Source organism: Aromatoleum evansii, from assembly GCF_012910805.1.
GTDB classification, from domain to species: Bacteria; Pseudomonadota; Gammaproteobacteria; order Burkholderiales; family Rhodocyclaceae; genus Aromatoleum; species Aromatoleum evansii.
The window spans coordinates 57075-148147 of record NZ_WTVK01000004.1 but is presented as its reverse complement, the minus strand read 5'-3'; the positions used below and the strand labels follow the sequence as shown (position 1 = coordinate 148147).

Below are 91073 nucleotides of genomic sequence, written 5' to 3'. Positions count from 1 at the left end.
TCATCCTGCAGCGCGCGCGCGAAGGCCTGTGGCCGATCTTCGCCCGCCTCGTGCCGGTGAAGGTGACCCGGCGCACGCTCGACGCCGCCGCCGAACCGCTGCCGAAGAAACCGCTGCCCGCGCGCGGCGAGGTGATCCTCGAAGCGAAGGAGGTCACGCGCAAATTCGGCGGCCTGGTGGCCAACAACGCCATGAGCCTCAGCGTGAAGGCGGGCGAGATCCTCGCCCTGATCGGCCCCAACGGTGCGGGCAAGAGCACCATGTTCAACCAGATCTCGGGCGTCGACACCCCGACCTCGGGCGAGGTGCTGTTCCTCGGCGAGCCGGTCGCCGGGCGCGGCTCGCGCGAGATCGCCAGGATGGGCATGAGCCGCACCTTCCAGCACGTGAAGCTGCTGCCGACCATGAGCGTGCTGGAGAACGTCGCCATCGGCACCCACATGCGCGGCGACAAGGGCGTGTTCCCCGCCGCCTGGCGCCTCGACCGCGCCGAAGAGGCGCGGCTGCTGAACGAGGCGGCGCGCCAGATCGAGCGCGTGGGCCTCGCCGAGCACATGTTCGACGCCGCCGGCAGCCTCGCGCTGGGCCAGCAGCGCATCCTCGAGATCGCCCGCGCGCTCGCCGCCGACCCCTGCCTGCTGCTGCTCGACGAGCCGGCCGCGGGCCTGCGCTTCAAGGAGAAGCAGGCGCTCGCCGAGCTCCTCAGGAAGCTCAGGGGCGAAGGCATGGGGATTCTCCTCGTCGAGCACGACATGGACTTCGTCATGGGGCTCGTGGATCGCGTGGTGGTGATGGAGTTCGGCCAGAAGATCGCCGAAGGCCTGCCCGAGGAAGTGCAGCAGAACCCCGCGGTGCTCGAAGCCTATCTCGGAGGTGTGGAATGAACGGCATGAGCGTGGAGATGAATGTGATCGAGCAGACGATCGACGAGGCTGGCAAAAGCGCCCCCGGCACCCCGCGCGCGGTGCTCGAGGTGCGCGACCTGTGCGTCGCCTACGGCAAGGTGGAAGCCCTGTCGAACGCCAACATCCGCGTCGGCGAAGGCCAGATCGTCACCGTGATCGGCCCCAACGGCGCGGGCAAGACGACGATGCTCTCGGCGATCATGGGCCTGCTGGAGTCGCGCGGGCAGGTCATCTTCGACGGCGAGGCCGAATACGTGCCGCGGGTCGAGCGCATGGTCGCGCGCGGCATGAACCTCGTGCCGGAAAAGCGCGAACTCTTCGCCGAGATGAGCGTCGAGGACAACCTGCTGCTGGGCGCCTTCCAGCGCTACCGCATGGGCAAGCGCGACCACGCCGAGACGATGAAGGAGGTGTACCACCTCTTCCCGCGCCTCGAGGAGCGCAAGGCGCAGCTCGCCGGCACGCTCTCGGGCGGCGAGCGCCAGATGCTGGCGGTGGGGCGCGCGCTGATGGCCAAGCCGAAGCTCCTGATGCTCGACGAGCCGAGCCTGGGCCTCGCCCCGCTGATCGTGCGCGAGATCTTCCGCATCATCGGCGAGCTGCGCCGGCGCGGGGTGTCGATCCTGCTCGTCGAGCAGAACGCGCGCGCGGCGCTGCAGGTGGCGGACTACGCCTACGTGCTGGAGACGGGCGAGATCTCGATGGAAGGCCCGGCCAGGCAGCTCGCTGACGATCCGCGCGTGATCGAGTCCTATCTGGGGCTGGGCGGGAAGCACCAGGACAGGCTCGCGGCCTGATCCCTTTCTGACTTGCACCCGCCTGCGCCGGACGACGCGGGCGGGGCTTTGTTGTGCCCATCGTCCGCTCACGAAAACAAAATACGGGAAAAAGGAGGAGGCATGAAAGGGATTCGGATCGCTGCAGGATTTGCCGCGCTGGGCGCATTCGCGGGCCCGGCACTGGCTCAGTCGAATGTCACGATCTACGGCGCCATGGACATGTTCGTCGGCCGGGCGCGCGGGGAGCACAAGAGCCTCACGGTGGTCGACAGCGGCGGCCTGGAGCCGAGCCGCATCGGCTTCCACGGCACCGAGGATCTGGGCAACGGCCTCAAGGCGCTGTTCCGGCTGGAAAGCGGCATCGCTGTCGATACCGGCGGCACCGTGCCGCCGGGCGTGCTGTTCAGCCGGCAGTCGTTCGTCGGCATGCAGGGCGGTTTTGGCACCGTCACGGCCGGGCGCCAGCATTCGCCGGGTTACTGGATGTCATTGTTGCGTTACGACGCGCTGATGGGCGGGCCGTTCTCGCCCGTGACCGCGCTCGCGGCGCAGGGGAGCATGAGCATCGTGTCGACCGGTCCGGGGCGGATGAACAACTCGATCAACTGGAACTCGCCGACCTGGGGCGGGCTGACGGTCAGCGCGATGTATGGCTTCGGGCAGGAGAGCACGGTGAACCGCAATGCGGGCGAGTTCGCGGGCGTGAGCCTCAACTACGCGAACGGCCCGCTGTCGGTCGGCTACGTGTTCCATCGCCTCGACACGAGCACCGTCGCCGCGCCCGTCGTCGACCGCCGGCAGCGCGAACACATGCTCGGCGCGTCGTACGATTTCAAGCTCGTGAAAGTCATTGGCAGCTACCAGACGCTGGACGGCGACGTTGTGGCCGAGGCGCGGCTGTGGAACATCGGTGCGCGCGTTCCCGTCGGCGCGGCGGGAAACGTGCAGCTCGCCTACGCGGGCTACAGGTCGGATGCGAGCCAGTCGGATTCGCGTTCCTGGGCCCTCGGCTACAGCCATGACCTGTCGAAGCGCACGGCGCTGTACGGGCGCGTGATCCGCGCCGACAACGACGACGCGGTGGCGCGCAGCGTGTACAACGGCGGCCTGGCCGAGCTCGGCGGTGCGACGACCTTGTTCGGCGTCGGCATGCGGCACAGTTTCTGATCCTTGCTCGGGTGTTCCGGCCGCGGATCCCCATGTGCCGGAGCACCTCGCAAGGGGCGCACAAGGTAGCTGACAAACTACTTGAACAAGTGTTTGACAAGTGATAATAGCGCTGCTAACTTTCACACCATGCCGACCCGTTTCGAGGTCTGGCGACAGAGCGGTCCTAGCCGCCACCCAATCGACCCGACACGGTCGGGCACCAAGACACCAAAGGAGTGAGTGAACATGCAGGTCAAGAAACTCGCAGTGCTGTGCTCGCTGGCCGCCGCCTCGTACGTTTCGCCGGCGCTGGCCGACATCACGATCGGCATCTCGCTGTCGGCCACGGGGCCGGGCGCCTCGCTCGGGATTCCCGAGAAGAACGTGTTCGCACTGCTGCCGACCCAGATCGGCAACGAGAAGGTCAATTTCATCGTGCTCGACGATGCGACCGATCCCACGATGGCGACGAAGAACGCGCGCAAGCTGGTGAGCGAGGACAAGGTCGACGTGCTGGTCGGTTCCTCGACGACGCCGGCGACCGCCGCGATCGCCGAGGTGGCCACCGAGAGCGCCACGCCGCAGGTCACGATCAGCCCGGTGTCGCTGCCGGCCGAGCGCAACAAGTGGGTGTTCCGCACCCCGCAGCAGAACAGCGTGATGGCCGCCGCGGTGGTCGGGCACATGAAGCAGAACGGGGTGAAGACGCTGGGCTTCATCGGCTTCTCGGATGCATATGGCGAGGACTGGCTCACTTCGGTGACCACCAAGGCCGAAGCGGCCGGGATCAAGCTGGTGGCGACCGAGCGCTATGCGCGTGCAGATACCTCGGTGAGTGGTCAGATCCTGAAGCTGGTGTCGGCCCGGCCGGACGCGGTCCTGGTCGCCGGCTCCGGCAGCCCCGCCGCGCTGCCGCAGACCACCCTGGTCGAGCGCGGCTACAAGGGGCAGGTCTATCAGACTCACGCGGTCGCGAACCAGGCCTTCCTCAAGGTCGCGGGCAAGGCGGCCGACGGCGTGATCATCCCGGTCGGGCCGGTCGTGGTGGTGGACCAGATCCCCGATTCGCATCCGTCCAAGACGATCGGCAAGGAACTTGTCACGAAGTACGAGGAGAAGTATGGCGCCGGCTCGTTCTCATCCTTCGCCGGTCATGCCTTCGACGCCTGGCGGCTGATCGAGCAGGCGGTGCCCGTCGCGCTGAAGAAGGCCAAGGCGGGCACCCCGGAATTCCGCGCTGCCTTGCGCGACGCGCTCGAGGCGAACAAGGAGGTTATCGCGAGCCACGGCGTCTACAACATGAACGCGAACGACCATTTCGGCCTCGACGAGCGCTCGCACGTGCTGGTGAAGATCGACAGCGGCAACTACAAGCTGATCAAGTAAGCGACGCACGCGGGGACGATTCATGAGCACTGCGATCAACGAGACCGACGCGATGTTCGCGTGCCCGGTCGTCAATGTGGAAGAACGGCCCGATGGCAGCCGCGTGCTGCGCTCGGGCATCCCGCTGCCGCAGGCCTATGCGCGCTGCGTCGGCGAGTGGCTGGAGCACTGGGCGCGTGAGGCGCCGGAGCGCGTCTTCCTCGCCGAGCGCAATGCGGCGGGCGAGTGGGACAAGCTCACCTACGGCGAGGCGCGCCGGCGCGTGGTGGCGATCGCGACCTGGCTGCTGGGGCAGAACCTGTCCGCCGAGCGGCCGGTGGTGATCCTGTCCGACAACTCCGTCGAGCATGCGCTGCTGATGTATGCCGCGATGCACGTCGGCGTGCCCTCGTGCGCGATCTCGACTGGCAACTCGCTGATGTCGAAGGACCACGCCAAGCTTAAGGGCAACATCGAGCTGATGCGGCCCGGCGTCGTGTATGCCGACGACGTGGGGCGCTTCGGCGCGGCGATCGAGGCGATCCGCCACCTGCACGACGGCGTCGTGGTGGCGGGGCGGCGCAGCGGGCAGGCGGCGGGGTGCGTGGCGTTCGCGGAGATCGAGGCAAGCGGCGACGAGGCCGCGGTGATGCGCGCCTTCGACCGCATCGGGCCGGACACGACCGCCAAGTTCCTGTTCACGTCCGGGTCGGTCGGTACGCCCAAGGCCGTCATCAACACGCAACGCATGCTGTGCGCCAGCCAGCTCGCGAAGGAGCTGGTGTGGCCCTTCCTCAAGGACGAGCCGCCGGTGCTGGTGGACTGGCTGCCGTGGAGCCATACCTTCGGCAGCAATCACAATCTGAACATGGTGCTGCGCTGCGGCGGCAGCCTCTACATCGACGACGGCAAGCCGGTGCCCGCGCTGCTTGGAAAGACGCTGCGCAACATCAGGGAGGTGTCGCCGACGATCTATTTCAGCGTGCCGCGCGCCTACGACATGCTGGTGCCGGAGCTGCGCCGCGACCGCGAACTGCGCGAGGCCTTCTTCGGACGCCTGAAGCTCATCTTCTATGCCGGCGCGGCGCTGCCGCAGCACCTGTGGGCGGAGCTGGAGAACCTCTCGGAGGAATCCATCGGCCGCCGCGTCGCGATGGTGTCCTCGTGGGGCTCGACCGAGACGGCGCCGCTCGCGACCGACTGCCATTTCCAGGCCGTGCGCTCGGGGGTGATCGGGGTGCCGGTGCCGGGGGTCGAACTGAAACTGGTGCCGTCGGCGGACAAGCTCGAAGTGCGCGTGCGCGGGCCGAACGTCTTCCCCGGTTACTGGAAGCAGCCCGAGCTCACGGCGAAATCCTTCGACGAGGAAGGCTTCTACCTGATCGGCGATGCGGTCGAGTTCGTCGATCCGGCAAAGCCCGAAGAGGGCCTGCTGTTCGATGGCCGCGTCGGCGAGGACTTCAAGCTGCTCACCGGCACCTGGGTGCACGTCGGAGCCTTGCGCGTGAAAGGCATCGACGCGCTGAAGCCCGTCGCCCAGGACATCGTCGTGACGGGCCACGATCGCGACGAGATCGGCTTCCTCGTGTTCCCGAACGTTTCCGAATGCCGCTCGCTGTGCCCTGGCCTGCCGGCCGACGCGCCGGTGGAGCAGGTGCTGGCGAATCCGGCGGTGCTGGCGCGGGTGCGTCTGGGAATGACGGCGCTGGCGCAGGGCGGAGGCGGATCCTCGACGGTGCCGACGCGCGCGCTGCTGATGGCGGAACCGCCGTCGGTGGAGGCGGGCGAGATCACCGACAAGGGCTACATCAATCAGCGTGCGGTGCTGACGCGGCGCGCGGATCTCGTCGCGGCGCTGTATGCCGAGATGCCGGACAAGGCAGTCATTACGGCGTGAACCGAGGGCCGCCCGGCAGGGGCGGCCGGAACAAGCAAAGAAGGATCGCCATGAGCGAAGAACTGGTAAGAACCTCGTTTGAGGACAACATCTATACGGTGATGCTGGCGCGGCCCGCGAAGCGCAACGCGATCAGCGACCGCCTGCTCAACGCGATCGATGCCGCTTTCGCGGCCGTACCCGAAGGGACGCGGGTCATCGTCCTCGGTGGCGAGGGCGATCACTTCTGCGCCGGGCTGGATCTGACCGAGCACCAGCATCGCGACCCCTTCGGCGTGATGCAGCACTCGCGCGGCTGGCATCGCGTGTTCGACCGCATCCAGAACGGCGGCATCCCGGTCGTCGCGGCGCTGCACGGCGCGGTGATCGGCGGCGGGCTGGAGCTGGCGAGCTCGGCCCACGTTCGGGTCGCGGAACCGAACACGATCTACCAGTTGCCGGAAGGGCGCCACGGCATCTTTGTCGGCGGCGGCGCGTCGGTGCGCGTCGCGAAGATCATCGGCGCCGGGCGGATGTGCGAAATGATGCTCACCGGCCGCATCCTCGAATCCGACGAAGGCCAGCGCCTCGGCCTGTCGCACTACCTCGTCGGCCCCGGCGAGGCGCTGGCGAAGGCGCAGCAGCTCGCGCGCCGCATCGCCGAGAACGCGCCGATGGCGAACTGGGCGATGGTCAGCGCCGTACAGCGCATCGACAACCTGTCGAGCGACGACGGTCTCTTCGTCGAATCGCTGACCGCCGCACTGACACAGACCAGCCCGGAAGTCGCCGAACGCATCGGGCACTTCCTGCAACGCAAGGGACAGGGACCGCAGCGATGACGAATCCTTACGCAGCATCCGAAGCCGCGGCGCAAGCGCGCGCCTACGACGACATCTGGCTGGTGGCCGGGCAGCGCACGCCCTTCGCCGACTACAACGGTCCGCTGCGCGACGTGTCGCCGACCGACCTGGGTATCTTCGCCGCGCGCGCGCTGTTCGAGCGCAGCAGCATCCCCGCGGGCGAGGTCGATGCGATCGTCGCCGGCAACATGGCACAGGCGAGCTTCGACGCCTACTTCCTGCCGCGCCACATCGGCCTGTATGCGGGCGTGAATCCGGCCGTGCCCGCGCTACTGGTGCAGCGCCTGTGCGGCACCGGCTTCGAGACCATCCTCGCGGCGGCCGACCAGATCACGCTGGGCAAGGCGAAGGTCGCGCTGTGCGTGGGGACCGAGTCGATGTCGCGCAACCCGATCGCCGCCTATACGCACCGCGCGGGCTTTCGCATGGGGCAGCTCGATTTCCGCGACTTCCTGTGGGAAGCGACCAAGGACACCGCGCCGGGCGACAGCATGGGCGACACCGCCGAGAACCTCGCCAAGCGCTACGGCATCTCGCGTGAAGAGGTCGACCACTTCGCCGCGCAAAGTTTCGCGCGCGCGTGCGCGGCGTGGGAGTCGGGCTACTTCACCGACGAGGTCGCATCCGTTGTGAATTCGAACTGGGTGCTCCCGGGCTACAACCCGCGCGCCTTGAAGCTCGCCGACCGTGTCGAGTGCGTCGATCGCGACGGCCATGTGCGCCCGACTTCGTTGGAGACCCTGCAGAAGCTGAAGCCAGCCTTCGGCGGCGTGCAGACGGGCGGCAACAGCTCGGCGATCGTAGATGGCGCGGCCGCGGTGATCGTCGCGCACGGCGACTGGGTGCGGGCGCACGGTGTGAAACCGCTGGCGCGCATCGTCTCCGGCGCCTCGGTGGCGGTGCCGCCCGAGATCATGGGCATCGGCCCGGCGCCGTCGATCCGCGTGGCCGCGGCGAAGGCGGGATTGAAGGTGGGCGACCTTGGCCGCGTCGAGATCAACGAGGCTTTCGGCGCGCAGTACCTCGCGTGCGAGAAGGAGCTCGGGCTCGACCGCGACAAGACCAACGTGCATGGCGGCGCGATCGCGATCGGGCATCCGCTGGGCGCGTCGGGCGTGCGCCTGACCACGACCGTGGCGCGCGAGCTGCGCGAGGCGGGGCTGCAGTTCGGCGTGTCGTCCGCGTGCTGCGGCGGCGGGCAGGGCGTGGCGATCGTGGTCGAGAACGCCGGCTAGCGCACGGAAATGCCCGGTGGGAGCGGCTTCAGCCGCGAATCGGCGGCATCGCCAGCAGAAGAGTCCATTCGCGGCTGAAGCCGCTCCCACAGGAAAGCTTCGACAGCAAATAGGTTAAGCAGCACGGTTCTGAGGAACATCGCATGCAACTCGAAAACAACACCTTCATCATCACCGGCGGCGCGTCGGGGCTCGGCGAAGCCACCGTGCGCGCCTTCCACGCGGCCGGCGCGAACGTCGTCATCGCGGATCTCAATTCCGCCGCTGGCGAAAAGCTCGCCGACGAGCTCGGCCCGCGTGCGGCCTTCCATCGGACCGACGTCTCCTCGGAGACCGACGCGCGCGGCTGCGTCGAACTCGCCCGGTCGCGTTTCGGCGGCCTGCAGGGGCTCGTGAACTGCGCCGGCATCGGCAATGCCGCGAAGGTCCTCGGCAAGGACGGCCCGCATCCGCTCGATGCCTTCAGCCGCATCGTGAATGTGAACCTCGTCGGCACCTTCAACATGATCCGCATCGCCTCCGACGCGATGGCGCAGGGGACGCCGAATTCGGGCGGCGAGCGCGGCGTGATCATCAACACCGCCTCCGTCGCGGCGTACGACGGCCAGATCGGCCAGGCGGGCTACGCGGCGTCGAAGGGCGGCATCGTGTCGATGACCTTGCCGATTGCGCGGGAGCTGGCACGCTTCGGCATCCGCGTCGTGACGATCGCGCCGGGTCTGTTCCTGACACCGATGATGAAGGGCCTGCCCGAGGACGTGCAGAAGTCGCTCGGCGAATCCGTGCCCTTCCCGCCGCGGCTGGGCGAGCCGGCGGAGTATGCACAGCTCGCGCGCTCCATCGTCGAGAATGCGATGCTCAACGGCGAGACGATACGGCTGGATGGCGCGATCCGGCTCGCACCACGTTGAGCCTGAGCGTTGGGGGCGCAACAACGTGGGAGCGGCTTTAGCCGCGAATCAGCGGTATCGCTTGTGGCGCGGCCCATTCGCGGCTGAAGCCGCTCCCACAGGGCAGTCGGTTCCCGCCGTCAGAACTCCCACAGGACAATCGGCTCCCGCCACCACGGCTGCCGCCTTGCATATAACCGATCAAACCCGGGCGACCGAACATGACCGAATACACCGCGCCGCTGCGCGACATGCACTTCATCCTGCGTGAGCTCGCGGGGCTCGATGCCGTCACGGCGCTGCCGGGCTGCGAGGAGGCCACGCCCGACGTCGTCGAGGCGATCCTCGACGAGGCCGGCAAGTTCGCTGCGGGTGTGCTCGCACCGATCAATGGCGCGGGCGACCTGCAGGGCTGCGGGCTGGAGGCGGACGGGCGCGTGACGAGCCCCGAAGGCTGGAAGGAGGCATGGCAGCAGTACGTCGAGGCGGGCTGGATTGGGCTGTCGCTGCCGGTCGAATACGGCGGGCAGGGCCTGCCCAAGCTGGTGTCCACGCCCGTGTGGGAGATGTGGTTCTCCACCAACATGGCCTTCACGATGCTGCCGCAGTTGAACGTGAGCCAGGCCGAGGCCCTGCGCATCGCGGCGAGCGAGGAACTCAAGCAGACCTGGCTGCACAAGGTCGTGAGCGGCGAGTGGGGCAGCACGATGAACCTCACCGAGCCGCAGGCGGGATCCGATCTTGCCGCGACGCGCGCCCGTGCCGAACCGGCGGCGGACGGCAGCTACCGCGTCTTCGGCCAGAAGATCTTCATCTCGTGGGGTGAGCACGAACTGACCGAAAACATCGTCCATCTCGCGCTCGCGCGCCTGCCCGATGCGCCGGCGGGGGTGAAGGGGCTGTCGCTGTTCCTCGTGCCCAAGTACCTGCTCGACGCCGATGGCAATCCCGGCGCGAGGAACGACGTGCGCTGCATCTCGATCGAGCACAAGATGGGCATCCACGGCAGCCCGACCTGCACGATGAGCTACGGCGATGCGGGTGGGGCGGTCGGCTGGCTGGTCGGCGAGCCGAACCGCGGGCTGGAAACCATGTTCATCATGATGAACGAGGCGCGCTTCGGCGTCGGCGTGCAGGGCGCGGGTCTCGCCGAGCGCGCCTACCAGCTGGCGCTCGCCTATGCGCGCGAACGCGTGCAGGGGCGCGACGCGATCACCGGCGAGGCCGGCAAGCCCATCCTGTGCCACCCCGACGTCAAGCGCATGCTGCTGTCGCTGCGCGCGCGCGTGATGGCGATGCGGGCGCTGCTGTACACCGCGGCGGCGTGGTTCGACACCGCCCACCATCACCCCGACGCGGCGGTGGCCGGCAAGGCGCAGCGCTACGTCGACCTGCTGATGCCGGTCGCGAAGGGCTGGTGCACGGAGACCGGCCAGCAGGCCTGCTGGGACGCGATCCAGGTGTTCGGCGGCATGGGCTTCGTCGAGGAGACCGGCATCGCGCAGTTCGCCCGCGATTCGCGCATCATCACGATCTACGAGGGCACGACCGGCATCCAGGCGAACGACCTGGTCGGCCGCAAGATCCTGCGCGAGGGCGGCGAGACCTTGCGCGAGCTGATCGCCGAACTGCGTGCGACGATCTCGGAGCTGCGCGCCCAGCCCGGCTTCGGCCCCATCGTCGACGGCCTGGCCGAGAACGTCGGGGCGCTCAACGAGGCGACGCACTGGCTGCTTGCGGCCGGCAAGGAGCGCTACGCCGAGGCGCTCGCCGCGGCCGTGCCTTTCCTGCATCTTCTCGGCACGGTCTGCGGCAGCTGGCAGATGGCGCGCCTCGCGCTCGCGGCGCGCCGGCGCCTGGCGGCCGGCGAGGGCGATTCCGCCTACCATGCGAGCCTGATCGACCTGACGTGCTTCTGGATGGCCAGCTTCGCCCCCCAGGCCGCGGCGCACCTGCGCACGGTGCAGTCCGCCGGGGCGCCCCTTTCGGCCTTCGACGACACCGCCTTCTGAGGGGGCAGCGCACCCGTGTGCATGCGGGGCAAGCCGGGCACGCGCTCGTGGTCTATCGTGAGCAGTGGATGACCTGACCAGGCGGGGGCCCCATGAGCCGGACCGTGCACGTGTTTGTCAGCTACAGCCACGACGACAGCGCATGGTGCGATGTCGTCGTGAAACATCTGCAAGGCCTCCACGACCCGATCGAGGTCGAGGTGTGGATCGACCGCAAGGGCATCCGCGCCGGCGACAAGTGGTTGCCGGAGATCGAGACCGCGCTGGCGCAGGCCGATCTGGCGCTACTGCTGATCAGCCCGTCCTTCCTGAGCTCCGATTTCATCCGCAAGACCGAACTGCCCAAGCTGCTCGCGCGCAGCAAGGAAGGCTTGCGCGTGATTCCGGTGCAGATCCTTCCCAGCGCCTGGGAAGTGATCGGCTGGCTCAGGGAAACCGAGCTGCGGCCCAAGGAAAGGGACGAGAAGACGCGCAAGATCAAGGCGCTCGCGGAGTTCGGCAGCGAGAAGTCGGTCGCGGTGAGCCGCAGGCTCAGCGACCTGATGGTGGAGATCGCGGGACTCCTCCGCGAGGACGCGAGCGACGCGAACACGGTCGCAGGAAACGACCGCAATCGGACGAGCGATGATGCGCATGCGCGCGCGGCGGTGTCGCTGCTCGTCGCGACCTTGCTGCAGGAGACGCCCGAGGAGGAGCGCGAGCCGGTCGCGCGGCGGAGCGTCGAACGCCTGGCCGCATTCGGCAAATTTTCGGGCCAGGCGCTTTTCTGCGCGGTGCGGCTTTTCGTCGAATATCAGCTGCTGCGCGCCGACACGCCCACGTCCTTGTTGGAATTGCAGGAGACGCTCGACGGTCTCGATGACAACGAGACCGCGCAGCGCCTCGCCAGCGAGCTGAAGCGCGGTGCGCACGATGGCGATTTCAGCGCCAGCGTGATCGAGACGAAATCGCTGTTTTTCATGCTCGCACGGGAACGCGAGGCGTTGTGGGAGAGCTACTTCGACGCCGTGGCGAGGACTGCGCGCGATACCCCGGCGCGCGATGCGATCGCGACGCTCGCGCGCATCCGGGTGAACCTCGGCTTCATCGCGCCGCAGTTCCTCGTCGCCGGGCTGCTGTCGCGCTTCGAGGACGACTGGCGCCCCGTACTCAACGCCTACCGGCATTCGATTCCCAAGGCGGGAGGGCGCTCGGGGGCCTTCGAGAGCCTGCAGGCATCGCAATGGAACTGCTGGCTGGTGTGGGGGCCGAGCATCCCGATCTGCCGTTGCGCGCAATGGCAGGGACGCTTTGCCTACCAGTACGGGTACGGCGACGAGAACAACTCGCTGCCCCTGATCGAGCTCGACCTGGCCGACAACGGCGAACCGTGTACCCTAGGCCCGCTGGTGTCGGATCTCGCGGCCGAGGGGCGCGGTGCGAAGCTGGTGCAACTCACCGGGCGGCTGCGCTGGGGGCCGGATTTCCTGCGCGAAGGCGAAGATGGGGGCGGCGAGGCGGCGGACGACGAAGCGACGCTCGACCTGATCGACGAGCTGGAACGCGACGATGCCGGGGAGGAGCCTCCGCCGCGCAAGTATCCGATGGCGGCCGCGCAGGCGAGCCTGTGGTGCGGAGAAGGACCGCAGCACGCGCATCACGCCGACGGCCTTGTGCTGCAGCTGGAGTCGGTCGATAACGCCGTCGAGGAGACGCGCGTGTACTTCTCCGCCTACCTGTGGATGATGTTTCTCGTCGCGCTCGCCCGGCCCGACCCGACCGATCCGACCGTCGGCCCGCGCCTCCTGCGCCGCAAGCCCTATCCGTCATGGCCGGAGAGTCCGGCCGAGCGCGTGCGCGTCGGCGACGCACGCCTGTGGGAGAACCTGCTGCCGGTCTTCGTGCATGCCAATGTGGCCGACCCGGCGGCGCTGCACTTCCAGCGGCGCGTGCTGGTCGAGAACAGCGTCCAGTTGCTGCGCCAGGTGTGGGAGCGGCGGACCGAGTTCTTCGACGCCGACGACATTGCCGGCGGTATCTGCTTCCACCTCGTGTGCAGTTCGGATTACTCCGGTTGTGACTGTGCGATCCGCTACGCCTCGGCCGACCCCTTGCCCGAATTGCTGCGCGAGCGCCTCGAGGCGGAGAGCGATCGCGACTTCGCCGCGGCCGTGATCGTCCCGGGCTGTTCCGACAATCCCACGCAGCGACCGTGGGGGCTCGCGGGCTATTTCTCGTCCTGTCACCTGCCGGAGCTCGTCGCGGATTATTTCGGCTATGTCGACAAGCTCCAGCGACAGAAACCGCGCCGCTAAGGTGGGCTTTCGCGAGATCGACGCCTCTCCGGCCGGGCTGGCCGCGCTGGAGCGCTTCTACCGCGAGCGCTATGTCGCGGAGTTCCCCGATCCCGACGAGCGCGAGTCGCTCGACAACATGCGCCGCTATCTCGCGCTGAAGGCGCAGGGCTGGTACGGGGACAACAACTATCACATCGTCGTCGCCGAAATCGGCGGCGAAGCGGTCGGGGGTGTCGTCTTCGACTACCTCGCCATGCCGCGTGCGGGCGTGATCGAATTCCTGTTCGTCGTGTCGGACTGGCGCGAGTCGGGCATCGGCCGCGCGCTCCTGGACGAGGCGATCCGCCTGCTGCGGCGCGACGCCCGTCGGCGCGGCGCGCGTCTCGCCGCCGTGGTCGCGGAGATGAACGATCCCTTTCGCCATCCTGCGACGCCCGACAACATGGACCCCTTCCGTCGCGCGGCGGTCTGGGGCCGCTGGGGTTTCGGTGTGCTCGAATTCCCCTACGTCCAGCCCGCGCTGTCGGCGGGACAGCAGCCGGTCGATGGCCTGCTGCTGATCATGCGTCCGTTCGGACGGGTACCGCAGTCGGGCTTTCGTTCGCACTGGGTCGAACTCGTCGTCGCGGAGTATCTGCGCTGGGCGATGCGCATCGAGGACCCTGCCGCCGACCGCGACTTCCTCGCGATGGCCGACGCGCTGGCATCGCGTCCGCGCGTCGCGCTGGTTCCGCTCGGTCGTTACGCGGGCCAGGAGCCCACGGACGGGCTGCTGATCGAAACCGTCCCGTCGCCGGATCGACCGCCGGACGGCATCGCGACCGCCATGGCGATCGCCCGCGCGGCGATTCCCGTGCCCGGCCGGGTCGCCGCGGCGCAGGAGTTTGTCGCAGCCTTCGCGGTCGGCGACAGCGGTGCGGCGCATTATCACCTGTGGCTGTTGCGCGCCGCAGCGGACGCCCCGGCCGAGGGCATGGCGAGCTTCTTCACGCTGCCGACGGCCGGCTTCGGCGGCTATCTGGTCCTTGCCGGAAGCCTGCGCGGCCGCGGCCTGCTGCGCCCCGTGCTCGCGCGTATGGAGGCGCGCATGCGGCAGGACGGGACGTCGGCGGAAGGCTGGTTCATCGAATGCGGTACGGAATCGGTGGCGGTGTTCCGGCACGTCGGCTTCGTCGAGGTGTCGTGCGACTACCGCCCGCCGGCCGTGGGCGGCTGGGCGCCGGGCGGGGCACCCGAGCGTCTGCATCTGCTGTTCAAGCCCTTCGGCATGCGCCGGGCGCCGGATCGCCTGGACCGCGACTTCGTGTGCCGTGCGCTGCGGGAGATCCTTCGCCACGTCTATGCCGTCGGCGATCCGGTGACCGCTTCGTGCTATCGGCGCGTGCTGCGGACGCTGGCCGATGGCACCCGGCGCGGTATCGAGCGATGAGCGCAGGTGCTTGAAAACCATGCGTTTATCAGGGCTATTACCCGACAAAAACAGTTGGATACGGCGCGGCGATTTGCTATAGATACGTCATGGACGGGGATTCAATTCCGCACCACGGAGCGACCTCCCCCCATTCCGCGCAGCATTCGCGAACCGGGGAGTGTGCATGGCGATGGACGTTTGCAGTCTCCTGCTGGACGAGGCGCCCGATGCCTTCGTGGTGCAATCGCCGGAAGGCATCGTCCTGCACTGGAGCAGGAGCGCGGAATCGATCTTCGGTTACCGGGCCGACGAAATCGTCGGGCGGGATCTGCTCGACCTCGTCGTGCCCCCGGGCCGCGCCGAAGAGGAACGCGGCATGCGTCGCGAGGCGCTCGAGAACGGCTTCGCCGCGGTCGAAACGTTGCGGCGCTGCAAGGACGGTTCGCTGGTCTTCGTCTCGATCAGTGCGAAGACCGTGCGCGACGTTGAGGGACGGCCGCAGTACCTGATCATTGGCAAGCAGGACGTCACGCAGCTCAAGGTGATGCGTGACGCGAAGCTCGTCGAGGCGCGCTACGGCAAGTTGCTCGAGTCGATGCCCGACGGGATCGTGCTGGTCAACGCGTCCGGGTGCATCGTATTCGCCAACACCCAGGCCGAGGCGATGTTCGGCTACGAGGCGGGGCGCCTGCGCGGCCTGCCGGTGGAGGTGCTGCTGCCCGAGCGCCTGCGCGGCGGGCACGTGGCCCATCGCTCGGGCTACTTCGGCCAGCTGCGCACGCGGGCGATGGGCATGGGGCTGGAGCTGTTCGGACTGCGCCAGGACGGCAGCGAGTTTCCGGTCGAGATCGGCCTCAGTCCGCTCGAAACCGAGGAGGGCACGCTGGTGACCAGTGCGATCCGCGACATCACCGAGCGCAAGCTGATCGAGCGTGCGCTGCACGAGAAGAACGTCGAACTCGCGCAGGCCAACGCCGCGAAGGATCGCTTCCTTGCGAGCATGAGCCACGAGCTGCGCACGCCGCTCAACGCGATCATCGGTTTCACCGGCACGCTGCTGATGAAGCTGCCGGGACCCCTGAACGAGGTGCAGGAAAAGCAGCTGCGCCGCGTGCAGTCGAGCGGCCAGCACCTGCTCGAGCTGATCAACGACCTGCTCGACATCGCGAAGATCGAGGCGGGCAAGATCGAGCTGGTCGTGGAGCCCGTGGATTGCCGCGCGCTGGTCGAGGACGTGGTGGCGACGCTGCGTCCGGCGGCCGAAGGGAAGGGACTCGCATTTGCGGTCGAGATGCTCGACGAGGACCTGCGGCTGTCGACCGACCGGCGCGCCTTCAGCCAGATCCTGATCAACCTGGTGCAGAACGCGATCAAATTCACCGAGCAGGGAAGCGTCACCGTCAGGCTCGCGCGACGGATCGAGGGCGAACTCGCGCTGGTCGAGGTCAGCGTGCATGACACCGGCCCCGGTATCGGCGAGGAGGACCGCCAGCGCCTGTTCGCGCCTTTCGCACGCATCACGCCGCGTAGCGGCAAGTTTGCCGAGGGAACCGGCCTCGGCCTGCACCTGAGCCAGAAGCTCGCCGCGCAGATGGGGGGGCGGATCACCGTGGACAGCGCCTCGGGCGACGGCAGCACGTTCGCGCTTCTCTTGCCGGAGGGATGAGCATGGCGGCGCGCATTCTCCTCGTCGAGGACAACCCGGCGAATCTCGAACTCGTCAGCTACCTGCTCGAAGCGGCCGGGCACACCGTGCTGATCGCCGAGGACGGCCTGCAGGGGCTGGAACTCGCCCGCAGGGAGCCCCCGCCCGAACTCGTCATCAGCGACCTGCGCATGCCGGTGATGGACGGCTTCGAAATGCTTCGTCACATCCGCGCCGACGCCGCCCTGAACGACATCCCCGTGATCGCGGTCACAGCGTTCTCGATGTCGGGCGACCAGACTCGCGTCATGCTCGCGGGTTTCGACGGCTATATCTCGAAGCCCATCGTACCCGAGACCTTCGTCAGCGAGGTCGAAGCCTATCTGAAGGCCGGACGGCGCATGGCCGGTCCGGCTGCCGGCGAGTGAGGATGCGTGCCGATGGCGAAGATCCTTGTCATAGACGACCATGCCGTGAATCGCGAACTCATCGTCGCCCTGGCCGGCTATGAGGGGCACGAGGCACTGGAGGCGGGCGATGGAGCCGAGGGGCTCGCCATCGTGCGGGCGCAGCGTCCGCAGCTGGTCATCTGCGACATCCTCATGCCCAACGTGGACGGTTACGAATTCGTGCGCCGGCTGCGTGCCGACCCCGAGATCGCCCACACGCGCGTGATCTTCCACACCGCCAACTACCATGAGCGCGAAGTGCGCCACCTCGCCGGGATCCTCGGTGTCTCGCGCATCCTGGTGAAACCGTGCGACCCGGAAGTGATCGTGCGGACCATTGCGGAGGTGCTGGCGGAGGCCGCTCGGGAAAACCCGCCTGCAAGCGACGCCGAGTTCGAACGCGAGCACTTGCGCGTGCTCACCGACAAGCTCGCAGCCAAGGCCGAGGAGCTCGAACGTCGTGCGGCGGATCTCGCCAGCGAGGTCGAGACCCGCAAGCTCGCGGAGGCGCAGCTGCGGCGCGTGCTGCGCGCGCGCAAGGTGATGGCCGAATGCAACCGTACGCTGGTGCGTGCCACCGACGAGCGGCGGCTGCTCGCGGAGATGTGCCGCTTCCTCGTCGAACTCGGCAATTACGGCATCGCCTGGGTGAGCCTGGCGTGGCACGACGCCGACTGCACCGTGGAGACGGTCGCCGCCGCCGGCGAAGGGGCCGCCCTGCTGAAATCCTTCCGCTTCTCCTGGGGCGACAATGCCTGCGGCAACGGCCCGGTGGGCGAGGCGGTGCGCACGCGCGAACCACAGGTCGTGCGCGACATCGCGAGCGATCCGCGCGTCGGGCGCTGGCGCGAGGCGGCGATCGGGCGCGGCTACCAGGCGGCCGCGGTGCTGCCCCTCGTGTTCGAGCACGAAACCTTCGGCGTGCTGTGCATCGTCACGCGCGAGAAGGAAGCCTTCGATGCGGATGAACTCGAACTGCTCGGTGAGCTCGCCGACGACATCGCCTACGGCATCCACACGCTGCGTGCGCGCGTCGTGCAGCAGCGCACCGAGGAGACGCTGCGCCTGCGCAACCGCGCGATCGACGAGAGCATCAACGCCATCGTGATCAGCGCCGCCGACCGCGAGGCCGACAACCCGGTGCTGTACGTCAATCCGGCCTTCACGCTGATGACCGGCTATGCGCCGGAGGAGATCATCGGGCGCAACACGCGCCTGCTCATCGGCAACGACTGGGACCAGCCCGACATCGAACGCTTGCGCGAGGCCGTGCGCCGCGGGCGCGACGCGCGCGTGACGCTGCGCTGCTACCGCAAGGACGGCTCGCTGTTCTGGAATGAAGTCTCGCTCGCGTCGATGCACGACCCGAGCGGACGCGTGTCGCACTTCATCTCGATCTTCAACGACCTCACCGACCGCAAGCGTTACGAGGCGGAACTCGAACAGCAGGCCAACCACGACGCGCTCACCGGGCTCGCCAACCGCAACCTGCTCAACGACCGCCTGCAGCAGGCGATGATCCGCGCGCAGCGCAACGCCGGCGCGGTCGCCGTGATGCTGCTCGACATCGACCGCTTCAAGCTGATCAACGACAGCCTCGGCCATGCCGTCGGCGACGAGCTGATTTGCGAGGTGGCGCGGCGCCTCGCCGCCTGCGTGCGCCAGGGCGACACCGTGGCGCGCCTCGGCGGCGACGAGTTCATGATCGTCATGTCCGAGCTGTGGGCCGAAAGCGATGCCGCATCGCTCGCCGCCAAGGTGCTGCAGGCCGTGTCGGCGCCGATGAAGTTGTCGGGCCACGAGATGGTCGTCACCGGCAGCCTGGGCGTCGCGCTGTTCCCGCGCGATGGCGAATCGGCGGCCCTGCTGGTGAAGAATGCCGATGTTGCGATGTACCGCGCGAAGGAGCAGGGCCGCAACGACTTCCGCTTCTACGCGCCCGAGATGAACGCGCGCATGCTCGAACGCCTGGAACTCGAGAACGGCCTGCGCCGGGCGCTGGAGCAGGACGAGCTCGAGCTGCACTACCAGCCCAAGGTCGAGCTCGCCAACGGGCGCGTGGTCGGTGCCGAGGCGCTGATCCGCTGGCGCCATCCGGTGCTGGGCATGGTGTCGCCGGCCGACTTCATCCCCCTCGCCGAGGAAACGGGCCTCATCGTGCCGATCGGCGAATGGGTCATCAACACCGCGTGCCGTCAGTTGAAGGCCTGGCGCGAGGAAGGGCTCACGGGCGTCAGCGTCGCGGTCAATGTCTCGGCGCGGCAGTTCCAGCAGGAGGATCTCGTCGGCGTGCTGGGCGAGGCCCTGCGTGCGTCCGAGGTGCCCGCGCGGCAACTGCATCTCGAAGTCACCGAGAGCGGCGTGATGAGCAACCCGGAGCGGACCATCGTGATCCTGCGCACGCTCAAGGACATCGGCGTGCTGGTCTCGCTCGACGACTTCGGCACCGGTTATTCCAGCCTGAACTACCTCAAGCGCTTCCTCATCGATAGCGTCAAGATCGACCAGTCCTTCGTCGCCGACCTCACGACTTCGTCCGAGGACGCCGCGATCGCGCGCATGGTCATCTCGCTGGCGCACAGCCTGAACCAGACGGTCGTCGCCGAAGGCGTGGAGACGGAAGCGCAGCTCGACTTCCTGCGGCGCCATCGTTGTGACGAGATGCAGGGCTTCCTGTGCAGCCGCCCGATTCCTGCGGTCGAGTTCGCGAATCTGGTGCGGGGTGGCGCGTGCTTGCCGCTGCCGCGGGCCAGCCGGCTGCACTGAGGCGTGCTCGGCATATGACCGTGGGAGCGGCTTCGTGTGGGAGCGGCTTCAGCCGCGAATCAAACGGCGTGGTTCGCCAGGCGCCGATTCGCGGCTGAAGCCGCTCCCACGGAATCGTGCCCATCCGACGATCTGCCCAGCGGAACCGCCTTACCCTAGAATGCCGCTGCTACAGTCCGCACAACACGGCCGCGCGCCGTCCGCCATGTCCGAAATCTCCCTGCGCGTCCTGTCGGTGATCCCGCCGATGACGCAACTCAATACCCCGTACCCGTCGACGGCCTATCTCACCGGCTTCCTGCGCTCGCGCGGCGTCGACGCGGTGCAGGAAGACCTCGCTCTCGCGCTGGTGCTGCGCCTGTTCTCGCGCGACGGGCTCACGGCCATTCGCGGACGCATCGAGGCGACCCCGGAACGCCAGCGCAGCCCGCGCGTGAGAGCCTTCCTCGCGCAGTTCGAGCGTTACCGGCTGACGATAGACCCGGCCATCGCCTTCCTGCAGGGCCGCGATCCCACGCTCGCGAACCGCATCTGCGGGCGCAACTTCCTGCCCGAAGGCTCGCGCTTCGAATCGCTGGACGTCTACATCGACCCGGAAGGCGGCGACCCGCTCGCGTGGGCCTTCGGCGCGCTGGGTCTGGAGGACCGTGCCCGCCACCTCGCGACGCTGTACCTCAACGACGTCGCGGACGTGCTGCGCGAGGCGGTCGATCCGCGCTTCGAGTTCGTCCGTTACGCCGAATCGCTGGCGCAGAGCCAGGCGAACTTCGAACCGCTGGCGCAGGCGCTGGCCGAGCGGATGAACCTCGTCGACGAGACGCTGCGCGCGCTCACCCTCGACGCGATTGCCCGCCATGCGCCGCAGGTCGTGCTGCTGTCGGTGCCCTTTCCCGGCGCGGTGTACGGCGCCTTCCGCATCGCCCAGGCGATCAAGGCCCACGACCCGAAGATCGTCACCGTGCTGGGCGGCGGCTTCGTGAACACCGAGCTGCGCGAACTCAAGGAGACGCGCGTCTTCGACTACTTCGACTTCGTCACCCTCGACGACGGCGAGCGCCCCATCCTCGCGCTGCTCGACCACCTCAAGGGCGGGCGCGGCCGCTCGCGCCTCGTGCGCAGCTTCTTCCGCGATCCCGACGGCGGCGAAGTGCGCTACGTGAACCTCGGCGAGGCCGACATCGCCTTCGCCGAAGTCGGCACCCCGACCTGGGACGGCCTGCCGCTCGACCGCTACCTGTCGGTGCTCGACATGCTCAACCCCATGCACCGCCTGTGGTCGGACGGGCGCTGGAACAAGCTCACCGTCGCGCACGGCTGCTACTGGAAGAAGTGCAGCTTCTGCGACGTGAGCCTCGACTACATCTCGCGCTACGACGGCGCGAGCGCGAAGACGCTGGTCGACCGCATCGAGGCGATCATCGCCGAGACGGGGCAGACGGGCTTCCACTTCGTCGACGAGGCCGCGCCGCCCAAGGCTCTGAAGGCGCTCGCGCAGGAACTCCTCGAGCGCGGCGTGGCGATCTCGTGGTGGGGCAATATCCGCTTCGAAAAGTCCTTCACCCCGGAACTGTGCCGCCTGCTCGCCGACAGCGGCTGCATCGCCGTGTCGGGCGGGCTGGAGGTCGCCTCCGACCGCCTGCTGCAGCTCATGAAGAAGGGCGTGTCGGTCGACCAGGTCGCGCGCGTCACCAATGCCTTCACCGAGGCAGGCATCCTCGTGCACGCCTACCTGATGTACGGTTTCCCGACGCAGACGGTGCAGGACACCGTCGACGCGCTCGAATACGTGCGCCAGCTCTTCGAATCCGGCTGCATCCAGTCGGGCTTCTTCCATCGCTTCGCGTGCACGGTGCATTCGCCGGTCGGCCAGAACCCGGACGAGTATGGCGTGAAGCTCGTCCCGCTGCCGCCCGTGACCTTCGCGAAGAACGACGTGCGCTTCATCGACCCGACCGGTGTCGACCACGACACGCTGGGCGTGGCGCTCAACAAGGCGCTCTACAACTACATGCACGGCATCGGCCTGGAGCAGGACGTGCGCGGCTGGTTCTCCGACCGCGTTCCGCGCCCCCGCGTGCCGCGCAATTTCATCGAGCGGGCCTTGCGCTAGACGCGCTGCCGGACCCGTATTCCGGGACCTCGTCGCGAACCTTCGCGGCGCAATACGTTCTAATGGCGACTGGGATTCATCGACTGGCCCGAAAGCGGGTAGTGGCGCTACCCGAAGGGAGGTATCGGCGAGGTCTTTGATTTCGATAATAATTTTGCAACGTCTGGATTTTAGCATCGACCGGCAAATCGGCATCAGACCGCAGCCGGACAGGTTTCAATGGAGGAGACAGCAATGAGCACGACAACGACCGAACGACTTCCCACGAGCGATCTGGAGAACGAGTTCATCCCGCCGATCGGACAGCCCGAGGCGAACGACATGGCGTGGGACCAGCGCCTGAATGCCGAAGTGGCGTGGCAGCTCGCACGCGAGACCGTCGATGACGGTCTCGCGCAATGGACGGACCGCGCGGAGGGTGCACCGCGGCGCCTGCCGACGATGCGCACGATCGCGCGCATGAACACCGCCCTCGTGGCGCTGCGCGAACGGCTCTACCAGATCCAGAACGAGGCCGCGAACATCGCGATTTCCGAGCTGGCATTGCGACAGGAGGCCGATCCGGCCGCGTCGTCCGACGATGCCTTTTCGCCGCTGCATGCCCAGAATGCGCGCCGCATCGAGGCGCTCGCCGCGTCGTGCTACGAACTGCTGTCCGCGGCACAGGGCAATCTTGCGGCCGTGGCGGGCAAGGTGCCGGCCGGGTCCGGCGCCGCCGCTGGCCGTGCCGGGCTGGAGGAATCGTTGTACGCCGAGCGCCGTCAGCGCGACGCACTCATCGACTTCCCGGACCGTCGCGCCGCGGCTTGAGCCCAGCGCATCTCGCGACGCCATGCGGTCGGCGATATGCCACCGGCCGCATGGCGGGATACGCCTTCGGCTCCTCCCGCCCTACGCAACACCGGGACCGGCGTCTCGGCTCGAAAGAGCCGGAGGAGCGGAGCGCATCCCGCCGGAAGGCCGGGCAATCGCCCTCCACATCAGGCCGGCACGGACTCCCTGATCAGGTGATCGAAGGCCGCCAGTGAGGCCTTCGCGCCTTCGCCCATCGCGATCACGATCTGCTTGAACGGCACCGTCGTGCAGTCGCCGGCGGCGAAGAGGCCCGGCACCGAGGTCTGGCCGCGCGCATCGACGACGATCTCGCCGAAGCGCGTGCGCTCGACCGTGTCCTTCACGAAGTCGGTGTTCGGCAGCAGGCCGATCTGCACGAAGATGCCTTCCAGTTCGATCCGCTGCGAGTCGCCCGACACGCGGTCCTTGTAGACCAGGCCGTTCACCTTCGCGTCGCCCGTCACTTCGGTGGTCTGCGCATTGGTGATCACCGTGACGTTGGGCAGGCTCGCGAGCTTTTTCTGCAGCACGGCGTCGGCGCGCAGCGAGTCGGCGAATTCGAGCAGCGTGACGTGCGAGACGATGCCCGCGAGGTCGATCGCCGCCTCGACGCCCGAGTTGCCGCCGCCGATCACCGCGACGCGCTTGCCCTTGAACAGCGGGCCGTCGCAGTGCGGGCAGTAGGCCACACCCTTGCCGCGGAATTCCTTTTCGCCCGGCACGTTCATCTCGCGCCAGCGCGCCCCGGTCGCGAGGATCACGGTGCGCGCCTGGAGCGAGGCGCCGTTCTCGAGTTTCACCTCGAAGCCGCGCTCGCCCGGGATCACCGCCGCGGCGCGTTGCAGGTTCATGACGTCGACCTCGTATTCCTTGACGTGCTCTTCGAGGGCTGCCGCGAGCTTCGGGCCTTCGGTGGCCTTCACCGAGATGAAGTTTTCGATCGCGAGCGTGTCCGTCACTTGGCCGCCGAAGCGTTCGGCGACGACACCGGTGCGGATGCCCTTGCGCGCGGCGTAGATCGCCGCCGCCGCACCCGCCGGCCCGCCGCCGACGACCAGCACGTCGAATTCGCCCTTCGCTGAAATCTTCTCCGCGGCGCGCGTTTGGGCGCCGGTGTCGATCTTCGCCACGATCTCGGCGAGCTCCATGCGACCCTGGCCGAAGTGCTGACCATTCAGGAACACGGTCGGCACCGCCATGATCTGGCGCTCGTTGACCTCGTCCTGGAACAGCGCGCCGTCGATCATCGTGTGGCGGATGTTGGGGTTGATCACCGCCATCAGGTTGAGCGCCTGCACGACGTCCGGGCAGTTGTGGCACGACAGCGAGATGAAGGTCTCGAACTCGTACGTGCCTTCGATCGCGCGGATCTGGTCGATGACTTCCTGCTCGACCTTGGGCGGATGACCGCCGACCTGCAGCAGCGCGAGGATCAGCGAGGTGAATTCATGCCCCATCGGGAGGCCGGCAAAGCGCACGCCGGTGTCTTCGCCGGCGCGGTTGATCGCGAAGGAAGGCTTGCGCTCGGCGTCATCGCGGCGTTCGATGACGGTGATGCGGTTCGACTGTTCGGCGATGTCGCCGAGCAGGGCCTGCATCTCGCGCGACTTGTCGCTGTCGTCCAGGGACGCGACGATTTCGATCGGCTGGGTGACTCGTTCGAGGTAGGCCTTCAACTGGTTCTTGATGTTCGCGTCGAGCATGGCGGGATCGTCCGTGAAATGCAGGGGGAATTCAGGGGGGGCGCTCGTGGCGCCCGCCCGCTAGTGCCGGATGGGCAACGGTTTCGTAGGGCGGGAGGCGCCGAAGGCGTATCCCGCCATGTGGCCGCGGGTTTTGCTTCGGCGCCGGCGTTGGCGGAATGCGCTCCGCCCTTCCGCGCTACGGGTGACGGATCGGCTTAGATCTTGCCGACGAGGTCCAGCGAGGGCGCCAGCGTCGCGTCGCCTTCCTTCCACTTCGCCGGGCAGACTTCACCCGGGTGGCTGGCGACGTACTGCGCGGCCTTGACCTTGCGCAGCAGCTCCGAGGCGTCGCGGCCGATGCCGCCGGCGTTGATCTCGACGATCTGGATCCTGCCTTCCGGGTCGATCACGAAGGTGCCGCGGTCGGCCAGGCCGGCTTCCTCGATCATCACGTCGAAGTTGCGCGAGATGGTGCCGGTCGGGTCGCCGATCATCGGATACTGGATCTTGCCGATGGTCTCGGAGCTGTCGTGCCATGCCTTGTGCGTGAAGTGGGTGTCGGTCGAAACACTGTAGATCTCGACGCCCAGCTTCTGGAACTCGGCGTAGTTGTCGGCGAGGTCGCCCAGTTCGGTCGGGCACACGAAGGTGAAGTCGGCCGGGTAGAAGAACACCACCGACCATTTGCCCTTCAGCGATTCGTCGCTGACTTCGATGAACTTGCCGTTGTGGTAGGCGGTGGCTTTGAACGGCTTGACTTGCTGGTTGATCTGGGACATGTCGCACTCCATTGTCGTAGTGGGGTAAGGGGACCGAGCGGTGTGTCCTGCTCGATGGGTGTCACTTTACCGACCGGGGTGCGATAGCTCCAATTGAACTAAAAAATGAATACGATAGGCACTTGCGATCAAGCGTCGGATCCACGCTTCGCTGCGATTTCGCGCACCGTCGCATCGATCAGTCGCCGCGCGATGCTGATGCGGTGCGGCAGGCGCGGCAGCCGGTCGATCGTGAACCAGTCGGCGGCCTCGATCTCCTCGGGTTGCAGGACGAGCTTGCCGCCCGCGTAATCCGCGACGAAGCCGATCATCAGGGAATGCGGGAAGGGCCACGGCTGGCTGCCGAAATAGCGCACGTTGGTGATCTCGATCCCGACTTCCTCGCGTACCTCGCGCGCGAGGGTCTGCTCCAGCGACTCGCCCGGCTCGACGAATCCCGCGAGCGCGCTGAACATGCCTTCGGGAAAGTGTGGCGAGCGCGCGAGGAGCAGTTCGTCGCCCCGTCGCACCAGAGCCATCACCGCCGGGGCGAGGCGCGGGTAGTGGACCATGCCGCAGCCGGGGCATACCCGCGAACGTTCGTCCGGGTGCGGATCCGTCGGCGTGCCGCAGCGGCCGCAGTAGCGATGCGTCAGGTCCCATTGCACGATCTGGACCGCGCGGCCCGCCACCCCGAACGACGTCTCGTCGAGCCGCCCGAACAGGGAGCGCAGGTCGTGCCATTCCATGCCCTCCGGAGCGGGCGCTTCGGGCCCGACGGCGGCCGCGTAGCAGTGCCGATCGCCGAGGCGTCCGAGGTAGTGCTGCGGACCGGACGGATCCAGCCCACCCGGCTCCCTGCGCGTGGGCACCCGGGTCTCGCCCTCGCTGTTGAGCACGAGCAGGGCATTCTTGCGGAATACGAAACACAGGTCGTCGTCGCGGAGCGGGGCGGGGGAGACGTGTCCGGGAGTGAACATGGGCGCACGCAGTCGGGTGGTTGGATGTTGCGGTCATGATGCGCGGCATGCCGCGGCGGCGCAACCGCAGGTCCCCTGAATTGACATTCCTCATGGGGAATCTGTCCATCCTGGGCTATGGTTGGCCTTTGAGCGACAAGCGGGAGCGTTTCGACATGAGCAGCGGCGCATGGAGTTGTCCGCACGACCTCGACGGCGTGTGTCAGCGCGTACAGGGCGCGGTGTGCGAGCCCGGCATGCGTGGCTGCGTGCTCGAAGGCAAGGTGCGTTTCGCCCGCGACGAGATGAACCTCCCGCGCAAACCCGTGAAGGCCGTGAAGCCGGAGCCTGCAAGGAAGCCGGCCCAGCCTCCGAAGCGCCGCCTGCCGTTCTGAGGCACCCGATAACGGCAATACGGCTTGCCCGGCGGGAATTTTTCCTGCCGGCATACCGCCGTTTCGCGATCTAATACGGCTCATTCCGGCTGCCGCGACGTCGCGGGGCAAATCGTTTCGGGGAAGGTCGTTGATGGGAGATCAGGACAGCATTCTCGACGCGAAAGCCGGCGTACTCAGGGTCGTCCTGGCGTACGCGGCCTTTGCTGCGCTGTGGATCCTGCTTTCCGACGAAGCGCTGGGTTTCCTTTTCCGCGACCCCGACCTCATCGTGAAGGCCAGCCAGGCCAAGGGCTGGGTCTTCGTCGCCATCACGGCAGTGCTGCTGTACGGCCTGTTGATTCGCCTTGTCGGCAGGCTGAACCAGAGTCTGCGGCGCGAGCTCGCGTCGGAGGCGGAGCGGCGGCACGCCGAGGAGCAGGTGCATAACCTGTCCTTCTACGATTCGCTGACCAGCCTGCCGAATCGACGCCTGCTGTTCGACCGCCTCGGACAGTCGCTGCTGGGCGGGCGCCGCAGCGATACCCGTGGCGCGGTGCTGTTCATCGATCTCGACGGTTTCCGGGCGCTCAACGACACGCGCGGACACGAGGTCGGTGACCGCATGCTGGTCGAGATCGCGCGCCGGATTGCCGCGAGCGTCCACCGCGAGGACACCGTGGCACGTGTCGGCAGCGATGAATTCGTCGTCGTCGCCAACGGGCTGAGTCCGGAGCGGGACGCCGCCGCGGTCGCCGCGCGCGAGATTGCCGAGCGCATCCAGGCGGTGGTCCGGCAGCCGCTCGATGTCGACGGACAGGAGGTCCTGGGTTCGGTCAGCGTCGGCATCAGCATGTTCTCGGGCGCGGAAGGCACCGTCGACGAGCTGCTCAAGCAGGCCGATGCGTCGATGTTCGAGGCGCGCAGCCGTGGGCGCGGCGGCATCCATTTCTTCGATGTCGCGATGCAGGCGGCGCTGGAGGAGCGGGTGCGCCTGGAAGGCTGGCTGAGCAAGGCGCTCCCGGATCAGCTGCGGCTTTACTACCAGATGCAGGTCGACTGTTCCGGCACGATCCAGGGCGCCGAAGTCCTGATCCGCTGGCTGCACCCCGAGCGCGGCATGATCCCGCCGTGCGACTTCATCCCGCTCGCGGAGGAAACCGGGATGATCCTTCCGATTGGCCGCTGGGTGCTGGAAACCGCCTGCCGGCAGCTGAAAGCGTGGGAGGCCGTGCCGGCGACGCGTCATCTGCGGCTGTCTGTCAATGTGAGCGCGCGGCAGTTCCGGCAGGATGATTTCGTCCGCGAGGTGCTGGATGTCGTCGAGCAGACCGGGGCGGATCCGGCGAACCTCAAGCTCGAGCTCACGGAGAGCATGGTCGTCGAGAACATCGACCAGGTCGTCGACAAGATGGCAAGGCTCAAGGCGATGGGCATCCAGTTCTCGCTGGACGACTTCGGCACCGGCTTCTCGTCGCTGTCCTGCCTGCGCCGCCTGCCGCTCGACCAGCTCAAGATCGACCAGTCCTTCGTGCGCGACGTGACCGAGAACGCCAACGACGCCGCGATCGTGCGCACCATCATCGCACTCGGCCAGAGCCTCGGCCTCGAAGTCATCGCCGAAGGCGTCGAGACCGCCGAGCAGCGAAACTTCCTCGCGGTGCACGGCTGCAGCAACTACCAGGGCTACCACTTCAGCCGCCCCGTGCCGCTGGAAGAGTTCGAACTGCAACTCGGCCAGGGGCGCCGCCACCCCTGATGGGGGCAGCGGCGCAACCGGGTGCTAGAACGGCATGATCAGCCGGAACCACGCCTTGTCGCCCTGGAAGCGGTTTTCCGCCCCGGATTCCTGCTGCCACTGGCCGATGAACATCGTGCCGCCCTTGGTCGTGTAGCTGACGCTCGGCCCGATCGCGAACACCTCGCCCTTGCGCCCTGAGGACCACGGTCCGAGCGCCGATGAGATCGTTTCGCCTTCGAGCTTGTCGTTGGTCGTCTGCTTCAGGTAGTAGCCGGAAAGGCCGACGCCCCACGGGCCGAAGCGCTTGCCCGCGAGGTAATCGACGCGAAACTCGTCGCCCGACTCGTAATCCATCTTCGGCGCGCCGGGGGCAGGGCGGAAGTCCTTGTTCTTCGTCTTCATGTTGTACATGAACTTGCCCGACAGCTCCCAGCCCGAATCGGAGATCCAGGTCACCGCAAGGACCGGTTCCACGCTCCAGTAGTTGGTGCCGATGCTCTTGATCGGCTGCCCCGACTTGTATTCCCCTGTCGGCGCGAAGAAATCCAGCGCGAAGACCCAGTGCAGGTTGCCGGCGTGCCAGCCGATCACGAGCGGCGAGAACAGCATGTCGCCGATGCCGGTGACGGTCTTGCTGTCGCCGAGGGTCAGTTTCTGCTGCACGACGGGCAGGATGGCCTGTACCGCCCAGTCTCCGCCGAGGATCTTCGTGTTCGTGACCTTGACGACGCGCATCGCATCGAACCAGGCGGTCACCCCGGTCCCGGGTACCTTGTCGCCGTCGTCGTCGCGCAGGCTGTCGGCATGGTAGTACCCGAAATAGTTGAGGAAATAGTTTCCCGGTGGCGGCAATGCGCCCGCGACCCAGTTCTCGCTTCCGTGCGGATACTGGTCGCCCCCTTCCTTCGCGAGCGCGCCGCCGCAAACCAGCCCGGACAGGGCCAACGCCACGCAGATCTGCTTGAGTCTCATGCCTCCTCCTTGATTTCTTGTTTGCGATGCCTTGATTGGCACGATTCGGGGCGTTGCCGCCCCTGGCCTCGGCCGGGCCATTGCCGATACCGGGGTGCGGAAGCTGGCTCAGGCCGCGCGATTGACGTGGAAACGCTTGGCCTTCATGTCGAAGCGCGGAAGGATGTTGCGTCCGACGTTATGCACGCGCGGGCGGAAGGCGAGTACCGCGTCGAGGCGCTCGGCGATCGAATGCACGACCGCAGGGTCGGCCCCTTCGCACAGCTCGACCTCGATATCCATCTCGTCCATGTGCTTGACCTTGCTGACGGTGATGCGGAACTCGTCGACCTCGACGAACTTGCGGATGATGTTCTCGACGCCGGCCGGGAAGACGTTCACCCCGCGCACGGTGACCATGTCATCCGCGCGGCCGAGGATGCCGCCCTGGAAGCGCAGGAAGGTTCGGCCGCAGGAACAGGGGTCGAGATTAACTTCGACGAGATCGCCGGTGCGGTAGCGGATCAGCGGGAAGCCCCAGCGGCCGAGGTTCGTGACCACCAGTTCGCCGCGCTCGCCAGGCTTCACGGCTTCGCCGGTCTTGGGGTCGATGACCTCGGCGATGAACTCGGACTCGATCAAGTGCGTGCCGCCGGGCTGGTGCTCGCATTCGAAGGAATGCGCGCCGATCTCGGAGGCGCCCGCATGGTCGAAGCATTTCGCCGACCACGAGGATTCGATGCGCTGCTTGGTCGCCGGGATGTTCGCGCCCGGTTCGCCCGCATGCACGGTGGACTTCATCTTGATCGAGCCCATGTCGAAGCCGTGTTCGCGCGCCACTTCGGCCAGCCGCAGGGCGTAGGTCGGTGTGCAGCACAGCACCGTCGCGCCCGTCTCGCGCATCAGTTCCAGGCGCTGCAGCGAGTCGCGTCCGCCGCCAGGGATCATCACTGCGCCGAGCTTGCGCGCGCCTTCCAGCGCCGCCCAGAAACCGATGAAGGGCCCGAACGCGAAGGCGAGGAAGACGCGGTCGCTCGCATCCACCCCCGAGCCGGCGAGCACGTGCGCCCAGCACTTCGCCCACCAGTCCCAGGAGTCCTGCGTGTCCAGCACCTTCAGCGGTACGCCGGTTGTGCCGGAGGTCTGGTGCAGGCGCGTGTACTGCTCGATCGGATAAGTGAGGTTGGTGCCGAAGGGGCCGTTCGCCGCCTGGTCTTCCATCAGCTCGGACTTCGTCGTCAGCGGCAGGCGCGCGAGGTCGTCGAGCGAGCGGATGTCGCGCGGCTCGATGCCGGCGGCCTTCCACTTGTTGCTGTAGAAGCGGTTCTTGCCCCACAACTCGGCCATCATCGCCTGGAGCTTTTCCAGTTGCAGGGCGGCGAGCTGTTCGCGGGGCAGGGTTTCGGTGGTCTGATCGAAATACGCCATGACTGTCTTCCTCGAAATTCTGGACGAACCGTCCCGCGGCGATGCCGTCCGGGTTCGGAAGGGGGCATTGCCGTATGGGCGGATGCTGCGGAGTTGTCGGGGGAACCCGCGTCGGGCGGGCGCCGGGCGTTCAGCCGGACGGGCGGGAAGTCGCTGCGGTCATCGTTATCTCCTCATCATTGTTCTGGCGCTCGTGTGGCGCCCCCATTTCCATGGTGCGGTGACTTCCTGGATGACGTCGTGGAACCAGCGGTCGAGCAGCGGCGCGCCCTCGGGCGCCGGCTGGATCGGCAACTGGCCCGGCGCAATCAGCGCGATCGCGCCGGCATCGTCCCCCGCGACCGGCTCGCCCGCGACCGAATGCGCGCGATACGCGAGGATCACGGCGCGTACGCCGGTCTGCGAATACACGCCGATCAGTCCGTCGACGGCCACCTCCAGCCCGGTCTCCTCGCGCGCTTCGCGCACGACGGCCTCCTCGAGCGATTCGCCCTGCTCGACGTAGCCGCCGGGCGGTGCCCAGTAGCCGCCCAGCGGGTCGAGGTTGCGGCGGATCAGCACCAGCTTGTCCGCGTGCTCGATCACGGCCAACACGACCGGCGCCGGCTTGTGGAAGAAGGTCTCGCCGCAGGCAGGACAGGTCTCGCGCTCGCGGTTGTGGATTTTCGCGAGGACCAGCGGCGTGCTGCATTGCGGGCAGAACTTGGGGGCCATCTTGGTCTCCTTGGATGGGTCAGACCGCAGTCGCGTCGTCGCGGGCGGACAGGGCGAGGTCGAGGCGCAGGTTGACGAGGTCGCCGTCCTGCAGTCCGAGCGTTTCGCGGATCGGCACCGGCGCGACGATCTCGAACTTGTCTTCGGGGTAGCCGGGCATCTCCGGGAACACGACCGCACCCGTGAGATGGCCGGCAATGCTCACGCCGAAGCATTTCGCCGCGCAGAAGCCATCCTGCGGCGTGATCGCGATGCCGGCGGCGGAACGCAGTCGCGCGCGTGCCCAGTCCCAGGCTGCGCCGCGCATGCGCAGGTTGAAGGTGCCGGGCCAGGGGATGAAGCCGAGCTTGCGACGGATTTCGGCAACGACCCAGTCGATCGCGGTGAAGCGCGAGCCTTCGCCGAGGCCGGGGGCGACTTCGCCTTCGAGTTCGAGGATGGTGGCGGTGGTCATCATGTGGCGAATCCTTATTGCGTGGGTGCGGTTCGTCGGGGCGGTTCTGTGGGAGCGGCCTCAGCCGCGAATCGGCGTTGCTTCGCGGCTGAAGCCGCTCCCACAAGGAGACGTCGCCGGATCACCGCGATTTCGCCAGCTCCCGCTCTTCATTGCCGGTCCAGCGCCCGAAGAGATCGACGTCCAGGTCGAACTGGTCGAGCACCTTGGTCACCGACTGGTTGATGATGTCGTCGATGGTCTTGGGCCGGTGGTAGAAGGCCGGCAGCGGCGGCACCAGCACCGCGCCGGTCTCCGTGGCCTGCGTCATCAGGCGCAGGTGGCCGAGGTGCAGCGGCGTCTCGCGCAGCATCAGCACGAGCTTGCGCCGCTCCTTCAGCGTGACGTCGGCGGCGCGAATCAGCAGGTTGGTGTTGAAGCAGTTGGCGACCGCGGAGAGCGTTTTGATCGAGCAGGGCGCGATGATCATCCCTGCATGCTTGAACGAGCCGCTCGCAATTGAGGCGCCGACGTCGTTGTTGTCATGCACGCAGGAGGCGAGACGCTTGACGTCGTTGATCGAGTAGTCGGTCTCGTAGACGATCGTGCGCTTGGCCGAGTCCGACATCACGAGGTCGGTCTCGACGCCGATCTGCTTCAGCGCTTCGAGGATGCGGATGCCGTAGATCGCACCGCTTGCTCCGGAAATGCCGACGACGATTCTCATGGTGCTGTCTCCGTTATTTGTGCAGCGTGGCGAGCAGGGCCTGCGCCTTCGCCAGTGCGGCGGCGGGCAGGGTGACGCGGTCGAATTCGGGGCCGGCGCCGCGCGTCGCGACGAAGCCGGCCTTCGAGCCGAAGCTGCTGCCGGCCGAAGAGGGGTCGATGACGTATCCCTCGGCGCCGCCGATGATCACGGTGTCGCGTTCGGGCAGGTAGCGCGTCGCCATCGCCCACGCGACTTCGCGCGGGTCGCGGATATTCACATCGTCATCGACGACGGTGACGGTCTTGAGGCGCTTGTCGAGGTTCAGCGCGAGCATGACCAGGCGCCGCACCTCGTTGCGCGGGCAGTTCCTCACGGCGATCGCGGCCGAGAAACCGGCCGTGCCACCGGTCAGGTCCAGATCGACGACGCCCGCGACCATGGTCTGCAGCTGGCCCAGCAGTTCGGTGCCGGCGGCGAGCGAGAGCAGGGTGTCGACGTCGCCCGACCACGGGCACAGGCCGGGGTAGATGAAGTTGTCGCGGTGCGTGACGGCGGTGACTTCGACCACCGGGCTGACGTTGGAGAAGTAGTAGCCCGTGTTCTCGCCGAACGGGCCTTCCGGCTCGCGCACGCCCGGCAGGATGCGGCCTTCGATGACGATCTCGGCGCGCGCGGGGACTTCGACGTTAACGGTCAGCGCGCGCGCGAGTTCCACCGGCTCGCCGCGCAGACCGCCCGCTACCGCCATCTTGTCCGGGCCCTGCGGGCCGCTGCGCACGACCGACGCCAGCAGTGTCGCGGGCTCCAGCCCGAGCGCGATGGCGACATCGAGCGCTTCGCCCTTGGCTTCGGCATTGGCGTGGAACTGCGACAGCGGCGGGTTCGCGAGCAGCACGCCGAGGCGGTTGGCGCCCTTCACCATCATGCGGTGGATGCCCATGCCGCGACGTCCGGTGACCGGGTCGGTACACAGCACGACGCCGGTCGTGATGAAGGGGGCGCCGTCCTTTTCGTGATGGGTCAGGATCGGCAGCAGCGAGAGCAACTCGTCGCGCGATTCATGGACGACTTCCTGGACCGGCGCGTTCCTTGCGACGACGGGCGCGATCGCGCGCTGCTTGTTGTCGAGCCAGGCCTGTGCGAGCCGGTCCTCGGTCGTGCCGAAGGCGCGGGCGACGCGACGACGGGCGCCAAACAGGTTTCCGGCGACGCGCGCACCAGCGTAGCCGCGCACGTTCTCGAAGATCGTCGCGGGCGCGTCCGCCGGGAGGCTGCGCAGCACCGCCGCGATCTCGAACCTCGGGTCGAACTCGTCACGCACGTGCAGCACGTCGTCGCCAAGGTCGGCCAGGAAACTGCGCAGGTCAGGGTAGGCCATTGTTTCGCTATTCCCTTCGATGATGGAATCGGGCCGGGCAGGCACGCGGCCTGCCCGGGTCGCACTGCTTACCGATACCGCGCCGGCAAGCGCTCCACGCGCTCGATCACCCTGATCGAGAACTTCCGGTCACTCAACTGCCCGCGCCCCAACCGCACCTGCAGGCTGTCGGCGAACTTGTCGAGCGTGCTCGACACCTCCACCTTCGCGCGCTGGTAGGTGTACTTGTGCAGCCCGTCGTTGAGCGTGCGGATCGTCAGTTCCAGCTCCTTGCCCTCGGCCAGTTCCCCGAGGTCCATCACGAACACTTCCCACTTGTTTGCCATGACCGCTCCTTATTTCTTCGCGCCGCGGAAGCCGTAATCGGCCCAGTTGTTGACGACCTTCTCCTGGATGTCCTTGGGGTAGACGTTCTTGAAGCTGACGAGCGTCGGCACGTCATTGGTCTTGTCCCAATCGACCGGCCACAGGCAGTCGAACAGCACCTGCGAGCCGATCGAGTACTTGCGGTCGTGCGGAGTGGCGTGCGGGTACAGCGCCGTGCCGGTCGTGTTCTTGAAGACGTGGATGCCGCGCTCCGGATTGCAGCGCGTGCAGAACGCGTGATAGACCTCGTCCCAGTTGAAGATGTCGGTCTGGTCGTCGACCACCATCACCATGTGGAACCACGGCCCGAGCTTGGAGCCGAACGCGAGCTGCGCGATCTGCATCGCGATGCCGGCGTAGGTCGGCTTCACGCCGACGATCATCATGTGGTGCGTCGAGCGCGGGTGCATATACACGCCGGTCACCGGAATCCCCTGGCTCTTCAGCAGCTTCTCCAGCTCCAGCCCGAGCGAGAACGAGCGCAGCAACTGCCCCTCGTCCTGCGGCACGCCCATGTTCGAGATCGTCATCGTGGCGTTGTTGCGATAGGTGATCGCATCGACGCGGAAGGTCACGCGGAAGTCGCGCGGGCTGGTGCGGTAGCCGGTGTACTCGCCGAACGGGCCTTCCTCGACCTTGTAGTCGGGCAGGATCATGCCCTCGATGATGATCTCGGCATCGGCGGGGACTTCGAGGTCGTTTGTCTCGCACTTCACGAGACGCACCGGCTCGCCGGAGAGCATGCCGGTGAGCTCCGGCTCGGGGATGGGTGAGGGCGCGCACGCGGCCATCGCCGCCAGGGGCGACAGGCCGATTGCGGTCGCGAAGGGGCAGCCTTCACCGCGCGGCAGGTAGTACTCGGTGAGTGCCTTGCCGAGGTCCGAGAAGGGGAACACGGCGCCGCTCATCGTGCGGCTGTCCCACATCATCTGGCGGTACATCCCCCAGTTCACGTCGCCGCGCACCGGGTGCTTGGTGATCACCGCGTGCCAGGTCCCGACGTAACGCCCGCCGTCGCCGTCATGCACCAGCGGCACCGGCAGTTTGCACAGGTCGGCGTCGGCGCCGAGCAGGATGTTCTCCTTGCACGGTGCGTCGCGCTTGTCGATGACGACTGGTGCGACCGGCTCGCTGTTCGTGCGCTTGAGGTACTCCGCGCCGATCTGCGGCAGCGTCGAGTTCGGATCCATGCCCAACGAGATCGCCATGCGGCGGTAGGTCGAGAGCGGGGCGCCGAAGTAGCTGAAACCCGGGTAGTCCTTGATGCTCTCCATGAAGGGCGCAGCTTCGCCGAGCTCGCAGCAGCGGCGCACGATGGCGCCGGCCTCGTTGTCCCAATCCACTTCCTGCTTGATGCGCACCGCGTCGCCGGACTTGACGCACGCCTCGATGAACTCGCGGTTGTTGCGGGGTGCCGAAATCTTTCCCACGTCTGTCTCCTTGGTGATGGATATGCCGTTCGCTGCGGTGGTGAATCAGTGGATCTTCGAGAGCATTGCGTCCCACTTTCCCTGGGCCTTCAGGATCAGCTCGGCGACCTCGCGCACCGCGCCGTGCCCGCCGCGCGCCGTGGTCACGTAGGCCGCGGCTTCCTTCACGTCCGCGACCGCGTCCCCGACCGCAACCGGCAAGCCGACGCGCTTCATCATCGACAGATCCACCAGGTCGTCGCCGACGTAGCACACCTCGGCGTCGGAGATGTTCATCTCCTCGAGCATCTGCGCGTAGGGCTCGGTCTTCTTCTTGATGCCCTCGTGGAAGCGCTTGATCTTCAGCTCCTCGGCGCGATGGCGCACCGCGCCGGACTTCTTCGAAGTGATGATCGCGACCTCGACGCCGCACAGCTGCAGCACCACTACGCCCATGCCGTCCTTGATGTCGAAGTTGCGCGACTCGATGCCGTCGTCGTTGATGACGATGCGGCCGTCCGTCATGACGCCATCGACGTCGAGGATCACCAGCTTGATGTTCTTGGCCTTTTCCATGTCTTCGATTCCTTGTCAGATCCCGATTCCATACTCGTGCCAGCGCGCCTTGATCTTCGCGAGCGTCTCCTCGTCCATGCGCGCCTCGACCGGCTTCTGCTTCCATTCATACGGAATGCAGGCGTCCATCAGGATGCGGGACGTCATGAGCTTGTCGGAGTCGGGGTCGAGCGCCGGATCGAGTGGCGTCGAGCGGCCGCGCTTGATGAGCTCCGTGCCGCGCATCGGGTCGTAGCGGCAGGACAGCGCCCAGAACACCCGCTGCAGGTCGTCCGCCTGGATGTCCTCGTCGACCGTGATGACGCCCTTCATGCCGTAGTTGCCGGTGTTGCTGCCGATCACCGCATCGGCGACCTGGCGCGAATGCCCCGGGTAGGCCTGCTTCACCGACACCACCGTCCAGAAGCGGCCCGCCGATTCCGGCAGCACGCACACCGACTGCACGCCGGGGATGCGCATCTGCTCGAGCTCGGTCCACAAGGTCGCCGTGCGCGTGAAGGCGAGCAGCATATGCACGTCGGTCACCGGACGGCCCTGGCCGGTCGCCCACAGGATGGGGTTGTTGCGATGCAGGATCTGCTGCACTTCCAGCACCGGCTTCGGAATCGGCTTGTGCAGCTCGTCCGTGTAATAACCCGTGTATTCGGCGAACGGGCCTTCCGGCAGGAAATTGTTCGGGTCGATCTCTCCTTCGAGGACGATCTCCGCGCCCGCCGGCACCGGCAGTCCGGTCAGCGGCGCCATCAGGAACTCGGACTGCTGGCCGCGCACCGTGCCAGTGATGTCGTAGTCGGACGCGCCCTTGTGCATCAGCGTGCCGGCCATGAAGATCAGCGGATCGCAGCCGATGATCGCCGCCGCAGGCATCTTCTTGCCCATCTTGGCGTACTTCTTCATGATCCGCTCGCCGCGCTTGCCGGGCAGGATCTGCACGCCGCAGCGCTTGTCGTCGAGCATCTGCATGCGGTAGGTGCCGAGGTTCACTTCGCCCGTCTCCGGGTCACGCAGCACCACCGACACCATCGTCCCGATGTAGCGCCCGCCGTCGAGCGGGAAGAACTTGGGCACCGGGAACATGTTGAGATCGACCTTGTTGCCGGTCAGCACGTTTTCCAGCACCGGCCCGTCCTTCACTTCCTTCGCCTTGATCAGGCCCTCGGACGTGATCGTCTTCTTCATCCACTGCTGCGCCGACTGGCACAGCGTCAGGTCGTGCGGCAGGCCCAGCATGATCGCGAGCCGCTTGGTCGTCGCGAAGGCGCCGGTGAACACCGGCGTGTCGTAGCCCTTCACGCTCTCGAACAGCAGTGCCGGGCCTTTCTTCTCTTCGGTGAGCTTCGAGACGTGCGAAAGCTCCAGATTCCAGTCGACCTCGGTCGTCACGCGCTTGAGTTCATGAGCTTCGGCGCACTGGTTGATGAAGTACCTCAGGTCCATTCGGATGTCTCCTTGGCTGGAAAGTTGGGGTTGTTGTGTGATGGGAATCAGTGCATTGCCTGCACCGACTCGATGACTTCGTAGCCGGCGGCCGTGAGCGCGCGCGTGACCTCGGCGGTGTCGGCGTGATGGAAGCGGACGATGACCTTGCGCTCCTGGTCGCCACTCGCGACGCCCTTTGGCCCCAGGCTGATCGGGTAGATCGCGTGTACCTCGGCGCCCGTGCCCTCGACGATGTCGGCGATGCGGCCGATCGTTCCTGGGCCGATGCGCGTCGGCGCGAGCGTCACGCCGCTCCTGCGCTCCCACGCGCCGAGGAAATGCGCCGCGAGCGAGAACATCTCGATCGCCGAGATCATCCCGACCACATGGCCGTCATCCATCACCGGCAGCTGGCCGACGCCCGCCTGCTGGCCGACCTGAAGACAGCGCTCCATCGTGTCGTTGGCATCGATGGTCGCGGGGTTGCGCACCATGATGTCCTTCACCTTCACGTGGTTCGAGAAGTAGTTCAGCTCGTCCGGGCTCTGGCTGCGGATGGCCGCGTGAGCTGCGCGCAGGCAGCCGGCGCGGGTGACGAGTCCGCGCAGCCGTCCGTCATCGACGACGGGCAGGGCATGCAAATTGGTTTCGGACAGGATCCGCTTCGCCTCCGACAGCAGCGTGTCGCTGCCGAGCACCGCGGGATTGGCTTGCATCCAGTTGCGTACGATCACGATCCATTCCTCCTCAGGACAGGCGCTTGCCGACGAGCAGGTTCGAGACGATGTAATCCATCGCCGACGTCGCCCCGGTCGTCGCCGGTGCCTTCTGCTTGTTGCTCCAGATCGTCTCGGGGCGCGCCTGCAGGATGAAAACGTTGCCGCCCGCGGGCAGGTTCTTGTCGATCGCCCACTCGATGTCCATCGGCCGGCCGTAGTGCTTCTCGATCTTCTTGGCCATCCACGCGAGCTCGGTGATTTCGTCGTCGAGCACCGACTGGATGTTCTGGCGCTCGGCCGGCACCTCCATCGCGACCGAGCGCTGCAGCTTGAGGTCCGCCGTGTAGCAGACCTCCTTGGTCGAGATCGTCCGCTCGATGATGTCCAGCGTGACCTTGTTGACGACGAAGTTGTCCGGCGTCACCTCACCCGACACCACCGACTCGCCGAAGCCGAAGTTCGAGTCGATCACGATCACCGAGCGGTCGCCGGTCGAGGGATGCAGCGTGAACATCACCCCCGCGGTGTAGGCGTTCGCCATCTTCTGCACGCCCACGCTGATCGCCACCTGCTCGTGCGGGAAACCCATGCGGATGCGGTAGGCGATGGCACGCGCCGTGTAGAGGCTGGAGAAGCAGCGCCGAATGTGGTGGATGACCTCGTCGATGCCGCGGATCCACAGGTAGGTGTCCTGCTGGCCGGCGAAGCTCGCGCCCGGCAGGTCCTCGGCCGTCGCGCTCGATCGCACCGCCACCGGCACCGCCGGCAGGTAGCAGCGCACCGACAGCTTGCGGTAGGCCTCGGCGATCAGGTCCTCCAGCTCGATCGAGATCGGCCGCGACTCGATCATTTCGCGGATCCGGCGCGAAGCCTCTTCGAGGCGGTCCATGTCGTCGTGGTCCAGCCCCTGCAGCAGGGCGTTGACCTCGTCGTGGATGCCGGCCTCGTGCATGAACTGCGCGTAGCCCGCCGTCGTCACTGCGAAGCCCGGTGGCACCCGGACACCCGCGTTGATCAGCTCGCCGAGTGACGAACACTTCCCGCCGACAAGCGGCACGGAGTCCTTGTTGCAGTCCTCGAACATGCACACCTTGGGCGCCCGGCTGTCGATGCCGGGGGCGAGGCGCACTTCTTCAGCCATCAGAGCGCTTCCCATGCTGTTTCCCTCTTCACTGGACGATGGTGACCAGGCCGGACGAGCCATCGACGCGCAATGTCATGCCGGTCTTGATCACACGGGTGGAATGGCCGGTGCCGACGACGGCCGGCATGCCGTATTCGCGGCACACGATCGCCGCGTGGCTCATCACGCCGCCGACGTCGGTGATGCAGGCCTTGATCTTCGCGAAGGCCGGTGCCCAGGACGGCGAGGTCGTCGGCGCGACGAGGATCTCGCCCTCCTGCAGGTCGCGGATCTCCTCCGCGCTGCGGCACACGCGTGCCTTGCCTTCGACCAGGCCCGGGCTCGCCGGGAAGCCCTTCAGCTCGGTGATGCTGTCCGGGTCGGCGACTTCCTGCACCGAGGCCCAGGCCGACAGCGAGCTGTTCGTCACGCCCCACAGCACGATCGTGAAGGGCTCCTGGATCACTTCCGGCGCGATGCCGATCGCCGGCGGCGGTGCCCACTCGCGGAACTTCTGCATCACGCCCTTGCGCCACTCGATCTCGGCCGGCCACGTCTTCGTGCCGCGCGGCGTCACGCCCGTCGCCCACGCGGTGACGATGTCCCACAGCGCCTGCTTGATCTCGTCGCGGCGCAGGTACCAGACGTCCTCAATCTCGGCGATCACGCCATGTTCCTGCATGATCGCGGCGACTTCGCGCATCTTGTTCCAGAAGACCGAGTGGAACCAATGCTCGACGTAGAACAGGTGGTTCTCGACGTAGGGGAAGACGGTTCGCGCGCATCCCAGCAGCTCGTCGAACTGCTTGCGGTCCTGGTCGTTGTCGATCAGGTCGCGGTACTCGGCCGTCACGCGGTCGCGCTCGGCACGCACCGCCTCCATCGGACGGTCGATCTCCTGCCCGTCGCGCAGCTTGTTGATGTAGGTCTGGATGCCGTCGAGCGGCAGGTTCAGGTTGTCGTTCCAGCTGCGGTCGGTGTGGAACCAGCCCGTGCCGGACGAGATGTTGAACCACGGATAGCGCGCCTTCTCGAAGGCCGCGAGCCACTCGTCGCCATGGCGCCGGCCGGCGAGCGCCGCCTTCACGTCCGTCCACTCGCGGTGGCCCGTCACGACGTCATCGACTTCGAGCGCGACGGCCTTTTTCGCCAGCGCCTTCAGTTCGTCGTCGGACTTGTACATGATCACGTCGATGCCCGAGATCATCTGCGTCACGCGCTGCAGCGGGATGCTGGGGAACAGCTTCTGCGTGAAATCCATGAAGAACACGTAGGCCGCGTAGCCCAGGTTCAGGAACTCGAAGTGATACTGCCAGCAGCGGATGCCGAGGTTGATCAGATCGTCGTAGTTCTTCAGCAGGTGGTAGGCGGTCGATTCGCCGACACCGTCGGTCACCACCTTCAGGTCCTCGACCTCCGGCAGGCGCGGAATCTGCAGCGCCTCCAGCTCGGCGATCGTGCCCTCCATCTTGGTCTTCCACTTCGCCTCGAGCTCGTCCCAGTTCTTGTAGTAGTAGCCGGCTCGCTCCATGAAGTTGGGCACGCGCTGGCCGATCTCGTCCGGGTTCTTCACCGGCACCGGCGAGATATAGACGTAGCCGTTGATGATGCGGTGATCGACGCCGCGCACCGGCGGCACCTGGAAGATGCGGTTGTTGAACTGCGACAGCGCGAGGTACCAGGCCTCGTCCCAGATCGTGTCGAAGGGGTAGAGCGGTTCCGGGTAATGCAGTCCGTCGTAGAACCAGAACGTCTCCTTCTCGTACTGGTTGCGCTCGGCGTCGTCGGTGACGAACTGGTATTGGTACGGATACATCCGCTCCCAGCCTTCGGTCCCCGGAATCGTTTTGCCCTTCACATCGTGCGGAACAGGAAACTTCATGTGTGTCCCCTCGTGCTTGTGTAGTTTTGGGTTTCACCGGACTCGTTTCGCGGCCGGTTGCCGGACAGCCATCGCAACCGCTGTGCCAGCATGGGCTGACGCAATGCAGCAACAGTGCATGCCATGGGGGTGGTGAATCGGGTAGGGGAGGCTGCGCCGAAAGGCTGTCGGGCGCGTTACGCAGTTGCGGAAAAAATTCTTTTCGAGACTCGCGAAACGCCTGGCTGCGCAAGAGATGCAGGACCATGCGCAAGTGCGCAGTTGATCATTTGATGATCTTTTCGCGGCCATCCATCGACCGATTGATCATTTGGTGAACTCGCTTCCGCCCCCTCCGAATGGCAAGCAAAAAGCACGACTTCAAATCGTTTGACTTGGGTCAATACGACTAGCGTGGGCGACGCGTAGAAGGAACGATCCAGGAGGAGATCACACATGAGGACCAGGCAATGACCAGGGCCCATCCCAAGGCGCGCGTCGCGGCAGACGACCTGCGCGCACGCGTTCATTTCTGCGCGGAAACGGGCCAGATCTGGCTGCACGAGCACCGCATGCTGCTCGTGCATGCCGAGGCGCAAGCCTCGCTGCGCAAGGAGCTCATCGACACGCTGGGCATGAACCGTGCGCGCGGACTGCTGCTGCGCATGGGTTACGCCTCCGGCGTGCGTGACGCCGAACTTGTCCGCACGCGCATGCCCGAGCTCAGCGAAGCCGACGCCTTCATGACCGGTCCGCAGCTGCACTCGCTCGAAGGCATCGTCGGCGTGATCCCGATCCGCGTCGAGGTCGACCGCGAGGCGGGAATCTTTCATTGCGAGTTCCGCTGGATCAACTCCTGGGAAGGGCAATCCCATCGCCGCCAGTTCGGCATTCACGACGAACCGGTGTGCTGGACCCAGATCGGCTACGCCTGCGGCTATTCGTCCGCCTTCATGGGGCGGCAGATCCTGTTCAAGGAGGTCGAATGCGCGGGCATGGGCGACGATTGCTGCCGCATCGTCGGCAAGCCGATCGAGGAATGGGAGGATGCCGACGAACACATGCGCCGCTTCGCCCCCGACCCCATCGCCGATCAGTTGTTCGACCTGCAGACCCAGGTCGTGCAGCTGCGCTCGACCATCGCCGAGAAGGAAAACCTCCCCGCGGACATGATCGGCAATTCCGCCGGCTTCCGTCACGCGCTGGAACTCGTGAAGCAGGCCGCGGCAGGACAGATTACCGTGCTGCTGCTGGGCGAGACCGGCGTAGGCAAGGAGCTCTTCGCGCGAGCTCTGCACGAGATGAGCAACCGACGCGACAAGCCGCTGGTTGCGATCAACTGCGCCGCGATTCCGCACGACCTCGTCGAATCGGAACTCTTCGGTGTGGAGAAGGGCGCCTACACGGGCGCGCAGGTCTCCCGCCCCGGACGTTTCGAGCGCGCGGACGGCGGCACGCTCTTCCTCGATGAGGTCGGCGACCTGCCGCTCACCGCGCAGAGCAAGCTGCTGCGCGTGCTGCAGGAGGGGGAGGTCGAACGTCTCGGCGACGACAAGGTGCGCAAGATCAACGTCCGCCTTGTCGCAGCGACCAACGCCGGCCTCGCGCAGCTCGTCAAGGAAGGCCGTTTCCGGGCCGACCTCTACTACCGCCTCAACGCCTTGCAGATCAACATCCCCGCGCTGCGCGAACGGCGCGACGACATCTCGCCGCTGGCCAAGCACTTCCTCGAGAAGTACGCCGCAATCAACGGCAAGAAGCTGCTCGGCTTCACCGACAAGGCCAAGAAGGCGCTGGTCGGCTACGCATGGCCCGGCAACATCCGCGAGCTGCAGAACACCATCGAGCGCGGCGTGATCCTCGCCCCTCACGGCGGCCGCATCGAGATCGACCACCTGTTCCTGTCGCGCAGCGAGGACGAGGTGCAGGAATTGGGCCTCGACTCGGACGGCAAGCTCGACATCCACGGGCCGAAGGTCGGCCGTGCGCTGTGCGACGCCGTGTGCGAAGGCGCGATGACGCTGAACGAGGTCGAGGCGATGCTGCTCGAGACCGCGATGGACAGGGCGCGCGGCAACCTGTCATCGGCCGCACGCATGCTCGGCCTGACCCGGCCGCAGTTTGCCTACCGGCTCAAGCGCCTGCACGAGGACGACGCGGCGCGCGAGCCCGCCCCGGACGCCGCGGGGGAGACAGCATGACATGAGCGCCTTGCGCGAAAAGGTGCTCGACTACCTCAAGGCCCGCCACGCGATGAGCATCGCCTCATGCGGCGCGGAGGGCGTCTGGGCGGCGACCGTGTTCTACGTCAATGACGGTTTCAAGCTGTACTTCCTGTCGTCGCCCACTACGCGCCACAGCCGCAATATCGCGCACGACGCCCGCATCGCCATCACGATCCAGGAAGATTGTGCGGACTGGCACGAGATCAAGGGCATCCAGGCCGAAGGGCGCGCGGTGGAGATCGGCGGGGCGGAGGAAAACCGTGCGCGCGAGCTCTATGGCGAAAAGTACCCGGTCGTCGGAAAGATCGCCCAGGCGCCCGCCTTCATCGTGAAAGCGCTGGCGAAGGTTCGCTGGTACCGCTTCGATCCGGAAAAGTTCTACTTCATCGACAACGCCGCCGGCTTCGGCCGCCGCGAAGCGGTCGAATTCCGCAATGATTGAGCTGGCAACCGAATAGACGACGTTGGTCTGGGAGGCGGTTCCTCCCCTTTCAGGGGGGCGGAGCAGGGGTTTCGGCGAGCACTGCTCGCGGGCGGTGAAGCGGCGAGGCGCAGCCGAGACTACCGGTCAGGAGGGGGACGGTTTTCTGCAGCGAGTGCTTACTCGTCCCCTCCCGTCAGACCTGCTCGGCCAGCATCCCCGCCGGTGAATCCCTCCCGGCATCCTCCGCGGGTTGCAGCTCGATCCGGCGAAACCCCCACGCCGCCAGCACGCCAACGCCGGCGAGCACCGGGATCAGCCAGCGGCCGCCGTCCCAGCCGCCGAGCACGGTCGCCAGCGCTGCGATGGCCGGCACGCCGATGAAAGTGCCGACGTTCGAGCACTGCATGAGGATGCCGTTGGCGATGGCGATGTCGGCAGGCGTGCGCGCCACCAGCGGTATGCCCCCCATCGTGGCTGCCGGGAGCACGCCTCCTGCGCTGCAGACGAAGACTGCGGCCACGGAGCGCAGGACCGGATCGTAGCCGGCCGTGAACACGAACCAGCCGAACGCCCCCATCATGGCCGACACGCCGGCGAGCAGCGCCCAGCGCGGAACCCCCCGCGCCAGCCAGAAGTTTGTCGTCAGGTTGCCGAGGATGTTGCCCCCCACCGCCAGGGCCGTGAGCCAGGTTGCCCGCTCCGGCGTGTAACCCATGTGCTCGACTGCGAACGACGGCAACCAGGTCGCGATCATGAACCAGATCGCAGCATAACAGCCGAAGCACACCCCCATCAGCCAAGGCGCCGGCTGCGCGAGGCGTGTGCGCGAGAACATCGCCACCGGCACTGGGCGCGGGCCGCTTCCCGGTACCGCCCCGAGCTTCAGGAACAGCGCGACCAGCACGCACGTGCCGATTGCCAATGCATTTGCCAACCACAGGCCGCGCCAGCCGTGGTGCTGGAGGATGTATGGCGCCACCGCCATCATCAGCCCCATCCCCGTCGGCATGTAGCAGCTCCACAGCGTCAGCAGCCGCCGGCGCCGTCGGGGATCGTCGGCAGCGGCGGTCGCCAGCAGCGAAGGCGCGGCCACCACCACCAGCACGAAGCCGGCGCCCTCGCACGCCCGCGCTGCGATCAGGCTCAGGCCGTCGGCGGCCGCCGCTCCCAGTGCGGAGCCCAGGCCCAGGAGCAGCAGCCCTGCGAGGAGTCCGCGCTGCGCACCGAGGCTGCCGAGCGCCAGTCCGACGAGTACGCCGAGCATCGCGGCGGCGGCATTGATCGCCGTCGCGATCCAGCCCGCGTGAATCAGGCCCACCCCCAGCTGGTCCCTGATCGCGCCGAGTGCGGGGGGCACCTTGCCGACCTGGGCCGAGGCGAGACAACCGGCGACAAGTGCCAGTGCCGTCCTGCTGTCGAGCGTCTTCATGCGGGGCCTGCGGAAGTGGTACGGAATGGAGTCAGGATGGAAGTAAAATCGTTGGAGGTCAAGCAAAAAAACGGCCGCAGCGGCCGGTCGGGGATGTCGGTGCGCAGCCGTCCAGGTGCGGCGTTATAGTATCCGCATCGCCCGCTTCGCGTGCGGGCCTGACCGGAGGCGCACATGGAACGCCCACGCGGATTGCGGACCTGTCTTTACGACGAAACGCAGCTCGAACTGGTCATCGCGGAGATGGCGCAAAGGCTCGCCACGCGGCTTGACCGCGCCGATCCCGTCGCCGTTGTCGGCATACTGCGCCGTGGCGCGCCGCTGGCAGACCGGCTGGTAGCGGCCCTGCAGCGCCACTACGGGGTGCCGCCGCCGATGCGCCTCGATCTGCGCATCAAGCGTTACGAGGACGACCTGACGCTGCTCCATCCCGAAACCCGCCTGGACGAGAACGAGGCGCAGCGCTCGCTGGACCTGAAGGACTACACCGTGGTGGTGGTCGACGACGTGCTGTACACGGGGAATTCGATGTTGCGGGCGGTGGCGTGGCTGGCGCAGAAGCAGCCGCGGCAGATCATCGTCGTCACCCTTGCCGACCGTTGCGTCAACCGGCTGCCGATCCATGCCGATGTGGTAGGGGTGCGCCTGCAGGTGGCGCCGCCGGACGTCGTCGAATGCAACGTGCCGCCCTACGAGCCCACGTTCCGAATCGAATTGCTGAAGCTGGAACGGGCAGGGGGTTGAGGTGGCGCCGGGCGGCGTGGCACATGAAAAAGGGGGCCGACGGCCCCCTTCATGCAGCCCCGCTGGCGGAGCAGGGCGCCTGCGTGCGCTCAGGCTGCCTTGCGGCCCCTGGTGTTGCTCGCCTGTGCGGTCAGGATGGGCTGCAGCGCATTGCTGGCGGCCGCGAGGTTGGTCTCGGCCACGTCGCGGCTGGTCTTGACGAAGCTCTCGTAAGCGGCGCTCGCGTTGCTCATCGCGGTCTTCATCGCATTGACGAACTCGTTGGTGCCGGCGGGGGCGCTGTGGGCAAACTGCTCCACGAACTCGCCCAGGCCGCGTGCCGCTTCGTCGAACTGGCGGGTGCCGAAAGCGGCGATCTCGCCCTGGGTCTCGATGAACAGTGCATTGATGTTGCGGAAGTAGTCGGCGGCCTGTTCCAGCGACTGGTTCTGCACGGCGAGGCGCGAGGCGAACTGCTCGCGCATGTCGCCCTCGACCAGCGGTGCTGCGCCCGCCGACACGCACGCGCAGGCATTGCGGGCGGCATCGATGTTGAGCGCCATCAGGCGTTCGGTCGCATTCAGGATGGTGTCGGCGAGCGATTGGAAGGCTTCGATGTTGCCGTTCGCGGCTTTCGCCAGTTTCTGGGTGGTTACAAGAGTGTTCACGTCTAGCTCTCCTCGGCTGTATGTGATCATGGGCGCTATCCGATCTCCGTCGATTTGGCGCCAGGCAAAGCGGAAGGTGAATGCTACGTTGCCAGCCTTGCTCGTGACATACATCTTTCTGCGTGTTTTGGATACCGGTTTCCAGGTATTTTCCCCGCGATCGACCTTATCCCGATATCGTTGTAATGCCATTGCGGATGGCATACTTCGTGAGTTCGGCGACGCTGTGCAGATCGAGTTTCCGCATGATGTTGCGGCGGTGCACCTCGACCGTCGACGCGGCCAGGTGCAGGCGTTCGGCAATGCGTCCCGAGGTATGCCCCTCGGCGATCAGTTGCAGCACCTGGCGTTCGCGGGCAGTGATCCGCGGCATCGAAGTATCGCGCGGGGTGTTGTCGAGCAGGGCGCTCGCCACCGTGGCGGCGACGTCGGGGCACAGATAGGTCTTGCCCAGTTGCACGGTGTGGATCGCGCGCAGCAGTTCCTCGCCCGCTTCGGCCTTGGTGACGTAACCCCTCGCGCCGGCATTGAGCAGGTCGAGCACGAACTGCCGATCCGAGAAGGCCGACACGCCGATGACCTTGAGGTTGGGACGGATGGCCAGCAGCCGGCGGGTCGTCTCTATCCCGTTCATTGCCGGCATGCCGATGTCCACGCATGCGATGTCTACCGCTTTGTCCGCGACGAGGGCCAGGGGCTCGTCGCCGGTACCCGCCACGCCGACCACCTCGATACCGGGCTCCTTTTCCAGCATCGCGCGCAAGGCGTGCAGGAACATGCGGTGATCGTCCGCGAGCGCGATCAGGATCTTTCCGCTGCTCATGCCCGCCCCGTGCTCATCGAGTGTTCAGCCGCCTGAGATCTCGCCGGCCGCGGCTGCCTGCGGAATTCGCCCGCCTGGAGATCGAAGCTGACCCGGATTGCGGTGCCGGTTTCCGGAGACGAATTCAGCTCGAAGGTTCCTCCCGCGAATTCGGCGCGTTCCTTCATGGTGATCAGCCCCAGTCCGGGCGTCGTACCGGACTCGCCCAGATGGTGGGGGTCGAAGCCGATGCCGTCGTCGGCGATCTCCATGCAGAGAAGACCGTCGGAGTTCTCCAGATGGATGCGGACGTTTTTCGCGCGTGCATGTTTTGCGCAGTTCGTCAGGGCTTCCTGGGTGATGCGGAAGAGCAGTGACTGTACGTTGGAAGGCAAGTGCATGGTGAAATGGGTGGTGTCGAGATGCACGGCGATGCCTGTGCGCTGGCGGAACTGCTGCGCGTAGTCCTGCACGGCCGGAATCAGGCCAGCGTAGTCCAGGGTCGCCGGGCGGAGGTTGGTGCAGACGTCGCGGATGCCCGTGATGGTGTCGAGCAGGAGCCCCTTGGCGTCGTCGAGCAAGGGTTCGAGTTCCGCGAGGACCGGGGCAGGCAGCGCGCGCGCGAGGTTCGTTAGCGTGAGCTGTAATGCGGCGAGGTTGGGGCTGGTGTGGTCATGCAGCTCGGCGGCGAACTTGCGGCGCTCGTTCTCCTGCACGTCGACCATGTGGCGCGAGAGCTCCGCGAGCCGCGTCGCATGGGCCGCGCGTTCGAGTTCCAGCTGTTTGCGGTCGGAATTGTCGGAAAGCACCGTCCGGCTGGCGACGAAGCTGCCCTGCGCGTCGAAGATGGCCGTCGAACTGAGCAGCACGGGCAGCGACGAACCGTCCCGGCGCAACAGCTCGATGTCCATGTTGCGCAGAAGGCCGGTCTTCTTGAACGTGCGGAACACCTGCCCGAACAGCGCCCGGCTCGCGGGGCAGAACAGCTCGAAGGCGCGCCTGCGCCCGACGATTTCGTCGCGTTCATGCCCCAGCCAGCGCAGCAGCGTGTCGTTGATGCGGATGATCATCCCGTCCGCGTCGAGGGAATAGTAGCCGCAGGGTGCGTTCTGGTAGAGATCCTCGATCTCGAAGGTCTTGCGCCGCAGCTCCTGCTCAGCGAGCTTGCGTTCGGTGATGTCCTGAGTCGTGCCGTAGAGCTTGTACACCCGGCCGCGGTGATTCTTGACCGGCACGATCGTCGTCGCGTGGAAGCGCTCGGCGCCCGACGGCAGATGCACGGTCTGCTCCAGCTCCTGCCGCGCGCCGGTGTCGATCGCTTCCCAGAACGCGGCACGCGTCAGCTCAACCGATTCGAGCGAGTAGTAACCCAGGGCTTCGTTGAGATCGGGGGTGCCTTGCGTGCTGGGCCGTTCGAACAGGCGGTACAGCTGTGGAGACCAACTCATCGCGCCGGTGTCGCGATCCAGTTCCCAGTCGCCCATGCGTCCGACCGCCTGCGCTTCGTGCAGGCGAGCCTCGCTTGCACGGAGGACCTCTTCGGCATTGGGTGGGTCGGGCATCTCCCGGGGCATGACAACCTCACTGCGACCAGATCGACGCAGTAAACACAATGGCGCATGGCGCAGAAGCCGAATTCTCGCGCGCGGAGCGCCTCGCGCGCGCGTTTCCAGGCAGCGCTATATCCTTGGGAATCATTCTCATTCTAGTGCGCCAGCCAAGATATTTATATGAATTGCACTCGTCCCAAGCTCCCATTCAGGTCTCCTGCCGATACCTTCGTCGCACACCGGAAAATTCGGATGTGATACGCGCGCTGCCGCGCGTCCCGACTTGGACGTATCGCCTCGAACTGCGGGAATAGGTCGCGCCTGTGCGCCACGCAATGCATTACGGGCAGCACATGTCTCCTGGTGGCGCGTTCCGTCGTCATACGGACGACATGGCTGAAACCGGCCTCGAGGCCAAGCTTCAAAGCCAATGATCATACCGGGGCGAGATTCCTCGACCTATACCCGGAACCCTGTACCAGTGTGTAACGCGATGTATCGTCCGCTTGCCGTCACTCGTCCGCCATCGCGCGGCGAGGCGGGCGCAACAGGTAGCGTGCCGGATCGAGCGCCTCCACCAGCGAGCGTTCCAGCGGTAAGGGGTCGCCCGCGAGCTCGCTCGCCAGCAGTTCGGCCGCCAGCGCGGCCCAGACCAGCCCCCGGGCACCGAAGCCTTCGACGGCGTAGAGGCCGGGGTGGCGCGGGATGGAGGACAGGGGACTCGCACGATCGGCCTGGGGCACCGCCGGCACTGCGCCGATCATCGGCAGCCGGTCGGGGGATGCGGGGCGGAAGCCGACTCGTCCGTCGAGGCGGGCTGGATCGAAAGCGGAGGCGAAGCCGGGCAGGATGAAATCGAGTTTGGCGAGATTCTCGCGGTGATCGCTGACGCGCAGCGCGGCGTCTTCGTCATCCACCGAAAAGGTCGCGCCCGCGCAGCGCACGCCATCGATCGCCGGGCTGACGTAGCCGAGGCGGCACACGACCACGCGCGGCGCGCTGTCCGCCTCGGCCGGGAGATGGCTCACCTGGCCGCGCGCGCTGCGCACGGGCAGGGCGGCAGCCTGTGGGAAGCGCCGGATGCCGACGCCGTTGGCGAGGATCGCGACGGGCGCCGCCGCGATCACGTCGCCGTTCGCGTCCAGTGCGCGCCAGCCGTCGACGTCCGACTCCAGCGCGGCGACGTCGCTGCCGAAATGGCAACGGATCAACTCGGGGAAGGCGGTCAGGTTCGCCCGGCACAGGCTGGGAGGATTGACCCAGCCGCCGCCGGGAAACCACCATCCGCCCAGCGGCAGCGGCCAGCCTGCGATGCGCGATGCCTCTTCGCTCGCGACAAAACGCAGGTACTCCTCGGGGGCCTGCTGTGCCTCCACCACGCGCCGCTGCTTATCCTCGTGCATCGGGTCGCGTGCGAGGTGGAGCACCCCGCACGCCTCCCAGCGCACCGGCAGGCCGCCTGCGCTCAGGCGCTGCAGGTGGCGCAGGCCGTACAGGGCGCCGGCGCGGGTAATGCGGGCGAGGCGGTTGTCGTCGAGGCTGGGCAGCGGGCGCAGCACGCCGCTCAGATTGCCCGAGGCGCCTTGCGCCGCCTCCGCCGCGGAGTCGACGACATCTACGGTCCAGCCGCGCTCGGCAAGGCGGTTGGCGATGCTGCTGCCCGCCAGCCCGGCCCCGATCACCAGCGCATGGCGGGCCGTGGCGGCCGACGCCGTGTCGGCGGCGTCGCCGATCCGGGCCCGCAGCATCTCGCGCTTGCCGCCGAATCCTGCCGCCCTCTCGCAGCGGAAACCCAGCTCGCCCAGGGTGCGTCGCACGGCGCCTGTCACCGACCAGGTCGCGAGGGTGGCGCCCGGTGCCGCCAGGCGCGGCAGTTCGCGCAGCAGCTCGGCCGACCACAGCTCAGGGTTCGTCGCGGGCGAGAAGCCGTCCAGATAGAAGGCATCGGCGCGGCATTGCAGTTCGGGCATCAGGTCCAGCGCGTCGCCGAGCAGCAGGGTCAGGACGACGCGGCCACCGTCCAGGTGCAGGCGGTGGATGCCCGGCGTCAGCACCGGCCAGTGTTCCCGCAGCTCCGCCGCGAGCGCTGCCAGCCCGGGCCAGCGGGTGTGCAGCGTCGCGATGTCCTCGCGGCGGAAGGGGTGGCGTTCGACCGACACGAAATGCAGCCGACCGCAGCGCTGCGCATCCTCGCGCCAGGCCGCCCAGGTCGCGAGGAAGTTGAGCCCCAGCCCGAAGCCGGTCTCGACGATGGTAAAGCGTTCGCGCTCCTGCCAGCGCTCCGGCAGGCCATTGCCGCCGATGAACACATGCCGTGCCTGCTCGAGCCCGCCGTCGCGCGAGAAATAGACGTCGCCGAAGGCGTCGGAGCAGGGCGTGCCGTCCTCGGTGAAGCTCAGGCGGGCCGGTTCGATGGGCATGGTCGTCGGACGGGGCGGTGACGAAAAATCGCAACTCGAAAAAGACAGGGCGCCTTTCGGCGCCCTGTCGTCGTCGCGATGTCCAGCTTACTCCATCCGCATCTGCGGGAAGAGGATCACGTCGCGGATGCTGGGGCTGTCGGTGAGCAGCATCACGAGACGGTCGATGCCGATGCCGCAGCCGCCGGTCGGGGGCAGGCCGAATTCGAGGGCGCGGATGTAGTCGGCGTCGAAGAACATCGCTTCCTCGTCGCCCGCTTCCTTCGCCTTCACCTGCTCGAGGAAGCGTGCGGCCTGGTCTTCGGGGTCGTTCAGCTCGGAGAAGCCGTTGGCGATCTCGCGGCCGACGATGAAGAGCTCGAAGCGCTCGGTGATCTCCGGGTTGGCGTCGTTGCGGCGCGCGAGCGGCGACACTTCGGCCGGGTAGTCGATGATGAAGGTCGGCTCCCACAGCTCGGCTTCCGTGGTCTCTTCGAACAGCATCAGCTGCAGCGTGCCGAGGCCGGCGCCTGCGCGCGGTTCGGCCTTCAGGTCGGTGAGCTTGTTGCGCAGCCAGCCGGCGTCGTTGAGCTGCTCGACGGTGTAGCCGGGATGATACTTGCGGATCGCCTCGACGATGGTGAGGCGCGCGAAGGGCTTGGACAGATCCAGCTCGCGGCCCTGATACACGAACACCTCGGTGCCCAGCGCCTCACGGGCGGCCTGGCGCAGCAGGCCCTCGGTGAAGTTCATCAGGCTGCGGTAGTCCGCATACGCCTCGTAGAACTCCATCATCGTGAATTCGGGGTTGTGGCGCGGGCTCAGGCCTTCGTTGCGGAAGTTGCGGTTGACCTCGAAGACCTTCTCGAAGCCGCCGACCACCAGGCGCTTGAGGTACAGCTCGGGCGCGATGCGCAGGAACAGCTCCATGTCCAGCGCATTGTGGTGGGTGGTGAAGGGCTTGGCCGCCGCGCCGCCAGGGATGGGGTGCATCATCGGCGTCTCGACTTCGAGGAAGCCGTGGTTGACCATGTAGTTGCGGATCGACTGCACCATGCGGCTGCGCGCGACGAAGGTGAAGCGCGTCTGCTCGTTCATGATCAGGTCGACGTAACGCTGGCGGTACTTCTGCTCGACGTCGGTGAGGCCGTGGAACTTGTCCGGCAGGGGGCGCAGGCTCTTGGTGAGCAGGCGCACTTCCGAGACTTTCACCGACAGCTCACCGGTGCGCGTCTTGAACACGGTGCCGACCGCGCCGACGATGTCGCCGATGTCCCAGTGCTTGAAGTCGGCGTACACTTCCTCGCCGACCGCGTCGCGCGTGACGTAGAGCTGGATGCGCCCGGACAGGTCCTGGATGGTGATGAAGCTCGCCTTGCCCATGACGCGCTTGAGCATCACGCGGCCGGCGACCTTGACTTCGACCGGGTTGGCGTCGAGGACTTCCGGTTCCTTGTCGCTGTACAGCTCGTCGAGTTTGCCGGCGGTGTTTTCGCGCGAGAAGTCGTTCGGGAATGCGCGGCCGGTGGCGCGCCAGGCGGCCAGTTTCTCACGCCGCTCGGCGATGATGTGGTTCTCGTCGGGTGCGCTGGCGGGGTTGTTGTTCTGGTCGCTCATGAATCGAATCGGCTGGTTGCGGCGAAAAAAGGCAATTGTGGCATGCCGCGGGATACCGGGCAAATTCGGACCGCCCAGCAACGCCCATGCCGCCCCGAGGTATGCCCCGACCGTCGCGTATCTTCCGCCGGTCGTCGCGTGCCGGGCGCCGGCGCATACATCCGTTTCGCGCTTCGCCTAAAGTGTCCGCCTTCGCAGCCGATAGAGGTTGCCATGTTTGGACAAAAATAGACCGGAGAGTCCCCATGAGTTCACCCGAGAGCCTGTATGTAAGGATAGAAAAGACCTTCTGGAATTCGCTCACGAAGAAGCTGTGCAGCTTCCTGCTGCTGTTCTTCATCGACGTGGTGTATCTCGCGATTTACCTGAACCAGAAGACGGAGGTCCGGTCCCTGCTCGAGGCGGGCAAGGTCTCGCCCGAATTGGCGCAGCAGGTCGCGGGGTCCCTCGAGGGGGGGCTGTACCTGATGCTGGTCCTGACGGCGGTGGCACTGCTGATCAACGTCGGCCAGATCGTCTACATCCGGCACCTCATCGTCCGGCCGGTGCGCATCATCACCGGCATCTTCAACGAGATCGCGCGCGGCGAGGGCGATTTTTCGCGTAACCTGCCGCTCGTCACGCACGACGAGCTGCGCGATCTTGCGGTCAGCTACAACCATTTCGCCGAAAAGATGCGGCAGATCATCGGCGATGTGCGCACGTCGAGCGTGAATATCGCCCGCGACGCAGTGGTGGTGAAGTCGCGCGTCGAAGGCGCGGCGAACAATGCACGCCGGCAGGGCCAGCTCACCGAGGTGGTGTTCAGCGCGAGCACCGAGTCGACCTCGGCGATCGAGAGTGTTTCGGCGAGCACCCAGCATATATCGGCCTCGACGACCAAGAACCTCGACATCGCGCGGGCCTCGCTGGGCGAGATGCGCGAGATATCCGACAAGATCAATGCGGTGAGCGAGAAGGTGGTGCACTTCAATGCGACGGTGGACGATCTGTCCACGCGCTCCGAGAGCGTCAAGCAGATCGCCAAGCTGATCCGCGAGATCGCCGATCAGACCAACCTCCTCGCGCTCAACGCGGCGATCGAGGCGGCCCGCGCAGGCGAGGCGGGGCGCGGCTTCGCGGTCGTCGCGGACGAGGTCCGCAAACTGGCCGAGCGAGTGAACACCGCGGCCGAGGAGATCACCGGCAACATCGACGGGATGATCGGCCGGGTGATGACGACGCGGGCGGAGAACGAGGTCATCAATGCCGACGTGCTGCAAGCGCGCGAGGTCGTCGCCCGCTCCGCGACGCAGTTCCAGTTCATGGTTGGCGAATTCGAAACGACCGGCGAGCAGCTGCTGCAGATCGCGGCGGCGATGGAGCAGCTGTCGGCGACCAATGCCCAGGTCCATGACAACGTGACCGCGATTCACGACCTGTCCGGCACGGTGGCGGGCCACATGGAAGAGTCCGAGGCCTGCACGCTCAAGCTCGCCCGCGCGACCGAGTCGGTGCAGGAGCTGGTGTCGCGCTTCAAGATCGGCAAAGGCGAGTTCGATCATGCCGTCGAGCAGGCGAAGGCCTTCCGTGACCGTGTGCAGGCCCAGCTGGAGGACATGAAGAACAATCGCATCGATGTCTTCGACAAGCGCTACCAGCCGATCGCGGATACCTTCCCGCAGAAGTTCAAGGTGTCGTGGGGCGACGAATACACGCGGCGCTGCCAGAAGCTGCTCGAGGAATGCCTGACCTCCATTCCCGGCTGCACCTATGCCGTCGCGGTCAATACCGATGGTTACCTGTCGGCGCACAACCTCAAGTATTCGAAGCCGCTCACCGGCAACAAGGACGCAGACCTGGTCGGCAACCGCACCTGCCGCAAGTTCGTGAGCCACGCGGAGCAGCGCGCGGCGAAGAACGCCGAGCCGATGCTGCTGCAGACCTTCCTGCGCGATACGGGTGAAATCCTGTGCGACGTGGCCATGCCGATCATGGTCGGCGGCCGTCACTGGGGGAATGTGCGGGTCGGCGTGCCGGCGGAGGCGCTGCTCGCCGAGCGCTGACGGGGGCGGACCGGGCGCCGCGCGGCGCCCGGTTTGCGGCTGGTGCCGTGGAGGTCAGCGAGCCTGTTCGGGCAGGACGATATTGACTTCCAGGACCTCGTAGTTGTCCTGCTTGTCGAGATGCACCTTGATGTCGTCGGGATTGACGGCGACGTACTTCGAGATCACCTCGATCAGCTCGCGCTGCAGCGCGGGCAGGAAGTCGGCCTTGGCCGCGTCGCCGCTGCGCTCGTGTGCGATCAGCAGCGACAGGCGGTTCTTGGCGATTTCCGCCGTCTTCTTCTTTTCGCCGAAGAGGCGGGCAAGGAAGGACATCTTACTTGCCTCCGAACAGGCGCTTGATGAGGCCCGGCTTCTCGTAGTTCACGAAGCGCAGCTCGCGGGTTTCGCCGAGGAAGCGGGCGACGACGTCGGTGTAGGCTTCGGAAACGTCGGTTCCCTTGAGGTGGATCGCAGGGGTACCCTGGTTCGAGGCCTGAAGGACGGATTCCGACTCGGGGATCACGCCGATCAGCGGCACGCGCAGCAGTTCCTGCACGTCCTTGTACGACAGCATCTCGCCTTCCTCGACGCGCTTGGGCGAGTAGCGCGTGACGAGCAGGTGTTCCTTGACCGGCTCCTTGCCTTCTTCGGCACGGCGGGACTTGGACTGCAGGATGCCGAGGATGCGGTCGGAGTCGCGCACGGACGAGACTTCGGGGTTGGTCGTGACGATCGCCTCGTCGGCGAAGGTCAGCGCTAGCACCGCGCCGCGTTCGATGCCGGCGGGGGAGTCGCACACGATGTAGTCGAAACCCATGTGCTCGAGGTCGCGGATCACCTTCTCGACGCCTTCCTCGGTCAGGGCATCCTTGTCGCGCGTCTGCGAGGCGGGCAGCACGAAGAGGTTGTCGCAGTGCCGGTCCTTGATGAGCGCCTGGTTGAGCTTGGCGTCGCCGTTGATGACGTTGATGAGGTCATACACGACGCGCCGCTCGCAGCCCATGATCAGGTCGAGGTTGCGCAGGCCGACGTCGAAGTCGATGACGGCCGTCTTGAAGCCGCGCAGGGCCAGGCCGGAGGAAAAGGCGGCGCTGGTGGTGGTCTTGCCCACGCCACCCTTGCCCGAAGTTACGACGACGACACGAGTCACGGTATGTCCTTCCTGAAAGTTTGCGCTGCGCTCAACCGAGCTGCAGCGATGCGATGTCGAGTTTCTGTTCGTTGCCGTCGGCCGTGAGGCGCACGAGCGTCGCCCGGCCCGCGACGGCTGCGGGAATGCCTTGCTCGAAGGTGCGGTAGATGCCCGCGATCGACACCAGTTCGGGGCCGAAGTTGGTGGTCACGATGCGGGCATCGGTGTTGCCCTGCGCGCCGGCCAGTGCGCGTCCGCGCAGCGGGCCGTAGCAGTGGATGCTGCCGTCGGCGATGACTTCGGAGCCGTTGCTGACGCCGGCGAGGAGCACAAGGTCGCCGCCGCGGGCATATACCTGCTGGCCGGAACGCAGCGGGCGGTCGATGTAGAGGGTGTTCGCGGACAGTGCCGATGCCGCGGCCGGCGCGGGCTGAGTCGCGGGTGCGGGTTCCGGTCGCGCCTGCGGTGCCGGGGCGGCGCCACCCTGACGTTCCCGCAGTTCGGCGCCATCGAGAATCGCGAGGCCGGCCTGGCGCGCCGACGCTGCGTGTTCCTCGGGCAGGCTGCGCACGCCGACGGGTTGCAGCCGGTAGCGGCGGAATAGGCTGGCGAGGCCGACCCAGTCGATGCGTTCGGGATGCGAGGTCACGCCCGAGAAATCCAGGACAGCCGCTTCGCCGTTGAAGAAGTCGGGCATGCCGCCGAGCATCAGGTGCAGGGCATCGGCGAGCCGTGCCGGTTCGGTTTCGCGTAGGACCGCGATGGTGGCGCCGAGCGTCGCGTTGCGGAACTCGATCGAACGGGCGGCGTTGGGTGCGGACATGGGTGCGAAGGGGCCGAAAAACTTTAAAGTCTACTGACGACAGTGGAATCGGGCAAGGTTCTCGCGGCGCATGCCGTCCTGCCGCGGCGGTGCGTGTCGGTGGGATTCTGCTGTGGGAGCGGCTTCAGCCGCGAATCGGCGTTATCGCACGCATCGGGGCACATTCGCGGCTGAAGCCGCTCCCACGCGAAGCCGCTCCCGGGGTTTCATGCGATTGCCCCAGGCTCAGTGCAGGGTCGGAGGCGATTCGCCGCCGGGGCCGGACTTGAAGAATTCGTCGATTTCACCCGGTTCGAAGCGGTATTCGTGGTTCGACAGGTCGTCGCGCACGACCAGTTCGCCGTGCTCGGCGTAGATGCGGCGGACTTCGCTTTCGCCAAGCGAGCGCAGCATCGCGATGATCTTGTCGCGGTCGGGGGGGAAGTCGTGGATCACCGGGCGGGGGTCGTACACGCGCACCGTCTCCTCGGCGAACAGTCGGCCGAGCAGGGTTTCGGGGTCGAGGGCGAGGAGTTCCTCGCGCGTGACGGTCTGCGCGAACTGGTGCACGCGCGACCAGCCGTCCTCGTCGCGCGCATCCGCGCCGGGCAGCTTCTGCAGGAAGAGCGCGGCGGCGGCGTCCTTGTTGCAGGCGAGCCACAGGCCGGCCGGTTGCTGTTCGGATTGCTGCAGGTAGTGCTCGAACACCGCCGCAATGCTGTTGCCTTCGAGTGGGACGAGGCTCTGGTAGGGCTGCGCCATGCCTTCGACGTCCAGGGTGAGCTGGAGAATGCCGTCGCCGACCAGTTCCGACAGTCGGTCACCTTCCGGGACGCGCTCGTCGAAAGCCGCGAAGCCGCGCAGGTTGAGGGCTTCGTTGCAGTCGATGACCATCAGGCGCACCGGGCCGCGTCCTTGCACCTGGAAGGTGAGGCGGCCCGCCTGCTTGAGGTTGCCGGCGATGAGGGCCGACACGGCGCTCATCTCTCCCAGCAGGGTGCCGACATTGCGCGGGTAGTCGCGCCCCTTCTGGAGCGCCTGCCAGACGTCGTCGAGGCGCACCACGGCGCCGCGGATGTCGAGGTCTTCGAGCAGGAAACGACGCACGTAGCTCTTGTGGTCCTTCATGGACGGGCTCCTTCCCGGGCGAACAGCGCCGCGAGGTGTTCGGGGTCGAATCCGGCGACGATCTCTCCCGACGCGGTTTCCATAACCGGCCGGCGGATGACGCTGGTGTGCGCGGCCATCAGCGCGATCGCGTCGGCGGCGGAGGCGATGGCCTGCTGCGCGGGATCGAGCTTGCGCCAGGTGGTCCCGCGCTTGTTGACGAGCGCCTCCCAGCCAAGGCGGTCGCACCAGCGTGCGAGCGTGTCGGGGGAAATGCCGGACTTGCGGTAGTCGTGGAAAGTGTAGGCGATACCCTGTGTGTCGAGCCAGGTGAATGCCTTTTTCATCGTATCGCAGTTCTTGATGCCGTAGATCGTCGTGCTCATCGTCATGCGTCCGGCCTTACTTGCGCAGCGCGCGCGCGAGCGCGTCGGCCATCGCGCCGCCGGCGGCGGGGCGGTCGTTGCCGCGCGATGGCGCGCGCGGGGCGTTGCGATCCTGCCGCGGGGCGTCCCCGCGACCGCGTGGGGCGTTGTCGCGCGCGCTGCCTGCCGGGCGGGCTGCGGCCGGTTCGTCGCTCATGCGCATCGTCAGCGCGATGCGGTTGCGCGGGAGATCGACTTCCAGCACCTTGACCTTCACGACCTGGCCTGCCTTGACGACGCTGTGCGGATCCTTCACGAAGCGGTCCGACAGCGCGGAGATATGCACGAGTCCGTCCTGATGCACGCCGATGTCGACGAAGGCTCCGAAATTGGTGACGTTGGTCACGACGCCTTCGAGCATCATCCCCGGCGCGAGGTCCTTGAGCGTCTCGACGCCGTCGCGGAAAGAGGCTGTGCGGAACTCGGGTCGCGGGTCGCGGCCGGGTTTCTCCAGTTCGGCGAGGATGTCCTGCACGGTGGGCAGGCCGAAGCGGTCGTCGGTGAATTCGACCGGGCGCAGCGTCTTCAGGAAGCTCGCGTTGCCCATCAGCTCGCGCACGTTCTTGCTCACCTTGGCGAGAATGCGTTGGACGACCGGATAGGCTTCCGGGTGCACCGAGGAGGCGTCGAGCGGGTTGTCACCGTTGGGGATGCGCAGGAAGCCGGCGGCCTGCTCGAAGGTCTTGGGACCGAGGCGCGGCACTTTCTTCAGCGCGTCGCGACTCGGGAAGGGGCCGTTGGCGTCGCGGTGTTCGACGATGTTGCCGGCGAGCGTGGCATTGAGGCCCGAGATGCGCGCCAGCAGCGCCGCCGAGGCGGTGTTCACGTCGACACCGACGGCGTTCACGCAGTCCTCGACGACCGCGTCCAGGCTCTTGGCGAGGCGCGACTGGTTGACGTCGTGCTGGTACTGGCCGACGCCGATCGACTTCGGGTCGATCTTGACGAGTTCGGCGAGGGGGTCCTGCAGGCGGCGGGCGATCGACACCGCGCCGCGCAGCGACACGTCGAGATTCGGGAATTCCCGGGCGGCGAGCTCGGAGGCGGAATACACGGACGCGCCGGCCTCCGACACCGTGACCCGGGTCAGGCGCAGTTGCGGCAGCGCTTCCATCAGGTCCGCGACAAGCTTGTCGGTTTCGCGCGAGGCGGTGCCGTTGCCGATGGCAATCAGTTCGACCGCGTGCTTTTTCGCCAGCGTCGCCAGCGTCGCGAGCGAGCCTTCGCGGTCGCGGCGCGGCTCGAAGGGGTAGATCGTTGCGGTGTCGACGAGCTTGCCGGTGCGGTCGATGACCGCGACCTTGACGCCGGTGCGGATGCCGGGGTCGAGGCCCATCGTGCAGCGCGCGCCGGCCGGGGCGGCAAGCAGCAGGTCCTTGAGGTTGCGTGCGAAGACGCGAATCGCCTCCTCCTCGGCGCGTTCGCGCAGCTCGTTCATCAGTTCGAGTTCGAGGTGCAGCGAGATCTTCACGCTCCACGCCCAGCGCACGCTGTCGCGCAGCCAGCGGTCGGCCGGGCGGCCCTGGTCGCGGATGCCGAAGCGCGCGGCGATGCGGCCTTCGCAGGGGTGGGGTGCGTCGGGGTCGGGCTGGTCGACGGTGAGCGCGAGGCGCAGCACGCCTTCGTTGCGGCCGCGCAGCAGCGCGAGCGCGCGGTGCGAGGGCATGGTGGCGACCGGCTCGCGGAAGTCGAACCAGTCGCGGAATTTCGCGCCTTCCGTTTCCTTGCCCTCGATCCCCGTCGAGCTGACCTGGCCGTTCTCCTGCAGCCAGGTGCGCAGGGTGCCCAGCAGCTCGGCGTCCTCGGCGAAGCGCTCGATGAGGATCTGGCGCGCGCCGTCGAGCACGCTCTTGACGTCGGCGAAGCCGGCTTCGGCATTGAAGTAGCGTTCGGCTTCCGTTTCCGGGACGAGGTTCGGGTCTTCCAGCAGCGCCAGCGCGAGGGGCTCGATGCCGGCCTCGCGGGCGATCTGCGCCTTGGTGCGGCGCTTCTGCTTGTATGGCAGGTAGAGGTCTTCAAGGCGCTGCTTGGTCTCGGCGGAGGCGATCTCGGCGGCCAGCGTGTCGGTCATCTTGCCCTGTTCGGTGATCGATGCGATCACGGCGGCGCGGCGATCCTCGAGCTCGCGCAGGTAGCCGAGGCGTTCTTCCAGGTTGCGCAGCTGGGTGTCGTCGAGGCCGCCGGTGACTTCCTTGCGGTAACGGGCGATGAAGGGCACGGTGGCGCCTTCGTCGAGGAGCTGGATGGCGGCAACGACCTGGCGGGGCTGGGCGGCGAGTTCTGCGGCGATGCGGTGTTCGATCGGGGGAAGCATGGATTCTGGCGGGCACGCACAGGCGCGCGCTTGGGAAAGAAGGGGGATGAGGGGGGCGATGGTGCAACAGGCGGGCTTGTCGATGCAAGCGCAGGGTAATCGCATGAAGCCCGGTAGAGCAGGGCTCGGGCTGTGTGCGGCTTCAGCCGCGAATGGGGCGGCTCGGGTTCGTCAGGCGTCGATTCGCGGCTGAAGCCGCTCCCACGAAAACACCCACAGGGGCGTGCGGGTGTCCGGGATGCGAGCGCCGTCCGGTTGCAGAACGTGTGGCCTCAGAGCGCAATGAGGCTCTGGCGGCCGACCCAGTTTTCGCCGGCGTCGAGCTCGATGCGCTGGCGCGCGGCGGCGGCCTCGACGCACAGCATGTGGCGGAAGCCGTTGGCGGGCATGTCGGCGAGCGCGGCGCAGCGCTCCTCCCACGGGTTCCACACCACGACGTCGGGGAAGCCTTCGGCGTTGATGCCCAGGCTGCGACTGCCGTCACGCAGCAGCAGCGGGCGCTTGACGTCGTGGTAGACGCGGTCGGTCTCGTCCTCGACGACCACGACGTCGCCCGAATCGCGCTTGACGCGGTCTTGATCGGCGGAGTCGCGGTATTCATGGCCGTAGAGGCCTTCGAGGCGGGCGTTCTCGACCTCATGCACGCGCAGGTAGGTGTGCAGCGCGGCGGTGAAGGCGAAGGGGGCGTGGCCAGTGTTCTCGACCTCGAGTTCGACGTCGAGGCGCTCGCCCTCGATGACCACCGTCAGCTCGGCGACGAAATTCTGCGGCCAGATCGCCCAGGTGTCGTCGGTCTCGGTGAAGCGCAGCGTCACCAGCGCGAAGTTGTCACCGGCGCGCTTCTCGGCAACCACCCAGGGGCGGGTGCGCAGGATGCCGTGCTTCGGGAGCTTGCCGAGTCCGGCGAACTGCGGGAAGCACACCGGGATGCCGCCGCGGATCGCGGTGCTGCCGTCGTAGATGGCGGAGGGGCTGAGGTAGAGACGCTCCTGGCCGCCGGCGGGGATCCACGACAGGACCTGTGCACCGAAAATGGACACGATGGCCCGGGCGCCCGCCTGCGTCGTGAGCGCGAGTGCGGGCTGACCGTGGAAGTCGATGGTTTCGATGTTTGCGGGCATTGCGGGCCTTCAGTCCTGCAGCGCGAGCACGCCGAGCTTGACGGTGCTGTCCTCGGGGTCGCTCGACAGCACGAAGCCGAGGCCCTGCACGAACTTGAGCATGCGCTCGTTGTTGGCGAGGAAGACGCCGTTCATGTACAGCAGGCCCTTGTTGCGCGCGGTTTCGATCAGCACGCCCATCAGCTTGCGTGCAAGGCCGCGGTGTTGCCAGTCGTCGGCGACGACGACCGCGAACTCGCAGGATTCGCCGTCGGGATTGACCGCATAGCGGCACACGCCGACCTCGACCTCGGTCACGCCATCCTCGCCGGGGATCGTCGCGAGGAAGGCCATTTCGCGGTCGTAGTCGATCTGCGTGAGGCGCGCGACCATCGCGGGCGGCAGTTCGCGCATGGTGTTCATGAAGCGGTAGTACTTCGACTCGGACGATAGCTTGCGCACGAACTCGACTTCCAGTTCCGCGTCCTCGGGCTTGATCGGGCGGATCGTGACGATGGTGCCCTCGGGCTGCGTCCAGGTGCTGGTGAGCTGCGAGGGGTACGGGTGGATCGCCATGTGGGCGTAACGGTCCACCGAGGGCGAAACGTTCTCGACCGTGACGCGTGCGTCCACCGCGACGGCGCCGTGTTCATCGACGATGAGGGGATTGATCTCCAGCGTCGTGATCCACGGCAGTTCGCAGACCATTTCCGACACGCGCAGCAGCACGAATTCCAGCGCCTCCATATTCACGGGCGGCATGGTGCGGAATTCGCCCAGCAGGCTGGCAACGCGCGACGACTTGATGAGGTCGTGCACGAGGTAGTTGTTCAGCGGCGGCAGCGCGACGGCGAGGTCCTTGTTGGCTTCGACGCGGTTGCCGCCTTCGCCGAAGGTTATCACCGGCCCGAAGACGGGATCGCGGCGTACGCCGACGACCAGCTCGCGGCCGTTGCGCTTGAGGATCATGGGCTCGATCGCGACGCCGTTGATCGCCGCATCGGGCTTGTTGCGGCGGACGTCTTCGAGGATTTCCTGATAGGCGGTGCGTACCGCGGCGAGGCTGCCGAGGTTCAGGCGCACGCCGCCCGAGTCGGCCTTGTGGATGATCGACGGCGAGTCGATCTTCATGACGACCGGCAGGCCGATCTCCTCGGCCAGCACCATCGCTTCTGTCGCGGAACGCGCGACGACGGTCTGCGCGATGGGGATGCGGAAGGCGGCGAGCAGCGCCTTCGATTCCATCTCGTTGAGCACCTTGCGGCGCTCGGCCAGCGCGGTCTCGATGACGAGGCGGGCGCTTTCGATGCTCGGCGGCTTCAGGTGCGACAACGAGGCCGGGGTCTGCATCAGCAGCTTCTGGTTGCGGTAGTACGCCGACAGGTGGCTGAAGAGCTCGACGGCCGGTTCGGGCGAGCGGAAGGTGGGGATGCCGGCGGCTTCAAAGGCCTTGCGCCCTTCGCGCACGAGCTCGTCGCCCATCCAGCACGTGACGACCGGCTTGTCCGCGGTCCTCTCCACCTCGACGATTGCCTGCGCGACGGCGGTGGGGTCGGTGATCGCCTGCGGCGTGAGCATCACCAGCACGCCGTCGACGTTCGGGCCTTCGAGCACGGCCTGCACGGTCTTCTGGTAGCGCTCGACGTCGGCATCGCCGAGCATGTCGATGGGATTGGCGCGCGACCAGCCGTGCGGCAGGATCGCATTGAGCTTCTCCATCGTCGCTTCGGAAAATTCGGATAGCGGAATGTTGAGATCCGCGGCGCGGTCGACGGCCATGACGCCCGGTCCGCCGCCGTTGGTGATGATGGCGAGACGGTTGCCGCGCGGGCGGAAGTGCGCGAACAGCGCGTTCGCGGCGGCGAAGAGCTGACCCATGTTGTACAGGCGGATCACGCCGGCGCGGCGCAGCGCGGCGTCGAACACGGCGTCGTCGCCGCTCACCGAACCCGAGTGCAGGCGGATCGCGCGCGCGCCCTGGGGATGGCGACCGACCTTGATCAGCAGCACCGGCTTCACGCGGGCGGCGCCGCGCAGCGCGCTCATGAAGCGACGTGCGTCGCGAATGCCTTCGACGTACATGATGATGCTCTCGGTGCGCGGGTCCGAGATCATGAATTCGAGGATTTCGCCGAAGTCGATGTCGCTCGAGGAGCCGAGCGAGACGACGGTGGAGAAGCCGATGTTGCTCGGCTTGGCCCAGTCGAGGATGGAGGTGACGAGCGCGCCCGACTGGGAGATCAGGCCGATGGTGCCCTTCAAGGCGCTGACATGCGCAAAGGTGGCGTTGAGGCCCAGTTCGGGGCGCATGATGCCCAGGCAGTTGGGGCCGAGCAGGCGGATGCGGTAGCGGCGGGCGGCCTCGACGACGTGGCGCTCGAGCGTGGCGCCGCGCGGGCCGCTCTCGGAAAAACCCGCCGAGAGGATGATGATCGCCTTGACCCCGGCGCGGCCGCAGCTTTCGACGACGGTCAGGACCTTCTCGGCCGGCACGGCGATGACGGCGAGGTCGAGGCGGTGCGGCACGTCTTCGACGGTCTTGTGGCAGGGAACGCCGAGCACGGATTCGTGCTTGGGATTGATCGCGAACAGGCGCCCGCGGAAACCCGCGTCGAGCATGTTGCGCACGACCACGTGGCCGATCGAGTTCTCGCGTTCGCTGGCGCCGATGACCCCTACCGATTTGGGTTCGAGCAGCGGGCTGAGGTAGTGCTTTTCTTTCATTGTCATTTGCCTGGATCCAGGTTCGTCAGCGGCCTCGCCCCGGTCGTCGGGGGCGTCGACGGCCATGCCGCGTGAATCGTGTCCGTGGTGATGCAGTCTGGTTCACCGTTGGTGAAACTCAAGTTTACCGCAGTGCACAAATCTTATTGTGACATAAACGGTAACGATATCGGGTCAGTATCAACCGCAAGGCGTACAGGTGGCGGGGCTGGCGCTGACGCGCTCGCCCGTGCGCAGGCGCGGCGGCGCGACTAGAATCAACGTTCCCGCGGCCTTAACGCCGACATCGACACATCTCCCCATCATGAAAACTCTCGCCGACTACCCCAATTTCCGCCAGCAGGCATACATCGACGGCAGCTGGTCCGACGCCGATTCGGGCGCGACCTTCGCCGTCCGCAACCCGGCAAGCGGTGAAACGATCGCGCACGTCCCCGACATGGGGGCGGCGGAGACGGCGCGCGCCATCGCGGCAGCGAATGCGGCGCTGCCCGCGTGGCGCCGCAGCCTGGCGAAGGAGCGTGCGGCGCTGCTGCGGCGCTGGTTCGCGCTGATCGTCGATGCGGCCGACGAACTGGCGGCGATCATGACCGCGGAGCAGGGCAAGCCGCTGGCGGAAGCGAAGGGCGAGGTGACGTATGCCGCCTCCTTCGTCGAGTGGTTCGCCGAGGAGGCGAAGCGCACGATGGGCGACGTGATCCCGACCGTGGGCCAGGACCGCCGCCTGCTGGCAATCCGCCAGCCGGTGGGCGTGTGCGCGGCGATCACGCCGTGGAATTTCCCTGCGGCGATGATCACGCGCAAGGTCGCACCGGCGTTCGCGGCGGGCTGCACGGTGATCGTGAAGCCCGCGGAGCAGACGCCGCTAACCGCGCTGGCGCTGATGGCGCTCGCGGAGCAGGCGGGCTTCCCGAAGGGGGTGTTCAACGTCGTCACCGGCGATCCGGTGGCGATCGGCGGGGAGCTGACGTCCAGCCCGGTCGTGCGTAAATTGTCGTTCACGGGCTCCACCGAGGTGGGTCGCCTGCTGATGGGGCAGTGCGCGCCCACGCTGAAAAAGCTGTCGCTGGAACTCGGTGGCAATGCGCCCTTCATCGTCTTCGACGATGCCGACCTCGACGCCGCGGTGGAGGGCGCGATGGGGTCGAAGTATCGCAACGCGGGCCAGACCTGCGTGTGCGCGAACCGCCTGCTGGTGCAGTCGGGCATCTACGACCGCTTCGCCGAGCGCCTCGCCGAGGCGGTGAAAGGGCTGCGCGTAGGTCCCGGAACTGACGCAGGGGTGACTATCGGTCCGCTGATCGACGATGCGGCCGTCGCCAAGGTCGAGAGCCACATCGCGGACGCGGTGGGGAAAGGCGCGCGCATCATGACCGGCGGTCGGCGCCATGCGCTGGGCGGTTCGTTCTTCGAGCCGACGGTGCTGGCCGACGTGACGCCGGCGATGCGCGTCGCGCGCGAGGAAACCTTCGGTCCGGTGGCGCCGCTGTTCCGCTTCGAGACCGAGGAGGAGGCGATCCGCATGGCCAACGATACCGAGTACGGCTTGGCCGCATATTTCTTCTCGCGCGACGTGGGGCGCATCTTCCGCGTCGCGGAGGAGCTCGAGTACGGCATGGTCGGCGTCAATACCGGCCTGATGTCGAACGAGGTGTCGCCCTTCGGCGGCATCAAGCAGTCGGGCCTCGGACGCGAGGGCTCGGTGTACGGCATCGAAGAGTATCTCGAAATCAAGTCGATCTGTGTCGCGGGCATCGACCGATGAGCGAAGAGATCTCCGCCGGCCACCCGTACCCGGCCGAACCCTCTGCGTGGGTGCGGCGCTTCCTGCCGCTCGTGGCGCCGGGGGGTACGGTGCTCGACTACGCGTGCGGTGCGGGACGCCATGCCCGCCTGTTTGCGGCGCGCGGTTATCGTGTCGTGGCGGTGGATCGCAACGCGGAGGCGCTCGCGACTTTGGCGGAGGAGCCGCGCATCGAGCCGCGCTGCGAGGACCTGGAGGAGGGGCCGTGGCCGTTGGCCGGCGAGCTCTTCGATGCGGTCGTGGTCACCAACTATCTCTACCGTCCGCGCCTGCCCGAGCTCCTCGCGTGCGTCGCGTCTGGTGGCGTGCTGATCTACGAAACCTTCATGCTGGGCAACGAGCGCTTCGGGCGTCCCTCGAACCCCGAGTTCCTGCTGCGGCCAGGCGAGCTGCTCGGCTCGCTGGGGACGGACTTCGCGGTGCTGGCGTTCGAACAGGGGGTCGTGGAGCGACCGAAGGCTGCGGTCGTTCAGCGTGTGTGTGCGGTCAGGCGTCCCGCGGACTCGACTGCGCTGCCACCCGCATCCGAGTGAGGATATGCGTGGGTAACGACCCCCGGAATTGCCAGAACAAATGGGTGATATGCCCCAAGTGGGGATTTCCCCAGTTGGCCGCGCAAGGGAAGTAAAGACGGCAAAGGGGCGTGATCATTGGTAGTGGGAACTTTCCCATCGGTGGCACGGTGCGTGCATAGGGACTAGCGAACCCGGCACTCGTGTCCGGGAATAGGCAGTCAGCCGCCCCGGAGGTCGAAAATGAATACCCCAAACGTCACCCTGCTCGGCGGCCCCCGTGTTTCGCGGGTGGGCGACTGGATCCAGGCACGTATCGAACGGCCGGGGCAGCATCGACACCTCGAGTTCGCCTGCGGACGGCGGGTGCGTCCAGTTGCGCGCCGCGGCGCCTTGCGCCCCTGAACGGAGGGCAGCGGAATGAGCGCCGGATTGATCTCCGCGCGTCTACTATGCGCATGCGTCGTTCCCGGTTCGGCGGGGGATCTATGGGGGCGCGAGTTGTCCGCCGTGGCGAATGCGGGCGGGGGGGATGGAGCGATGATCGGGGCCGGACCCAGGAAACCTGCGATGCCCGTGCAGTTGCGGCCGTTCAACCTGAGCCGCTGGTTTGCGCTGATCGGGCTGCTGTCGATTGCATCGATCTCGGCGACTGCGGCATACCTGATCTCGGACTTCGTGACCGAACGCATGGTGCGACAGGAAGGCCAGTTGACCATGGAAATGGTCGAGAACCTGATGCTGACCGAGCAGTCGATGCGCAGGCTTCTTGTCGAGCGCGAACCGGTAAGCGTCGACGAACCCGGTGGGGCGTTTTCCCATCTCGCGCTGATGCCGGGGGTGCTGAGGGCCAATCTCTACGATACGTCGCGCCGCATCCTGTGGTCGAGCGAGGCCGAGTTGATCGGTCAGCAGTTCGGTGCGAACGAGGAGCTGGACGAGGCCCTCGCGGGGAGGCTGGTGGCGCACGGCAGGCGCCATGAGGTGAAGGAGAAGGCGGAGCATATGCATCTGGCGCGGGCGGCCAACTTCTTCGTCGAGATCTATCTGCCGGTGCGCGACACCGACGGGACGGTGCTGGGGGCGATCGAGTTCTACAAGAATCCGGTGGCGCTCTTCAATGCCTTGCAGCAACTGAACCGCAACATCGCCGTCGGCGCGGCGCTGGCGGGGCTGTTCCTGTATGCCGCGCTGTTCTGGATGGTGCGACGGGCGGACCTGCTGATCTCCGAACAGCAGCGCCGCCTGGTCGACGCCGAGACGCTCGCCGTGGTCGGGGAAATGAGTTCCGCGGTCGCGCACGGCATACGCAATCCGCTCGCGTCGATCCGCAGCTCCGCCGAGCTGATCCTGGTGACCGACGAGAACACGGGGCGTGAGGCGGCGGGCGATATCATCTCCGAATCCGACCGCCTCGAAGCCTGGGTGCGCGAGCTGCTCTCCTATTCGCGGCCGCTCGACGAGAAGGCCGGGGCGGTATCGCTCGGGCCCATCGTCGGGCGCTGTGTGGACGAATTCGGACGCGAATTGCACAGGCGGCACATCACCGCGTCGCTGCAGATGCCTGCGCAGATTCCTCCGGTACACGGTGATCCGCTGCTGCTCGCGCAGGTCCTGCACAGCCTCGTGGCGAACGCGATCGAGGCCGTCCAGGCCGATGGGCGGCTGGAAATCCGCTGCGAGAGCGCGCGTGGCGGACGCCATGTGGTGCTCACGGTGCGCGACAGCGGGCCGGGCATGACCGCGGAGCAGCTGCAGCGCGCAGGCAAGCCGTTCTACACCACCAAGACGCAGGGCCTGGGTGTCGGTCTCGCGCTCGCCCGGCGCATCATCGAGCGCTATGGCGGCACGATGGACATCGACAGTGCGCCGGGCTGCGGGACCGCCGTGCATCTGACGCTGACGTGCGCTTGACGGATTGGAGCAGGCAGGAGAGGGGCTATGGGGCGCGCGATTCTGGTTATCGAGGATGAGGCGGTTCTCGGCAAGAACATCCGCATCTATCTGGAGCGCAGCGGCTACGACGTGCGCGTCGCGGGCAGCGCGGAAGAGGGCCTGGCGCTGCTCGACGTCTTCAAGCCCGACGCGGTGATCCTCGATTTCAACCTGCCCGGCCTCAATGGCCTCGAGGCGCTCACGCGGGTGCGGGCCTTCGACTCCGGCATCCCCGTCATCATGATCACCGGCCACGGCACGGTCGAGCTCGCGGTCGAGGCGATGAAGGCGGGGGCGCGCGACTTCCTCACCAAGCCGGTCGCACTGGGCAAGCTCAAGCTGCTGGTCGACAAGGCTTTCGACGAGAAGCAGCGCGACAGTGCGCTCGACTACTACCAGCGCCGCGAGGCCGATGCCACCGACCTGGCGAGCCTGTTCGGCGATTCGCCGCCCATGACGGCGCTGAAGAACACGCTGCGCCAGTTGCTCGACGCCGAGTCCCAGCTGCTGGACAGCGATGCCCCGGCCGTGCTGGTGCTGGGCGAAACCGGTACCGGCAAGGAGTTGGTCGCGCGGGCGCTGCACTTCAACGGGCCGCGGCGCGACAAGCCCTTCGTCGAACTCAATTGCGCGTCGATTCCCTCGCAACTGCTCGAATCCGAACTGTTCGGCTACGAACGCGGTGCGTTCACGGACGCACGCGAGCGCAAACTCGGTCTCGTCGAGACGGCGGAGGGGGGCACCCTGTTCCTTGACGAGATCGGCGACATGGATCTGTCGCTGCAGGCGAAGCTGCTGAAACTGCTGGAAGAGAAGACCGTGCGGCGCATCGGCAGCCTGCGCGACCAGCGCGTCAACGTGCGCATCGTCGCGGCCACCCATCGCCCGATGGAGGCGCTGGTGCGCGAGGGACGCTTCCGCGCAGATCTCTATTTCCGCCTATGCGTGTTCCAGTTGACCCTGCCACCGCTGCGCGAGCGTGGTGCGGACATCCTGTCGCTCGCCCGTCACTTCATCGCGCTTCACGCCTCGCGCTACGGCAAGCATCCCCCCGCACTGACGCGGGGTGCGGAGGCGCTGCTGCTCGCGCACTGCTGGCCGGGCAACGTGCGCGAGCTGCGCAACGTGCTCGAGCAGGCCGTGCTGCTGGCGACGGGGCCGACGATAGACGTCTCGCAGCTGTCGCTGTCGACCGTGGTCAGCGTGCCGCCGCTGGGGCATGAGGTGCCGGACGCCGCACCCGCGGCACCTCCAGCGCCCTCGGCCCCGCAGACGCTGGAGGACATGGAGCGCCGCGCGCTCCTCGATGCGCTGCGCCGGACGGGCTGGAATGTGTCGCGCGCGGCCCGCGTGCTCGGCATCAGCCGCGATACGCTGCGCTACCGCATCGACAAGTTCGGGCTCACCGTGACCAGCGTGTGAGCCCCTTCACGCCTGTGCGGCGAGGATACGTTGCGCCAGTTCGCGGATGCCGGCGGGCGTGAGGTCGTCGCAGGCGAAACTCGGGGCTTCAGGGAAGCGCGCGAAGTTGCGGTTCTGCGAGCGGTGGTAGAGCGGGTCGTAGTGCAGGTCGATGAACTCCCCGTACAGCGTGTGCAGGTCGCGCTGCCGGGCGAGCTCCTTCCAGCGTTCGAGCACTTCGTTGCTCTGCAGGCCGCGCAGGAATTCGATACGGTTCTGCAGGTCGGGCACGTCGCGGCCGAGGTAGTCGTAGTCGCGCACCAGAAATTCGATGCGCGCGTCGCGGGCGGCTTCGATCGCGACGCAGGCGCTCGCTCGCATGTGTGCGATCAGGCCTTCGGGGAGGTGGATGCGGCCGATCTTGCGGCTCTCGGCCTCGACGAAGACCGGCCGCGCCGGGTCGAAGCCGTGCAGCTTCTGGTACAGGCGGGTCTCGAAGGACTTCTGCGTCGGCTGCGGACGGTCGGGCAGAGCGCCCAGCACCGAACCCTTGTGCGCGGCGAGATCCTCCAGGTCGAGCACCTGAGCGCCGAGCGCGGCGAGCTGTTCGAGCACGCGCGTCTTGCCGCTGCCCGTCGCCCCGCAGAGCACGCGCAGGTCGAAGCGCTGCGGCAGCGTTTCCAGTTCGGTGACGACCATGCGCCGCCAGTTCTTGTAGCCCCCTTCGAGCTGGCACGCGTCCCAGCCGATGAGCCGCAGCCAGGTCACGAAGGAGCCGCTGCGCTGGCCGCCGCGCCAGCAATAGACGAGCGGGCGCCAGTCCTTGGGTTTGTCCTGGAAGCGCTCGCGCAGGTGGCGGGCGATGTTCTCGGCGACCATCGCCGCGCCGATGCGGCGCGCCTCGAAGGCCGACTGCTGCTTGTAGATGGTGCCGACGATGGCGCGCTGCTCGTTGTCCAGCACCGGGCAGCTGACCGCGCCGGGGATGTGGTCTTCCTCGAATTCCGCGGGGCTGCGGGCGTCGATGAACTCGTCAAAGGTGTCCAGCTGTGCTACGGTCGCGATGCCTTTTTTCATGCCTTGTCGCGGCGCGCCGGCATGTGCCGGACGGCCGTCTTTCCCCTTCGGAATCCATGGATCAGATCAAACTTACGCAATTCTCCCACGGCGGCGGATGCGGCTGCAAAATCGCGCCCGCCGTGCTGTCGAAGCTGCTTGCGCATGCCCCCGCCGGGATCGTCCCGCCGGAGCTCCTCGTCGGCACCGAAACCGCCGACGACGCGGCCGTATACAAGCTCAACGAGCGTCAGGCCATCGTCGCGACGACCGATTTCTTCACCCCCATCGTCGATGATCCATACGACTTCGGCCGCATCGCCGCGACCAACGCGTTGTCGGATGTGTACGCGATGGGCGGACGCCCGATCATGGCGCTCGCGCTCGTGGGCATGCCGCTCGACAAGCTCCCGCCCGAAGTCATCGGCCGCATTCTCGAGGGCGGCGCCTCGGTGTGTCGCGACGCGGGCATCCCGATCGCCGGCGGCCATTCCATCGACGTGCTGGAGCCGATCTACGGCCTCGTCGGGCTGGGGGTGGTCGATCCCGCCGAGGTCAAGAAGAACGCCGGCGCGCAGGCGGGCGACGTCCTCATCCTGACCAAGCCGCTGGGCATCGGCATCCTCTCCGCGGGCCTGAAGAAAGGTCTGCTGGCGGATGCCGACTACGCAGAGATGCTGCGCTGGACGACGCTGCTCAATCGCGTGGGCGCACGCCTCGCCGGCATGGGTGGCGTGCATGCGGTCACCGACGTCACCGGCTTCGGGCTGGCGGGCCATCTGCTGGAGATCTGCCGCGGCTCGAAGCTCGGCGCGACCCTCAGTTTCGATGCGCTGCCGAAGATCGCCGCGGCCGAGAAGCTCGTGCGCGAGGGCGTCGCCACCGGGGCCTCGACGCGCAACTGGGCGAGCTACGGCGACGACGTGAGAATGGCGGCCGACGCGCCGGAGTGGCAGCGCAAGTTCATCACCGACCCGCAGACCAGCGGCGGCCTGTTGATCGCTTGCGCCGAGTCGGGTGTCGAGGCGGTGCTGGCGGCGATCCGCGCGGAGCAGGGCAGCGAGGGCCACGTCATCGGCCGCATGGTCGCGGGCGAGGCGGTGCTGCGCGTCGAATAAAATGTCGCCGGGCCGGGTGCGCCCCGGCCCGGCCGGCGTCTCAGCCCTTGAGCAGGCCCTTCAGCCCCTTCCAGACGGTCTCGAGGATCAGCGGCTGGGCCTCGGCGGTCGGATGGATGCCGTCAGGCTGGAAAAGATCCGGCTTGTCGGCGAAGCCGTCGAGGAGGAAGGGAACGAGGGGCACCTTCTCGCTGCGTGCGACCTCGGTGAAGGTCTGCTGGAAACGCCGCGTGTAGGCGGGGCCGTAGTTGGGCGGCAACTGCATGCCCACGAGCAACACTTTCGCACCCTTGCCGCGTGCCGCCTGGATCATGGCGCTGAGGTTTTCGCCCATGAGCGCGGGCTGCAGTCCGCGCAGGCCGTCGTTTGCGCCGAGCTCAAGGATGACGAGATCGGGCTTGTGCCGGTCGAGTGCCGCGCTCAGGCGCGTGCGCCCTCCGGCCGTGGTTTCGCCGCTGACGGAGCCGTTGATCACGGTATGACGGAACCCTTCGCGCACAAGTCGCGTCTGCAACAGGGTGGGCCAGTCTTCCTGCGACCGCAGGCCGTAGCCGGCCGACAGGCTGTCGCCCCACACGAGTATCGTTGCCGCCTGGGCGGCGCCCGACAACAGCATTGCAAACAAGAAGGTCACGATGGATCGTAGCGGCATTGAGTTCTCCGTTCCGGTGATGCAGGTCTCGGGCCTGTCCAAGAGTGTCGCACTGGCCGACGGCCAGGGGATGCTCCAGATTCTGCAGGATGTGTCGTTCGGCGTCGCGGCCGGCGAGTCCGTCGCGATCGTCGGCGCCTCCGGCTCGGGCAAATCGACCCTCCTCGGATTGCTGGCCGGGCTGGATGTTCCCAGCGCGGGCAGCGTGCATATTCTCGGCCGGGATCTGTTCGCACTCGGCGAGGACGACCGCGCGGGGTTGCGCGGCGAGGCGATCGGCTTCGTGTTCCAGGCCTTCCAGTTGCTGCCGGCGCTGACGGCTCTTGAAAACGTCATGCTCCCGCTGGAACTCGCCGGCGCCCGCGACGCCGCGGCCACGGCACGCAAATGGCTCGAGCGCGTCGGTCTTGGCAGCCGCCTGCGGCATTATCCCAAGCACCTTTCCGGCGGCGAGCAGCAGCGCGTCGCGCTGGCGCGCGCCTTCGCTCCCGATCCGCGCCTGCTGCTTGCCGACGAGCCCACCGGCAACCTCGACGCGGTCACCGGCGAAGCGGTGATCGAGCTGATGTTCGCGCTGAACCGCGAATCGGGCACCACGCTCATCCTCGTCACCCACGACGAGTCGCTCGCCGCGCGCTGCGACAGGGTCCTGCACATGCAGGCCGGGCGTCTCACCGAACCGGCGCTGCGGCCAGCCTGACGGGAGCGGGCGGGGTCAGGCCGCGGTGCTGGCAATGCGGCGCAGCACGCGCGAGGCCGCATTGATGCCGGAGCGCACGGCCGATTCCAGCGTCGCGGGGTAATCCGAATCGAGGTAGTCGCCGGCGAGCCACAGCCCCGGCACGGGCGTCTGCGCCCCGGGGCGCGAGACGGCGGGTTGGCAGGCAAAGGTCGCTCGCTTCTCGGTGATGACCTGCGACCACTCGAGTGGTGGCAGGCGCTGGTCGAGTTCCTGCTCGAGCTGTGCGTGCACGGCGAGCAGCAGATCCTCGCGCGAAAGCGCGTCGTGCGGCCCGTGCGCGCTGATGACGCAGGCGAGAAGGCCGTGCGGCCCGCCGAGCTGGCCGCGGTCGAAGGCCCACTGCGCGGGCCCGCGCGCGAGGCCGATCATCGGGTAGGGCAGGCGCACGGTCTGCCCGAGCGCGAGGTATACCGTGGTGATCGGCTCGCTCGGCAACGCGGCGATCATCGCCGACAGCCGCTCGCAGTTGCCGACGGAATCGAGCAGGGCTGTCGCATGGTGGGGCGCGGTCGCCAGGACGACCTGCGAATACACCTGTCGCGGCGAAGGGTCGCCCTCCAGGCGGAACCCGCCCTGCACCTGATGGATCCCCTCGACCGGCGTGCCGGTGCGCAGCTTGCCACGGCGCACGGCGAGGTAGCGCGCCGCAGGCACGGGGAAGAGTTCGGATAGGTCGACGCGCGGGATCAGCAGCTCGCTCGCCGCCGCGCCGGCGCCGAGGCTGTCGCGCAGCACGTTCGCGAACACCTGCGCGGAAGCCTCGTCCAGCGGCGTGTTCAGCGCGGCGACGCACAGCGGCTCCCACACCAGCCGGACGAGGTGCTGCGGTTGGCGCAGTTCGTGCAGCAGCGCCGCCACGCTTTGCGCGGAGTCGACACGGAAGCGCCGCTTTTTCAGCACGCGCATCAGGCGCAGCATCGCGAGCCGGTCGCCCCAGCTCAGCCCTTTCGCGGTAAGCAGGCCGAGCGCCAGATGCAGCGGGGCCGGCAGGCGGGCGGCTTGCAGATGCAGCTGCCCCGGCGTGTGCAGGGTGAGCGGCAGGTGGGCCAGCTCCTTCGGCGTGCCGCCGGTCACGCGCAGCAGGCGCAGCAGTTCGCCATAGGCGCCGAGCAGGATGTGCTGGCCGTTGTCGACGCGCCAGCCGTCCTTCGCGACCGCGCGTGCGCGTCCGCCGAGCGTGTGCGAGCGTTCGAACACGGTCACCTGCACGCCGCGCCGGGCGAGTTCGACCGCGCAGGCGAGGCCGGCGTAGCCGGCGCCGATGACCGCGACCGGTTGGTTCATCGCGGGCTGCGTCCCGTCATCATGCACGCACCCAGGTCTTGGCGGCGATCCACAGCTTGCGCACCGGCGTGAGCGAGGTGCGACGGTCGAGCACCAGGAAGCCGTCGCTGGCGATCTCGCGCAGCAGGGTGCGGTAGATCGCGGCCATCACCAGGCCGGGACGCTGGCTCTTGCGGTCGGCCGCGGGCAGCTGGGCGAGCGCCTGGTCGTAGAACTTCTCCGCGCGCTCGGCCTGGAAGGTCATCAGCGCGCGGAAGTTGTCGTCGTGGCGGCCTTCCATGATCTGGCTTGCGGGCACCTTGAAGCGCTGCAGGTCCTCGATCGGCAGGTAGATGCGGCCGCGGCGCGCGTCCTCGCCGACGTCGCGGATGATGTTGGTGAGCTGGAAGGCCATGCCCAGGTCGTGCGCGTACTTCAGCGTCTGGCGCTCGCGGTAGCCGAAGATCTCGGCGGCGAGGAGCCCGACGACGCTGGCGACGCGGTAGCAATAGAGCTGCAGGCCCTTGAAGTCGAGATAGCGGCTCTGCGTGAGGTCCATCTCCATGCCGTCGATGATTTCGAGCAGCTGTTCGCGCGGAAGGTTGAAGCGTGCGCTGACGTCCTTCAACGCGAACCCCACCGGGTGGCTGGGGGCCCCCCCATACGCCCGCGCCACCTCCTTGCGCCACCAGTCGAGCTTGGTCTGCGCGACCTGCACGTCGTGGCATTCGTCGACGACGTCATCCACCTCGCGGCAGAACGCATACAGGGCCGTGATGGCCTGGCGGCGCTCCGGAGGCAGGAACATGAAGCTGTAGTAGAAGCTGGAGCCGCTCTTGGCAGCCTTGTCGTGACAGTAATCGTGCGGATTCATCGGATTCTCGGGTAATGCACGGCGCGCCAGGCGAGTCGCGGCCAGTCGCTGCGGGTGAGGGTGGGGCGGTGCCGGAACACGTCGTAGTTCGCCTTCTCGATGCGTTCGAGAATGCGCAGGCCGCCCTGCACCATCAGGCGCAGCTCCCAGCCGATGCGTCCCGGCAGTTGCCGTGCGAGGGGCGCCCCTTCGACCATCATCGCCCGTGCACGTTGCACTTCGAAGTCCATCAGGGCACGCCATGCATCGTCGCAACGGGTGCTGTCGATATGGTCCTCGCTTACGCCGAAGCGGGCCATGTCGGCTTGCGGCAGATAGATGCGGCGTTTGCGCCAGTCGATCGCGACGTCCTGCCAGAAGTTGATGAGCTGCAGGCTCGTGCAGATGAGGTCGGAGCGACGCAGGTTATCCGGCGTCGCGGCGTCGTAGAGGTGCAGCAGCAGGCGTCCGACGGGATTCGCCGAGCGGCGGCAGTAGTCGAGCAGTTCGGCGAAGTCGGCATAGCGCGTCTTGCCGACGTCCTGGCTGAAGGCGTCGAGCAGGTCGCGGAAATACTGCAGCGGCAGCCTGTGGGCGCGGATGTTTCTCGCGAGGCGGGCGAAGATCGGCGCGAGCGAGGCATCGCGCGGGGGCTGCCCGGTGTCGATGGCGTTGAGCTCGATACGATAGTCATTGAGCCGCGCCAGGCGAGCAACGGGCGTCGCGTCGCCCTCGTCCGCGATATCGTCGGCACTGCGCGCGAACGCGTAGATCGCCTCCACGGGCTCGCGCAGGCGGGCCGGAAGCAGGAGCGAGGCGACAGGAAAGTTTTCGTAGTGGTCGACGGGCATGATCGGGGCGCCGCGAGTATACGCGAAGCCGCGTGCGTCGCAGCACGGCACGCCAGGGCAATCGCAGGAACCAAGCGCGGGGCCTCGCGTGAGAGCTGTCCTGTGGGAGCGGCTTCAACCGCGAAGCAACCGTGGCGCGGAGTGAACCGCTCGTTCGCGGCTAAAGCCGCTCCCACAGGGGCGTCGCCCCCTGGATGAGTCAGACCGCCTGCGCCTCGTCCGGCCCTTCGAGCGCGGGTGAGTCCTGGTTCACCGCCTCGAGCGGATAGCGCACCACGCGATTGCGGCCGCTGCGCTTGGCTTCGTAGCACGCCGCGTCGGCCGCAATCAGGATCTCCGATGGATCGGTGTGGCTGCCGTCGATGCAGGCCATCCCGATGCTGGCGCCGATCGAAAAGTGTCGTCCCTGCCATTCGAAATCGAACGAGGCGATGCTCGTGCGCAGTTCGTCCGCGATGTCGAGCGCGTCGGATGGGCTGCAGCCGCGCAGGATCAGCGCGAATTCGTCGCCGCCGATGCGGCAGATGATGTCCTGCTCGCGCACGCGCTGCTGGATGAGCAGCGCGATGCGCATCAGCAGGTCGTCGCCGGCGGCGTGGCCGCAGGTGTCGTTAACGATCTTGAAGCGGTCGAGGTCTATGAAGCACAGCGCCCCGTGATCGCCCGCCCTGCGGGAGGCCACGACGCACTCGTCGAGTTTCTGTTCGAAGACGCGGCGGTTCGGCAGGCCGGTCAGCGGATCGTGCTGTGCCTGGTATGCGAGCAGCGCGGTGGCGTCATCGATGCGCGACTGCAGGGTGCGGTGGCTCTCGGAGATCGCGCGCGCCATCGTGTTGAAGCCGCGCTCCAGAGTGGAGAGTTCCTGACTGGAGGCCTTCTCGGGAATCGCGACGTCGAGCGCGCCGAGCGCCATCTGCCCGACCCCGCGGACAAGGCGCGCCACGGGACGCGAAACGGAGCGCGCGAGCCGCACGGCGATCACCGCGGTGAGCAACAGGCCGAAGGCGACGATCGCGAAGGACGTCCAGATGATGAAGGATTTCTCCCGCGAAGAGGGGCGGGTGTCGAGCTCTACATGCACCCAGCCGATCGTGTTCGCCCCCTGCTGGGCGACGCCAGGCTGCCAGCCGTCTACAAGTTCGTCATCGATGGCGATGACGCCCGACTTGATGGGGGCGACCACCGCGAGCATGTCCGGGGCTGCGTGGCTGGTGGTGCTTTCCTCGATCTTGCGCAGCGCATCGGGTTCCAGCACGCTGATGCGCCCCCTGCTGGCGAGCAGTTCGCCGCGGCCGTCATATACCGCCGCCGCGCTCACTTCCCGCTGCGCCGTTGCAGCCTGCAGCAGCGTCTGGAGCGTGGCGCGATTGCCGGATATGACGCCGTACTCGGCGGCGGGGGCGAGGAAGCTGACGATCGCGTTGCCGTGCTCGTGCAGGGTGCGGTCCAGGGTCTGTGCGCCGCGATACAGCACCAGCGTCGTGACCAGCGTGGCGAGCAGCGCCGCCGGCAGCAGCGCCACCAGCAGCAAGCGGTTGTGCAGGGAAAGGCTGGCCGGGTTCATTGCGGCCTCCGCTTTTCGATTGCATCGACGAGCGCCGCTTCGTCCGGAACCGGGTACAGCAGCGAGCGTGCGACGTGGCGATTGACGCCGACACTGAAATATCGTGGCGCCTCAGCCACCGGGAGGTCGATGTGTCCCGCCCCTTGCTGCGCGACGAGCCATTCTCCCACCTGGCGAGCCGCGTCCTCCGGTGCCGTAAACACGGAGGCGATCGCTCCCGCGGTCACGTAGGCCTGCGAGTAGCCGAACAGCGGCTTGCGGTAGCGGTAGGTGGTGAGCAGGATCGGGCGCGCGGTCGCAGGACTGTAGGCGGTCGGGTCGGGCACCGCGAGAATTGCGTCTGAGGACTCCAGCAGGCGTTCGAGCGCAGGCAGAAGGCCGTCGACATCCGCGATGATCTCGAAGCTCATGGTCAGCCCCTGCCGGGCGCCGGATTCGGCGAGCGCGCTGCGCGTCGCGGCGGATTGCGGGCCGAGCAGCACGCCCACGCGGGTGGTCTTCGGGTTGGTCGCGCGGATCAGGCGCATGTGCCGGGCAAGGGGCTGGTCGAGCACGAAGCCGGCGAGCTTGGTGCGCGGATGCCGTTGCTGCAACGCGCGCAGGTTGGGTGTCGAGATGAGCGCAACCAGCACGGGGGAGGTGCTGCGATCGGCAACGGCGTCGGCCGCTTCGGCCCCCACGGCGATCACGACGTCGGCGCGTTTGAGGGCCGCCTCGTTGATCGAGTCACCGGTGCTGCCGGCATCGCTGAGGCGAATCGCTGCCGAGGTCGTGATTTCGCGGCTTAGCGCGGCCGCGAAGGCCGTCTGTGCGTCGCTCCGCTTCGACAGAACGATGGCCGCCTCGAGGGCGAACGCCGACCCGGCCGCCAGGGCCAGCGCCAACAAACCGAGTACGAGGAGCGCCAGTCGGTTCAGCATGTCATCCGTGGCCCGCGACAGCCGCCGCAGGGGAACAGGGTATCGTATGCTTGCGAGCGGACTCGCCCCGGACCGGCGTGTTCTTCCTCGTTGCGGAGGCTGTGCGCGAGGGGCTCGCGGCCCGGGTGGTGTTCGTCCGCGTCATGCGCGCCGGATATACTGTGCTGTTCAAATGGTGCAGCTTTCCATTTATGCCGTGTCGAGTCAATCCCGGATGTGCCCATCATAAGCCTTCGGGATTTGCATCGGGATTTGCATCGGGATCGCGCAGGCGGTGCCGGTCTGAACCATGGGCGGGGGAGCGGTCGGAATGCTGGAAATCGACGATCTGAGCAAGGGACTCGGGGCTGCCGTCGCGCGCGTGCTGTTCGAGGGGCTATCGTTGTGCGTGCGACGCGGCGAGTGTGTTGCCGTCATGGGCGAGTCGGGAGTAGGCAAGTCGACCCTGCTCAACTGCATTGCCGGGCTGGAACCGGTCGATGGCGGGAGCATCCGTCTCGACGGAACCGAACTCGTCGGGCTCGACGACGACGCGCTGGCGGGACTGCGCCGGCGCAGCTTCGGCTTTGTTTTCCAGGCCTTCCACATCCTCCCGCACCTTGACGTGGCGCAGAACGTCGCCCTGCCGCTGTGGCTGCTCGACGCCGATGACGTCGAAGCCGACCGGCGCGCCCGGGCGATGCTGGAGCGGGTCGGACTCCTCGACCGAGCCGGCGCCTGGCCGCGCGAGCTTTCCGGCGGGGAGCTGCAGCGCGTCGCGATCGCCCGCGCGCTCGTCCATCGGCCCTCGCTCGTGCTCGCCGACGAACCGACGGGCAACCTCGATCCCGGGCGCGCGGCGGGGGTGCTCGACCTGCTGCTGGAGTGCATCCGCGACGCGGGGGCGATGGGTATCCTCGTGACGCACTCGCGTGCGGCAGCCTTGCGCGCCGACCGTATCCTGCGCCTGACCACGGGGGGCCTCGCGCCCGACGGCGAACGCACGTGAGTCGGGTCCTCGGCCGGATCTTCATCGCCAGCCTCGCGCGTCGCCGGCTCGCAACGGCATTGTCGCTGTTCGCGATCGCGCTCGGTGTCGCCCTCGGCCTGGCCGTGCAGATCATCCATGCTGCGGCACTCGACGAATTCGGTCGCGGCATGCGCTTGCTTGCCGGCGAGGCGGACCTGCAGGTAGCCGGATCGCGCGAGGGCTTCGATGATGCGCTGTACGGACCCCTCGCGATGCGCGAAGAGGTGGCCGATGCCAGTCCTGTCGTGGAACTCGAGGTCCGTCTGCCGTCGCATGGCCGCTCGCTTCCCCTCTTCGGCATCGATGCCCTGCGGGCGGCGCACGTCCATCCGGCCCTGATGCCGCAGGCCACCGAGCCCGGGCGTGAAGGGGCCGCCCTCGCCTGGCTGCAGCCCGATGCGCTGTTCCTGAGCCCCGCCGCCCAGGCCGAACTCGGCGTCGCGGTTGGCGACCGGCTGGATGTCGTGGCTGCCGCGCGGGTCGTATCGCTGCACGTGGCCGGCGGGGTCCCCGGCGCGCGGCAGGGGCGGGCGCTGGCAGTCATGGATATCGCCGCCGCGCAGCAGCTCTTCGGGCGGGTGGGGCGCATCACGCGCATCGACCTCAGCCTGAAGGAAGGCCTCGATGTTGCCGCCGCACGCGATGCGCTCGCGGCCGGCCTGCCCCCGGGCGTCGAAGTGCTCACCCCGAGCGCCGCCGAGGAACTGGCGGCAGGACTCTCGCGCGCCTACCGCGTAAATCTCACGATGCTGGCCACGATCGCCCTCGTCACCGGCGGCTTCCTCGTCTTTTCCACGCAGTTCCTTGCCGTGGCCCGCCGTCGCCAGGAATTCGCCTTCCTGCGCGCGCTGGGACTGGATCGTGGCTCGTTGATGCGCGGATTGCTGGTCGAAGGTGCCGTCGTCGGACTCGCGGGCGGCCTGCTCGGGATCGTTCTCGGGCATGGGATCGCGGTCGTCGCTTTCGCAGTCGCCGGCGGCGATCTCGGTGCGGGCTACTTCAGCGCGCTAAGCCCCGCGCTGCGCTTCGATCCGGTGGCAAGTGGCGCCTACCTCCTCCTGGGTGTTCTCGCCGGGCTGGCGGGTGCATGGCAGCCGGCGCGCGAGGCATGGCACATGCTACCCGCGCTTGCGCTCAAGTCCGGTGACGAAGCCGCGATGTTCCGCTTCCGCGCGCACCCGCGCAGCGCATCCGCCTGTCTCGCAGGCGCTGCGGCGCTATGCCTGCTGCCGTCGCTCGGCGGGGTGCCGGTATTCGGCTACCTCGCCGTCGCCCTTATCCTGGTCGGCGCCGTGCTGGTGCTGCCCATACTCGTGCGGGGCTTTGCGCGCATCGCTTCCCTCCTGCGCCGGCCCCTCTGGCGACTCGCGAACGCTCGTCTTGCGGCCGCGCCCGGGCAGGGCGTCGTCGCCGGCGCCGGGGTGGTCGCGAGCGTCGCACTCGCCGTCGCCATGGCGATCATGGTTGCCTCCTTTCGCGATTCGGTCGATCGCTGGCTCACCGCCGTGCTGCCTGCCGATCTCTATGTCAGCGCGTCCCCGCAGGGCACCAGCGGCTTCCTCGACCCGGCCGTACTGGGGCGGATCGCTGCGCTCCCGGGCGTGTCGCGAACGATGCCCTTGCGCTTCGATACCCTGCGCCTCGACGACCGGCGTCTTCCCGTGGTCCTGATTGCACGCCCGCTGGACGGCGGCAAACTGCTCCCGCTGGTTGGCCTGGCGACGCCGCCCGCGGCGGGGGAGATGCCGGCGTGGGTATCGGAAGCGATGGCCGACCTCTTTGCCGTCGCGACGGGTGACGCCCTCGTCCTGCCGCTGGGCGGGAAGTCCGTGACCTTCCGCGTCGCCGGCGTGTGGCGCGATTACGCGCGGCAACAGGGTGCGGTCGCGATCGAGCTGGCGGACTACCGTGCGGTGACCGGCGACCTCGTTGCGAACGACGTCGGCGTCCTTCTTGCCGAGGGCGCATCCTTCGATACGGTCGCCGCCGCGGTCCGCGACATCGTCGGCGAGAACACCGTTCGGATTGCGAGTCCCGGGGAGATTCGCGCCCGCAGTCTCGCCATCTTCGATCGCACCTTCCTCGTTACCTACGCGATGGAGGCGGTCGCCGTGCTCATCGGACTGTTCGGCGTCAGCACCAGTTTTGCGGTGCTGGCGATCGCCCGGCGCAAGGAATTCGGGATGCTGCGTCATCTGGGGATGACGCGCCGCGAGGTCGGCCGGCTGATCACGCTCGAGGGCGTGCTCACGGCCGCGGCAGGGACCGCGCTCGGCCTCGCGGCGGGTACCGCGATTGCGGTCGTTCTGATCGAGGTCGTAAATCGCCAGAGTTTCCACTGGAGCATGGACTTGACGCTTCCAATCGGCGGCTTGCTGGCTTTTGCCGTCACCGTGATCGCGCTTGCGGGGATCGCCGCGCGCGTTTCCGGCTACCAGGCGATGCGCGGTACGGCCGTGATGGCCGTGCGGGAGGACTGGTGATGGACTGGAGGTGCTTCGCGCATGCCCTTGCGTTCGCCGTGTGCGGAGTGCTTGCCGTGCCTGCGGCAGACGCCGCGCCCGACTACCCGCCCGTGCTGCCCGGCGCAACGCTGCGCTTTCCGGCGGACGGCGGCGCGCATCCGGACTACCGCACCGAGTGGTGGTACGTCACCGGCTGGATCACCGACGACCGGGGTGTCGAGCGCGGCTTCCAGGTCACCTTCTTCCGCGTCCGCACCGGCATCGGCGAGGACAATCCGAGTCGCTTCGCACCACGCCAGCTCGTGCTCGCGCACGCGGCGATCGCCGATCCCGCCGTGGGGCGTCTGCTTCATGCCGAGCGCAGCGAGCGCGAACTGGAGCCGCTGGCCGGCGCCGAGACGGGCGCGACGGGGGTATGGATCCGCGACTGGCAACTCGCATGGGGGCAGGATCATTATCGCAGCCGTGTTGACGCCGGATCCTTCGCCTTCGACCTGCGATTCGACCCCTCCGGCCCGCCCGTGCTCAACGGCGACAAGGGTTTCAGCCAGAAAGCCCCTGATCCGAAGCATGCAAGCCATTACTACAGCCGCCCGCAGCTCGTGGTCAGCGGGTCGCTGCGCGTGGATGGCAACACCGTCCCGGTGAAAGGGCGGGCCTGGCTCGACCACGAGTGGTCCAGCGAGCTGCTGCCCGAGGGCGCGCGGGGCTGGGACTGGATCGGCATCAACCTGCACGACGGCGGTTCGCTGATGGCCTTCCGCATGCGCGACGAGCGCGGCGGATCCATGTGGTCTGCCGGCACGCTGCGCGCCGCCGGAGGCGCGGTGCGCGCCCTGCAGCGGGAGCAGGTGGCCCTGACACCCCAGCGGCGCTGGCGCTCGCCCCGCACCGGCGCCGAGTACGCGGTCGAATGGGTGATCGACATCGACGGCCGCCGCCTCGAGCTGCGTCCCCTGATGGACGATCAGGAACTCGACAGCCGACGTTCGACCGGCGCGGTGTATTGGGAAGGCGCCGTGCGGCTGTTCGAGTCTGGTCGCGAGATCGGACGCGGTTACCTCGAGATGACCGGCTACGCCGAACGCCTGAGGATGTGAGGCCGTGTATAATGCGCCCGCCGCTGCAATGGCGGCAGCCCGCTCTGCGGGTACGGCGGGGCCCAAGTGGCGGAATTGGTAGACGCACCAGATTTAGGTTCTGGCGCCGCGAGGCGTGGGGGTTCGAGTCCCTTCTTGGGCACCATACGGCGTGATCGCAGTGCGTGCGGAGTCGGTCTTCGCACGGTGGATGCGGTACTTGGCCGCGTCAGCCTTTCATTGCCGGGCATCGTTTCCTGCCGACCGCGTAGCGGAAGTTACTGATACCGGAGAAAGGGGCTCCTGCCGCACCTTTCCGCATTCACGGATTACGCAATGACTAACGCGCAGTGGTTTCTGCTGGTGGGCGGCCTTTTGCTCGCGATGGGCCTGACTTCGTCGGTCCTCAAGCGCTTGCCGGTCACCAGCGCGATCATCTACCTCGCGGTCGGCGTGCTGGTCGGGCCGACCGTGCTGAACCTCTTCCATTTCAATCCGCTCAAGGAATCGGCGCTCCTCGAGATCCTCACCGAGGCGGCAGCACTGATCTCGTTGTACGCTGCGGGCGTCAAGATGCCCGTTCCGGTCAGCATGGCGAGGTGGCGCAAACCGGTGCTGCTCGCGTTCGTGTCGATGGCAATCACCGTCGGCCTGGTGGCCGTCTTTGCGCATTACGCGCTGGGGCTGCCGCTCGGCGCCGCGATCCTGCTTGGCGCGATCGTCGCGCCGACCGATCCGGTGCTGGCGACCGAGGTGCAGATTCGCCACCCGGGTGACCGCGACCGCCTGCGCTTCACGCTGACCTGCGAAGCCGGCATGAACGACGGCAGCGCGTTTCCCTTCGTGATGCTCGGTCTAGGCCTGCTCGGGCTGCACGAACTGGGCGAGATGGGCGCGCGCTGGCTGCTGGTCGACGTGGTGTGGGCAACCGCTGCCGGCATTGCGCTGGGTGCGGTCGCCGGCGCCGGCCTCGCCCATCTGGCGCATCGGCTGCGCAGCAGCCGCGCCGAGCACGGCCTGCTCGACGACTTCCTCGGGCTGGGCCTGATCGCGCTGGTGTATGGCCTCAGCCTGCTGATCAGTGTGTGGGGCTTTCTCGCGGTGTTCTTCGCTGCCGTCGCGCTGCGCCAGACGGAGCGCAAGCTCGTGGGCGCCGGGCCGGACGTCCCGGACCGCCTGCTGGCTTATGACAGCCCGGAAGGCGGTGAAGCTACCCCCGCTGCGACGGTCAGCGAGGGCTCGCTGGTGTTCAAGGAACACCTCGAGCGCTTGTCCGAGGTGGTGCTGATCCTGCTGATCGGCGGGACCTTGTTTGTCGACTCGTGGAGCTGGCGCGCCGTGTCACTGGCGCTGTTCCTGTTCCTCGTCGCACGTCCCGTGAGCGTGTTCGTCGGCTTGGCGGGCACGCGAACGCCCTGGAATGCGAAGGCGCTCGCCGGCTGGTTCGGCGTGCGCGGGATCGGTTCCCTCTACTACCTGATGTACGCCATCCAGCACGGCCTGCCGGAAAAGCTGGCGCTCGAGCTGATCCACATGACACTGATCGTCGTCACTCTGTCGATCCTGTGCCATGGGATCAGCGTCAAGCCGCTGATGGAGCGTTTCTGGCCGGAACGCTGATCACTGAGCCGGCTTGGGGAGCGGCGCGTACTCGATCGGCACCCAGGCGTAGACGCCCTTGCCGTCTGCGCGCACGTGGCCGATACCGGGGAAGGGTAGATGCATGCCGGCCACCAGCGTCTTGCTCGCCGCCAGCGAATACATCAGGCTGCGGCGGGTCGCCACCGCCTGGGTCTGGTCGAAGTCGAACTCGATCGACACGCCGGGCAACGCGAACTGTACCGCATGCGAGTGCACGATGTCGCCCCAGATCAGCAGCTTCTGGCCGGCCGACTCGAGGGAGATGGCGCTGTGGCCCGGCGTATGGCCGTAAGCCTTCACCGCACGAATGCCCGCGGCGATCTCGGTGCCGTCGGCAAAGGTGCGCCACTTGCCGCGTGCCTGGTAGGGAGCCGCGACTTCGCGCGCCATCCTGAAGAAATCCTGCATCTCGGGTTTTGCGGCGGCAGCAGCCTCGGGCGACAGCCAGAAGTCGTTGTCGAGCACCGACACGTACACGTTGGCGTTCGGAAAGACCGGGGGAGCCGCCGGATCGCCGAGGCCGCCGATATGGTCGGGGTGCATGTGGGTCAGGATGATGGTGTCGACCTGCGCGGGGTCGTAGCCGGCCGCCCTCAGGTTGTCGACGACGAAGCCGAGCGTGGGCCCGAAGAGCTTGGCCGCACCGGCATCGACGAGGATCAGGTTGCCGCCGGTGTTGATCAGGTAGGCATTCACCGCGGTCTGCATCTTCGGGTTGCCGACGAAACCGCGTGCCAGCATCCGGCTGATGTCTTCCGGTTCGGCGTTCTTGAGCAGCTTGGTGTCGAGCTCGATTGCGCCGTCATACAGGGCGGTGACCTCGAACTGCCCGACCATGGTCCGGTAGTAGCCCGGAACCTGGGTCTTCACCATGGGGGCTTCCGCCAGCGCCGGTGCGGCCGGCGCAAGGGCGAACAACGCGGCACTCACGGCGAGAATTCGCTGGAGGCTCTTGTACATGGAAATTCTCCTGTCGGTTGGGGCGATGAGCGCGTCATGGAGAATAGCGCAAAACGCGCTCATCGCGAGGCGGGCTGCTCCGGCAGCCCGGCGGCGATGCGGATCAGCGGGTGATCGGTTTGTAGCGGATGCGCTTGGGCTTCGCGCCTTCCTCGCCCAGACGCTTCTTCTTGTCTTCCTCGTATTCCTGGTAGTTGCCCGCGAAGAAGGTCCACTGCGAGTCGCCTTCGGCCGCGAGGATGTGCGTGCAGATGCGGTCGAGGAACCAGCGGTCGTGGCTGATGATCAGCGCGCAGCCGGCGAACTCGAGCAGCGCGTCTTCCAGCGCGCGCAGCGTCTCGACGTCGAGGTCGTTCGACGGTTCGTCGAGCAGCAGCACGTTGCCGCCGGAAATCAGCGTCTTGGCGAGGTGCAGGCGGCCGCGCTCGCCCCCGGACAGGTTGCCGACGATCTTCTGCTGGTCGCCACCCTTGAAGTTGAAGCGGCCGATGTACGCGCGGCTGGGCATCTCGAAGCGGCCCACGGTGAGCACGTCCGCGCCGTCGGAGATGGCCTCGAACACCGTCTTGTCGTTCGCCAGCCCCTCGCGCGACTGGTCGACCGCCGCCAGCTTCACGGTCGAGCCGATCGTGATCTCGCCCGAGTCCGGCTTGTCGCGGCCCTCGATCATCTTGAATAGCGTCGATTTGCCGGCGCCGTTGGGACCGATCACACCGACGATCGCGCCGGGCGGGATGCTGAAGCTGACCTTGTCCATCAGCAGCTTGTCGCCGAAGGCCTTGGTCACGCCGTTGAATTCGATGACCTTGTCGCCGAGGCGCTCGCCGGGGGGGATGAAGATCTCCTGCGTCTCGTTGCGCTTCTGGTATTCGACGGTGGCCATCTCCTCGTAGCGTGCAAGGCGGGCCTTGGATTTCGCCTGGCGGGCCTTCGGGTTCGAGCGCGCCCATTCCAGCTCGGTCTTCATCGCCTTCATGTGCGCGTCGATCTGCTTCTGCTCCTGCTCGAGGCGCTCTTCCTTCTGTTCCAGCCACGAGGAGTAGTTGCCCTTCCACGGGATGCCGTGGCCGCGGTCGAGTTCGAGGATCCACTCGGCGGCGTTGTCGAGGAAGTAGCGGTCGTGCGTGACCGCGACGACGGTGCCGGGGAAGCGGGTCAGGAACTGCTCCAGCCATTCCACCGACTCGGCGTCGAGGTGGTTGGTCGGCTCGTCCAGCAGCAGCATGTCGGGCTTGGACAGGAGCAGCTTGCACAGCGCCACGCGGCGCTTCTCGCCACCGGAAAGATTGCCGACGACCGCGTCCCACGCCGGCAGGCGCAGCGCATCGGCGGCGATCTCCATCTGGTTCTCGATGTCGGAGCCGGCCGTGGCGAGGATGTTCTCGTACTTCGCCTGTTCCTCGGCGAGCTTGTCGAAGTCCGCATCGGGCTCGGCGTAGGCGGCGTAGATCTCTTCGAGCCTCACGCGGGCCTCGACGATCTCGCCCAGGCCGGATTCGACCTCTTCCTTGACGGTCTTGGTTGGATCGAGCTGCGGTTCCTGCGGCAGGTAGCCGATGCGGATGCCCGCGAGGTGCTGCACGTCGCCCTCGTATTCCTTGTCGGCGCCGGCCATGATGCGCAGCACCGTCGACTTGCCCGAGCCGTTCAGGCCGAGCAGGCCGATCTTGGCGCCGGGGAAGAACGACAGCGAAATATCCTTGATGATCTGCCGCTTCGGCGGCACGACTTTGCTCACGCGGAGCATCGACATTACGTATTGGGCCATTGGGTCGCTTTCTGTTTCGGTCGAACCGATATGATGAAGTGCGCAAAGGATACCTCAAGCCCGCCACCGCTTGCGCTGTCGTGGAAGTGAGAAGGAATCACGCGCCGCCGGTCGTGCTGGCCGTTATCATTTTGTTACATGATGACGGTGTGGGTGCGTTGCTGTGACCCGCCCCAGCTCCGGATGGATCGCGAAATGCACGATGCCGAAGTTCAGCGTGCCGACACCGCACCGATGCGTGCCTGGTCGCCGTGGGGGGGCGTATTCATTGCAGTGGCCCTCGCTTGCTCGATCGGTGCAGCGGTGGTCGTCTGGCGCCACCTCGGACAGCGGCATGACGAGCAGGTGCGCGTGCATCTGGCGAGCCATTCCGCTGAAGTGGTCCTCACGGTCCGGGAGCGGTTCCAGTCCTATCGCATGTTGTTGCGCGGCAGCCAGGCATTCATGCGATCGCGCGCCGAGCTCGACCTGCTTGCCTGGCGGACCTACCTGCAGCGACTGTCCTTCCAGGAAGACTTTCCGGGCGTGCAGGGGATCGGATTCGCCCAATCGATCCTGCCGGGCCAACTCGAGGCGCACACGCGGGCCATGCGCGAATTCGCGCGCGATGACTACCGGGTTTGGCCCGAGGGGCAGAGGGCGTTGCTGAGCAGCATCGTCGTGCTGGAGCCGGCTGACTGGCGCAATGCCCGCGCGATCGGATACGACATGTATTCCGAGCCGGTCAGGCGCGCGGCGATGGACCGGGCCGTGCATTCGGGTGATGCTGCCCTGAGCGGGAAGACGGTTCTTGTCCAGGAAACGGAGGCGGACGTGCAGGCGGGCGTTCTGCTCTACATGCCGCTGTTCGCGGACGGAATGCCGGTCGCAACCGATGCCGAGCGCTGGGCAGCGCTCCGGGGATGGGTCTACATGCCGTTCCGCATGGCGAGCCTGATGCGCCAGATGCTGGACCAGCATCCAGGGCAGATCCGCATGCAGGTGTTTGACCGCAGCATCGCAGCGGAAGCCCTGCTTTACGACAGTCATGCCGGGATGCCCGAATCCGCTTCCCATCCGGTCAGTGTCGAGCGTGTGTCACTCGGCGGGATCGAATGGATCATCCGGCTACATGCTCTGTCGTCCTTCGATGCCGAACCTGATATTCGTCAGGCCGAATTCGTATCGGTCGTGCTGGTCGGTGTGCTGCTGGTGGTGGCAGCGCTGTTCTTCGTTGTCACCCGCGAGCGGGCAACCCGTTTGGCGCGGACGACCGAATCGCTGCGCCGCAGCGAGGCGAAATACAGCACGCTCGTGAACCTCGCGCACGACGGCATAGCGGCAACCGATGCGGAGTTCAGGCTGACCTTCGTCAATCCGGGATTCATCGAGCTCGTCGGGCGCGAAGAGTCAAGTTTGATCGGACTGGCGCTCGATGAGTTGTGGGCCGAAGGTGGTGGCGAAAGCCGCGACGCCATGCTCGCCCGCCTCGGCGAGGGGGAAAGCAGGCACTATGAGGTCCGACTGACGCGCGGAGACGGCAGGCAGTTGACGGTCCTCGCCTCGCTGGCGCCGCTCAATGACGGTTGGGGGCAAATGAAGGGAGCCATCGCACTCCTGTCGGATATCACCGAGCGCAAGGAGGCGGAGCGGCGCATTGCCCACATGGCCACGCATGACATTCTGACCGGCGCCGTGAATCGGCTGATGTTCGGCGAGCTGCTCGGTTATGCGCTCGTGCAGGCGCGCCGCTCGGGGCATCGCTTCGCGCTGCTGTTTGTCGATCTCGACCGCTTCAAGCAGGTCAACGACGATCTTGGACATCATGTCGGCGACATGCTGCTGTGCGAGGCCGTGCGGCGCATGCAGGGTTCGATCAGGTCGTCCGACGCGCTCGGACGGCGCGGTGGTGACGAATTCGTCGTGTTGCTGCCTGAAATCAGTGCCGACACGGATGCCGAGATCGTCGCGGAGAAGATCCGCAGCGCGCTCGAAAAGCCGTTCACGTTCGAGGGCCGCGAAGTGCGCATTTCGTCGAGCATCGGGATTGCGCTCTATCCCGAGGATGGCAAGGACGAGCACGAGCTGATGTGCCGTGCCGACGAGGCCATGTACCGGGCGAAACTCGGCGGGCGCAATCGCGCATGCCGGGTGCGTTAGCGGCAGCGGGCCTCAGCCAACGGCAACCAGCGCGATCAGGTCACCCTCGTCGATCAGATCGCCTTCATCGACCTTGACCTCAACGATGGTGCCGGCGCGGGGCGAGGGGATGTCCATCGCGGTCTTGCCGGTTTCCAGGACGATCAGCGGTTCGTCGAAGCCGATGCGTTCGCCGGCCCGCACGAGCACGCTCTGCACGAAGACATCCTCGGTCCGGCAGTTGCCGCAGCTGTCCCAGCATTCCGGAAATTTCGGCATGCGGACCTCGACGACTTGGGCCGCCGCCGTCATCGCTTGCCGGGCGCAGTCGAAACGGCGTCGACGAACATCACCGACTGGAAGGTGCGCTTGAGCAACTTGCTGTAGAACTGCGCCATGGTCACGCCTTCGTCGAACTGCACCATGTCGCCACGCATGATGTTCATCCGCGCGGTGGCGATCCAGTAGCTCTTCCCGCCCTCGTCGACTTCGATGTAGGTGTACTCGTTGGCGTCGATGGAATCGAGCGCGACGCCGGTGCGGCGCAAGGGAGCGGACTGGTCCACTCCGGGTCGGATCAACTGCATCGCCGCGCCCGGCGAGGGATGCCCCGGTGGCGGAGCGGAGTGGGCTGCGGGGGGCGCCATGGCCAATAGCGCCGCCAGCACCGGGAGTGACAAACGTGCGGCGGCGTACACAGAGGACACGACCGTCCGGCGAGGGAGT

General features: G+C 67.1%; 75 protein-coding genes and 1 tRNA gene (1 of these 76 only partly in view). 35 read left to right on the top strand and 41 right to left on the bottom strand.

Annotated elements, in window-relative coordinates; genetic code table 11:
- The 16 genes from GO615_RS03300 to GO615_RS03225 all read left to right on the top strand — a co-directional run.
- Positions 1 to 884 (top strand): ABC transporter ATP-binding protein (locus GO615_RS03300; protein ID WP_169125618.1); only part of this gene is annotated, 884 nt, incomplete at its 5' end.
- Between the two features lie 17 nt (positions 885 to 901).
- Positions 902 to 1702 carry an ABC transporter ATP-binding protein gene (locus tag GO615_RS03295; RefSeq protein WP_407281036.1) on the top strand — a complete coding sequence of 267 codons (801 nt, stop codon included), beginning with the start codon at positions 902 to 904 and terminating at the stop codon, positions 1700 to 1702.
- A 102-nt stretch (positions 1703 to 1804) separates the two neighbouring features.
- Positions 1805 to 2851: a porin gene (locus GO615_RS03290; RefSeq protein WP_169125617.1), complete on the top strand. Its 1047-nt coding sequence runs from the start codon at positions 1805 to 1807 to the stop codon at positions 2849 to 2851.
- A gap of 228 nt (positions 2852 to 3079) precedes the next feature.
- The gene (locus GO615_RS03285; protein WP_169125616.1) at positions 3080 to 4219 is read left to right on the top strand and encodes an ABC transporter substrate-binding protein; all 1140 of its coding nucleotides are present in this window, start codon (positions 3080 to 3082) and stop codon (positions 4217 to 4219) included.
- 22 nt (positions 4220 to 4241) lie between these two features.
- Positions 4242 to 6095, top strand: a complete 1854-nt coding sequence (locus GO615_RS03280) for a feruloyl-CoA synthase (protein ID WP_169125615.1) — start codon at positions 4242 to 4244, stop codon at positions 6093 to 6095.
- 50 nt (positions 6096 to 6145) lie between these two features.
- Positions 6146 to 6916, top strand: coding sequence for a crotonase/enoyl-CoA hydratase family protein (locus GO615_RS03275; RefSeq protein WP_169125614.1), 771 nt, complete (start codon positions 6146 to 6148; stop codon positions 6914 to 6916).
- Entirely contained in the window at positions 6913 to 8172 is a 1260-nt protein-coding gene (locus tag GO615_RS03270) for a thiolase family protein (RefSeq protein ID WP_169125613.1), read from the top strand. Before GO615_RS03275 ends, GO615_RS03270 begins: the two co-directional genes overlap by 4 nt.
- A 143-nt stretch (positions 8173 to 8315) precedes the next feature.
- Positions 8316 to 9083 carry a 3-hydroxyacyl-CoA dehydrogenase gene (locus GO615_RS03265; protein ID WP_169125612.1) on the top strand — a complete coding sequence of 256 codons (768 nt, stop codon included), beginning with the start codon at positions 8316 to 8318 and terminating at the stop codon, positions 9081 to 9083.
- A gap of 200 nt (positions 9084 to 9283) precedes the next feature.
- On the top strand, positions 9284 to 11074 hold the full coding sequence (locus GO615_RS03260; RefSeq protein WP_169125611.1) for an acyl-CoA dehydrogenase: 1791 nt from the start codon (positions 9284 to 9286) through the stop codon (positions 11072 to 11074).
- 92 nt (positions 11075 to 11166) lie between these two features.
- A complete protein-coding gene (locus GO615_RS03255; RefSeq protein WP_169125610.1) occupies positions 11167 to 13368 on the top strand; it encodes a toll/interleukin-1 receptor domain-containing protein in 2202 nt (733 codons plus the stop codon).
- On the top strand, positions 13331 to 14779 hold the full coding sequence (locus GO615_RS03250; RefSeq protein WP_169125609.1) for a GNAT family N-acetyltransferase: 1449 nt from the start codon (positions 13331 to 13333) through the stop codon (positions 14777 to 14779). Before GO615_RS03255 ends, GO615_RS03250 begins: the two co-directional genes overlap by 38 nt.
- Before the next feature lie 166 nt (positions 14780 to 14945).
- Positions 14946 to 16427 carry a PAS domain S-box protein gene (locus GO615_RS03245; RefSeq protein WP_169125608.1) on the top strand — a complete coding sequence of 494 codons (1482 nt, stop codon included), beginning with the start codon at positions 14946 to 14948 and terminating at the stop codon, positions 16425 to 16427.
- 2 nt (positions 16428 to 16429) lie between these two features.
- A complete protein-coding gene (locus tag GO615_RS03240) occupies positions 16430 to 16834 on the top strand; it encodes a response regulator (RefSeq protein ID WP_169125607.1) in 405 nt (134 codons plus the stop codon).
- A 12-nt stretch (positions 16835 to 16846) separates the two neighbouring features.
- On the top strand, positions 16847 to 19621 hold the full coding sequence (locus GO615_RS03235) for a two-component system response regulator (protein WP_169125606.1): 2775 nt from the start codon (positions 16847 to 16849) through the stop codon (positions 19619 to 19621).
- A 205-nt stretch (positions 19622 to 19826) separates the two neighbouring features.
- A complete protein-coding gene (locus GO615_RS03230) occupies positions 19827 to 21731 on the top strand; it encodes a B12-binding domain-containing radical SAM protein (protein WP_169125605.1) in 1905 nt (634 codons plus the stop codon).
- Between the two features lie 234 nt (positions 21732 to 21965).
- Positions 21966 to 22541, top strand: a complete 576-nt coding sequence (locus GO615_RS03225) for a hypothetical protein (protein ID WP_169125604.1) — start codon at positions 21966 to 21968, stop codon at positions 22539 to 22541.
- 170 nt (positions 22542 to 22711) lie between these two features.
- Here GO615_RS03225 and ahpF read toward each other — a convergent pair whose 3' ends face one another.
- From ahpF to nudC, 3 genes are all read right to left on the bottom strand, one after another.
- Positions 22712 to 24268: an alkyl hydroperoxide reductase subunit F gene (ahpF, locus tag GO615_RS03220; protein ID WP_169125603.1), complete on the bottom strand. Its 1557-nt coding sequence runs from the start codon at positions 24266 to 24268 to the stop codon at positions 22712 to 22714.
- 197 nt (positions 24269 to 24465) lie between these two features.
- Positions 24466 to 25029, bottom strand: a complete 564-nt coding sequence (ahpC, locus tag GO615_RS03215) for an alkyl hydroperoxide reductase subunit C (protein ID WP_169125602.1) — start codon at positions 25027 to 25029, stop codon at positions 24466 to 24468.
- Between the two features lie 128 nt (positions 25030 to 25157).
- Positions 25158 to 25988, bottom strand: a complete 831-nt coding sequence (gene nudC, locus GO615_RS03210) for an NAD(+) diphosphatase (protein ID WP_169125601.1) — start codon at positions 25986 to 25988, stop codon at positions 25158 to 25160.
- 35 nt (positions 25989 to 26023) lie between these two features.
- Here nudC and GO615_RS28805 point away from each other — a divergent pair, with 35 nt between their 5' ends.
- Both GO615_RS28805 and GO615_RS03200 read left to right on the top strand, forming a co-directional pair.
- Positions 26024 to 26362 carry a hypothetical protein gene (locus GO615_RS28805; RefSeq protein WP_246262122.1) on the top strand — a complete coding sequence of 113 codons (339 nt, stop codon included), beginning with the start codon at positions 26024 to 26026 and terminating at the stop codon, positions 26360 to 26362.
- A 133-nt stretch (positions 26363 to 26495) separates the two neighbouring features.
- Positions 26496 to 28100: a putative bifunctional diguanylate cyclase/phosphodiesterase gene (locus GO615_RS03200; protein ID WP_169125600.1), complete on the top strand. Its 1605-nt coding sequence runs from the start codon at positions 26496 to 26498 to the stop codon at positions 28098 to 28100.
- A gap of 24 nt (positions 28101 to 28124) precedes the next feature.
- Here GO615_RS03200 and GO615_RS03195 read toward each other — a convergent pair whose 3' ends face one another.
- The 13 genes from GO615_RS03195 to GO615_RS03135 form a co-directional block, all read right to left on the bottom strand.
- Positions 28125 to 29054: a SphA family protein gene (locus tag GO615_RS03195; RefSeq protein WP_169125599.1), complete on the bottom strand. Its 930-nt coding sequence runs from the start codon at positions 29052 to 29054 to the stop codon at positions 28125 to 28127.
- Positions 29055 to 29162: 108 nt separating this feature from the next.
- A complete protein-coding gene (locus tag GO615_RS03190; protein WP_169125598.1) occupies positions 29163 to 30461 on the bottom strand; it encodes a phenylacetate--CoA ligase family protein in 1299 nt (432 codons plus the stop codon).
- 165 nt (positions 30462 to 30626) lie between these two features.
- A complete protein-coding gene (locus GO615_RS03185) occupies positions 30627 to 31175 on the bottom strand; it encodes an NUDIX hydrolase (RefSeq protein ID WP_169125597.1) in 549 nt (182 codons plus the stop codon).
- A 19-nt stretch (positions 31176 to 31194) separates the two neighbouring features.
- Entirely contained in the window at positions 31195 to 31632 is a 438-nt protein-coding gene (locus GO615_RS03180; RefSeq protein ID WP_169125596.1) for a DUF120 domain-containing protein, read from the bottom strand.
- A 118-nt stretch (positions 31633 to 31750) separates the two neighbouring features.
- A complete protein-coding gene (locus GO615_RS03175) occupies positions 31751 to 32335 on the bottom strand; it encodes a UbiX family flavin prenyltransferase (protein ID WP_018989890.1) in 585 nt (194 codons plus the stop codon).
- 13 nt (positions 32336 to 32348) lie between these two features.
- Positions 32349 to 33695: a UbiD family decarboxylase gene (locus GO615_RS03170; protein ID WP_169125595.1), complete on the bottom strand. Its 1347-nt coding sequence runs from the start codon at positions 33693 to 33695 to the stop codon at positions 32349 to 32351.
- Positions 33696 to 33763: 68 nt separating this feature from the next.
- Positions 33764 to 34021 carry a phenylphosphate carboxylase subunit gamma gene (ppcG, locus tag GO615_RS03165; protein WP_169125594.1) on the bottom strand — a complete coding sequence of 86 codons (258 nt, stop codon included), beginning with the start codon at positions 34019 to 34021 and terminating at the stop codon, positions 33764 to 33766.
- A 9-nt stretch (positions 34022 to 34030) separates the two neighbouring features.
- Entirely contained in the window at positions 34031 to 35491 is a 1461-nt protein-coding gene (gene ppcA, locus GO615_RS03160) for a phenylphosphate carboxylase subunit alpha (RefSeq protein ID WP_169125593.1), read from the bottom strand.
- Positions 35492 to 35536: 45 nt separating this feature from the next.
- Entirely contained in the window at positions 35537 to 36046 is a 510-nt protein-coding gene (gene ppcD / locus GO615_RS03155; protein WP_169125592.1) for a phenylphosphate carboxylase subunit delta, read from the bottom strand.
- 15 nt (positions 36047 to 36061) lie between these two features.
- Positions 36062 to 37483: a phenylphosphate carboxylase subunit beta gene (ppcB, locus tag GO615_RS03150; protein ID WP_169125591.1), complete on the bottom strand. Its 1422-nt coding sequence runs from the start codon at positions 37481 to 37483 to the stop codon at positions 36062 to 36064.
- 47 nt (positions 37484 to 37530) lie between these two features.
- Positions 37531 to 38199: a CBS domain-containing protein gene (locus GO615_RS03145; protein WP_169125590.1), complete on the bottom strand. Its 669-nt coding sequence runs from the start codon at positions 38197 to 38199 to the stop codon at positions 37531 to 37533.
- Between the two features lie 13 nt (positions 38200 to 38212).
- The gene (locus GO615_RS03140) at positions 38213 to 39340 is read right to left on the bottom strand and encodes a PEP/pyruvate-binding domain-containing protein (RefSeq protein ID WP_169125589.1); all 1128 of its coding nucleotides are present in this window, start codon (positions 39338 to 39340) and stop codon (positions 38213 to 38215) included.
- A 13-nt stretch (positions 39341 to 39353) separates the two neighbouring features.
- Entirely contained in the window at positions 39354 to 41189 is a 1836-nt protein-coding gene (locus GO615_RS03135) for a PEP-utilizing enzyme (RefSeq protein WP_169125588.1), read from the bottom strand.
- Positions 41190 to 41638: 449 nt separating this feature from the next.
- On the opposite strand from GO615_RS03135, the gene GO615_RS03130 reads away from it, so the two are divergent.
- Both GO615_RS03130 and GO615_RS03125 read left to right on the top strand, forming a co-directional pair.
- A complete protein-coding gene (locus GO615_RS03130; protein ID WP_169125587.1) occupies positions 41639 to 43369 on the top strand; it encodes a sigma-54-dependent Fis family transcriptional regulator in 1731 nt (576 codons plus the stop codon).
- Between the two features lies 1 nt (position 43370).
- Positions 43371 to 43835: a pyridoxamine 5'-phosphate oxidase family protein gene (locus tag GO615_RS03125; protein WP_169125586.1), complete on the top strand. Its 465-nt coding sequence runs from the start codon at positions 43371 to 43373 to the stop codon at positions 43833 to 43835.
- 175 nt (positions 43836 to 44010) lie between these two features.
- On the opposite strand, the gene GO615_RS03120 is transcribed toward GO615_RS03125, so the two are convergent.
- On the bottom strand, positions 44011 to 45246 hold the full coding sequence (locus GO615_RS03120) for an MFS transporter (RefSeq protein WP_169125585.1): 1236 nt from the start codon (positions 45244 to 45246) through the stop codon (positions 44011 to 44013).
- 174 nt (positions 45247 to 45420) lie between these two features.
- Here GO615_RS03120 and GO615_RS03115 point away from each other — a divergent pair, with 174 nt between their 5' ends.
- Complete coding sequence (locus GO615_RS03115) at positions 45421 to 45990, top strand: phosphoribosyltransferase family protein (protein ID WP_169125584.1); 570 nt, start codon at positions 45421 to 45423, stop codon at positions 45988 to 45990.
- Positions 45991 to 46079: 89 nt separating this feature from the next.
- On the opposite strand, the gene GO615_RS03110 is transcribed toward GO615_RS03115, so the two are convergent.
- The 5 genes from GO615_RS03110 to lysS form a co-directional block, all read right to left on the bottom strand.
- Positions 46080 to 46637, bottom strand: a complete 558-nt coding sequence (locus tag GO615_RS03110) for a phasin family protein (RefSeq protein ID WP_169125583.1) — start codon at positions 46635 to 46637, stop codon at positions 46080 to 46082.
- Between the two features lie 166 nt (positions 46638 to 46803).
- On the bottom strand, positions 46804 to 47460 hold the full coding sequence (locus tag GO615_RS03105) for a response regulator (protein WP_169125582.1): 657 nt from the start codon (positions 47458 to 47460) through the stop codon (positions 46804 to 46806).
- Positions 47457 to 49013, bottom strand: coding sequence for a PAS domain-containing sensor histidine kinase (locus GO615_RS03100; RefSeq protein ID WP_169125581.1), 1557 nt, complete (start codon positions 49011 to 49013; stop codon positions 47457 to 47459). The genes GO615_RS03105 and GO615_RS03100 overlap by 4 nt, the downstream gene beginning before the upstream one ends.
- Before the next feature lie 488 nt (positions 49014 to 49501).
- A complete protein-coding gene (gene mnmC, locus GO615_RS03095) occupies positions 49502 to 51409 on the bottom strand; it encodes a bifunctional tRNA (5-methylaminomethyl-2-thiouridine)(34)-methyltransferase MnmC2/FAD-dependent 5-carboxymethylaminomethyl-2-thiouridine(34) oxidoreductase MnmC1 (protein WP_169125580.1) in 1908 nt (635 codons plus the stop codon).
- Between the two features lie 87 nt (positions 51410 to 51496).
- Entirely contained in the window at positions 51497 to 53005 is a 1509-nt protein-coding gene (gene lysS, locus GO615_RS03090; RefSeq protein ID WP_169125579.1) for a lysine--tRNA ligase, read from the bottom strand.
- Between the two features lie 245 nt (positions 53006 to 53250).
- On the opposite strand from lysS, the gene GO615_RS03085 reads away from it, so the two are divergent.
- Positions 53251 to 55050, top strand: a complete 1800-nt coding sequence (locus GO615_RS03085) for a methyl-accepting chemotaxis protein (protein ID WP_169125578.1) — start codon at positions 53251 to 53253, stop codon at positions 55048 to 55050.
- Between the two features lie 54 nt (positions 55051 to 55104).
- Here GO615_RS03085 and minE read toward each other — a convergent pair whose 3' ends face one another.
- The 8 genes from minE to GO615_RS03045 all read right to left on the bottom strand — a co-directional run bounded on the left by minE (position 55105) and on the right by GO615_RS03045 (position 64636).
- Positions 55105 to 55365: a cell division topological specificity factor MinE gene (gene minE / locus GO615_RS03080; RefSeq protein ID WP_169125577.1), complete on the bottom strand. Its 261-nt coding sequence runs from the start codon at positions 55363 to 55365 to the stop codon at positions 55105 to 55107.
- A 1-nt stretch (position 55366) separates the two neighbouring features.
- Positions 55367 to 56182 (bottom strand): septum site-determining protein MinD, encoded by an 816-nt coding sequence (gene minD / locus GO615_RS03075; protein ID WP_169125576.1) that lies wholly within the window; start codon positions 56180 to 56182, stop codon positions 55367 to 55369.
- 31 nt (positions 56183 to 56213) lie between these two features.
- Entirely contained in the window at positions 56214 to 56987 is a 774-nt protein-coding gene (minC, locus tag GO615_RS03070) for a septum site-determining protein MinC (protein ID WP_169125575.1), read from the bottom strand.
- A 225-nt stretch (positions 56988 to 57212) separates the two neighbouring features.
- The gene (gene hslO / locus GO615_RS03065; protein ID WP_169125574.1) at positions 57213 to 58094 is read right to left on the bottom strand and encodes an Hsp33 family molecular chaperone HslO; all 882 of its coding nucleotides are present in this window, start codon (positions 58092 to 58094) and stop codon (positions 57213 to 57215) included.
- Positions 58091 to 58459 (bottom strand): ArsC family reductase, encoded by a 369-nt coding sequence (locus tag GO615_RS03060; protein WP_169125573.1) that lies wholly within the window; start codon positions 58457 to 58459, stop codon positions 58091 to 58093. The genes hslO and GO615_RS03060 overlap by 4 nt, the downstream gene beginning before the upstream one ends.
- Positions 58460 to 58475: 16 nt before the next feature.
- Positions 58476 to 60812, bottom strand: a complete 2337-nt coding sequence (locus GO615_RS03055) for a Tex family protein (protein ID WP_169125572.1) — start codon at positions 60810 to 60812, stop codon at positions 58476 to 58478.
- A gap of 272 nt (positions 60813 to 61084) precedes the next feature.
- The gene (locus GO615_RS03050; RefSeq protein ID WP_169125571.1) at positions 61085 to 61933 is read right to left on the bottom strand and encodes a D-hexose-6-phosphate mutarotase; all 849 of its coding nucleotides are present in this window, start codon (positions 61931 to 61933) and stop codon (positions 61085 to 61087) included.
- Positions 61934 to 61942: 9 nt separating this feature from the next.
- The gene (locus GO615_RS03045) at positions 61943 to 64636 is read right to left on the bottom strand and encodes a bifunctional acetate--CoA ligase family protein/GNAT family N-acetyltransferase (RefSeq protein ID WP_169125624.1); all 2694 of its coding nucleotides are present in this window, start codon (positions 64634 to 64636) and stop codon (positions 61943 to 61945) included.
- Positions 64637 to 64940: 304 nt separating this feature from the next.
- Here GO615_RS03045 and GO615_RS03040 point away from each other — a divergent pair, with 304 nt between their 5' ends.
- The 5 genes from GO615_RS03040 to GO615_RS03020 all read left to right on the top strand — a co-directional run bounded on the left by GO615_RS03040 (position 64941) and on the right by GO615_RS03020 (position 70309).
- A complete protein-coding gene (locus GO615_RS03040) occupies positions 64941 to 66401 on the top strand; it encodes an NAD-dependent succinate-semialdehyde dehydrogenase (protein WP_169125570.1) in 1461 nt (486 codons plus the stop codon).
- Entirely contained in the window at positions 66398 to 66973 is a 576-nt protein-coding gene (locus GO615_RS03035) for a class I SAM-dependent methyltransferase (protein ID WP_169125569.1), read from the top strand. Before GO615_RS03040 ends, GO615_RS03035 begins: the two co-directional genes overlap by 4 nt.
- A gap of 222 nt (positions 66974 to 67195) precedes the next feature.
- On the top strand, positions 67196 to 67357 hold the full coding sequence (locus GO615_RS03030; protein ID WP_211166931.1) for a hypothetical protein: 162 nt from the start codon (positions 67196 to 67198) through the stop codon (positions 67355 to 67357).
- Positions 67358 to 67522: 165 nt separating this feature from the next.
- Positions 67523 to 68866 (top strand): sensor histidine kinase, encoded by a 1344-nt coding sequence (locus GO615_RS03025; protein WP_246262121.1) that lies wholly within the window; start codon positions 67523 to 67525, stop codon positions 68864 to 68866.
- A 27-nt stretch (positions 68867 to 68893) separates the two neighbouring features.
- On the top strand, positions 68894 to 70309 hold the full coding sequence (locus GO615_RS03020; RefSeq protein ID WP_169125567.1) for a sigma-54-dependent transcriptional regulator: 1416 nt from the start codon (positions 68894 to 68896) through the stop codon (positions 70307 to 70309).
- Between the two features lie 6 nt (positions 70310 to 70315).
- Here GO615_RS03020 and mnmH read toward each other — a convergent pair whose 3' ends face one another.
- Positions 70316 to 71365, bottom strand: coding sequence for a tRNA 2-selenouridine(34) synthase MnmH (gene mnmH, locus GO615_RS03015; protein ID WP_169125566.1), 1050 nt, complete (start codon positions 71363 to 71365; stop codon positions 70316 to 70318).
- A 56-nt stretch (positions 71366 to 71421) separates the two neighbouring features.
- On the opposite strand from mnmH, the gene selD reads away from it, so the two are divergent.
- Positions 71422 to 72462, top strand: coding sequence for a selenide, water dikinase SelD (gene selD / locus GO615_RS03010; RefSeq protein WP_169125565.1), 1041 nt, complete (start codon positions 71422 to 71424; stop codon positions 72460 to 72462).
- 40 nt (positions 72463 to 72502) lie between these two features.
- On the opposite strand, the gene GO615_RS03005 is transcribed toward selD, so the two are convergent.
- The gene (locus GO615_RS03005; RefSeq protein ID WP_169125564.1) at positions 72503 to 73114 is read right to left on the bottom strand and encodes an arylesterase; all 612 of its coding nucleotides are present in this window, start codon (positions 73112 to 73114) and stop codon (positions 72503 to 72505) included.
- Between GO615_RS03005 and GO615_RS03000 the strand changes: the two genes are divergently transcribed.
- A complete protein-coding gene (locus GO615_RS03000) occupies positions 73098 to 73814 on the top strand; it encodes an ABC transporter ATP-binding protein (RefSeq protein ID WP_169125563.1) in 717 nt (238 codons plus the stop codon). The two genes, GO615_RS03005 and GO615_RS03000, sit on opposite strands and share 17 nt — an antisense overlap.
- 15 nt (positions 73815 to 73829) lie before the next feature.
- Here the strand turns inward: GO615_RS03000 and hpnE are convergent, their stop codons facing one another.
- The 5 genes from hpnE to GO615_RS02975 form a co-directional block, all read right to left on the bottom strand.
- Positions 73830 to 75140 (bottom strand): hydroxysqualene dehydroxylase HpnE, encoded by a 1311-nt coding sequence (hpnE, locus tag GO615_RS02995; protein ID WP_169125562.1) that lies wholly within the window; start codon positions 75138 to 75140, stop codon positions 73830 to 73832.
- A gap of 19 nt (positions 75141 to 75159) precedes the next feature.
- A complete protein-coding gene (hpnD, locus tag GO615_RS02990; protein WP_169125561.1) occupies positions 75160 to 75993 on the bottom strand; it encodes a presqualene diphosphate synthase HpnD in 834 nt (277 codons plus the stop codon).
- On the bottom strand, positions 75990 to 76823 hold the full coding sequence (hpnC, locus tag GO615_RS02985; protein ID WP_169125560.1) for a squalene synthase HpnC: 834 nt from the start codon (positions 76821 to 76823) through the stop codon (positions 75990 to 75992). Before hpnC ends, hpnD begins: the two co-directional genes overlap by 4 nt.
- A gap of 199 nt (positions 76824 to 77022) precedes the next feature.
- A complete protein-coding gene (locus tag GO615_RS02980; protein WP_169125559.1) occupies positions 77023 to 78387 on the bottom strand; it encodes a sensor domain-containing diguanylate cyclase in 1365 nt (454 codons plus the stop codon).
- A complete protein-coding gene (locus GO615_RS02975; protein ID WP_169125558.1) occupies positions 78384 to 79307 on the bottom strand; it encodes an ABC transporter substrate-binding protein in 924 nt (307 codons plus the stop codon). The genes GO615_RS02980 and GO615_RS02975 overlap by 4 nt, the downstream gene beginning before the upstream one ends.
- Positions 79308 to 79617: 310 nt before the next feature.
- On the opposite strand from GO615_RS02975, the gene GO615_RS02970 reads away from it, so the two are divergent.
- From GO615_RS02970 to GO615_RS02950, 5 genes are all read left to right on the top strand, one after another.
- On the top strand, positions 79618 to 80295 hold the full coding sequence (locus GO615_RS02970; protein ID WP_169125557.1) for an ABC transporter ATP-binding protein: 678 nt from the start codon (positions 79618 to 79620) through the stop codon (positions 80293 to 80295).
- Complete coding sequence (locus GO615_RS02965; protein WP_169125556.1) at positions 80292 to 82799, top strand: FtsX-like permease family protein; 2508 nt, start codon at positions 80292 to 80294, stop codon at positions 82797 to 82799. The genes GO615_RS02970 and GO615_RS02965 overlap by 4 nt, the downstream gene beginning before the upstream one ends.
- Positions 82799 to 83881, top strand: a complete 1083-nt coding sequence (locus tag GO615_RS02960) for a lipocalin-like domain-containing protein (protein ID WP_169125555.1) — start codon at positions 82799 to 82801, stop codon at positions 83879 to 83881. The genes GO615_RS02965 and GO615_RS02960 overlap by 1 nt, the downstream gene beginning before the upstream one ends.
- Before the next feature lie 60 nt (positions 83882 to 83941).
- A tRNA-Leu gene (locus tag GO615_RS02955) sits at positions 83942 to 84026 on the top strand.
- 170 nt (positions 84027 to 84196) lie between these two features.
- Complete coding sequence (locus GO615_RS02950; protein ID WP_169125554.1) at positions 84197 to 85480, top strand: cation:proton antiporter; 1284 nt, start codon at positions 84197 to 84199, stop codon at positions 85478 to 85480.
- Here GO615_RS02950 and GO615_RS02945 read toward each other — a convergent pair whose 3' ends face one another.
- Both GO615_RS02945 and ettA read right to left on the bottom strand, forming a co-directional pair.
- Entirely contained in the window at positions 85481 to 86461 is a 981-nt protein-coding gene (locus GO615_RS02945; RefSeq protein WP_169125553.1) for an MBL fold metallo-hydrolase, read from the bottom strand.
- A gap of 103 nt (positions 86462 to 86564) precedes the next feature.
- Complete coding sequence (gene ettA, locus GO615_RS02940; RefSeq protein ID WP_169125552.1) at positions 86565 to 88229, bottom strand: energy-dependent translational throttle protein EttA; 1665 nt, start codon at positions 88227 to 88229, stop codon at positions 86565 to 86567.
- Between the two features lie 195 nt (positions 88230 to 88424).
- Here ettA and GO615_RS02935 point away from each other — a divergent pair, with 195 nt between their 5' ends.
- A complete protein-coding gene (locus GO615_RS02935) occupies positions 88425 to 90368 on the top strand; it encodes a sensor domain-containing diguanylate cyclase (RefSeq protein WP_169125551.1) in 1944 nt (647 codons plus the stop codon).
- A 12-nt stretch (positions 90369 to 90380) separates the two neighbouring features.
- Here GO615_RS02935 and GO615_RS02930 read toward each other — a convergent pair whose 3' ends face one another.
- Positions 90381 to 90659 (bottom strand): biotin/lipoyl-containing protein, encoded by a 279-nt coding sequence (locus GO615_RS02930; RefSeq protein ID WP_169125550.1) that lies wholly within the window; start codon positions 90657 to 90659, stop codon positions 90381 to 90383.
- Positions 90656 to 91073, bottom strand: partial view of a hypothetical protein gene (locus GO615_RS02925; protein WP_169125549.1) — the 3' portion only. The gene runs 5 nt beyond the window's last position; the window shows 418 of its 423 coding nt (coding positions 6-423); its start codon lies off the right edge, out of view — the gene reads right to left on this strand; its stop codon occupies positions 90656 to 90658. Before GO615_RS02925 ends, GO615_RS02930 begins: the two co-directional genes overlap by 4 nt.

Coding starts and splice junctions, on each gene's coding strand:
- GO615_RS03185 (WP_169125597.1), bottom strand. CDS start 31,175: ATGGCCCCCAAGTTCTGCCCGCAATGCAGCACGCCGCTGGTCCTCGCG.
- GO615_RS03250 (WP_169125609.1), top strand. CDS start 13,331: ATGTCGACAAGCTCCAGCGACAGAAACCGCGCCGCTAAGGTGGGCTTT.
- GO615_RS03125 (WP_169125586.1), top strand. CDS start 43,371: ATGAGCGCCTTGCGCGAAAAGGTGCTCGACTACCTCAAGGCCCGCCAC.
- mnmC (WP_169125580.1), bottom strand. CDS start 51,409: ATGCCCATCGAACCGGCCCGCCTGAGCTTCACCGAGGACGGCACGCCC.
- GO615_RS03035 (WP_169125569.1), top strand. CDS start 66,398: ATGAGCGAAGAGATCTCCGCCGGCCACCCGTACCCGGCCGAACCCTCT.
- ppcD (WP_169125592.1), bottom strand. CDS start 36,046: ATGGAAAAGGCCAAGAACATCAAGCTGGTGATCCTCGACGTCGATGGC.
- selD (WP_169125565.1), top strand. CDS start 71,422: ATGGATCAGATCAAACTTACGCAATTCTCCCACGGCGGCGGATGCGGC.
- GO615_RS03105 (WP_169125582.1), bottom strand. CDS start 47,460: ATGAGCAGCGGAAAGATCCTGATCGCGCTCGCGGACGATCACCGCATG.
- nudC (WP_169125601.1), bottom strand. CDS start 25,988: ATGTTCACTCCCGGACACGTCTCCCCCGCCCCGCTCCGCGACGACGAC.
- GO615_RS03195 (WP_169125599.1), bottom strand. CDS start 29,054: ATGAGACTCAAGCAGATCTGCGTGGCGTTGGCCCTGTCCGGGCTGGTT.
- ahpC (WP_169125602.1), bottom strand. CDS start 25,029: ATGTCCCAGATCAACCAGCAAGTCAAGCCGTTCAAAGCCACCGCCTAC.
- ettA (WP_169125552.1), bottom strand. CDS start 88,229: ATGGCCCAATACGTAATGTCGATGCTCCGCGTGAGCAAAGTCGTGCCG.
- minC (WP_169125575.1), bottom strand. CDS start 56,987: ATGTCCGCACCCAACGCCGCCCGTTCGATCGAGTTCCGCAACGCGACG.
- ppcB (WP_169125591.1), bottom strand. CDS start 37,483: ATGGACCTGAGGTACTTCATCAACCAGTGCGCCGAAGCTCATGAACTC.
- GO615_RS03180 (WP_169125596.1), bottom strand. CDS start 31,632: ATGATGACCACCGCCACCATCCTCGAACTCGAAGGCGAAGTCGCCCCC.
- GO615_RS03085 (WP_169125578.1), top strand. CDS start 53,251: ATGAGTTCACCCGAGAGCCTGTATGTAAGGATAGAAAAGACCTTCTGG.
- GO615_RS03060 (WP_169125573.1), bottom strand. CDS start 58,459: ATGAGCACGACGATCTACGGCATCAAGAACTGCGATACGATGAAAAAG.
- GO615_RS03290 (WP_169125617.1), top strand. CDS start 1,805: ATGAAAGGGATTCGGATCGCTGCAGGATTTGCCGCGCTGGGCGCATTC.
- GO615_RS02960 (WP_169125555.1), top strand. CDS start 82,799: ATGGACTGGAGGTGCTTCGCGCATGCCCTTGCGTTCGCCGTGTGCGGA.
- GO615_RS03235 (WP_169125606.1), top strand. CDS start 16,847: ATGGCGAAGATCCTTGTCATAGACGACCATGCCGTGAATCGCGAACTC.
- GO615_RS03100 (WP_169125581.1), bottom strand. CDS start 49,013: ATGCCCCGGGAGATGCCCGACCCACCCAATGCCGAAGAGGTCCTCCGT.
- GO615_RS03030 (WP_211166931.1), top strand. CDS start 67,196: ATGAATACCCCAAACGTCACCCTGCTCGGCGGCCCCCGTGTTTCGCGG.
- GO615_RS03050 (WP_169125571.1), bottom strand. CDS start 61,933: ATGCCCGCAAACATCGAAACCATCGACTTCCACGGTCAGCCCGCACTC.
- hpnE (WP_169125562.1), bottom strand. CDS start 75,140: ATGAACCAACCGGTCGCGGTCATCGGCGCCGGCTACGCCGGCCTCGCC.
- GO615_RS03055 (WP_169125572.1), bottom strand. CDS start 60,812: ATGCTTCCCCCGATCGAACACCGCATCGCCGCAGAACTCGCCGCCCAG.
- GO615_RS03230 (WP_169125605.1), top strand. CDS start 19,827: ATGTCCGAAATCTCCCTGCGCGTCCTGTCGGTGATCCCGCCGATGACG.
- GO615_RS02930 (WP_169125550.1), bottom strand. CDS start 90,659: ATGACGGCGGCGGCCCAAGTCGTCGAGGTCCGCATGCCGAAATTTCCG.
- GO615_RS02975 (WP_169125558.1), bottom strand. CDS start 79,307: ATGCTGAACCGACTGGCGCTCCTCGTACTCGGTTTGTTGGCGCTGGCC.
- GO615_RS03025 (WP_246262121.1), top strand. CDS start 67,523: ATGCCCGTGCAGTTGCGGCCGTTCAACCTGAGCCGCTGGTTTGCGCTG.
- GO615_RS03175 (WP_018989890.1), bottom strand. CDS start 32,335: ATGAGAATCGTCGTCGGCATTTCCGGAGCAAGCGGTGCGATCTACGGC.
- GO615_RS03270 (WP_169125613.1), top strand. CDS start 6,913: ATGACGAATCCTTACGCAGCATCCGAAGCCGCGGCGCAAGCGCGCGCC.
- GO615_RS03255 (WP_169125610.1), top strand. CDS start 11,167: ATGAGCCGGACCGTGCACGTGTTTGTCAGCTACAGCCACGACGACAGC.
- lysS (WP_169125579.1), bottom strand. CDS start 53,005: ATGAGCGACCAGAACAACAACCCCGCCAGCGCACCCGACGAGAACCAC.
- GO615_RS03225 (WP_169125604.1), top strand. CDS start 21,966: ATGAGCACGACAACGACCGAACGACTTCCCACGAGCGATCTGGAGAAC.
- GO615_RS03135 (WP_169125588.1), bottom strand. CDS start 41,189: ATGAAGTTTCCTGTTCCGCACGATGTGAAGGGCAAAACGATTCCGGGG.
- GO615_RS28805 (WP_246262122.1), top strand. CDS start 26,024: ATGATGCGCGGCATGCCGCGGCGGCGCAACCGCAGGTCCCCTGAATTG.
- GO615_RS03260 (WP_169125611.1), top strand. CDS start 9,284: ATGACCGAATACACCGCGCCGCTGCGCGACATGCACTTCATCCTGCGT.
- GO615_RS03265 (WP_169125612.1), top strand. CDS start 8,316: ATGCAACTCGAAAACAACACCTTCATCATCACCGGCGGCGCGTCGGGG.
- GO615_RS03140 (WP_169125589.1), bottom strand. CDS start 39,340: ATGGGAAGCGCTCTGATGGCTGAAGAAGTGCGCCTCGCCCCCGGCATC.
- minE (WP_169125577.1), bottom strand. CDS start 55,365: ATGTCCTTCCTTGCCCGCCTCTTCGGCGAAAAGAAGAAGACGGCGGAA.
- GO615_RS03245 (WP_169125608.1), top strand. CDS start 14,946: ATGGCGATGGACGTTTGCAGTCTCCTGCTGGACGAGGCGCCCGATGCC.
- GO615_RS02980 (WP_169125559.1), bottom strand. CDS start 78,387: ATGAACCCGGCCAGCCTTTCCCTGCACAACCGCTTGCTGCTGGTGGCG.
- GO615_RS03240 (WP_169125607.1), top strand. CDS start 16,430: ATGGCGGCGCGCATTCTCCTCGTCGAGGACAACCCGGCGAATCTCGAA.
- GO615_RS03000 (WP_169125563.1), top strand. CDS start 73,098: ATGGATCGTAGCGGCATTGAGTTCTCCGTTCCGGTGATGCAGGTCTCG.
- GO615_RS03045 (WP_169125624.1), bottom strand. CDS start 64,636: ATGAAAGAAAAGCACTACCTCAGCCCGCTGCTCGAACCCAAATCGGTA.
- GO615_RS03170 (WP_169125595.1), bottom strand. CDS start 33,695: ATGGCCTACCCTGACCTGCGCAGTTTCCTGGCCGACCTTGGCGACGAC.
- GO615_RS03005 (WP_169125564.1), bottom strand. CDS start 73,114: ATGCCGCTACGATCCATCGTGACCTTCTTGTTTGCAATGCTGTTGTCG.
- GO615_RS03200 (WP_169125600.1), top strand. CDS start 26,496: ATGGGAGATCAGGACAGCATTCTCGACGCGAAAGCCGGCGTACTCAGG.
- GO615_RS03130 (WP_169125587.1), top strand. CDS start 41,639: ATGACCAGGGCCCATCCCAAGGCGCGCGTCGCGGCAGACGACCTGCGC.
- GO615_RS02935 (WP_169125551.1), top strand. CDS start 88,425: ATGCACGATGCCGAAGTTCAGCGTGCCGACACCGCACCGATGCGTGCC.
- hslO (WP_169125574.1), bottom strand. CDS start 58,094: ATGAAGGACCACAAGAGCTACGTGCGTCGTTTCCTGCTCGAAGACCTC.
- GO615_RS03120 (WP_169125585.1), bottom strand. CDS start 45,246: ATGAAGACGCTCGACAGCAGGACGGCACTGGCACTTGTCGCCGGTTGT.
- GO615_RS02950 (WP_169125554.1), top strand. CDS start 84,197: ATGACTAACGCGCAGTGGTTTCTGCTGGTGGGCGGCCTTTTGCTCGCG.
- mnmH (WP_169125566.1), bottom strand. CDS start 71,365: ATGAAAAAAGGCATCGCGACCGTAGCACAGCTGGACACCTTTGACGAG.
- GO615_RS03280 (WP_169125615.1), top strand. CDS start 4,242: ATGAGCACTGCGATCAACGAGACCGACGCGATGTTCGCGTGCCCGGTC.
- GO615_RS03020 (WP_169125567.1), top strand. CDS start 68,894: ATGGGGCGCGCGATTCTGGTTATCGAGGATGAGGCGGTTCTCGGCAAG.
- hpnD (WP_169125561.1), bottom strand. CDS start 75,993: ATGAATCCGCACGATTACTGTCACGACAAGGCTGCCAAGAGCGGCTCC.
- GO615_RS03190 (WP_169125598.1), bottom strand. CDS start 30,461: ATGGCGTATTTCGATCAGACCACCGAAACCCTGCCCCGCGAACAGCTC.
- GO615_RS03295 (WP_407281036.1), top strand. CDS start 902: ATGAATGTGATCGAGCAGACGATCGACGAGGCTGGCAAAAGCGCCCCC.
- ppcG (WP_169125594.1), bottom strand. CDS start 34,021: ATGGCAAACAAGTGGGAAGTGTTCGTGATGGACCTCGGGGAACTGGCC.
- GO615_RS03040 (WP_169125570.1), top strand. CDS start 64,941: ATGAAAACTCTCGCCGACTACCCCAATTTCCGCCAGCAGGCATACATC.
- GO615_RS03115 (WP_169125584.1), top strand. CDS start 45,421: ATGGAACGCCCACGCGGATTGCGGACCTGTCTTTACGACGAAACGCAG.
- ahpF (WP_169125603.1), bottom strand. CDS start 24,268: ATGCTCGACGCGAACATCAAGAACCAGTTGAAGGCCTACCTCGAACGA.
- GO615_RS02945 (WP_169125553.1), bottom strand. CDS start 86,461: ATGTACAAGAGCCTCCAGCGAATTCTCGCCGTGAGTGCCGCGTTGTTC.
- GO615_RS03285 (WP_169125616.1), top strand. CDS start 3,080: ATGCAGGTCAAGAAACTCGCAGTGCTGTGCTCGCTGGCCGCCGCCTCG.
- hpnC (WP_169125560.1), bottom strand. CDS start 76,823: ATGCCCGTCGACCACTACGAAAACTTTCCTGTCGCCTCGCTCCTGCTT.
- GO615_RS03275 (WP_169125614.1), top strand. CDS start 6,146: ATGAGCGAAGAACTGGTAAGAACCTCGTTTGAGGACAACATCTATACG.
- GO615_RS02970 (WP_169125557.1), top strand. CDS start 79,618: ATGCTGGAAATCGACGATCTGAGCAAGGGACTCGGGGCTGCCGTCGCG.